Source organism: Marilutibacter spongiae (genome assembly GCF_014145325.1).
In the GTDB taxonomy this organism is placed as follows: domain Bacteria; phylum Pseudomonadota; class Gammaproteobacteria; order Xanthomonadales; family Xanthomonadaceae; genus Marilutibacter; species Marilutibacter spongiae.
Map to the genome: position 1 here is coordinate 57,672 of NZ_JACHTF010000010.1, position 106,520 is coordinate 164,191.

Here is a 106,520-nt window from a genome sequence, read left to right on the forward strand (position 1 = left end):
GCGTGTAATAGTGTCCCCGCCGCGTGCATGGGAGGATCGTCCCCATGCACGGACACCACCATCACCACGACGGCACGCGCGCCTTCGCCGCCGTCACCCTGATCAACCTGGCCTACACCGCCCTCGAGGCCGGCTATGGCTTCGCGATCAACTCGCTGGCGCTGCTGTCGGACGCGCTTCACAACCTTGGCGACGTGCTCGGGCTGGGCCTGGCCTGGGGTGCCGCGGTTCTGGCGCGGCGACCTCCGACCGCACGCCATACCTACGGCTGGCGCCGCGCCACCCTGCTGTCGCCGCTGGCCAACTCCCTGCTCCTGGTTGCGTTCTCCGGCGCGCTCGCCTGGGAAGCGGTGCGCCGCTTCACCCAACCGCCTGAGATCCCGGCGACGACGGTGATCGTGGTCGCCGCGATCGGCATCGCGGTGAACCTGGGCGGCGCCTGGCTGGTCCGCGACGGGCACGACCACGACCTCAACCGACGCGGGGCGTTCCTGCACCTGGTGGCCGACGCCGCGGTATCCGTGGCCGCCGTCCTGGCCGGCCTGGGCATGGCGTGGCAGGGCTGGGCCTGGCTGGACCCCGCCACCGCCCTGCTGATCGGCGCGGTGGTCGCGTTCAGCGCCTTCGGCCTGCTGCGCGAGAGCTTCAACGCCGCGATGGACGCGGTGCCCGCCGGCATCGACCAGGACGAGGTCCAGCGGTTCCTGGCGCAGCAGCCCGGGGTCGGCGCGGTCCACCACCTGCACATCTGGTCGCTGGGCGCGGGCGAGATCGCGATGACCGCCCACCTGGTGAGGCCGCCGGACGCCGACCACGATGGCTTCATCGACCGCCTCAACCGCGAACTCGACGCACGCTTCGGCATCAACCACCCGACGCTGCAGGTCGAGCACGGGCGCGAATGCGAGCACGACCAGCACGTCCGCGCCCCGCACGGGCACCCCGCCGACTGAACCCGGCGGGACGGCGCGCGGGCGTCGTCGCGGCCTTCGGCCCCGCATCGCATATAATCCGGCGGTTACCGACACAGGACCGGAGCCGGCGATGCTCAACGAGATCAACCAAGACGCCAAGACCCGCATGAACAAGAGCGTGGAAGCGCTCCGGCAGGACCTCACCAAGGTGCGGACCGGCCGGGCTTCGACCGCGCTCGTCGACGGGCTCAAGGTCAACTACTACGGCTCGGACATGCCGTTGACCCAGGTGGCCAGCGTCGCCGTGACCGACGCCCGCTCGCTGACCATCACGCCATGGGAGAAGCCCATGGTGGCCGCGGTGGAGAAGGCGATCATCAACTCCGACCTGGGCCTGACACCCAACACCGCCGGCACGGTGATCCGCATCAACCTGCCTGCGCTGACCGAGGAGCGCCGCCGCGAGCTGTCCAAGGTGGTCCATGCCACCGGCGAGGACGCCAAGGTCGCCATCCGCAACATCCGCCGCGACGCCAACCACCAGATCAAGGAGCTCCTGAAGGAGAAGGAGATCACCGAGGACGACGTGCGCCGCGCCGAGGACGACATCCAGAAGCTGACCGACAGCGCCATCAAGGACGTCGACGAGGTGGTCAAGGCCAAGGAACAGGAACTGATGGCGGTTTGACGGCAACGCCCGTCGCCAGCATGTCCCCCGAGCCCGCCATCGGCCCCGAGTCCGGCACCCCGCGCCACCTGGCCGTCATCATGGACGGCAATGGCCGCTGGGCCGAACGCCGGCGCCGGCCACGCATGATCGGCCACCGCGCCGGCGCGCGCGCGGTCAACGTATGCATCGATTTCTGCCTGGAGCGCGGCATCCGGGCGCTGACCCTGTTCGCGTTCTCCAGCGAGAACTGGGGACGGCCGGAGGACGAAGTCGGCGCGCTCATGAAGCTGTTCATGAACGCGCTTGAGCGCGAGGTCGAGGAATTGCACCGGCGGGGCGTGCGCGTGCGCTTCATCGGCGAGCGGGGGCGCTTCAGCGAGGCGATCCGGCAGCGCATGGACGAGGCCGAGGCGGTGACCGCGGGCAACGACCGGCTCCACCTGAGCATCGCCGCCAGCTACGGCGGGCGCTGGGACATCGCCCAGGCCGCTCGCGCGCTCGCTCAGGACGTGGCCGCCGGGCGGCTCTCGCCCGACGCGATCGACGAACACGCACTGCACGTCCGCACCTGCCTGGCCGACCTGCCGCCGCCGGACCTGTTCATCCGCACCGGCGGCGACCTGCGCATCAGCAACTTCCTGCTCTGGCAACTGGCCTACACCGAGCTGTGGTTCACCGAGGCACTGTGGCCCGAGCTCGACGCCGCGACCCTGCAGTCCGCCCTGGACGACTACGCCCGCCGCCAGCGCCGCTTCGGCCTGACCGGCGCCCAGGTGGCCGCGCCCCGAACCGAGACTTCCGCATGACCCGCACCCGCCTGATCGCCGCCCTGGTGATGGCCCCCCTCGCCATCGCCGCCATCCTGCTGCTGCCCACGCCCTGGTTCATGGCGCTGGCCGCGGTGGTCTTCCTCGGTGGCCTCTGGGAATGGTTCGACCTGGCGGACGTCAGCGACAACCTGGCCCGGGCCGTCCTGCTGGCCGCCAACCTGGCGCTGATGGTGGCGCTGGTGTGGGCGTCGCGCTCGACCGCGGGCTTCAGCTTCGTGCTGCTGCAGCTGGTCTCGGTGCTGGGCGTCGCCTGGTGGCTGCTGGCCCTGCTGTGGCTGGGGCGCTACGACTTCGCCAGCGACCCCGATTCCCATGCGCGGGCGATCAAGCTCGCGGCCGGCACCATGAGCCTGGTACCGGCCTGGTGCGCGCTGGCCTGGATCCATGGCGGCGCGGACCCCAACAGCCACCGCTGGGTGTTCGTCGCGCTGGGCATCGTGTGGGCCGCCGATTCCGGCGCCTACTTCGCGGGCCGCACGCTGGGCAAGCGCAAGCTGGCGCCGCGCATCAGCCCCAACAAGACCATCGAGGGCCTGGTCGGCGGCGTGGTCGCGGGCCTGGTGGCCGGCCTCGGGCTGAGCCTGTTCGCCGGCGCCAGCCTGGCGCAGCTGCCCTGGATCGCCCTGGCGATCGTGTTCGCGGTGCTGTTCTCGGTGGTCGGCGACCTGTTCGAGAGCCTGCTCAAGCGCCACGCCGGGGTGAAGGACTCCGGGCACCTGATCCCCGGGCACGGCGGCATCCTCGATCGCCTCGACGGCGTCCTCGCCGCGCTCCCGGCGTTCGCCGTCGCCAAGGCCGTGTTCGGATTCTGAGCATGGCCCCGGCACGCGACATCGCCGTCCTCGGCGCGACGGGCTCGATCGGCACCTCTGCGCTCGACGTCATCGCCCGCCACCCCGACCGCCTGCGGGTCGGCCTGCTGGCCGCCGGCAGCAACGTCGACGCCCTGCTCGCCCTGTGCCGGCGGCACCGGCCGCGGCACGCGGTCATCGCCGACGCCGCGGCGTTCCCGGCCCTGCGCGATGGCTTGCGCGAGGCCGGTCTCGACACCACCGCCCACCCCGGCGACGCGCTCGACGCCCTGGTCGAGGGCGATGCCTGCGACACCGTCGTCGCCGCGATCGTCGGCGCGGCCGGGCTGCCCTCGACCCTGGCCGCCGCCCGCGCCGGCAAGCGCCTGCTGCTGGCCAACAAGGAGTCGCTGGTGCTGGCCGGCGAACTGCTCATGGCCGCAGCCCGCGACGGTGGCGCGACGATCGTGCCGATCGACAGCGAACACAATGCGATCTTCCAGTGCCTGCCCGACCGGCACGCGCATGCCGGCCTTCGACGCCTGGTGCTGACCGCGTCCGGCGGCCCGTTCCGGGGCCGCAGCCGCGCCTCGCTCGCCGACGTGACGCCCGCGCAGGCGATCGCGCACCCGAAGTGGTCGATGGGGCCGAAGATCTCGGTCGACTCGGCGACCTTGATGAACAAGGGGCTGGAGGTCATCGAAGCGCACCACCTGTTCGCCGTCCCCGGCGAGCGGATCGACGTGCTCGTGCATCCGCAGAGCCTGGTCCATTCCCTGGTCGAATTCGTCGACGGCTCCACCCTCGCCCAGCTGGGCCTGCCCGACATGCGCACCGCGCTCGCCGTTGGCCTGGCCTGGCCGGAGCGGATCGCGTCGGGGGTCGGCGGGCTCGACCTGCTGGCCGAGGGCGGGCGGCTGGAGTTCGAGCCGCCCGACCTGGAGGCCTTCCCCTGCCTGCGGCTGGCCTTCGACGCGCTCGCCGCCGGCGGCACCGCCCCGGCGGTGCTCAACGCGGCCAACGAAATCGCGGTTTCAGCCTTTCTTCAGGGGCGGGTGGGTTTCCTGAGCATCCCCCGCCTGATCGAAGACGCCATGACGGCCCTGCCCCCGGCCCCAGCCCGCACGCTCGATGCCCTGGCCGAGGCCGACACCGCGGCACGGCGACATGCCGCGGCCGCCCTGGCCCGTTTCGCATGAACGTCCCATTCCGGACCCGACCGCGATCCCGGTTAGACTGGGACCACGCCACCCTCCTCCTGAGCACGCAGATGACGCCGCACGATACGGGTAGCCGCCATGGGTGAGTTCATCGGCTCGATCTGGTGGCTGATCGTCAGCCTCGGCGTGCTGGTCACGATCCATGAATACGGGCACTTCTGGGTCGCCCGGCGCTGCGGCGTGAAGGTGCTGCGCTTCTCGATCGGCTTCGGCCGCCCGCTGTGGATGAAGCGGGGTCGCGACGGCACCGAGTACGCCATCGCCGCCCTGCCGCTGGGTGGCTACGTGAAGATGCTCGACGAACGCGAGGGCGAGGTCGCCGCCAACGAGGTGGGCCAGGCCTTCAATCGCAAGTCGGTCTGGAAGCGCATCGCGATCGTCGTCGCGGGACCCGTCGCCAATCTCTTGCTGTGCGTGGCCCTGTTCTGGGGCATGTTCGTGATCGGGCGCCCGGACTTCGCGCCGGTGGTCGGCCAGGTCGAGCGCATCGCCCAGCAGGCCGGCCTGCGCGAGGGCGACACCGTCCGCGCGGTGGGCGACCGGGCCACGCCGACCTGGAGCGAGGTGCAGATGGCCCTGCTGCCGGCGGCGCTCGACCGCGCCGACATCGACCTGCAGGTCGCCGGCACGGATGGCACGGACCGCATCGTGCGCCTGCCGCTGAGCCGCCTTCCGGAACACTTCGACGAGCGCAATGCCATTGGCGTGATCGGCCTGGTGCCGCGCCATGCGCGGGTCCCCGCCATCGTGGGCCGGGTCGCGCCGGACACGGCGGCCTGGGGCGTGCTGGCCGAGGGCGACCGCATCACCGCGATCGACGGCGAACCGGTCCAGGACTGGCGCGACATCGGGCCGCTCGTGCAGGCCCTGGGCGCGCACGGCGGCCCGGCGATGATCGAGGTCGAGCGCGATGGCGAGCGCCTGGCCCTGGAGATCGAGCCCCGGCTGTCCCAGCTGGAGACGGGCGAGGCGTACTGGGCATTGGGCGTGCAGTCGACCGGCCGCAGCGACCCCCGACACGACGCGCTGCTGCGCTACGGGCCCTTGCAGGCCGTGCCGGCGGCGTTCGCCGAGGCCACGCACCAGGCCCGGGAACTGTTCGCGATGATCGGCCGGGCCTTCACCGGACGGGTCTCGGTCGAGAACACCGTCGCCGGGCCGATCACCATCGCCCGCGCCACCAATGCCTTCGCCGGCCAGGGCCCGGCCTGGTACCTGTCGATCCTGGCCCTGCTGTCGCTCAGCCTGGGCATCCTGAACCTGCTGCCGATCCCGATCTTGGACGGCGGGCACCTGCTGTATTACCTTATCGAGTTGGTCAAGGGCAGCCCGGTGAGCGAGCGCGTCATGGCCGCCGGGCAATACGTCGGCCTTGCATTGATTGCCGGGCTGATGGGCCTGGCGTTCTACAACGACATCGTGAACAACCTGGTGCGCTGATGACGGCCACCGCCCTCGACCCCATGGCGCCCGCAATGCCGGGCGTGCAGTGAATCCCAACCGGACGTGATGATGACGCGAACACCCAATCGCCGCCTGCTTGCCCTTGCCCTGACCACTGCCCTGTATCCCGCCGTGGTGCTTCCCGCAATGGCGCAGGAGGCCGGGCAGGCCCTGCCCAGTCCGTTCTCGCCGGACTACGCCGCGCCCGAAGCGTCCCCCGCGCCCGCCCCGATGCCCGGCGCGAGCGCGTTCCGCGTCAGCGACATCCGCGTCGATGGCCTGCAGCGCATCGCCGCCGGCACGGTGTTCACCTACCTGCCCGTCGAGCGTGGCGACACCCTCGACCAGGCCAAGGCCGGCGAGGCGATCCGCGCGCTCTACAAGACCGGCTTCTTCGAGGACATCAGCCTCTCGCGCCAGGGCGACATCCTCGTGGTCACCGTCCGCGAACGCCCGGCGATCAACAAGCTCGAGCTCAAGGGCAACAAGGACATCGAGACCGAGCAGCTGATGGCCGGCCTCAACGACATCGGCCTGTCGGAAGGCAACACCTTCGACCGCCTGGCGTTGGACCGCGTCACCCAGGAGCTGACCCGCCAGTACAACAACCGCGGCAAGTACAACGTCGAGATCACGCCTTCGGTCGCCACCCTCGACCGCAACCGCGTCGACCTCACCATCGACATCAAGGAAGGCAAGGCGGCCAAGATCCGCCACGTCAACCTGATCGGCAACGACAGCTTCGAGCAGAAGGACATCCTGGAGTCGTGGGAATCGCGCGAGAGCAACTGGCTCAGCTGGTACCGCCGCGACGACCAGTACTCCCGAGAGAAGTTCTCCGGCGACCTGGAGAAGCTCAACTCCTGGTACCTGGACCGCGGCTACGTCGACGTCAGCATCGACACCCCGCAGGTGGCGATCAGCGGCGACCGCCAGGACATGTTCATCACCGCCGGCATCACCGAGGGCGAGAAGTACACGGTGTCCAGCGTCGAGGTCACCGGCGACACGATCCTGCCCAAGGAGCAGATCGAGCGGATGGTGCTGGTGCAGCCCGAGCAGACCTTCTCGCGGCGCCTGCTCGAGGTCAGCTCCGACTCGATCACCGCCACCCTGGGCAACGTCGGCTACGCCTTCGCCCAGGTCAACACCATCCCGGACATCAACCGCGAAGAAAAGACCGTCGGCATCAACCTCCAGGTCGTGCCCGGCCCGCGCGTGAACGTGCGCCACGTGGTCTTCAAGGGCAACACGCGGACCGGCGACGAGGTCCTGCGCCGCGAGATGCGCCAGTTCGAGGGCGCCTGGTATTCGCAGGCGGCGATCGACCGCTCCAAGATCCGCCTCCAGGGCCTGGGCTTCTTCGAGACCGTCGATGTCGAGACGCAGCCCGTGCCGGGCAGCGACGACCAGGTCGACGTGGTCTACAACCTCAAGGAAACCACCTCCGGCAGCTTCGTGTTCGGCCTGGGCTATTCGCAGCTCGGCGGACTGAGCGCGCAGGTGCAGCTGTCGCAGAACAACTTCCTGGGCACCGGCAACCGCATGACGGTGCAGGCGCAGCGAAGCGATTACTACAACCGCTACGACTTCTCCTACGTCAATCCGTACTTCACCGACAGCGGCGTCTCGCTGGGCTACAACCTGTGGTTCCGCGACTACGATTACGGCGAGTACAACACCGCGCAGTACAACAGCGAGAACGGCGCCGCGCAGGCGGTCTTCGGTATCCCGATCACCGAGACCGGGTCGATCACCGGCCTGTTCGGCATCGACAAGAACACCATCACCGCGTTCCGCGGCCAGACCCCGGAATCGATCGTCGACTACATCGACGCGATCGGCCAGCGCACGTTCCACGCCTGGCGCGGCGAGATCGGCTGGGCCCGCAACACGCTCAACAACGCCCTCACCCCGACCCGCGGCACCACCCAGCGCCTGTGGCTGGAAGCGACCCTGCCGGGCTCGACGGTCGAGTACTTCAAGATCAACTACAACATCTCCAAGTACTGGCCGGTGTCGCGTTGGCTGGTGCTCAACACCCGCGCCGAGCTGGGCTACGGCGACAGCTACCAGGATCCGGTGGTCCGCAACGTCTGCTACACCGCCGGTACCTACACCGACTCCAACGGCGACGGGATCATCGACACCTACGTCCCCGGCCCCGATCCGACCGAACCCTGCGAAACCAGCTCGCCGGACTTCGTCGAGACCCTGACGGCCGACGGCCTGCCGTTCTTCGAGAACTTCTACGCCGGTGGCGTGCGCTCGGTCCGCGGCTTCCGCGACAACACCCTGGGCCCGCGCGAGACGCCCTTCCCGGGCAGCTCCTACGACCAGCCGGTGGGTGGCTCGTTCAAGACGGTGGGTTCGTTCGAGATGATCTTCCCGACGCTGTTCGACAGCCCGGGGGCTCGCGTGTCCTCGTTCGTCGACTTCGGCAACGTCTTCCGCGACGTGGACGCCTTCGACGCCGGCGAACTGCGCGCGTCGGCGGGCATCGCGTTGCTCTGGCGTTCGCCGATGGGCCCGATCTCGATTAGCTACGCCTACCCCTTCAAGAAAGAAGACGACGACGAGATCGAGCGCCTGCAGTTCACCTTCGGCGGCGCGTTCTGACGCCGTCCAACACGACACCGGAGCCTTGCCGGGCATGAGTGCGACCTCGCATACGGCGAACGAGCTGGCCGAGCGCTTCGGGCTCCGGGTCCATGGACGTGCCGACGCCCGCATCGCGGGCGTCGGCACCCTTGCTTCGGCAGGCCCCGAGCAACTGGCCTTCCTCGCGAACCCCCGCTATCGCGGCCAGCTGGCCACCACCCGCGCCGGGCTGGTGGTCATGCGCGAGGCCGATGCCGAGGCCTTCGAGGGCGATGCACTGATCGCGCGCGACCCCTATTCCGCCTTCGCCCGCATCGCCGCCCTGTTCGCGCCGCGTCCGGATCGCCCCCCCGGCATCCATCCTTCCGCGGCCATCGATCCCGGCGCGCGGGTGGCGCCCGACGCGCACGTCGGCGCCTTCGTCAGCATCGGCGCCGGCAGCCGGGTCGACGCCGGCGCCTCGATCGGGCCGGGCTGCGTGATCGGCGAGGACTGCGTGGTGGGCGCGGGCAGCGAGCTCGTCGCGCGCGTCACCCTGGTCACCCGCGTCCGCCTGGGCGAGCGCGTGCGCGTGCATCCCGGCGCGGTGCTCGGGGCCGATGGCTTCGGCCTGGCGATGGACGAGGGCCGTTGGCTCAACGTCCCGCAACTGGGCGGCGTGGTGGTCGGCGACGACTGCGAGATCGGCGCCAACACCTGCATCGACCGCGGGGCCATCGAGGACACCGTCCTGGGCGAGGACGTCCGCCTCGACAACCAGATCCAGATCGGCCACAACGTGGTGGTCGGCGCCCATACGGCGATGGCCGGTTGCGTGGCCGTCGCCGGAAGCGCGCGTATCGGTCGCTACTGCCTGATCGGCGGCGGGGCCGGGATCGTGGGCCATATCGAGGTCTGCGACCGCGTCGTGGTGACCGCCATGAGCCTGGTCACCGCCTCGATACGCGAGCCGGGCGAGTATTCATCCGGTACGCCATTGATGGACAATCGGAGCTGGCGCAAGAATGCCGCCCGCTTCAAGCAGCTCGATGCGCTCGCCCGTCGCGTGCCGCGCACGGAGTCCTGACGCACCCACCGGCATGCGCCGTCCCCCGGGACGCCATGGCGGGCCTTACCCAGCAAGGAAACATCGATGAGTTCGACCGTACAACTGCCGATCGACGTCACCGCCATCCAGGCGCTGATCCCGCACCGCTACCCCTTCCTGCTGGTAGACCGAGTAACGGAACTGGACCCGCACAAGCGCGTGCTCGCCTACAAGAACGTGACCATCAACGAGCACTTCTTCAACGGACATTTCCCCAACCACCCGGTCATGCCCGGCGTGCTGGTGATCGAGGCCCTGGCCCAGGCCGGCGGACTTCTGACCCAGCTGTCCAACAACGGCAACACCGACGGCAAGCTGTTCTACCTGGTCAAGATCGACAACGCGAAGTTCTCGCGCATGGTCGTGCCGGGCGACCGCCTGGAACTGGAAGTGACCCTCAAGCGGACCATCCGCAACATGGCCCTGTACTGCGGCGTGGCCCGGGTCGACGGCGAGCAGGCCGCCTGCGCCGACATCCTCTGCGCCGAGGTCAAGTCCTGAGCATGGACGCCGCGATCCACCCCACCGCCGTCGTCGAGGCCGGGGCCCGCCTGGGCAAGGGCGTGCGGATCGGCGCGTTCTGCCATATCGGCGACGACGTGGTGGTGGGCGATGGCTGCGAGTTCGGCCCGCACTGCTCGGTCGCGGGCCCGACCACGATCGGCAACGACAACCGTTTCATCGGCCATTGCGCGATCGGCGGCGAGCCGCAGGACAAGAAGTTCGCTGGCGAACGGGTCGAACTGGTCATCGGCGACCGCAACACCTTCCGCGAGTTCGTCACGGTCAATCGCGGTACCGGCACCGGGGGCGGCGTCACCCGGGTCGGCAACGACAACTGGTTGCTCGCCTACACCCACGTCGCCCACGACTGCACGGTCGGCGACCACTGCGTGTTCTCCAACAACGCTACCCTGGCCGGCCACGTCAGCGTCGGCGACCATGTCATCCTCAGCGGCTTCGCCGGCGTCCACCAGTTCTGCCGGATCGGCGCCCACGCCTTCATCGGCATGGGCGCCTTCGTCAACGGCGACGTCCCCCCCTTCGTGATGGTCGCCCAGGACGGCTACGGCCGTCCCCGCGGCATCAACAGCGAGGGTCTGAAGCGACGCGGCTTCGACAGCGAACGCATCGGCGCGATCAAGCGCGCCTACCGTGCGCTGTATGTCGCCGGGGGCTCGCTGGAGGATGCGCGCGCGAAGCTGCTGGACATGGCCGGCGAGAGCGAGGACGTGCGCGCCCTGCTCGACTTCATCGACAGCGGCGAACGGCCGCTGCTGCGCTGACGCCCCGCGTCCCTGCGACGCGGCCACCGCGCCTGCGCAGCGAAACGCGATCGGGCACACTGGCACCTCCCTCCGTTGACCAACCCGCCTTGAGCACACCGACTGGACAACCCGCCGAGCGCCCCCCGGTGCGCTTCGCCCTGGTGGCCGGCGAGGCCTCCGGCGACCTGCTTGGCGCCGGCCTGGTGGACGCCCTGCGAGAACGGTTCCCGGATGCCGAGTTCGCCGGCATCGGCGGGCCGCGGATGCGCGCGGCCGGCCTGGACGCGTGGCACGAGTCCGACGAACTGGCCGTGATGGGCCTGGCCGAAGTGCTGCGCCACCTGCCGCGCCTGCTGGCATTGCGGCGGGCATTGCGCCGGCGCCTGCTGGATTGGCGCCCGGACGTGTACGTCGGCATCGACGCACCGGACTTCAACCTGCCCGTGGAGCGGTGGCTGAAGCAGCGACGCACCGGGGACGGCAAGCTGCGCACCGTCCACTACGTCAGCCCCTCGGTCTGGGCCTGGCGCGAGGGCCGGGCCGCCAGGATCGGGCGATCGGCCGACCGCGTCCTCTGCCTGTTCCCGATGGAGCCGCCGATCTACGCGCGCCACGGCGTCGACGCGCGCTTCGTCGGCCACCCGCTCGCCGACGAAATGCCCCTGGAGCCCGACCGCGACGCCGCGCGCGCACGGCTTGGACTGGCAACGGAGCGTCCGGTGCTGGCCGTGCTGCCGGGTTCGCGCCTGGGCGAGATCGCCAGGCTGGGCCCGACTTTCATCGAAGCCGCGCGCCACGTCGCGCAGGCCGTCCCCGGGCTGCAGGTGCTGGTGCCGGCGGCGAACGCCGCCTGCCGCGCTGCGCTGGAACGCCTGCTCGCCGGCTTTCCGGCGGCGCGACTGATCGACGGCCAGGCGCGTCGGGCCATGATCGCCAGCGATGCGATCCTGCTGGCATCCGGGACTGCGACCCTCGAGGCGATGCTGGCCAAGCGACCGATGGTGGTGGCGTACAAGGTCGCGCCGCTGACCTACCGGATCGTGAAGGGCCTGGGCCTGCTCAAGGTCGACCATTACGCCCTGCCGAACGTTCTTGCAGGCGAAGCGGTCGTGCCGGAACTGATGCAGGACGACTGCACCGTGGAAGCGCTTTCTGCCGCGACCGTGCTCGCCCTGCGCGAGGGCACGGCGGACCCGTCCCTGCCGCGGCGCTTCCGCGCGATCCACGAGACCCTGCGCCGGGACGCCTCGCGCGAGGCCGCCGGCGCGATCGCCGAGCTGGTACGCGCCGCACCGGCCGGGGCGCGCCCATGACGCAGGGCGCCGACCTGTTCTCGCTGGCCACGGACGCGCGCCATGTCGCCGGCGTCGACGAGGCCGGCCGCGGTCCGCTCGCCGGTCCGGTCGCCGTCGCGGCGGTGATCCTCGACCCTGCCCGTCCCATCGAAGGTCTCGACGACTCCAAGAAGCTGAGCGGCAAGCGCAGGCTCGCCCTGTTCCCGCTCATCCAGTCTCGCGCCCTGGCCTGGCACATCGAACTCGTGGACGCCGGCGAAATCGATCGCATCAACATCCTGCAGGCGACCCTGCAGGGCATGGCGCGCGCGGTCGCGGCCCTGCAGCCCCGGGCGAGCCTTGCCCGCATCGACGGCAACAAGGTGCCGACGGGGCTGCCGTGTCACGGCGAAGCCCTGGTCGGCGGCGACGCCCTGGACCCGGCGATCATGGCCGCGTCCATCCTCGCCAAAGTGGCGCGCGATCGCTGGATGCTCGAGCTGCATGCGCGCTTCCCCGTGTACGGCTTCGATGCCCACAAGGGCTATCCCACCCCGGAGCACCTGGCCGCGCTCGCCCTGCATGGTCCCTGCCCGGCGCACCGGCGCAGCTTCGCGCCGGTGCGCCGGGCACTCCAGGCCGTGGTCCCGGCCTGAAGCTCAGCGGTCGATGATGATGACCGGATCCAGGGTCCGGCCGTTGGCGTGGATGTCGTACTTGTAGCTGCCGGGGGCGCCGTCGGCGAGCAGTTCGACGACCCGCTGGCTCCCGCGCGACACCGCCGGCAAGCGCCCGGACACGCGACTGCCCGGCGGCGGCCCGCTGAATTCGATCGAGAAGGTCCGCGCCTCGCCGGGAGGCGTCCTGAACACGATCCGCGTGCCGCTCTCCACCTTGCAGGTATCCGGGCTCGCCGATGGCATGCCATCGGGCGCATAGGCGACTTCGACATGGACGACGCCGCCCTGGGCGGTCGTGGCCTGGCAGGCCGGTCCATCGGGATCGGTGCCGGTACCGCGGACGGTCGGTTGGCACGCGGCGAACGACAGCAGGACGGGCACGGCCAGCAACCCGGATGGCGAGATATGCATGGGACCTCCTCATCTGTGCCCACGACGGGGCGGGACGAACGGCTCAGGAGCCTCCCTGCGATGCCACTTCCGATCCCCCTGACAACGGCTTGAGTACCGGCGAAGCGCGGATGCGGCTCTCGGCCACGTCCAGCGCGCGGGCGTCGGCCAGTGCCGCGCGGGCGAGGTCGAGGTCGCCGAGGCGCGCGTGGACCTGGGCCGACAGGAAGGCGACCTCCGATTGCGCCGTGCCCGCGTCGCGCGCCCGCGCCAGCCACTCCCGGGCGGCGTCCGCCTCGTCGAGGTTGGCGCGATACCAGGCCAGCCATGCCATGGCTTCGGCGTCGCCGGACTTGATCGCGACGTAGCGCTCGGCCATCTCGGCGGCGCGGGCGTAGGTACTGCGCGCATTGCCGGCCGCCCCCGGGATCGCGGACAGCGCGTCGGCGGTATTGCCCACCGGCCGGTAGTCGCCGGGACTCATCGCGGCGGCCCGCGCGTAGAGCTCGGCTGCGCGCGGATAGTCGCCCTGCTCGAAGCGCAGCGTGCCCAGGTTGCTGAGCGCGCCGAAGCCGGGCTTGATCGACAGCGAGCGCTCGAACGCCGCCTCCGCGTCCGCGCGGCGCCCGTCGGCGAGGTACAGGCCGCCCAGGCTGCTCCACAGGCCGGCATCGTCGGGCTCCAGGGTCGTGGCGACCCGGTAGGACTCGATCGCCGCGGCGAGGCGGTCGTCCAGGTAGTGCTGGTAGCCGATCTCGCGATGGACCACCGCGTCGCCCGGCCGCAACTGCCGGGCACGATCGAAATAATCCAGCGCCAGGGCGTCGTGGCCCTGCTCGCCCTCGATCCGGCCCAGCCCGATATAGGCCGCCGGCCGCAGGGATACATCCTGCAGCGCCTGGGTATACGACTCGCGCGCCGCGTCGAGCTCGTTTCGCGCGCGGTGCAGGTCGCCCATGGCCAGGTGTACTTCCCCCAGCCGCGGATCCAGGCGCGCGGCCTGCAGGCACGCGGCCTGGGCGCGTGCGTAGACCCCGGCGTCGCGGGTCAGCTCGAACGCGCGGATCCGCGCCCGGCAGATCCCGGCCTGGGCCCGCGCGAAGGCCGGATCCTGCTGCAGGGCCTGTTCGAAGTGGGCGACCGCCTCGGACAGCTCTTCGGTGGAGGCCGTACCCTGGAGCAGTTGCAGGCCCCTGAGGTAGGGCTCGTAGGCCGAGAGCCTCGAGGTCGGATGCAGGCGCCGGGCCAGGGCGGGCGGATCGGGGGGCAGCACCCCCATCAGCGCCTCGACGACCTTGCTCGCGATCTCGGCCTGGGTACTGAAGATGTCGCTGTTCTGGCGGTCGTAGGTCTGGCTCCACAGCACGAAACCGCTTCGCGTGTCGGTGAGGCGGGCGCTGATGCGCACGCGTGGCCCCTCGCGCCTGACGCTGGCATCGAGCACGTTGGCGACGCCGAGGCGCTTGCCGAGCTCGCGCGGGTCCCCCGGCGTGTCGTCGTCCCGGCCCGGGACCAGCGCGGCCACCTTCAGGCCCGGCACGCCCGCCAGCGCCCCGTGCATCTCCACCGCCAGCCCCTCGGCGAAGTAGCGATCGCCGCGATCGGCACTCAGGCTGCGGAAGGGCATCACCGCCACCGAGGCCTCGCCGACGGCTGGCCGCGGGTCGGACAGGCCGTGCGTCAGCATCAGCGTGACCAGGACCAGCACGCCCGCCGCGGCGAGCATGCCCCATGCAAGTCGCCGACGGGCGGTGGGCGCGTCCGGCGCGCGCGCGGGAGCGGGCACCGCATGCGTCGTGCCGCCGCGCCCGGCATCCGGGTTCTCCGTGGGGCCTGCGGAGGCGGTCCCGGCCAGCGTCGCGGCCGGTGCATCGCTGGCGGGCGCTTCCCCGCCGCCCTCGGCCTGCAGGTCGCCGATGAAGCGATAGCCCAGGGCGTGATGGGTATGGATGTAGCGTGGCTGGTGCGCATCGTCGCCCAGCGCGGCCCTCAACTGCGCGATGGCCCGGGTCAGCACGCCGGGGGTGACGTGCCGATGGCCCCAGACCGCATCGAGCAGTTCGTCCTTTTCCACGAGCTCCCCGGCATGCTGCAACAACATCGCCAGCACCGCGAAGGCCTTGGGCTCCAGCGCGCAAGGCACCCCGCCCCGGGTGAGCGTGTGGGCCACCGTGTCGACCTGGACGTCGTCGAAGCGGTAGCGCGCAGGGGGGCCGGGGCCTTCCGGGGCCTGGCCTTGGGGAACCATCAGGAAAACCTCATGACTGCATCACAACCCTGTGAGAAAGGTGACGTAAGTCTCAGTTCAACATCATGACCCCACGGATGTTAAGGCGGAATCTGGACACGCACCCAGACGGGGTGCGCACCCGGAGACCGAACATGAACGCCATTGCCCTGTCCCATGACATCGACGCCCTGCCGACCGTCCTGGACCGCCCCTCGCCGTCCCCGCACCGTCGCCACCGGATCAACCAGTTCGACCTGGTGGCCGAGGCCGTCGAACGCTTCAACCGTTTGCTGAACAGGCTCGACGCCAACGCCGACCCGCTGGATGCCGACCGCATCGCGACGGCCGCACGGGAATTGTGCGACGCGAACATCGGCCAGCCCCCGGCACCCTGCATCGCCCGCCAGATGCGCCGCGCGACCACCCTGGTCTGCATGACCGGCGATCCGGACTGGAAGGCGGCCAACGACGCCGGCGACGTCGCGCGCATGGTCATCGACTACGTGAGCGGCGACGGCGACCTGATCCCCGACGACCTGCCGCGGGTCGGCCGGCTGGACGATGCGATCGTCATCCGCACCGCCTGGCCGCGCCTGGCCGACGAAGTGGCCGACTACCTGGACTTCTGCCGCATCCGTCGCCTCGAAGCGCGCCTGCGCGGCGTCCCGCGCCTGGACTTCCACATGGACCGCGACGCCTGGCGCGACGCCTGCCGGGCCGAGTTCGCGCTCGACCGGCACCAGCGGCACGTACGCGAGACCAGCTACGTCCCCGCGTTCGAACCGCTTTTCCGCGTCCATTGAGCCGCTGGTCGGAAGGCGGGACCCGCGTTCCACGGGCCATCCGTCACCCTGCCTTGTTCCACTGGAGCGTAGGATCGCAACGCAGGAGGATGATCGTGCATCCCACCAGGGGACGGCCCGCGAAGCGCGCGCCGTCCCGTGCACCCCGATGCACCTTCCGATGGGACGCGGCGCAATGCCGGCCCGCCCGTCCCTCTCCCCCGCCACCGTGCCGGCCATGGAGGTGTGCCATGAAAACACCCCTGTTCGAACCGATCGGCCCGCCCCTGCCCTTCGGCCCCGACGCCATGTCGCCGTCCGCCAACGATGCGGTAATGGCCTGGCAACCCGCCCAGGTCAGCCGCTTCGATGCCTTGTTGCACGAGATCAACCCCGACGCGCCGCGCGTGGACATTCCCCGCCTGCAGGCGCTGGCGGAGTGGCTGGTGGAACAGCCGCCCGCCGAGGCGCAGGGCATCATGCAGACGCGCCTGGACCGCATCGAATGGGTCCGCGCGATGCTCGCCGACCGCGACTGGGATACCGCCGCGGGCACGCGGGCGCGCGCCGCGCGGATGCTCGAATACCTCGACAGCGACGACGACCTGATCCCGGACCAGACCCCCCTGCTCGGGCGCCTGGACGACGTGCTGCTGTTCGACCTGGCCTGGGAGGCCTTCGAGGCCGAGACCGAGGAGTACCGCGACTTCTGCGACTACCGCCGCGACGAACGCCCCACCGGCAGCGGACGCGCGCAGCAGGCCGCCTGGCTGCGCGACCGCCTGGCCGAGCTGGCCCAGTTGCAACACAACGCCCGCGTCCGCGACGGCCACTACGTCGAGACCCGGCTGCCGCCGGACGAGCGTTTCCACGTCGTCGCCTGAGCCGTGCGCGCGGCGTCGACCCCATGCGCCCGGCGGGGCTTCCCGACCGGGCGAGGGAGACGATGCGCGCGCCGTCAAGCCTTGTGCGCGCACCGGGGACTGCTAATCTGCGGTGACGATGCCCGCACCCCGTTTCGCACACCTCCACCTGCACAGTGAATACTCGCTGGCCGATTCCACCGTGCGGATCGGCGAGCTGGTCAAGCGCTGCGTGGCCCTCGACCAGCCCGCGGTCGCGATCACCGACATCGACAACGTCTTCGCCGCGGTCAAGTTCTACCGCAAGGCCGAGGCCGCCGGCATCAAGCCGATCATCGGCGCCGACATCGGCCTGGCCGACGGCAACGAGGCGAGCTCGCGCCTGACCCTGCTGTGCCGCGACCGCGCGGGCTACCTGACCCTCTCGCGCCTGCTCACCCGGGTGTGGATGGAAGGCCATCGCACCGACAGCGTGGCGATGCGGCCGGAATGGCTGCGCGAGGACAATGCCGGCCTGTTCGTGCTGGCCGGCCGCCACAGCCTGGCCGGACGCCTCACGGCGGCCAACAAGCACGAGCACGCGGAGGCCTGGCTGGCCGACTGGCAGGGCGTCTTCGACGATCGCCTGCACCTGGAACTGACCCGGGCCGGGCGCGAAGGCGAGGACGCCTTCAACGCCTTCGCCCTGCATGCCTCGAGCAAGCGCGGCCTGCCGGTGGTCGCGAGCAACGACGTGCGCTTCCTCGACCGCGACGGCTTCGAGGCGCACGAGGCGCGCGTGTGCATCGCCTCCGGGCGCGTGCTCGACGACCCCAGGCGCCCGCGGGACTACACGCCCGAGCAGTACCTCAAGTCCACCGACGAGATGCTCGCGCTGTTCGCCGACGCCCCCGATGCGATCGACAACGCCCTGGCGCTGGCGACGCGCTGCAACGTCGAGATGAAGCTCGGCGAATACGCCCTGCCGGCGTTCCCGGTGCCCGCCGAGCACACCATCGAGTCCTGGCTGCGCAACGAGGCGCGCGAGGGCCTGCGCAAGCGCCTGGAGAAGGCGCCGCTGGCGGAGGGCAAGACCCGCCAGGACTACGACGAGCGTCTGGAGACGGAGCTCGACGTCATCATCACGATGGGCTTCCCGGGCTACTTCCTGATCGTCGCGGACTTCATCAACTGGGGCAAGGCGCACGACATCCCGGTCGGGCCGGGCCGCGGCTCGGGTGCCGGCTCGCTGGTCGCCTGGGCGCTGGGCATCACCGACCTCGACCCCCTGCCCTACGACCTGCTGTTCGAGCGCTTCCTGAACCCCGAGCGCGTGTCGATGCCCGACTTCGACATCGACTTCTGCATGGACCGCCGCGACGAGGTGATCGACTACGTCGCGCGCAAGTACGGGCGCGACCGTGTCAGCCAGATCATCACCTACGGCACCATGGCCGCGAAGGCGGTGGTGCGCGATTCCGGGCGCGTGCTCGGGCATCCCTACGGCCTGGTCGACGGCATCGCCAAGCTGATCCCCAACACCCTGGGCATCAGCCTCGACGATGCGATGGGCGAGACCGAGAAGTCGCGCGCGAGCGAGGGCCTGGCCTCCCCGGACCTGATCGAGCGCTACAACAGCGACGAGGAAGTCCGCGACCTCATCGATCTCGCGCGCAGCCTCGAGGACCTGACCCGCAACGCCGGCAAGCATGCCGGCGGCGTGGTCATCGCGCCCAGTCCGCTCAGCGATTTCTGCCCGCTCTACGCCGAACACGACGGCGAGGGCCGCGGCCGCAACCCGGTGACCCAGTTCGACAAGGACGACGTCGAGGCCGTCGGCCTGGTGAAGTTCGACTTCCTCGGCCTGCGCACGCTGACGATCATCGACTGGGCGGTCAAGGCGATCAACAGGCGCCGGGCGGGAACCGGGAATGGGGAATCGGGAATGGGAGAAGCAAAGAGCAATGGCTCTTCCGCGCCCACCGATTCTCCATTCCCCAATCCCGATTCCCAGCCCCTCGACATCACCGCGTTGCCGCTGGACGACAAGGCGACCTACGAGCTGTTCGCGCGCGGCGACACGGTCGCGGTGTTCCAGTTCGAGTCGCGCGGCATGCGCGAGCTGCTCAAGCGCGCGATGCCCGACACCTTCGAGGACATCATCGCGCTCGCCGCGCTGTTCCGACCCGGCCCGCTGGGTTCGGGGATGGACAAGGAATGGGTGGACCGCAAGCACGGGCGCACCGAGGTCAGCTACCCGCACGCTTCGCTGGAACCGGTGCTCTCGCCGACCTACGGCGTCATCGTCTACCAGGAACAGGTGATGCAGATCGCCCAGGTCCTGGCCGGCTACTCGCTGGGCGGCGCCGACCTGCTGCGCCGCGCGATGGGCAAGAAGAAGGCCGAGGAAATGGCCAAGGAGCGCGCCAAGTTCGAGGCCGGCTGCGCCGAACGCGGCATCGAGGCCCGGGTGGCGACGCCGATCTTCGACCTGATGGAGAAATTCGCCGAGTACGGCTTCAACAAGTCGCACTCGGCCGCCTATGCGCTGGTCGCCTACCAGACGGCCTGGCTGAAGGTGCACCACCCGGCCGAATTCATGGCCGCGGTGCTGTCCTCGGACATGGACAACACCGACAAGGTCACCGGCTTCCTCGACGAATGCCGGGTGATGGGCCTGGACGTCCTGCCGCCGGACGTCGCGCATTCGGCGTACATGTTCGAGGCGACCGCGCCCGGCACGATCCGCTATGGCCTGGGCGCGGTGAAGGGCGTCGGCCGCGGCGTCTGCGAGGCGATCGTCGAGGCGCGCCGCGCCGGACCGTTCGTCGACCTGCTCGACTTCTGCAAGCGCGTCGACAGCGGCAAGCTCAACCGCCGCGCGCTCGAAGCGCTGACCCAGGCCGGCGCGCTCGATGCGCTCGGCAAGAACCGCGCCAGCCTGATGCTGCAGCTGCCCGAGGTGCTCAAGGCCACCGAGCAGCTCGCGCGCGAACGCGCGGCCGGCCAGGTGTCGCTGTTCGGCGGCGGCGCATCGCCGGCCGCCGAGCTGCACATCGACCTGCCGGTGGTCGACGAATGGCCGCTGGCGCAACTGCTCAACGGCGAACGCGAAACCCTGGGGCACTACCTCAGCGGCCACCCCTTCGACCCCTACCGCGACGAACTGCGCGCCCTGGTCGGCAGCGACCTCGGCGACCTCGAGAAGATCTGGGAATCGCGGCCGGAATCGGCACGCAGCGGCTGGCGACCCGAAGTGGAGACGGTCGTCGCCGGCCAGGTGGTGGCGATGCGCAAGAAGGGCGACAGCCAGATGTTCGTGCAGATCGAGGACGGACGCGGCCGCCTGGAGTGCGCCTTCTTCGGCGAGACCTACACCGAGTTCGCGCAGATGTTCAGCCGCGACCGCCTGCTGATCGTCCAGGGCGGCCTGCGCGAAGACAGCTTCAGCGGCGGCTTCGCGCTCAAGGCCAACCGCTGCTGGGACTACGCCAGCGTCTGCGCCCAGCACGCGCGGCGGCTGTCGCTGCGGCTGGACCTGCGGGTGCCGGGGATCTGGCAACGCGTCGACAGCCTGCTCGCGGGCCACCGCCCCGGGCGCACGCCGATCCGCCTCGACCTCCTGCGGCCGGGCGCCGCCGGCATGCTCGACCTCAACGGCCCCCATGCGATCCGCGTCGACGCCGAGCTCGTCGGCGCGCTGCGCTCGGTGCCCGGGGTCAAGGCGGTCAAACTGGCCCTCGCCCGCCCCTGGGGCTGAGCCTGGCTTCAGCCGGGGATCAGCCGCCCCAGCATCCAGGCAACGGCGGCGTTCACCACCTCTTCGTCGGCGCCGCCCTCGATGTCCAGCGCCGCGCGGTCGAAAGCGGCCGACAACAACGATGCGATCGCATCCAGCCTGTCCCCGGGCATCCCAACGAGCGCAGCCGCCAGCCCGTCCCGGAGCGCGCCTGCCGCATTGGCCATGTCCAGGGCCTCCATCGCCGCCAGTCCCAGCACCGCCGGACCCTCGATCAGCAGCAAACGGGTCCGCCCGGGCATCGCCATCGACGCGAGATAGGCGCGGCTGCCGACCTCCAGCGCCATGCGCGGCGACAGTCCCGACGGCGTCGCGCGGGCGATGTCGTCCGCGACGGCTTCGGCTTCGCGTGCCAGCACGGCGTGGAACAGCGCGCGTTTGTCGGCGAAGTGGTGGTACAGCGCGCCCCGGGTGACCGCAGCCGCCTCGACGATGGCCGGGGTCGAGGCCGCGGCATGCCCCCGGCCCGCGAACTGTTCACGCGCGGCGTCGAGGAGCGCGAGTCGGGTGGCTTCGGTTCGCGCCTGCTGGCGGCGGGGTCGGTCGGCTGTCATCGCTCCATGCTGGTCCATTCGAATAAAACATACAAGTTGCATGTTTTGATTTTTACATGCACCCTGCATGTAAGTTCACCGCCCATCCCGGGCGTCCCGCGAGGACCGACGATGAAGACCACCAGCCACTACCCCGTACTGATGACCAACGACGTCGCGGGCACCGCGGCCTTCTTCGAGCGCCACTTCGGTTTCCGGCCCGCCTTCGCCGCCGACTGGTACGTACACTTGCAGTTGCCGGACGACCCCTCGGTGAACCTCGCCGTGCTCGATGCAGACCACGAGACCGTGCCCGAGCCGGCGCGCGGCCACACGGTGTCGGGCCTGCTGCTGAACTTCGAGGTCGAGGACGTCGACGCGGAGTACGAACGCCTGGGCACGGCCGGCCTGCCGGTGCTGTTGCCGCTGCGCGACGAAGCCTTCGGCCAACGCCATTTCATCACCGCCGATCCCAACGGTGTGCTGATCGACGTGATCACGCCGATCCCGCCCGACCCGATGTTCGCGGCCGCCTACACGGCCGATGCCCTGCCGGGCACCGGGGCCTGACGCCACGCCCCGGCCCGCCATCCGCGCGACGCATGCTTGAGCCGGGACGGCGCGCCACGCGGCCAGATCGCGTCGAGCGGAACACGCCCGCCTGCGCTTAAGATGGAACGATGATCGACGTCGTCGCCACCTTCATCTTCTTCTTCGCGGTCATCGATCCGATCGGCACGATCCCGGTCTTCATCGCCGTCACCCGCCATCTGGACGAGCGTGCGCGCCGCAAGGTCGCCCTGCGCGCCAGCCTCGCCTCGGCGGCGATCCTGGTGTTCTTCGTGGTCGCCGGCGAGCTGATCCTGACCGCGATCAGGATCCCGCTGTCGGCCTTCCAGATCGCCGGCGGCATCGTCCTGTTCCTGTTCGCCCTGAGCATGATCTTCGGCGAAGCCAAGCCCGAGAAGGAGGTCAAGCTCGCCAACGGCGGTCGCGACACGGCCATCTTCCCGCTGGCCGTGCCCTCGATCGCCAGCCCCGGCGCGATGCTCGCGGCGGTGCTGTTGACCGAGAACGACCGCTACAACCTGTGGCAACAGGCGCAGACCACGATCACCATGCTGGCGGTCCTCGTCGTCGTGCTGGTCTGCATGCTGCTCGCCAGCCGGCTGCACCGGGTCGTCGGCGAAAGCGGCGCGAGCATCATCAGCCGGGTGATGGGCATGATCCTCGCCTCGGTCGCCACCGCCAGCGTGCTGGGCGGCATCAAGGACTACTTCGGCATCTGACCCCGGCCCGGTGCGCGACGCCGGCGCCACCACTTCCAGGCACCGACCAGGGCGGCCGCGAGCAGGCCGAGCGGGATCAGGAAGGCCGCGCTGCGGATGGTCCAGGCGGTGCCCAGCGCCAGGGTGGCGCCGAAATCGCGGAGCGCAGCGGCGATCTCGTTGCGCCCGCTGGTGCCGGCGGGCGGATGCAGCGCGAAACTCAGTTTCTGCGTCTCGATGCGCAGCGCATGGCCCGCGGCCTCCTGTTCGGCCTGCTGCAGGCGGGCCTCCACCTCGGCCATCTGGGCCGACAGTGCGATCATGCCGGCGACGTCGAGGTCGTCGCGCTTCTGGAAGGCCTCCAACTGCGCGTGCTCGCGCTTGAGGCGCTCAAGCAGGCGCGCGTTGTCCTGCACCACCGTGGCCAGGTCTTCGGCGTGGGTGCGGCGCGCGCCCAGTTCGCCGCCGCCGGCCGCCAACGCGATCATCGGCTCGACGCCCCTGGGCTCGATCCGCACGGTCAGGTCGCCGCGGGGATGGTCGCCGCCCTGCTGGCCGACGTCCAGCACGTGGCAGCGTCCGTGCGTGCCGGAGGTGCAGGCCGCCTGCAGTTCGGCCAGGCGCAAGGCGATGCCGTCGGCCGGTAATTCGACCTCGACCGAGTGCTCATAGGCCAGCATGGCCCCGGTGGGCGCTTCCAGGGACGGGCGCGCGACGGGTCCGCCGGCTTCGCTGACCCGCTTGTTGCAGGCGGTCGTGGCGAACAGCACGGCCGCCAGCAGGAAGACGGGACCGAGGGGCTGGCGCATGGATGCCTCCGAAATGAACGCGGACGAGGACGTGAACGGGCACTATGCCAGAGGGCGCCGCGGGCGGACGCCCCGGCACGGATCCCGCCAGGCCGTCGCAGAGCCGTCGCGGCGCCGTCGACCGGACGGCTCGGTATGGTCGGCCGGGGTCGGCTAGACTGTGCCCTTTCCGGCGGCCCTCCGCCCCAGAGCCTGTTGTCGCATGAATCCCAATTACCTCGATTTCGAGCAACCCATCGCCGACCTGGAGAGCAAGATCCAGGAGCTGCGCCACGCCAGCCACGGATCGGCGGTGGACGTGGATACCGAGGTGCACGCGCTCCAGGACAAGCTGCGCCAGCGTACCGCCCAGATCTTCCGCGACCTTTCGCCCTGGCAGGTCTCGCAGCTGGCCCGCCACCCCGCGCGGCCCTACAGCCTGGACTACATCCGGGTGATCTGCGACGAGTTCCAGGAACTCGCGGGCGACCGCGCGTTCAAGGACGACTCCGCGATCGTCGGCGGCCTGGGCCGCATCGATGGCCGTGCGGTGGTCATCATCGGCCACGAGAAGGGCCGCGACACCAAGTCCAAGGTCCGACGCAACTTCGGCATGCCGCGTCCGGAGGGCTACCGCAAGGCCCTGCGCCTGATGAAGCTGGCCGAACGTTTCAAACTGCCGCTGATCACGTTCATCGACACCCCGGGTGCCTATCCCGGCATCGGCGCCGAGGAGCGCGGACAGTCCGAGGCGATCGCCCGCAACCTGCTGGAGATGTCCGAGCTGCGCATCCCGATCGTCTGCACCGTCATCGGCGAGGGCGGCTCCGGCGGCGCGCTGGCGATCGGCGTCGGCGACCGCACCCTGATGCTCGAATACAGCACCTATTCGGTGATCTCGCCGGAAGGTTGCGCCTCGATCCTGTGGAAGGACGCGGCCAAGGCCAAGGACGCCGCCGAGCAGTTGGGACTCACCGCCAAGCGCCTCCACGGACTTGGGCTGGTGGACAAGGTCGTGCGCGAACCGATCGGCGGCGCGCATCGCAACCCACGGCAGATGGCGACCCGCCTGAAGGCCGTGCTGCTCAACGAGATCGACATGCTCGAGCAGTGTTCGACCGACGAACTGGTCGAACGTCGCTACCAGCGCCTGCGCAGCTACGGCGCCTACGAGGCGGCCTGAGCGCATTGCCGGCGCGGCGGCGCCGGCCGATGATGGCGCCATGACCGGCCCTTCGCCGACCCTGCCGCTGCCCCCGGTCCCGGGCCCGCTCCCGGCCGCGACGCCGCTCGTCGTCGGCCTGAGCGGCGGGCTGGACTCCACCGTGCTGCTGCATCGCCTGGCCGGCGACCCGGGCTTGCGCGCGCGCGGCCTGCGCGCGATACACGTCGACCACGGCCTGCACCCGGACTCGGCCGCGTGGGGACGCGCCTGCGCGCGGGAATGCGCCGCGCTGGGCATCGCGCTCGACATCGTCGCCGTCGATGCTCGCGACGCCGGCGGCCTGGGACCGGAGGGCGCCGCGCGCCGGGCGCGTCATGCCGCCTTCGAGCGCCTGCTCGGCGACGACGAAGTGCTGGTGCTCGCACACCATCTCGACGACCAGGCGGAGACTTTCCTGCTGCGCGCGCTGCGGGCATCGGGCCCCGACGGCCTGGCCGCCATGCGGCCCTGGCGCCGCTTCGGCCGTGCCTGGCTGTGGCGGCCGCTGCTCGGGCTGCCGCGCGATGCGCTGCGCGCTTACGCGCAGGCGCACGGACTGACCTGGATCGAGGATCCCGGCAACGACGACGATCGCTTCGACCGCAACTTCCTGCGGGCGCAGGTGCTGCCCCTGCTGCGCGGGCGCTGGCCGCATGCCAGCGCCGCGCTCGCCCGCAGCGCGGCCCTGGGCGCCGACGCCGCCGAGCTGTTGCACGCGGGTGACGTCCAGGCCTTGGCGCGGGTCGCCACTGCCGATCCACGCTGCCTGTCGGTCTCGGCGCTCTGTGCCCTGTCGCGCGCGCGTCGCCAGCGGGTGCTGCGGCACTGGACCGGCGGCCTGGGCCTGCCCCCGCTCCCGGCGCAAGGGGTGTCGCGCATCGAGCACGACCTGCTCGGCGCCCGCCCGGATGCCGACGCCGCGTTCGCGTGGCATGGCGCCCGGGTCCGCCGCTGGCGCGACCTCCTGCATGCCGATGTCGAGCGCGTGACGTTGCCGGCGGACTGGTCGGTCGCGTGGGATGGCCGTGCCCCCCTGCCCCTGCCGACGGGCGGGACGCTCGCACTGGAGGGTGCCGACGCGCTCCCCGGCACCTGCCGCGTGCACGCGCGGCGGGGCGGCGAGCGCATCCACCGCGCGGGACGCGCCCATTCGCAGGCGCTCAAGCAGGTGCTGCAGGCGCTGGAGGTACCGCCCTGGGTGCGTGCCGGGCTGCCCATGGTCAGCGACGACACGGGCACCGTGCTCGCCGCGGGCGACCTCGTCCTTGCCGCGCGCCTGGACGCCTGGCTGCGCGAACACGATGCCCGCCTGCGCTGGACGGATCCGGGCGACGCGCCGCCACCGGCGCTCGCGGACGCATGCAATCCAAACTGCGATTGACCCTCGGCGGGCATCGCTTCACACTTGCCCGATGCCACGCAAAGCCGCCACCGAAGCCTCGCCCGTCGCCGACTTCGAGAAGTCGCTCGACGCCCTCGAGGCCCTGGTCGAGAAGATGGAACAGGGCGACATGAGTCTGGAGGACTCCCTGGCCGCGTACGAGCGCGGCGTGGGCCTTTATCGTTCCTGCCAGACCGCCCTTGAGCAGGCGGAGCTGCGCGTGCGCCTGCTGAGCGACCCGCAGGACGCGGGCAGCGCGCAGGCTTTCCAGGACGCGGATGCCGCCCGAAACGGCGATGCCTGACCCCGGTTTCGCCGAGTGGCGCGCGCGCGTCGACAGCGCGCTCGGCCGTGCCCTGCCCGACCCCGAGGCTTCGCCGCACCGCCTGCACGCGGCCATGCGCCATGCGGTGCTGCAAGGGGGGAAGCGGATGCGACCGCTACTGGTCTACGCCAGCGGTCGCCTGTTCGGCGCCGGACTCGACGCGCTCGATGATGCCGCGCTCGCGGTCGAACTGATCCATGCCTACTCGCTGGTGCACGACGACCTGCCCTGCATGGACGACGACGCCCTGCGACGGGGCCAGCCGACCGTGCACGTCGCCTTCGACGAAGCGACCGCCGTGCTCGCCGGCGACGCCCTGCAGACCCTGGCCTTCGAACGCCTCTCGCATGCCCCGCTCGACGCGGAGACCCGCGTCGCCCTGGTCGGCCAGCTCGCCTCGGCCAGCGGCGCCGCCGGCATGTGCGGGGGCCAGGCGCTGGACCTCGACGCCACCGGCAAGGGCGGCGCGATTTCCTTCGACGCGCTCAAGCGCCTGCACGCCCTCAAGACCGGCGCGCTGATCCGCACCGCGGTGCGCATGGGCGCCACCTGCGCCGGCGCGAGCGCCGACCAGCGTGTCCCACTGGACCGGTTCGCCGATGCCCTCGGCCTGGCCTTCCAGGTCCGCGACGACATCCTCGACATCGAAAGCGACAGCGCCACGCTGGGCAAGACCGCGGGCAAGGACCAGGCCCAGGCCAAGGCGACCTTCCCGGCCCTGATCGGCATGGTCGCCTCGCGCTGCCTGTTGTCCGACCTCGCCGCGATGATGGACGAGGCCCTGGCCGAGTTCGGCGACGATGCCGCCCACCTCGCCGCGCTCGGCCGCATGGCGATCGAGCGCGACCGTTAGCGGGCGCGGTCGGAAGCCCTTCGCAAAAAAACTGGACCCCGGCGTTCGCCGGGATGACGGGCAAAAAACAAAAACCGAGGCATCACTTTGCGGGGATGACGAACACGGGCGTAGCCCGGGCAAGCGCAGCGCACGCGGGAGCACGGAGACGATCCGCGGCGACATCCCGGGTGCGGCCTTCCCGTGCCCGGGCTACGTGTCCGTCCGACCTCAGCCGCGACGATGGACGAGCCCCTCTCCGAACCCGGCCGCACTCCACGCGGCAAGCCCCCGATCGGGTATCCCGCACGCGGAAATGAAGACGCCGGCACATGGCCGGCGTCTTCGGTGTTGCGCGCAACCCGTCCGGTCAGTTGACCAGGCGCAGCGTGAACGGGTAGCGGAAGTCCTCGCCGTTCGCCGTCTTCACCGCGGCCACGATGCACAGGATCAGGTTGGCCAGGCCGACCAGCGGCATCAGCAGCGCGCCGATGAGGACGAAGGTCAACACGAACGACACCACGAACGCGATCAGCACCGTGATCTGGAAGTTCAGGGCTTCCTTGGCCTGCGCGTTGAGGTAGGCCTTGGCCGGGTTGTCCTTGTTCATCAGCCACACCACCAGGGGCATGACGATGCTGAAGAGCAGGCCCGAGAGGTGGGTCAGCATCGCCAGGTTGCGATCGTCGGTGCCCGCTGCGTCGGTCGCCGCCGGCTCGGGGTCGGGGGCGGCCTGCTGGTACGGCGGCGGAGCGGCCGGCGGCACCTGGCCGGGTTCGTTCTGTGGGGCGTTGGGGTCGTGCGGTCCGCTCATGCTGTCTCTCCTGGAATCTGAACGGATACTGTCGGGCGATTCGGGCCGGCGGTCAACTGCCAATGGCAGGGTCGGCCGCCTCAGCCCTCCCCGGCCACCGTCATCGTGCCGACCAGCATCGACCCGGTGCGCACGTGCGAGCGGGGATCGACGTCGCTGCCCACGGCTTCGATCGCCTGGAACATCGTTTTCAGGTTGCCGGCCACGGTGATCCCGTCGACCGCATGCCGGATCTCGCCGCCCTCCACCCAGAAGCCGGCGGCGCCGCGCGAATAGTCGCCGGTGATGCTGTTGACGCCCTGCCCCATCAATTCGGTCACCAGCAGGCCACGCCCCATTCCGCGCACCATCTCGTCGAAGCCGCCGGCATTGGGGCCCACCTGCAGGTTGTGGACGCCGCCGGCATTGGCCGTGGTCGCCAGGCCCAGGCGTCGCGCGGAGTAGCAGCCCAGGATGTAGCGCTGCAACACGCCGTCGGCCACCAGGTCGGACTCGCGCGTCGCGACGCCCTCGGCGTCGTAGCTGGTGGAGCGGAAGCCGCGCTGCTGGAACGGCAGCTCGCGGATGCCGAACCACTCCGGGAACAGGCGCGTGCCCATGCTGTCGACCAGGAAGCTGGCACGCCGGTACAGCGCGCCGCCGGAGACCGCGCCGAGCAGGTGACCGACCAGCGAGCGCGCCATCTCGGCCGAGAACAGGACCGGGTACTGGCCGGTGGCGAGCTTGCGCGGCGACAGGCGCGACACCGTGCGTTCGGCGCCGCGGCGACCGATCGCGACGGGCGCCTCCATGTCGTCCGCGCTCAGGCCGATGCTGTACCAGCCGTCGCGCTGCATGGCGTCGCCGCGCCCGGCGATGAACGCGCAGCCCAGGCTGTGCTGGCTGCTGCGGTCGCGACCGATGAAGCCATGCGAGTTGGCGTACACGCCGATGCTGGTGCCGGTACCCAGCGACGCGCCATCGGAATTCTCGATCCGCGCATCGAAGTCGCGACCGGCCTGCTCGGCCGCCAGCGCCAGTTCGATCGCGCGCTCGGGCGCGTGCTCGACCGCCCAGGGGTGCCAGCTGTCGAACTCGCGGATGTCGGTCGCCATGAGGTCCGCTTCGGCCAGGCCGGCCGCGGCGTCGTCCTCGGTGTGCCGGGCGATGGCGCAGGCCTGCTCGACCGTGGCCGCGAGACTGGCATCGCCGAGGTCGGCGGTGCTGGCGCTGCCCTTGCGCTGGCCGAAATAGACCGTCACCGCGATACCGCGGTCGCGCGACGCCTCCACGGTCTCCACCTCGCCCATGCGCACGCTGACGCTGAGCCCGGTGTCCTCGTTGCAGGACACCTCGGCCTGGCTGGCGCCGGCCGCGCGACACTGCTCGAGCAGCCGTTGCGACAACGCCGCGAGGCGATCCAGGCGCGCCTGGCTGTCGTCGCCGGGGTGGATGGGGTTGGGGTGGGTCTCGCTCAATGCCGTATCCTTCATGCTGTCATCCCGAGGCCATCGGCCGAGGGACATGTTGTCGAGTGTTTCCGGAACCCGTGGCCGCGCGCCGCGCCATCGCCCGGGAACCCAAGCCCGGAAGCAATGCCATGCGTGGAACCGACGAAGAAACCGGCGAATACCTGGGACCCAGCCGCAGCCAGCAGCGCCGCGAAGCGCTGGACGTGCTGGACCTGGGCAAGCAACTGGTGGCGCTGACCGACGCCCAGCTCGAGCGCCTGCCGGTGCCGGAGTCGCTGCTGCCGCACATCCGCGAGACGCGCCGCATCACCTCGCACATCGCGCACAAGCGCCAGTTGGCCTTCCTGGCCAAGCAGATGCGCCGCGAGGAGGACGAAGCGCTCGATGCGATCCGCGACGCGCTGGACAAGGACGGCGAGGCCGCCCGGCGCGAAGTCGCGGCGATGCACCGCGTCGAGGACTGGCGCGAACGCCTGCTCGCGGACGGCGACGCCGCGCTCGCGGCGTTCATCGACGCGCACCCTGCCGCCGACCGGCAGCGCCTGCGCCAGCTGGTCCGCAACACGCTGGAAGAACGCAAGCGCAACAAGCCACCGCGCGCCTTCCGCGAACTGTTCCGGGAACTGCGCGACGTGGTGCTCGGGGCCGACGCGGAGAACGGGGACTAGGGAACCGGCAACGCACGGAACCGCGCCGCGCCGCGGCATCCCACGAACGCCGGTTGCCGTCGATCCATCGCGGGCGATCACGCCCATCAGGCCTGCGTGCCGCCGACGGTGAGGCCCTCGATCAGCAGCGAAGGCTGGCCCACGCCGACCGGCACGCTCTGGCCGTCCTTGCCGCACACGCCCACGCCCTCGTCCAGGGCCAGGTCGTGGCCGATCATCCGGACCTTCTGCATGGTCTCGGGCCCCGAGCCGATCAGGGTCGCACCCTTCACCGGCGCGGTGATCCGGCCGTCCTCGATCAGGTAGGCCTCGGTCGCGGAGAACACGTACTTGCCGCTCGTGATGTCGACCTGGCCGCCGCCGAAGTTGACCGCGTAGAGCCCCTTCTTCACCGAGCGGATCATCTCGTCGGGGTCGTGCGTGCCGGCGCGCATGTAGGTGTTGGTCATGCGCGGCATCGGCAGGTGCGCGAAGGACTCGCGGCGACCGTTGCCGGTCGGCGCCATGCCCATCAGGCGCGCGTTGAGGCTGTCCTGCATGTAGCCGACCAGGATCCCGTCCTCGATCAGCGTGGTGCACTGCGTCGGCTGGCCCTCGTCATCGACATTGAGCGAGCCCCGGCGCCCTTCCAGGGTGCCGTCGTCGACGATGGTGACGCCCGGGGAGGCGACGCGCTGGCCGATCCGGCCGGCGTAGGTACTGGTGCCCTTGCGGTTGAAGTCGCCTTCCAGGCCATGGCCGACGGCCTCGTGCAGGAGCACGCCGGGCCAGCCGGGGCCCAGCACCACGGGCATGACGCCCGCCGGGGCATCGACCGCCTCGAGGTTGACCAGGGCCTGGCGCAGGGCCTCGCGGGCGAAGCGCTCGGGGCGTTCGCCGTCCAGCAGCTCGGCGTAGGTGTAGCGGCCACCGCCGCCGGCATAACCGCTCTCGCGGCGACCGTCCTGCTCGACGATCACCTGCACGTTGAGGCGCACCAGCGGACGCACGTCGGCGGCCAGGATGCCGTCGCTACGCGCCACCAGGACGGTGTCGACGCCGCCCGACAGACTGACCATCACCTGTTGCACGCGCGGGTCGGCGGCCCGCAGCAGGCGGTCGACTCGCCTGAGGGCCGCGAGCTTGGCTTCGTTGGCGTACCCGTCGATCGGATCCTCGGCCGGGTACAGGCCATGCGCGCGGCCGCGTGCCAGCGCCTGCGCGCCGACGACGCGGCCGTCGCGCGCGATCGCGCGCGCGGACTGCGACGCGGCCAGCAGGGCTTCGGCGTTGATCTCGTCGGAATAGGCGAACCCGGTCTTCTCGCCGCTGATCGCGCGCACGCCGACGCCCTGCTCGATCGAATGCGCGCCGTCCTTGACGATGCCGTCCTCGACCGACCAGCTCTCGCGCCGGCTGTGCTGGAAGTACAGGTCGCCGAAGTCGACGCCCGGTCCCAACAGGGTCCCGAAGGCGCGCTCCAGGCGTCCGGCATCGAGGCCGGCGGGCAGCAGCAATCGGGTTTCGGCGAGTTGCAGGGGAAGGGTCATGGACGGGCCTGGTGTCGGGAGTGGGGAATGGCAAGTGCGTCGCAGGGCGGGGATGCGGGGCGATGCGACCCGCAGAGGCCGGCGTGGGCGCGGCCGGACCGGGCCGGTCCGCTCCTGACAAGGTGGCGTCGGCGGCGGCCCAAATCAAGCCGGACGGCCGGGTTCAGCCGGTGGGCGGAGCGGTGCGGACCGCGGCACGCCCCTGTTCGCGCGTCTGGACCTCGACCTTGGGGGCCTTCCACGGCCCGGTGACACGATAGGTCTTGCCGGCGATCTGGCCGATGGGTTTCTCCAGCACGGCGTTGGCGGCAGCGCCGATCGCCGCGCCCACCGGGCCACCAGCGATGGCACCGACAGCGGCCAGGAGGTTGCCGGCCTTCGGCCGCACCTCCACGCGCTGGTCGAACTGCTCGGTCCTCAGGTTGGTCGCGCCGGTGATGGCGATACTGGCCGCCGGACCATCGATGAGCAGGTCGTCGGTCCGCGCCTGGCCGTCCTCGAACACCACGTTGCCGGCCATCGAGTTGTAGGCGAAGCCCTTGGAGAAGAGATCGCCGAAATCGAGCATCAGGCGCCGCGGCAACTGGGTGATGCTCAGCAGGCCGAGCACGCGGCCGGCGCCGGGTTCGACCTCGAGCAGTTGGCCGTCGCGCGCGTCCACGCTCAGGCGTCCCTCCACCGCCGCGGCCTTGAACGCCGCAGGGCTGCCCGGCCAACCCGCATCGAAGTGGACGTGGCCCTCGCCGTCGGCGGTGCGACCGCCCAGCCCCAGGCCATCGAAGAGCCGGCCGAAGTCCTGGCTGCGGACATCCAGCACCAGGTGCGTGCGGGCGGACGCGCCCTGACCGGACCATTGCCCGGTAAGGTCGAGTTCGTGGAAGCGATCGCGGGTCTGCAACTGTTCGATGCGCATGCCGCCGGCGTCGGGACGGGAGCGGAACTGGGCGCGACCCAGGGCGGCCTCGTTGATGCGCAGGTCGTCGACGTCGAAATCGAGCGGCGGTATCGCCGCCGGGTTCATCGCGGTGGCGGCCGGATCGACCGACGCTGCTGGCGCCTCGGCGCCGTCTCCATCCCCGGTCGCCGCCACGGTTTCGCCCTCCGCCGGCACCGGCCCGGCGAGCGGACGCCAATGCACGTGGGCGAAGCGCCCCGTGATCGGCGCGGAGGGCTCGCGCGGGATGCTCAGCTCGCCCTGGAGGGCCTTGCCTTCCACCTCGACCTGCAGCCGCCCCTCGGGCGAACCGTCCACCTTCACGCGCGTGTCGGGGAAACGGCCGCCAAGCAGCTGCAGCTGGCCGGCGGTGATGTCGATGCCGCGCAGTGCCAGCCCGCCCTCGCGGTCGCCACGACCGAAGGCGATCCAGTCCACCGCGTCCAGCCGCTGGGCGTGGCCGCTGGCGACGAGCCCATGGTCGGGCGGCGCCTCTTCCACGGTGTCGCTGCCCAGGGCGATGCGCACGCCGGTGCGTCCCTGGGTGCTGCGCGCACGCAGCGCGACCACGTCGCCGAAGGCGACCCGAAGGTCGCCGCTGCCGAATGGCAGGGGCGTGCTGACCGTCGTTGGCAACGAGTCCCCCGCGGGTTTGTGCATGGGTTCGGGCAGGTCGAAACGGGTGCCGACCAGATCCGACGAGAGCGTCAATTGCGCGGCGGGGCTGCCTCCCCGCCCGTCCCTGGGCACGCTGACGCCGATCCGCCACGGCGAGGTGCCGGCGACGTAGGGCCTCAGCCAGGCCATGTCCGGCGCGCGGTCGAGCAGTTCGCGGGCCTGCAGGCGCGAGGACAGCGTCGCCTCGAAGACATTGCCGGGGTCGCGCACGTGGCCGTCGCCGGCGCGAAGCCCAAGGGTGCCGCCCTGGCCCTGGTGCCTGACCGAAAGCGCGTCGGCGGTGAAGCCCCGGCGCGAGAAGCTCGCCCGGCCCTGGACCTGGTCGAAATCCAGGTCCCAGCGGTCGTCCGAGAGCCGCGCGTTGGCCAGGTCCACCGTGCCCTGGATGCCCAGTTGCCGGTCCTTCTGGAGGGGCAGGCGCAACCCGAAGCCGACCCGTGCCGGGCCGGACGCGTCGACGTGCGACAAGGTCTCGCCGATGCTGTCCATCAACGGGCTTTCGCGCAGCAAGTCGAGCAACTGGCGCGCATCGCCACCGCCCTGCGCGTCCACGGCGAGGCGGCCGCCATGGTAATGGTCGATGCCCGCCTCGATGCGGTCGATCTCCACCCCGGCCAGGCGACCGCTGCCTTCCACCTGGAAGCCGTCGCCCACGAAGGCGACCTCGCCGGCCAGGTCCTCGACCACCGGCCAGTCCGGCTGGAAGCGGATGCTGCCGTCCTCGATGCGACCGCGCGCCTCGAAGCGCCCGTCGGTGCCGGTGAATGGCCAGTCGTCAAGGTCGCCGCTGACGATCGCGCGGCCGTCGCGCACCACGCCGCCCTCCAGGCCCTGGTCGAGCCACGCCACCGCCGCTTCGGGCATGCGGTGCCGGACCCAGAAACCCTTGGCGGTCGTCACCTGAGCTTCGTCGATGTCGGCGGCAAGGTCGATCCGCGGCCGGCTGCCGTCGCCCTGCCACTGCAGGCCGCCGCGCAGGTCCGCGCCGAAGCTGCCGCCATCGATGCGCAGGCCCGGCGTGCCGACGCGCCAGCCCGGACCGTCGCGCCAGCCGACCAGTCGACCGTCGAGCTTGACGACATGCGTGGTGTTGAAGGCCACCGGCCATTCGAACCGCATGGGCGCATGCGTATCGGGGGTGAAGACGAAGCCCTTGTCGTCCCCCACCAGCTGGCCACCCAGGCCGTTCAGGCCGGGCGACTCGCCGACCGGCGCGAACCCGAAGCCATCGACCTGGGCGCTGGCGCGGATAGGTCCGCCGGACCGGCCGCCAACCCGCACCTCGCGCAGCGTCACGCGCGGGCGCGCGTCGCGCATCCAGTCGCGCAGGGCGGGCGCAAGGCGATCGCTCATCAACGCGACCTGGACCAGGGGGCCTGCATCGATACGCTCGGCCGACAGGCCGAACTCGCGGCCACCGGCGACGGCCAGCCCGTCCAGGGACTGCATGCCCGCCTCGCCATGCACCTGCAGGCGCGGGACGTCGAGGCGCCAGCCGGCATCGTCGACCCGCCATTGCGCGTGCCCCTCGACATGGTCGAAGGACACGCCGTCCGGCGCATCGCTCGCGCCGGCGGCAGGCTGCAGGCGGACGTCGTCGAGCGCCGTCTCGACCCGGACGGTGGTGATGCGACTGCCGGCCAGGGTGGCCCAGGCCTCGGCACGCCCGGTGCCGCCGCCGACGGCGACGCCCAGCAGCCTCAGCACCGGGCTCCAGCCGGCGAGGTCGGCCTCGCGCGCGCCGGCATAGGCGCGGCCGTCGCCACTGTGTCGCTTCAGTTCGAGCGTCGCATCGAGCGGCGCGTCGGCCAGGCGCGGCCAGGCACGGACGGCCGCGCGCACCGTCTCGCCGCTGACCTGCAGGCGCAGGTCGACGCGCGGGATGCGCGCGTCGATGCCCAGTCCGGGGGCATGCAGGGCGAGTTTGCCGTCGATCACCTGCAATTCGCCCAGCGATTCCAGCGTCTCGAACATCTCCTCGGCCGAGCGCTGCTGGCCGGGCAGGCCGCGCACGTGCCAGCGACCGTCGTCGGCACGTTCGAGTTCCAGTTCCAGGCCACGCAGGCGCAGTTCCGACAAGGCCTCGCCAGGCAGCAGGCCGGCATAGACCGACACCAGCATTTCCGCATCGCCGACCTCGAAGGCCTGCCCCGGTTCGCCGATGCGCAGGTTGTCCAGCTTGAGCAGGGGCCCACGCCGCGTCCAGGCGGTCTCGACGCGATCGAAGGCCACCGGCCTGCCAGCCCGCTCGCCCAGCCACGCGGCCACCTCGTCGGGGTGGCGCTCGGCCAGCGGCAGGACCTGGCTCGCCACGCCCAGCACCACCGCAACGAGCACGAGCGTCACCGCCACGACGTAGCCAAGGCCACGTCGCGCCAGGCGGAACCGTCGGCGCAGCGGAGTGGGCATCAGGGGCTGCGGCCTAGCCGCGGGAATGGGGAATGGATAATGGGGAATGGGAACAGCCGGGGCACGGCCATCCCGCTCTTGCCATTCCCTTTTCCCCATTCCCAATTCCCGCCGTCAAAGCAGCACGACATCGAACTGCTCCTGCGAGTACTGCTCGTCGGGCTGGAAGCGGATGGACTTGCCGAGGAATTCCTCGAGTTCGGCGACCGCGGCCGATTCCTCGTCGGTGATGCGCACCACCACCGCCGGGGAAGCGATCACCAGCAGGCGCTGGGCGTCGAACTGGCGGACCTGGCGCACGATCTCGCGGAAGATCTCGTAGGTCACCGTCTCCGGCGTCTTCAGGGTGCCGCGGCCGCTGCATTCATGGCAGGGTTCGGACAGCTGCCGCTCCAGGCTCTCGGTGGTGCGCTTGCGCGTCATTTCCACCAGGCCCAGCGGCGAGAACTCGTACACGGTCGACTTGGCATGGTCGCGGGCCATCGACTTCTCGAGCTGGCGCAGCACCTGGCGGCGGTGCTCGGGATCGGTCATGTCGATGAAGTCGATGATGATGATGCCGCCCAGGTTGCGGAGCCGGAGCTGGCGGGCAACCGACTGCGCCGCCTCCAGGTTGGTCCTGTAAACGGTTTCCTCGAGGTTGCGTTGACCGAGGAAGGAGCCGGTGTTCACGTCGATGGTGGTCATCGCCTCGGTCTGGTCGATGACCAGGTAGCCGCCCGACTTCAGCGGGACCTGCTTGTCGAGGGCGCGCTGGATCTCGTCCTCGACCCCGTACAGGTCGAAGATCGGCCGGGCGCCGCTGTAGTGCTCGATCTTCTCGTCCAGGCCGGGCATGAACTGCGCGGCGAACGCCCGCAGGCGGTCGCAGGTTTCGCGCGAGTCGACCTTCACCCGCTCCACGTCCTTGCGCATCAGGTCGCGCACCGCGCGCATCGGTAGGCTGAGGTCCTCGTAGACGCGCTCGCCGACGCGGGCGCGCGCCGAGCGTTCCTCGATCAGCGACCAGGCCCGGCCCAGGTAGGCGATGTCCTCGGCCAGGGCCTCGGCCGGCTGTCCCTCGGCATTGGTGCGGACGATGTAGCCATGCGCGGGCGCGCCCGGGGTCGCGGCAGGTGCCGCGGGAGGCGTGCCTTCGCCGCCGCCGGCGGCCTGCCCGTTGGGGGCAAGCGCAGCCATGTGGTCCTTCAAGCGCTGGCGTTCGGCTTCGTCCTCGATGCGCGCCGAAACGCCCACCACGCGGGTGCGCGGCAACAGCACGAGGTAGCGCGAGGGGATGCTGAGCTGGGTGGTCAGGCGCGCGCCCTTGCTGCCGATCGGGTCCTTGACCACCTGCACGATGATCTCCTGGCCCTCGCGCAGAAGTTCGGTGATCGGTCGCGTCGGCGCCGGCGGCAGCGGCGCCTCGTCGCCTTCGCCGTTGCTGACCGGCGGCGGCTTGACGATGTCGGCCGCATGCAGGAACGCGGCGCGCTCCAGGCCGATCTCGACGAAGGCCGCCTGCATGCCGGGCATGACGCGCTGGACCTTGCCCTTGTAGATGTTGCCGACCACGCCGCGCGCCCAGCCGCGCTCGATGTGCAGTTCCTGCAGCATGCCGTTCTCGACCACCGCCACGCGGGTCTCGCGCGGGGTGACGTTGACCAGGATCTCCTCGCTCATGCGCGCGCCTCCACGCCCGCGGGCGGCAGGCCGGCTTCGCGCAGCAGGCGGTCGGTCTCGTGCAGGGGCAGCCCCATCACGCCGGAATAGCTGCCCTCCAGGCGGGTGACGAACACCTCCGCCGCGCCCTGGATGGCATAGGCGCCGGCCTTGCCGAAGGCCTCGCCGGTGGCGATGTAGTCCGCGATGCGCGCCTCGTCGAGCGCGTCGAAGCCGACCATGGACGTCGACACGGCCTCCAGCTCGCGACCCTCGGCAACCAGCCAGACCGCCGAGACCACCTGGTGGGTACGCCCGGACAGCTTGCGCAGCATGGCCGCGGCATCGGCCGCGTCGGCGGGCTTGCCGAACACCTCGTCGTCGAGGATGACCTCGGTATCCGAACCCAGTACGAAGGCACCGGGCACATCGCGCACCGTCTCCCACCCGGCCCGGGCTTTCTCCAGCGCGACGCGGCGCACGTAGGCCTCGGCGGCTTCGCCGGGCAGTCGCGCCTCCGGGATGTCCAGGTCGATCAGGTCGAAGCTGCGTCCGAGCCGGCCCAGGAGTTCGCGGCGGCGCGGGGATTTCGAGGCGAGATAGAGCATCAAGGCTTCCATGACGTGGATGGGACGCCGGTCGGCGGGGCCGCGCCGCCGGCCGCCCCCGGCAGCCGATGGTGGGTCGGTGCGGGCCCGGGCACCGGATCGGGCGCGCCAACCGGCAACCGCGACGGCGTGGGCATACCGACGGAAGCATAACCTGCGGTGACTGAGCGCCAGCCGACGCCGGCCCGCGCAACCCCGACGCAGCTCACGGTTCGTTCACTGCCCATGCGTTCAATGAACAGGGCGCGTCCTTTCCCGACCCTTTCACCCCATTGGAGACACTATGACCCGATCCCCCGTCCACGGCCTGCGCCCGCTGCTGCTCGCCACCGCCCTCGCCTTCGGAACCCTGCCCACGATGACCGCACACGCCCAGTCCAGCACCCAGGCCAGCCCCGATGGCACCCTGCTCTCGGTGTCCGCCCTGGGCGAGGTCAGCCAGGCGCCCGACATCGCCCGGCTCTCGACCGGCGTGGTGACGCAGGCCGCGGACGCGAACGCCGCCATGCGCGCCAACGCCGAGCAGATGAGCCGCGTGGTCGCGGCGCTCAAGGGCGCCGGCATCGCCGAGCGCGACATCCAGACCAGTGGCGTCAACCTCTATCCCCAGTACCGGCACGACGATGGCAGCGCCCCGACGATCACCGGCTACCAGGCCAGCAACACCGTCAACGTGACCGTGCGCGACCTGGGCAAGCTGGGGCCCGTCATGGACACGCTCGTCGACGCCGGCGCCAACCAGGTCAACGGGCCGAGCTTCGACATCGACGACAAGACCGCCGCCCTGGACGAGGCGCGGCGCAAGGCGGTGGAGCAGGCGCGCGCGCGCGCCGCGATGTACGCCAAGACCCTGGGCCTGCGGGTGCGGCGGATCGTCAGCATCAGCGAGGGCGGCGACATCGCCCGGCCGATGCCGATGATGGCCATGGCGCGTGCGGAAAAGAGCAGCTTCGACACGCCGATATCACCCGGCGAAAACACCTTGTCGGTCAATCTGGACATCGTCTTCGAACTCGGTAATTGAGCATGATGTCCCAGCCGAACCCGACCGGCGGCGAACCCGATCCGAAGCCGGGGCGCAATCCGGGCTATCCGGAGAAGAACCCGGACGACCAGGACGACAGCCGCAAGCCGCCGCCGCCCGACCCGGCCGAGGATGTCGACGCGCCGCCTGCGCGCGACGTCGACCACGACCCCGCCTAGGCTTCTCGGGCACTGGCCCGTTGCGCGCGGGGGGCTCCCCCCCCCCGCGTGTCGGCCGGGGCGACGCGTCCGTCGCCCCCGGCCCCTGCCCCAACCCCGTTCGCCCTGGCCGTGCGTTCACCCCTCCACAACCCGTGAAGGAGGTGCAGCATGGCCCACGCATTCCCCACAGGCGCGACGCGCGCCACCCGACCTGCCGCGACGCAGGGCCTGCGGCCCGACGCCACCCGCGTGCTGGCCCAGGCCGGCGTGATCGTCGTCCATGCCGCCGCCCTGATGATGCTGCTCACCCCGGCGCGGATCAGCCTCCCGGAGGCGCCGGACCGGGAAATGACGGTCCTCCTCCCGCCCACGCTGCACCAGCCGCCACCGCCGGTCGCCGTGACCCCGCGGGTACCCGATCGCGTGCCGGTCGCCCCGGCACCGGTGCCGCGGCAGCCGGCGCCGATCGTGGCCGCCGACGAAACGCCGTTCGACCTGCCCGCGCTGCCGGAAACGGCGGCCGGCGATGCGTCCCCGGACATGGACGCCGGACCGTCGATCGACAGCGCACCCGACCTGTCGCCGATGACGGGCGCGAGCCTGGCCTACGCCGACGCCCCCGCCCCGCGCTATCCGCCCCGGGCGGTGCGCGAGGGTCGCAGCGGCACGGTCCTGCTCGACATCACCGTCGGCACCGATGGCAAGCCCCTGGAGGTGAGCATCGCCCGCAGCAGCGGGCACCGCGACCTGGACCAGGCCGCACTGCGGCAGGTGCTTCGCCACTGGCGCTTCCAGCCCGCGATGCGCGATGGCCATGCCGTCGTCGCGATCGGCCGGGTCCCGGTGGACTTCAAGCTGTAGGCACGCCGGGGGGCGGCGCGCGCGCTGCCCCTCAGGCCCGGTGGTAGGGGTGGTTGGCGAGCATCGCCGCCGCCCGGTACAACTGCTCGGCGACCACCAGCCGCACGAGCATGTGCGGCAGGGTCGCGGCACCCAGCGACCAGCTTTCGTCCGCCTGCGCCAGCACCTCCGGGGCGTGGCCTTCCGGGCCGCCGATCAGGAACGCGAGGTCCCGCCCCTGTCCGCGCCAGTGCTCCAGGCGCTGCGACAGTTGTTCGGAACTCCAGGGCTTGCCGCGGCCGTCCAGGGTCACCACCCATGCCTGCCGGGGCAGTGCGGCGAGCACGCGGCCGCCTTCGTCCTGCATCGCGCGGGCCGCATCGCGGTTCTTGCCGCGCAGGCCCGGGGCGACTTCGGCCAGTTCCAGCGGCAGCCAGTGCGACAGGCGCTTGCGGTATTCCTCGAAGCCCTCGGCCACCCAGGCCGGGGGGCGTTCGCCGACGGCGATCAGTCTTGCCTTCATGCGGCCATGGTAGCGGCCCGCGGTCACGGATCGGAACTTTGCAACCCAGGCGTCATCCGGGCGTTATCCAGCCCACGCAGCATCGGGCACTCCCCCGCCCCAGCCCCGCAGGAGTTCCCCGATGCAAGACGCAGATCTCTCCCGCCGCCAGGTCCTCAAGGGCAGCGCCGCCGCGATGGCGGTTGGCGCCATTGGCAGCCTCGGCGCGCTGCAGTCCCGCCAGGCCCAGGCCCACGGTCGCCGCGATCCGGTGCAGATGGCCCCGGTCCCGAGCCCCTTCGGCCGCCTCGCGCCCGTCGCCGACCTGACCACCGGCCTGCCCCTGCTGCAGCTGCCGCGCGGCTTCAGCTACCGCTCCTTCGGCTGGAGCGGCGACGCCATGGCCGACGGCCAGGCCTGCCCCGACCGCCATGACGGCATGGCCGTCGTACGCGCCTATCCCCAGGGCTGCCCCGGCTTCCCCGGCCGTGGGCGCGGCCACGCCAGTGGGCGCGGTCGCGGCCGCCGCCCGGCACCGGAACTCGTGCTGGTGCGCAACCACGAACGCGGCGCGGTCTCGCCGATCCAGGCCCCGGGCATGTACGACACCGGCGACCTCGGCGGCGGGCAGCGCGCGGGCGGTGGCACCACCAACCTGCTGTGGCGCGAGGGCGAATGGGTCGACATGGCCCCGAGCCTGGGCGGCACCCTGGTCAACTGCGCCGGCGGCCTCACCCCGTGGGGCACTTGGCTGAGCTGCGAGGAGATCAAGACCGACCAGCAGTCCAGCGAAGGCAAGAAGCACGGCTACGTGTTCGAGGTGCACCCGGAAGCCGAGCGCACCACCGGGCGGCCGCTGGTGGGCCTGGGCCGCTTCAGCCATGAGGCGGTGGCGGTGGACCCGCGCACCGGCATCGTTTACCTGACCGAGGACGACCGCAACAAGGCCGGCCTGTACCGCTTCGTCCCCAACGACCGTTTCGGCCGCCCGGGTTCGCTGGAGAACGGCGGCCGCCTGCAGGCAGCGCGGGTGCGGCGGCGTCCCAACGCCGACCTCACCGTGGCCGCGGTGGGCGACCGCTACCTGCTCGAGTGGGTGGACATCGCCGAACCCGACCTGGGGGCGATCGCGGCGCCATCGGGCTATCCCGACATCGGCACGGGCGAGACGCTGAGCGGGCCATTCGCGCAGGGATGGGCCGAGGGCGGCCTGCGCATGAGCCGCGGCGAGGGCATCTGGTATGCCCACGGCAAGATGTTCATCGTCGACACCGCGACCGGCGTCGACGCCCAAGGCCGCCGCGGTCGCGGTCGCGGCGCGGTATGGGTACTGGACCTCTACAGCCAGCAGCTCACCGCGCTGTACGTCAGCGGCGACCAGCTCGCCGGCAACAACCCGGACAACATCACCGTCAGCCCGCGTGGCGGCGTGGTCCTGTGCGAGGACGGCGGCGAGAGTCCGGACGAGTACGGCCCGGGTGCGCGCCTGCTCGGCCTCAACCGTCGCGGCGAAGCCTGGTACCTGTGCAAGAACAACGTCGAACTGACCGACGCGCAGATCGCCGGCGCCGGCAAGCAGATCCCCGAGGGCGACTACCGCGGCAGCGAGTTCTGCGGCGCCTGCTGGGATCCCGTCGGCCGCACGCTGTTCGTGAACATCCAGACCCCGGGCATCACCCTGGCCATCACCGGCCCGTGGTGGTTCGGCGGGCTCTGATGGCGGACGCCGCACCGTCACGCGCCGTATGTGCACGAACGAGAACGGCGCCCCGGGGGGCGCCGTTCTCATGTGATCCGGGACCGGCGGGCGCGGTCCCCGCACCGCCTACTGCGCCTGTTCGGCCTCCTCGGCCTCGTCGTCGCCCGGCGGCTGGTCGCCCACCGTCCACAGGCGCTCGAGCGCATAGAACTCGCGCACGCGCGGCAGCATCACGTGGACGATGACGTCGGCGAGGTCGACGAGCACCCATTCGGCTTCGCGCTCGCCTTCCACGCCCAGCGGCATGACGCCCAGGCCCTTGGCGAACTTGACCACCTCGTCGGCGATCGACTTGACGTGGCGCGTCGAGGTGCCCGACACGACCACCATGTAGTCGGTGACGCTGCTCTTGCCGCGCACGTCGATCTCGACGGCGTCCTTGCCCTTGAGCTCCTCGATCGCGGAGCGGACGGCGCCAAGCAGTTTGTCGACGGACGGCGGCGGATCGGGAAGGCGGGTCTTGATGACGTGGGCTTGGTTGCTCAAGTGGTCGGCTCTGGAACGATTCGGGGGACTTGGCCGCGATTATACCTGCTGGGAGGACGCGCCCGGCGTCGCGCGCGACGCCGGTTCAGCTTCCGCGCCGTACAGGCGATGCCGGCGGATATAGGCGGCGACGCCGGGCGGCACCTGCGCCTCCCAGTGGCCGCCCTGGACGATGGCGCGGCGGATCGCACTCGCCGAATGCGGGTGCAAGGGCTGGTCCAGCCGCAGCACGCGCCCGGCCGGACTTGCGCGCAAGGCCTCCACCGAATCCACCCAGCGGCCCGCCGAGGCCGCACGCAAGGCCTCCGGCAGCGCGCCGTCGAGGCCTGCGCCGGGGCGCTCGGCGACCATGAAATGCGCCAGGCCGAACAGGGCCTGCCACTCCTTCCAGCCCGGCAGGCCGAGGAAGCTGTCGGCCCCCAGCAGCAGGACCACCGGACGCTGCCCGCCGAGCTGCCCGCGCAGGCCGCGCAGGGTATCGACCGACCAGGAGCGACCGTCGCGCTCGAGTTCGCGGCGGTCCACCTCCATGCCGGGCTCGCCGTCGACGGCGATGTCGAGCATGCGCGCCCGGTGCAGGGCGCTCGCCCCAGGTGGCGCGCGGTGGGGCGGATCGGCGGCCGGCATCAGGCGCACGGTGGCGCCGAGCGCGTCCCGCCCGCTGCGGGCGATCGCCAGATGACCGAGATGGACCGGATCGAAGGTACCGCCGTAGATCAGCCAGGGGTCCATGCGCGCCCTCAGACGGGCGTGGCGACCAGCAGCCGCACGGCTTTCGCATCGGCGACGGCCAACAGCAGGCGCTCCAGACCCAGCCAGGGGTCGCCCGGGGCCCGGCCCTTGACCATGCGGTCGACCTTGCCGGCCACGCCAACGAAGGCCTCCCAGCGCGGCGCGGCGTGCCGCTGCAGCGCCCGGCGGTAGACCGACTGCTTGGAGTCCCAGATCCGCTGGGCCTTGAACTCGGCCGACAGGTTGCCGCCGCTGGCGGACACGCGCGCCAACGCGGCGGCGCGCTGCAGCTCCATCACCACCATGCCCATCAGCGCGGGTACCGCCGCCCCCTCGGCGCGCAACCCGGCCAGCATCCGCGAGACCAGGGCGGGCTGGCCGTTCATGGCCGCGTCGAGCAGGCGGAACACGTCGTAGCGGGCGGCATCGGCCACCAGCGACTGCATGCGCGCCACGTCCAGTGGTGCGTCGTCGCCCCGGGCCAGCAGGGCCAGCTTCTCGATCTCCTGTGCGGCGGCGAGCAGGTTGCCCTCGACCCGGTCGGCCAGCAGCTGCACGGCATCGCGGTCGGCGACCAGCCCATGCCCGCGCAGGCGGCGCTCGATCCACTCCGGCAGTTCGTGAGGCTTGGTCGCCCAGGCGATGGCGACGTGCCCCACCCGGCCGATGGCGTCGCTCCACTTGCCGGCGTGCTTCTTGCTCCACTCGCCTGCGGTGACCAGCAGGACCACGTCGGCGGCGGGCGCCGCGCAGAAGTCGGCGATGACCGCCGACCCGTCCTTGCCCGGCTTGCCGGTCGGCAGTCGCAGTTCGACCAGGCGACGGCTCGCGAACAGGCTGGGCGCGTTGAACGTGGCTTCCAGGCGCGCCCAGTCGGGCTCGCGCTGGTTACCCTCGGCTTCGAACACCTCGCGCTCGTCGATGCCCTGGGCGCGCGCCGCGGCGCGTACCGCGTCGGCGGCCTCGAGGACCCGCAGGGGTTCCGGGCCGGCGATCAGGTAGGCCGGCCTGAGGGGCTCGGATTCGAGCCGGGCCGCCAATTGCTCCGGCTTGAGTTCCACCGCTTCAGCCGCCTTCGTCGCCGCTCTCGGCGGGCGGAACGGGCTCGGTGGCTCCGGTGGGCTCGACCTGCGGCGTCGCGGCCGCTGCCGCGTCGGCAGGAGCCCCGGTGCCGTCCACCGCCACCGGCGCGGCGGGAATCAGCGCGCCCGGTTCGCGGCGGGCCACGGCGTCGATGCGGCGCAGGATCGACGCGGCCATCTCGCGCCGAAGTTCCTTGACCAGGATGTCGCGCTCGCCCTCGGTGCCGACGGAGTTGGTGGGCACCGAGATGTAGTCGCGCGAGAGCTCGACGGCCTGGCGCGGCACCAGCACGGTGCCGTCGGCCGAGCGCACCTCGAAGATCGTCGCGTAGCGCAGGCTGTATTCCTGGGCGCGGCCGAAGGCGTCGACGCTGATCGGGGTGTCGCCCCAGCGCTCGGCCACCAGGTCGAGCACGGCGGTGTCGGTCTGGTCGGGCAGCGCGAGTTCGGCGCCGGCCCGCTCGATCGAGCGCGACAGGCTCTCGGCCAGCGGACTGTAGCGATCGGCCGAGACCACCCGCACCGGACCGAGGTTGGGCGGCAGGACGAGCGCGTTGCGCAGATGGAAGCCGCAGCCCGAAAGGGCCAGCACGAGGACGACAACAAGGAGGCGTAGGGTCATTCGCGAAGTCTGGACGAGGCCGGCAACCGCGGCAAGCCACCGCCGTTCAGCCAGCGGTGGCGGAAACGCCTCAATTGGCGACGATGTTGACGATCTTGCCCGGCACCACGATGACCTTGCGCACGCTCAGGCCCTCCAGGTGCTGGGCGACGTGGGGTTCGGCCAGGGCCTGGCGCTCGGCGTCCTCCTTCGTGGCGCCGGCAGGGAGCTCGATCGTGCCGCGCAGCTTGCCGTTGACCTGCACCGCCAGCTTGACCGAATCGCGCACCAGGGCGGACGGATCGACCACCGGGAAGGGCACGTCCTCGACCAGCGCTTCGCCATGGCCCAGCACCTGCCACAGGGCATGGCTGACGTGCGGGGTGACCGGGTTGAGCATCAGCACCATCGCTTCGAGCACCTCGTGGCGCACCGCGCGACCCTGGTCGCCCATGTCGTCGAACTTCGCGACCGCGTTGAGCAGCTCCATCAACGCCGCGATCGCGGTGTTGAAGCTGTGCCGCCGGCCATAGTCGTCGCCGACCTTCTGGATGGCCTCGTGCAGCTGGCGACGCAGCGCCTTCTGGCGCCCGTCGAGCGCGGCCACGTCGACCCCGGGATGGTCGGGCTGGGCGGCATGGGTCACGACTTCGCGCCAGAACCGGCGCAGGAACCGCGCCATGCCCTCGACGCCCGCCTCGTTCCATTCCAGCGACTGCTCGGGCGGCGCGGCGAACATCGAGAACAGGCGCACGGTGTCGGCGCCGTACTTGCCGACCATCTCGCGCGGGTCGACGCCGTTGTTCTTCGACTTCGACATCTTCTCGGTGCCGCCGATCTCCACCGGCTGGCCGTCGGACTTCAGCGTCGCGCCGGTCACGCGGCCCTTGTCGTCGCGCACGACCTCGACGTCGGCGGGATTGATCCAGTCCTTGCTGCCGTCCGAGTTGGCGCGGAAGTAGGTATCGGCGATCACCATGCCCTGGGTGAGCAGCCTGCGCACCGGTTCGTCGCTGTCGACCAGGCCCTGGTCGCGCATGAGCCGGTGGTAGAAGCGGAAATACAGCAGGTGCAGGATCGCGTGCTCGATGCCGCCGATGTACTGGTCGATCGGCATCCAGTAATTGGCGCGCGCGTCCACCATGTCGGCCGCGCCGGGGCTGGTGTAGCGGTGCATGTACCAGCTCGACTCCATGAAGGTGTCGAAGGTGTCGGTCTCGCGCTCGGCCGGGCCACCGCACGTCGGGCAGGTGGTCCTGCGCCACTCGGGGTCGGACTTGATCGGCGAGGCGACACCGCTGAACTCCACGTCCTCGGGCAACAGCACCGGCAACTGGTCCTCGGGCACCGGCACGTCGCCGCAGGCGGCGCACAGGATCACCGGGATCGGACAGCCCCAGTAGCGCTGGCGGCTGACGCCCCAGTCGCGCAGGCGGAAGTTGACCCGGCGCCGGCCGATGCCGGCCGCCTCGAAGCGGCTGGCCAGCGCATCGAGCGCCTGGTCGAAGTCCATGCCGTCGAACTCGCCGGAATTGACCAGCCAGCCGCGCTCGGTCCAGGCGCCGTCCTCGTCGATGGCGCGGACGAAGTCCTGCACCACCTGCACGGCCGCGCCGGTGTCGTACACGTCGATCGCGGCGCCGGTCCCCAGGGCCGCGGCCATGGCGTCGTCGTGCTTCTCGATGTGGCGCTCGATCTCCTCGAGCGCGTCGCGCACCGCCGCCGACGCGATCACCGCGCGGATCGGCAGGCCATAGCGCTTGGCGAACTCCCAGTCGCGCTGGTCGTGGCCCGGCACGGCCATCACCGCGCCGGTGCCGTAGCCCATCAGCACGAAGTTGGCGACATACACCGGCACTTCCTCGCCGGTGACCGGATGCACCGCGCGCAGGCCGGTGTACATGCCGCGCTTTTCCTGGGTCTCCAGTTCCGCCTCGGACACGCCGCCCTGGCGCAGCTCGGCGATGAAGTCGGCCAGCGCGGGGTTGCCCGCGGCGGCATGCGTGGCCAGCGGATGCTCGGCGGCGACCGACAGGAAGGTGACGCCCATGAGGGTGTCGGGGCGCGTGGTGTAGACCTCCACGGGCGCCACCGGCGCACCGTCCTCGTCGACCACGTCGAAGCGGATCTCCAGGCCTTCGCTGCGCCCGATCCAGTTGCGCTGCATGGTCTTGACCGCCTCGGGCCAGCCGTCGAGCGTGTCCAGTCCGTCCAGCAGCTCCTGCGCGTAGTCGGTGATCTTCAGGAACCACTGCGGGATCTCGCGCTTTTCCACCAGCGCGCCGGTGCGCCAGCCACGCCCGTCGATCACCTGCTCGTTGGCCAGCACGGTCTGGTCGACCGGATCCCAGTTGACGACCGAGTTCTTGCGGTAGGCCAGGCCCTGCTTCATCAGCCGCACGAACATGCGCTGCTCATGCACGTAGTAGTCGGGCTGGCAGGTCGCGAACTCGCGCGACCAGTCGATCGCATAGCCCATCTGCTGCAGCTGCGCCTTCATGTGCGCGATGTTGGCGTAGGTCCACTTGGCCGGCGCGGTGCGGTTCTTGATCGCGGCGTTCTCCGCCGGCAGGCCGAAGGCGTCCCAGCCCATCGGCTGCAGCACGTTGTGTCCGGTCATGCGCTTGAAGCGGCTGATGACGTCGCTGATCGTGTAGTTGCGCACGTGCCCCATGTGCAGCGCGCCGGACGGGTACGGCAGCATCGACAGACAGTAGTACTTGGGCCTGGCGGACTGTTCGTCCACCTCGAAGGCACGGGTGTCGGTCCAGTAGCGGCGGGCGGCGTCCTCGATGGACTGCGGTTCGTACGGACGGATCTCGCTGGCGGCTTCGCTGGACACGGCGGGGGACTTCGAACTGGGGACCGGAAAGCCTACCGCAGCGCAGCATGCGCCGCCACGGGCAGGCGCACCGCCGCTGGCCCTGCGACGGAGCGGGACCGGCGTCTCTGGACTTGGCCGGGACCGGGGGCCATCCTGCCCCCTGGCCTGGGGAGGGCCTTCGCGGCGATGCCGCCTGCGTCGCGTACTTCCCCGGCGACCCGTCCAATGCTGGGGGATACCCGACCGATGCGCACCTTTGCCCTGCTCGCCCTGCTTTCGCCCCTCTGCCTCGCCACGGCGCAGGCCGCCCCGCCTCCCGCGCCGACGGCCCTGCACTGCGGCCGGTTGTTCGACGCGCGCAGCGGCAAAGTGTTGGGACCGCACACGCTGCTGGTCCGGGACGGCCGGATCGAGCGCATCGTCAGCGGCGGCAATGCCGACGTGGCCGGGGTCGCGTCGATCGACCTGCGCGACCGCACCTGCAGCCCGGGCTGGACCGACCTGCACGTGCACATCTACGACCAGTCCAGCCCGCAGACCTACTCGGAGGGTTTCCGCCTCGACCCGGTCGACTACGCCTACCGCTCGGTCGGCTACGCGAAGAAGACGCTGCGCGCGGGCTTCACCAGCGTGCGCGACCTCGGCGGCGAGGTCACCCCGCACCTGCGCGACGCGATCAACCAGGGGCTGGTCGACGGACCGCGCATCTGGGCCGCGGGCACCGCGATCGGCACCACCGGCGGCCATGCCGACCCGACCAATGGCTACAACCACGCCCTCTCGCACCTGATCGGGCCACCCGGCCCCACCGAGGGCGTGATCAACTCGGTCGACGATGCGCGCCAGGCCGTGCGCCAGCGCTACAAGGAAGGCAGCGACGTCATCAAGATCACCGCCACCGGCGGCGTGCTCTCGTACGCGAAGTCCGGCGACGCCCCGCAGTTCACCGTCGAGGAGATCCGCGCGGTGGTCGACACCGCGAAGGACTACGGCTACCGCGTCGCCGCGCACGCGCATGGCGAGGAAGGCATGTACCGCGCGGTCGAGGGGGGCGTGACCAGCATCGAGCACGGCACCTACATGAGCGACCGGGTGATGAAGCTCATGAAGGAAAAGGGCACCTGGTACGTCCCGACGATCTACGCCGGGCGCTTCGTCGCCGACAAGGCCAAGCTGGACGGCTATTTCCCCGAGGTCGTGCGTCCCAAGGCCGCGCGCATCGGCGCCCTGATCCAGGACACCGCGGCCAAGGCCTACCGCAACGGCGTCCGGATCGCGTTCGGCACCGACATGGGCGTCGGCCCGCACGGCGACAACGCACGCGAGTTCATCTACATGGTCGAGGCCGGCATCCCGCCGGCGGTCGCGCTGCAGGCCGCGACGGTCCGTGCCGCCGAAGTGCTGGGCGTCGACGACCAGGGGGTGCTGGAGCCGGGCAAGCGCGCCGACGTGATCGCGATGCCGGGCAACCCGGTCGAGGACATCAACGCCGTCATGGCCGTGGACTTCGTGATGAAGGACGGCCGCGTCCATCGTCGCCCGGGCGACGACGCGGACGCAGAGTGATGGACGGCGAGTGGTTCGGCTACGCCGCGGCCACCCTGACCACGGTCGCGTTCGTGCCGCAGGCGCTCAAGACGATCCGCAGCCGCGATACCCATAGCCTCTCGCTGGGCATGTACGTGGTGTTCACCGTCGGCATCGGCTTCTGGCTGGCCTACGGGATCCACCTGGGCTCGTGGCCGATGATCGCATGCAACACCCTGACCCTGGGCCTGGCCGGCACGATCCTGGCGATGAAGCTGCGCTACGGCTGACGCGCGCGCACCGCGGCGGTCGCGGTCGCGGCAAGGCAGGCGAACCACAGCACGAAGGCCAGGCGCTGGGCGGCGCCGACCGGCACCAGCCCCGGCAACAGCAGGGCGGTGGCCGGCACCAGCAGCGCCGCCAGCGCCAGCGGCCAGCGCAAGCGGCGCAGGCCGGGCACCCCGCCGACCCCCGACGCCAGCATCAGCGCCCCCGGGGCGAATGCCATCCACCACAAGGACCAGGCCGCGGCGTGGTGCCGGTTGGCCGCGGCCGCCACGCTCGATGCGTCCAGCGCGAACACGCCCATCGCCGCGAAGGCCAGTGCCGACAGCAGCCACAGCGCCAGCCCCAGCCGAAGCGGCCAGGCCGCGCTGTCGCGGCCGCTGCGCAACACGAACATGGCCGTGGCCAGCAGCAACCCGGGTACCACGAAGGCCGACAGGTTGAAGGCCAGGGAGCGGACATCGCCGCCTGCCCCGAGCAGGGCGGGTGCGTGCCGCAAGTGCGAATAGCCATCGAGCGTGGCGCCGAAGCCCGCCAGTGCCAGCACGAACAGGGCCATCGCCGCCCATGCCATGCGATGCGCGTGTCGAACCATGGGATGTCTCCAGGTGAAAAATCCGCCCCGCCGGGCAAGGCCCGCCGATCCGGCATAACCGGCCACCGGCGCGGGAGGGCGATAATCTACACCCCCTGCCCCGCGACACGCCGGGATTGGAATGCGCCGTCGCCGCCTCCATGTCGGACGCAACGCTCACCGGAAGCCGCCATGAACCCCGACACGACCGCCCCCGCCCATGTCTTCGACGCCACCACCGAGGCCTTCGAGGCCGACGTCCTGCAGAAGTCGTTGCAGACACCGGTCCTGATCGACTTCTGGGCCGAGTGGTGCGGCCCGTGCAAGACCCTCGGCCCCATCCTCGAGAAGCTCGCCGAGGCGTACAACGGCGCCTTCCTGCTGGCCAAGGTCGACGTCGACAAGGAACAGCAATTGGCGGCGGCCTTCCAGGTGCGTTCGATCCCGACCCTGTTCCTGGTCAAGGGCGGCCAGGTGGTGGATGCCGTGCCCGGCGCACTGACCGAGGGCCAGATGCGCGAATTCCTCGCCCACCACGGCATCGAGCCGGCCGCACCCACGCTGGAGGGCATCCCCGCCGCGCCCGCGGACGACGTCGAGGCCGCGCCCGTCGACCCGCAGGCGGAGGTCGCGCGGCTGCGGGGCGAAGTCGCCGCGCAACCCGACCAGGAGGCGCTCAAGCTCGACCTGGCCCTGGCCCTGCTGCGCGCAGGCGATACCGTGGAGGCCGAAGGCCTGCTCGACGGACTGCCGGCCAACCTGTCGACCGACGACCGGGCCGTGAATGCGCGTGCCCGCCTGGGCTTCGCCGCTACCGTCAAGGATTCACCGCCGGCCGAGGCGCTGCGGGCGGCGATCGAGGCCGATCCGGCCGACCTGAAGGCACGCCACCTGCTCGGGACGCGCCTGCTTGTCGCCGGCGACGCCGAGGCCGCGCTGGAACAGTTCATCGAGATGCTGGCCCGCGACCGCGACTTCGACGGCGGCCTGCCGCGCAAGGCCCTGATCGACGCCTTCCGCGTCATCGACGACGCCGCCCTCGTCGGCCGCTACCGCCGCCGGATGTCTTCGCTGCTGTTCTGACAGGCGGGGAATCGGGACGCGGGGAATCGGGAAGCGGGAAGCGTGGCGCGGCTTTGACAATACGCCACCGTATGGCAATCTGATGGCCCGCCTCGCCCGTCCTTCCCGATGAACGCCCGCCTGCTCCGCCACGTCCTCAATCTCTGGCCGCCGTTCCTGTTCAGCGGCGTCCACGTGCGCGCCATCGACGCCGACTACCGCCACGCCTCGGTAGAGCTGCGCCTGCGCCCGTGGAACCGCAACTACGTCGGCACGCACTTCGGCGGCAGCCTGTTCGCGATGACCGATCCGTTCTGGATGTTGTTGGCGATGAACGCCCTGGGGCGCGACTACATCGTCTGGGACAAGGCCGGCGAGATCGAATTCGTCAAACCCGGGCGCAGCCACGTGCAGGCACGCTTCGACCTCGACCAGGCCACCGTGCAGGCCCTGCGCGACGCCACCGCTGGCGGCGACAAGCTGTTGCACTGGTTCGACACCGACGTCGTCGACGACACCGGCGACGTCGTTGCCCGTGTGCGCAAGCAGTTGTACATCCGCCGCAAGAAGCGCGCGCGTCCCGCGGCCTGACACCATGAAGCCGCCCGCAAACGGGGCGAATATTCGAATGGCGCACTGATCGAACTTGATCACCATCGCAGTTCAAGACCACGCCCCCCTTCGACTGAACAGGGGACCCCTCCATGCGCGCCCAGCGCGCATCGTTGGAGGTATGCTCGACGTCTCGCAACAGGGGGCGGGGCATGTCGTCGCACGTAGCCAGCACTGAAATCGGTTCGGTCCCGTTCCCGGAAATCCAGGGCTACCGGCTGCTGCGCGTGCTCAACCACGGTTCCGCGTCCACGGTCTACCTGGGCGAGCAGGAATCGCTTGCGCGCGAAGTCGCGATCAAGGTCATGCTGCCGCAGGCGCTCAGCGACGAAGTCAGCCGCAGGCGCTTCGAGAACGAAGTCCGCACCATCGCCCGGCTCGAGCATCCGCACGTCGTCACCATCCACGAGGTCGGCCGGACCAAGGGTGGCCTGCCCTACTACGCGATGCCCTACATGCCGCGCGGCCACCTGGGCCAGCGCAGCTTCCGCAAGCAGGTGGCCGTCGGCGACGAACGCCGGGTGCTCGAGATCGTCCGCGCCCTGCTCTCGGCCCTTGAGTACGCGCACGGCCATGGCGTGGTCCACCGCGACGTCAAGGCCGAGAACGTCCTGTTCGACGACTCCGACCGCCCGCTGCTGGCCGATTTCGGCATCGCGCTGCGGCGAGGTTATGGCCCGCGCGTCACCGCCACCGGCATGGCGGTCGGCAGCACCGCCTACATGGCGCCCGAGCAGGCGCGCGGCGAGGACGTCGACGGCCGCGCCGACCTCTACAGCCTGGCGGTGCTGTTGTGGGAACTGCTGACCGGCGCCTTGCCGTACCAGGCCTCCGATGCGCTCTCGATGGCGGTCATGCACGCCAAGGACCCCATCCCCAAGCTGCCGATGCGCCTGCGCCACTGGCAGCGTTTCATGAACCGCGCGCTCGCCAAGGCGCCGTCCGCGCGTTTCCAGGACGTTGCCCAGATGCGCGATGCGATCGAACGCGTGCAGACGCGCAGCGCGGTGCCGGGCGCCGCCGTCCTCCACGGCATCGGCGAGGCCTTCCGCCGGCATCGCGTGGCCCTGGCCGCCGGTGCCGCGGCGCTGGTGGTGGTGGTGGCGCTCGCGGGCCTGCTGCGCGACGGGGGCGACGGTTTCTTCGTCGCCGAAAAGCCGGTCGAAGCCGCGCCGCCACCGCCCGACCCCACCGAGTCGATGCTGCGACCGCTGCCGGAGGCGCCGATCCAGGTCGCGCTGGAAAGTGCGCGGCGCCAGCTCGACGCCCGCAACCTGACCGCGCCCGAGGGCGACAACGCCCATGCCACCCTGCTCGCGGCCTGGCGCCTGGAGCCGGACAACACCAACGTGCACGGGCTGCTGGGCGAGCTCGACGGCGCCTTGTCGGCCGAACTGCTCGACCACCTGCAGGCCGGTCGTTTCGAACGCGCCCGCGACTACCAGCAGCGGCTGGCGGAACTGGAAAGCGAAACCGGCGCGCTCGACGTCGCCGCCGCGCGCAAGCGGCAGCAGCGGGTGGCGGGCGCCCTGGACCGGCACGTGACCGAAGCGGTGGAGCGCAACGACCGCCCGACCGCGCGTCGCGTGGCCGCCCTCGCACCGGACTTCGACCTGCCGCGCAGCGAGTCGGCGCGCCTGCTCGCGCTCGCCGAGGCGCCCGTCGAGGACAGCGCCGGCGAGACCGTCGCGGACGCGGGTGGCGGCCATCGCATCGAACACCAGCCGGTGACGGTGGCCGACTACACCCGCTTCGCCGAGGCCACCGGCCGCAAGCCCGCCCTGTGCCGCGAGCGTGCGTCCCTGCTGCGCGTGCTCGACCCGCGCAACTTCAAGGACCCCGGCTTCAGCCAGGACCCGGGCGCACCCGTGGTCTGCGTGTCCATGGCCGACGCCGAGGCCTACGCACGCTGGCTGGGTCGCCGCGATGGCCACCAGTACCGGCTGCCGACCGTGCAGGAATCGGCGACGCGCGCGGCCTCCGTGCCTGGCGGACGCGCGCTGTCGCTGTGGCAGCGCGATTGCGGAAAGGACTGCAACCAGCGCCAGGTCCGGGGGGCGTCCTGGCGCAGCGATCGCGGCGAACGCCTGCTGCAGTCGGACCGCGGCTACGACGACGTCGGCTTCCGCCTGACCCGCGCCGACTGAGGTCCCGCGTCCGCGCCGTACTCCGCGGCGGTCGCCGCACGTACAATCCGCGGATGCGCCTCCAGACCCTGCAACGCCTGTTCCTCACCGGCCTGCTCACCCTGCTGCCCCTGTGGCTGACCTGGGTGGTGGTGAAGTTCGTCTTCGTCCTGCTGACCGACGTCAGCAAGCCCCTGGTCGGGCCGGTCCTGGCCCGGGTCGCCGCGTCCGCGCCGCAGACCCTGGGCTGGATGGACGACCCGTGGGTGATCACGGTGCTCGCCCTGTTGGCCACCCTTGGCGTCATCCTGCTGTCGGGGGTGATGGCGCGCCGCGTGTTCGGCCAGCGGATGCTGCGCTGGGTGGAGTCGCTGATACAGCGCGTCCCGTTCGCCAGCACCATCTACGGCAGCGCGCGCAAGCTGCTCGACATCCTGCAGACCAAGCCCGACGGCACCCAGCGCGTGGTCCTGGTCGACTTCCCGCACACCGAGATGAAGTCGATCGGCTTCGTCACCCGCGTCCTCAGGGAACAGGGGACGGGGCGCGAGCTGGCGGCGGTGTACGTCCCCACCACGCCCAATCCCACGTCCGGCTATCTGGAGATCGTGCCGGTCGAGAAGATCACGCCGACCGACTGGACCGTCGACCAGGCGATGAGCTTCATCATCTCCGGTGGGGCCGTCTCGCCCGAGTCCATTCCCTTCAGTCCGCCGCCGGCCGCGCCCCCTGCAGCGGCCCAGGGAGCGACCGGCCCGTGACGCGGCCCGTGCTGGAGGACCGCGCCACGCGACTGTTCATCGTGCTGGCGGCGTTCTTCTGCGCCAATGCGCTGTTGGCGGAGTTCATCGGGGTCAAGATTTTCGCACTCGAGGACACCCTGGGCATCGCGCCGCTGCAGTGGAACCTGTTCGGGCAGACCGGCTCGCTGAGCTTCACCGCCGGCACCCTGCTCTGGCCGGTGGTGTTCCTGATGACGGACGTCATCAATGAATTCTTCGGTCGTCGCGGGGTCCGTTTCATCTCCTGGCTGGCGGTCGGGCTGATCTGCTACGGCTTCCTCTTCGCCTTCGCCGCGATCGCGCTGGCCCCGGCCGAATGGTGGGTGGCCGCGGCCCGGTCGCAAGGCGTGGAGGACTACCAGGCCGCGTTCGCCGCGGTCTTCGGCCAGGGGCTGTGGACCATCGCCGGATCCCTGGTGGCCTTCCTGCTCGGCCAGCTGATCGACGTGGCGGTCTTCCATCGCATCCGCCGCGCGACCGGCGAGCGCTGGGTCTGGCTGCGCGCCACCGGTTCGACCGCGGTATCGCAGCTGGTGGACAGCTTCGTGGTGCTCTACATCGCCTTCGTGCTGGGGCCGCAGAAATGGCCGACCTCGCTGTTCATGGCGGTGAGCACGATCAACTACGCCTACAAGATGCTCGCGGCCATCGCGATGATCCCGCTGATCTACCTGCTGCGCGCGGGCATCATCGGCTACCTGGGCCGGGAGCGCGCCGACCGGCTTCGCGAGCACGCCAGCGCCTGAGCGCGGCGGCGAAGCGCGCCGCCATGACCATCGGCCCATGTCCTTTGGCCCGCCATGCAATGATGCTGGGGCGTTGCGCGGGCCAGGACGGCGACGCGCCCACGGCCCGGAAGGATCGCAGGCCGCGCACCCACCCCCTCCACGAGGAGCTCCAGATGACCCTGCCCCGCCTTGCCCGGACCCCGTTGACCGCCGCCCTGGCCGTCGCGATCGCTTTCACTGGCCTGGCCCTGGCGCCGGCCCAGGCCGCCCACGCGCAGGCCGCCCTGCCGCTGTCGGCGGCGATGGCGACCGATGCCGCGAAGGCCGCCCGGCTCGATGCGCTCTACGAGCAGTACTGGGAGGAGTCGCTGGAACTCAACCCGCTCTCGGCGACGTTCCAGGGCGATCCGCGTTACAACGACCGCCTGCCGAACTTCCTGTCCGCGGACTACCGCCAGAAGTCCCACGATTTCACCACGCGCTGGCTCAAGACCATCGAGGACATCGGGCCGGAAGGCCTCGACGGGCAGGACCTGATCAGCTACGAGATGTTCGTGCGCGACCAGAAGAACGAACTCGCCGGCGAGCAGTTCCCCGGCTGGCAGCAGCCGATCAACCAGTTCTACAACCTCGCGGCGATGGCCGTGCAGCTCGGCTCGGGCACCGGCGCGCAGCCCTTCAAGACCGTCGAGGACTACGACAACTGGACCAGGCGCGCCTCGCAGGTGCCGGTGCTGTTCGACCAGGCCATCGCCAACATGAAGGTCGGCGTGGAGAACGGCGTCGTGCAGCCGCGCGCGCTGATGGAGAAAGTGGTCCCGCAGCTCGACGCGCTGATCAAGGACGATCCCACCCAGACCCTGTTCTGGGGTCCCATCAAGAACATGCCCGAGTCCTTCAGCGAAGCCGACCGCACGCGCCTCACCGCCGAGTACAAGGCACTGATCGCCGACACCCTGATGCCGGCCTACGGCGAGCTGCGCAGCTACATCGTCGACGACTACATGCCGCACACCCGCGACAGCGCCGGCATGGACGCGCTGCCGAACGGCGCCGCGTGGTACGCCTTCAACGCCCGCCAGCGCACCACCACCGACCTGACCCCGGCCCAGATCCACGAGATCGGCCTGTCGGAGGTCAAGCGCATCCATGGCGAGATCCTGGAGGTGATGAAGGAGGTGGGCTTCAAGGGTTCGCTGCAGGACTTCTTCCGCTTCATGCAGGACGACCCGCGCTTCAGCTTCGAGACCGAGGACGCGCTGCTGGCCTACTACCGTGGGCTCGAGGACAAGATCGACGCGCACGTCCCCAAGCTGTTCTCGCTCACGCCGAAGGCACCGTTCGAGATCCGCCCGGTCGAGCCCTTCCGCGCGCAGTCGGCCGCCGGCGGCTCGTACATGAGCCCGAGCGAGGACGGCACGCGCCCGGGCATCTTCTACGTCAATACCTACGACCTGCCGACCCGCAAGACCTGGGACGCTGAGGACCTGTACCTGCACGAGGCCATCCCCGGCCACCACTTCCAGCTGGCGCTCCAGCAGGAGCTGACCAACCTGCCGAAGTTCCGCCGCTTCGGCGGCGAAACCGCCTTCACCGAGGGCTGGGGTCTCTATGCCGAGTCGCTGGGCAAGGACCTGGGCGTCTACACCGACCCCTACAATTATTTCGGTTACCTGCAGAACGAGTTGTGGCGCGCCATCCGCCTGGTCGTCGACACCGGCCTGCACAGCAAGGGCTGGACCCGCGAGCAGGTGATCAAGTACATGCTCGACAACTCCGCCGAGAGCGAAACCCAGTCCACCGCCGAAGCCGAGCGCTACATGGCCATCCCGGGCCAGGCGCTGGCTTACAAGATCGGCGAGCTGAAGATCAAGGAACTGCGCGCACGCGCGGAGAAGGCCCTGGGGGATCGCTTCGACATCCGCGAGTTCCATGCCGAAGTACTGAAGGACGGCTCGGTGCCGCTGGAAGTCCTGGAAGGCAAGATCGACCGCTGGATCGCCGCCAGGCAGGGATGATCCCTGCGCGGACGGCCCTTTCGAGGCAAAAAAGAGCCGGCATCGCGCCGGCTTTTTTTTGGGTCCTGTTCCAACTGAGTGGAGAACGGCGCATCGCTCCTCCGGGCTACGCGCCCTGCCCACCCTATGAGGCCGGGGTAGAGGCAGCACCGTAGGATGGGTAGCGCGAAGCAAAACCCATCGTGCGTCTTGCGTGAAATACCGCGACGGTGGGTTTCGCCTTTGGCTCTACCCACCCTACGAGGCGGGATGAGAGGCAGACCCGTAGGATGGGTAGCGCGAAGCAAAACCCATCGTCCGTCGTGCGTGAAATAACGCGACGGTGGGTTTCGCCTTTGGCTCTACCCACCCTACGAGGCAAGGTGAGAGGCAGCGCCGTAGGATGGGTGGCGCGAAGCAAAACCCATCGTCCGTCGTGCGTGAAATACCGCGACGGTGGGTTTCGCCTTTGGCTCTACCCACCCTACGAGGCGGGATGAGAGGCAGCGCCGTAGGATGGGTGGCGCGAAGCAAAACCCATCGTCCGTCGTGCGTGAAATACCGCGACGGTGGGTTTCGCCTTTGGCTCTACCCACCCTACGAGGCGGGATGAGAGGCAGACCCGTAGGATGGGTAGCGCGAAGCAAAACCCATCGTCCGTCGTGCGTGAAATCCCGCGACGGTGGGTTTCGCCTTTGGCTCTACCCACCCTACGAGGCGGGATGAGAGGCAGACCCGTAGGATGGGTGGCGCGAAGCAAAACCCATCGTCCGTCGTGCGTGAAATCCCGCGACGGTGGGTTTCGCCTTCGGCTCTACCCACCCTACGCTCCTGCGCGGACGGCCCTTTCGAGGCAAAAAAAGAGCCGGCATCGCGCCGGCTCTCTTCCTTCCTGCGACCGCGGGGCTCAGGCCCCGGCGCCGCCGCTGCGCGAGGCACCGCCGCGACGGCCGGGGCCACCGCGCTGCTTCGGCCCGGCATGGGCGTGGCGCGGTGCCGGCTTGCCGTGCGGGCGATGGCCCGGTGCGCGACGCGCGTTGTTGTTGTTGCCACCGCCGCCGCGCTTGCTGCGCGGGTTGGGGATCGCGACGTCGAGGCGGATCGGACGGCTGGGCTCGAAGCCCTCGACCTCGATCATCTCCACGTCCTTCTTGAGCACGCGCTGGATCTGCCGCAGCAGGCCACCCTCGTCGTGCGAGACCAGCGACAGCGCCTCGCCCGACGCGCCGTTGCGGCCGGTGCGACCAATGCGGTGCACGTAGTCCTCGGCGACCATCGGCAGGTCGAAGTTGATGACCAGCGGCAGGTTGGGGATGTCCAGGCCGCGCGCGGCCACGTCGGTCGCCACCAGCACGCGGGCCTTGGCCGCCTTGAAGGCGTTGAGGGCCTTCTGGCGCTGCGCCTGGCTCTTGTTGCCGTGGATCGCGACGGCCTTGATGCCGGCCTTGTCGAGCTGCTCGGCCAGGCGGTTGCAACCGTGCTTGGTGCGGCCGAACACGATCACCTGGTCGGTGTGGCGCTTGGCCAGGATGTCGATCAGCAGGTCGCGCTTGCTGTCGACGTCGACCGGATGCGCGCGGTGGGCGATGGTCTCGGCGATGGTGTTCTGCGCGGCCACCTGCACCTGCCGGGGATCACGCATGAACTCCAGCGCCAACGCCTTGATCTGCGCTTCGAAGGTCGCCGAGAACAGCAGGGTCTGGCGCTCGCGCGGCAGCTTGACGAGGATGCGCTTGATCGCCGGCAGGAAGCCCATGTCGAGCATGCGGTCGGCCTCGTCCATGACCAGCACTTCGATCGCGTCCAGGCGCACGCTGCCGCGCTCCATGTGGTCGATCAGGCGGCCGGGGGTGGCGACGAGCACGTCGACGCCACGACGCAGCGCGTCGACCTGCGGACCCATGCCGACGCCGCCGAAGATCATGCAGCTGGCGACCTGCAGGTGGCGGGCGTAGCCGCGCAGGTTCTCGTGCACCTGCACGGCCAGTTCGCGGGTAGGCACCAGCACCAGCACGCGCGGTTTGCGCGGGCCCTTGGCCGGCGTGGTCTTGGACAGGCGGTTGAGCAGCGGCAGGCTGAAGGCGGCGGTCTTGCCGGTACCGGTCTGGGCGCCGCCAAGCAGGTCGTGGCCGGCCAGGATCAGCGGGATCGCTTCGGCCTGGATCGGGGTCGGCGTGGTGTAGCCCTGTTCCGAGAGCGCACGCAGCAACGCGGGCGCAAGCCCGAGGGATTCAAAAGACATGTGGAGCTCCAATTCCTGATCCGCACCCATGGATGCGGAATCACCCGGAGCTTTCCCTGTAGCCGCGCTGCGAGTCGTTTTTTTGAACGGCACCGGATGCTCCGGGCCGTGTCGGCGCTACGAATGACGTGCGGAATACAGGCCGCGCCCCGCCCCTTGCGGGCGCCCAGCGGGATCGTGTCCCGTTGGATGTGGGGTGCGGCAGGATATAGCTGGGAAACGTACCCTTTCGGGCAGCAACCGAGCACCAGACGCCGCGCACTGTACGCGAAAGGCCCCGTCCGCGCCAGCGCGCCCGCCCGCGCCTTCGTTCAGGCAGCGCCGCCGTCGCACTCCCCGTTCAGCTTGGCGCGCCGCCGCGACGGCAGGACTGGACGCGATCGAGGACGGCGATCGCGTGCGCCAGCGCCGCGCGCTCTTCCTCGCAGAGCCCCGGGTGCCAGATGTCGAAGATCAACACCGTGCGCACCCGCTCGCCGCGATTGCACGCGCTGTGCAGGAACGAGTCGTCGAAGACCAGGAAGTCGCCATGGATCCAGTGCCGCGTCTCGCCGGCGACGGTGATCGAGCAGCCCTCGGGCAGGTCGACCGGGAGGTGGGCGGTCAACTTGATGTTCGACAGGCCATGGTGCGGGGGCAGTTCGGTCCCGGGCTTGAGACGGGAGATGAAGCACTCCGGCGCATGCGGCGGATACTGCGCCAGCGGCGCCTGCTCGAGAAAGCCGCGCGTCGCCGGCAGCCGCGCCACCAGGGCCTCGTCCCACTGTTCGCGTCGCAACAGGTGCCGTGCCGACCACTCCAGGCTGTCGGCCAGGCGTCCCCACTGCCGGTCGCCCGCGGCCCGCGCGTCGACATAAGGCTGGAACGCCACGTCTTCGCCGAGGAAGCCGAGCAGTTCCTCCCGTACCGCGGGGATCGCATCGCGCAAGGGCGCGAGCGCCGGCAGTTCAGGTGTACGGAACCAGGCCTGCGCCGGCAACGCCGGGTAATAGAGGAAGTTGGGTTGTTGCAGGGGCGATCGGAAGCGCCCGGGCCGGCGCCCGAAGAACACGTCCAGCCACAGCCGGAAGGCCGGATGCGCCGACACGCCCTGCAGGTGGCCATGCAGCGCCGCCGGCAGCGCCGCGCCAAAGGCCGGGGTGACGGCCTCGCCGCTGCGTTCCAGCGCCTCGCAGGCCTGGGCCACGGCGCGGGCCGTACGGGCCTCCCGGAGGGCCTGGATGAACTGCGTTTCGCCTGGATTCATGGCGCCATTGTCCCGTCTCCGCGGGCTTTGCGGTACCCGTCGCGTCCTTGGGCGGGCCCCGGCATGACCTTCTGCACCCTCACGGGGCGTCGAAGCGGTCTATGGTGGGCTGTCGCCCCATGGGCGTACCGGGCCCCCGGCCTGCACGCCTTGCAGGCGGCGCCGGCGGCTCGACCCGACATTCCTTCACCAGGCCGGAGCACCGTGACCGTGAAAAAACCGCAGATCCTCCTTCTCTCCCTCGCCATCGCGGCGACCGTCGCCGCCTGCGCCAAGCCCGACGAGGCCGCGCCGGCCGCCAAGACCGACGCCACTGCCTCGCAGGAAGGCGGCATCACCCTGGACGACAGCAAGCTGCCGCCGATGAACAGCTTCCTCGCCAGCGACCTGGACCCGAGCAAGGACGCCTGCACCGACTTCGGTGGCTATGTGAACGGCAAGTGGCGGACCGCCAACGAAATCCCCGGCGACCGCACGTCCTGGGGCGCCTTCGAGATGCTGGCCGAGCGTTCGCTGGCCGTGCAGCGCCAGATCGCCGAACAGGCCGCCGCCGACAGCAACGCCACCGGCGTGGAGAAGGTCATCGGCGACTTCTGGTCCACCGGCATGGACGCGGAGAAGATCAACGCCCAGGGCATCGACCCGATCAAGGGCGAGCTGGCCGAAATCGACGCGCTCGACAGCCAGGACAAGATCGCCGACTTCCTGCGCAGCAGCGCCGCCAAGGGCCAGTTCTACCTGTTCGGCTTCGGTCCTGAAGCCGACTTCAAGGACTCGACCATGAACATCGCCTACGCCGCGCAGGGCGGCCTGGGCCTGCCGGACAGCACGTACTACTCCGACCCGAAGAAGGCCGACAAGCTCCAGGCCTACCAGGCGCACGTGGCCAAGGTGCTCGAACTGGCCGGCGCCAGCGCCGAGGACGCCGCCGCGCAGGCCAAGGACGTGGTCGCGTTCGAGACCCGCCTGGCGAAGGCTTCCAAGTCCAGCGAAGAGCTCTCCCGCGACGTCTCGCTTTACTACAACCCGGTGACCCTGGCCGAGGCCGACAAGCTGACCCCGAACTTCCCGTGGACCCGCTTCTTCGAGTCGCAGGGCCTGCAGGCACCGAAGATGTTCTCGCTGGCGATCCCGGACTTCCACAAGGAAGTCGACGCCATGCTCGCCGACGTCCCCGCCGACCAGTGGCGCAGCTACCTGCGCTTCCACGCGGTCGACGGCGCGTCGCCGTACCTGTCGGACGCCTTCGTCGAGGAGAACTTCAACTTCTACAACAAGGCCCTGCGCGGCCAGAAGGAGCTCAAGGAACGCGGCAAGCGCGTGCTCGGCACCATCGAGAACGCGGCCGGCGAGGCCCTGGGCCAGCTCTACGTCGACGTGGCGTTCTCGCCCGAGTCCAAGGAGCGCATGGAGACCCTGGTGTCCAACCTCAGCGATGCGCTCAAGGGCCGCATCGAGAACCTGGACTGGATGACCGACGAGACCAAGGCCAAGGCCATGGAGAAGTGGGCCGCCTTCACCCCGAAGATCGGCTACCCGGACAAGTGGCGCGACTGGAGCGGCCTGTCGACCAGCCGCGACAGCTACATCGGCAACGTGCTCGCCGCGATGGAGTTCAACTACAAGTGGGAGCTGTCGAAGATCGGCAAGCCGGTCGACAAGACCGAATGGGGCATGAGCCCGCAAACCGTCAACGCCTATTACAACCCGTTGCAGAACGAGATCGTGTTCCCGGCCGCGATCCTGCAGCCGCCCTTCTTCGACGCGCAGGCCGACGACCCGCTCAACTATGGCGGCATCGGCGCGGTCATCGGCCATGAGATGACCCACGGCTACGACGACCAGGGCAGCCGCTTCGGGCCGAGCGGCAACTTCGAGAACTGGTGGAGCGACGCCGACGCCAAGGGCTTCTCCGGCCTGACCGACAAGCTGGTCAACCAGTTCAACGGTTACAAGGCCAACGACGACGAGCACGTCAACGGCAAGCTGACCCTGGGCGAGAACATCGCCGACCTGGGCGGCCTGGCCACGGCCTACGACGCGATGAAGAAGGCCACCGAAGGCACGCCGGACCCGATGATCGACGGCATGACCCGCGACCAGCGTTTCTTCGCCAACTGGGCCACCGTGTGGCGCCGCAACTTCACCCCCGAAGAGCTGAAGGTGCGCCTGGCCACCGACCCGCACGCACCGGCGAACTTCCGCGCGATCGGCGCGCCCTCGAACCTGCCGGCCTTCGCCGCCGCGTTCGAGTGCAAACCCGGCCAGCCGATGGTCCGCCAGGGCGACCAGCAGGTCATCATCTGGTGATCCCTGCGTCCACGTAGCACCCGCGAAGGCCCGGCATGTCCGGGCCTTCGTCTTTCTGTCTGCCGTCCAACCGGCAGGGCCATCGTGACGCAGGAGTCATCGGGGGCCTTGCTACACTCCGGCCGTCCCCCGGATGGAAGCCGACATGCCCGTACTTCGCCCGCTCAGCGGCGCCCTGGCACTCGGACTGGCAGCGGCGTTCGCGTCGCCCGCCAGCGCCGCCAAGCCGCCGGTCGCCTGCGCTGATTTCCACGGAAACACCAACGCCGACTGGCTGGCGGCGAACCCACCGCCCGCCGACCCGGGCATGGTCTCGGCGATGGGCCAGCTGGCCGCTCGCGCGCGGCAGCAGCAGATCGACCTGCTGGAGGCGGCCAAGCGGGCACCGGTGGGCAACGTGCAGACGCTGCTGGGCGACTTCTGGGCCAGTGGCATGGACGAGGCCGGCGTGGAGCGCGACGGCTCCAATCCGATCGCGCCGCTGCTGGAGCGCATCAACGCGATCCGCCGCGACAAGGACATCCCGCCCGCGATCGCCGCCCTGCACCAGGTCGGCATACCGGTGGTGTTCAACTTCAGTCCCGACGTGGACCTCAATGACCTTTCCCGGCACATCGGCTATTTCAGCCAGGGCGGGCTGGGCCTGCCCGACCCTGCCTTCTACACGCGCACCGACGCCGATACCCGCACGGTGCTGGCCCAGTACGCCAAGTACGTCGAGCAGATCCTCGTGCTCACCGGCACTCCGGCCGGCGACGCCGCCGCGGAAGCCGCCCAGGTGATCGACCTGGAGACCCGCATCGCCCGTGCCTCGCGGCCCCTGATCGAGCTCCGCGACCCCCGTCGCAACTTCGCCCCGGTGCCGGCGGCCGGCCTGGACAAGCAGTACCGCACGCTGCAGCTGGAGGACTTCATCGTCGCCCAGCAGGTCGGCGACGCCACCGTGTCGATGGCCAATCCGGCCTTGTTCGCCACCCTCGACACCCTCGTCGACGACCTCAAGCCGGCGCAATGGAAGGCCTACCTGCGGTGGCGGGTGGGCGATGCCATGGCGCCCTACCTGTCGCGCGCCTTCCGCGACGCCAGCTTCAACTTCCGCGGCCGCGTGCTGGAGGGGCGCCAGGCGCCGCCCACGCGCGAACAGCAGGTGCTCGATGCCATCAACCTGGCGGCCGGCCCGATGCTGGGACGCGAATATGCGCAGCGTTACCTTGACGCCGGCACCGAGGCGCGCGCCGAAGCCGTGGCCGCCGACATCCGCGATACGCTGGGCGCCGCCCTCGAGCGCGATCCCCGCCTGGGCGCCGCGGCCAAGGCCGAGGCCCGGGCCAAACTCGCCGCGCTGAAGATCGAGATCGGCATGCCCGACCGCGACATCGACTACACGGTGCAGCCGGTCGGACGCGGCAGTTTCGGCGGCAACATGCTGATCGCGTCGACCTGGCGGCACGGCTCGGAGATGCGCCGGATCGGCGAGGCGAACGCGTCTCGCCGCTGGAACGTGCAGCCGCAGACGCCTGCCCTGGCCTACGACATCACGCAGAACCGGCTGCTGGTGACCGCCGCGATGCTTCAGGCGCCGGTCCTGGAAACAGTGCGCGGCGAGCCCGCGCAATATGGCGCGTTCGGTGCCCTGGTGGGGCATGAACTGACCCACGGCTTCGACGCGCGTGGCCGCCTGGTCGATGCCCGCCTGGACGTGCGCGACTGGTGGGAGGCTCCCGACGCCAACGCCTGGAACGCACTGGCCTCGCGCGTGGCCAGCCAGTACGCCACCCTGCCCTATCCGGGCCTGGAGGGCGTCAAGGTCAACGGCATGCAGACGCGCGACGAGGACCTTGCCGACATCTCCGGCGTCGAGCTTGCGTGGGCGGCCTTCAACGCCCGCCATCCCGATGCCGACAAGGCCGCCCGCCAGGATTTCTTCAAGGCCTGGGCGGGCCTGTGGGCGCAATCGATGACGCCCGCCGCCGCCACTGCGATGGCCTCCACCAGCGTGCACGCACCGGGACAGTGGCGCAGCAACGGGCCGCTCGCCAACCTCGCCGACTTCGGCGAGCTCTATGGCTGCCGCGTCGGCAGCGTGATGCGCAACAAGCCCGACAACCGCATCCAGGTCTGGCCCTGACGCCGCTTGCGCCGGGCGAACTCGTGGCCGGCGCCTTGAAGCGGCCAACGAAAACGGCGCGGGAAACCGCGCCGTTTTCGTCATGGGCCTGCGATACCGTGCGCGTCAACGCACGATGCGTGGCCCCGGGGGCTTGCGCCCGCCACCGCCGAAGGGGGGCTGGCCGCGCCAGTAGCGGATCATCAACCAGCCGAACAGCATGCCGCCCAGGTGGGCGAAGTGCGCGACGCCGGGTTGCTGTCCGCTGACGCCAAGCAGCAGTTCGATCACCCCGTAGACGATCACCAGGGTGCGCGCCTTCATCGGGATCGGCGGGATCAGCAGCATCACGCGCTGGTTGGGGAACAGCATGCCGTAGGCCAACAGCAAGCCGAAGATCCCGCCCGAAGCACCGACCGTAGGGTATGGCGGCTGGCCACTGGACATCGCCCAGATGCCGACGCCGATCTGGCAGACCGCCGCACCGACGATGCAGACCAGGTAATAGTTCAGGAACCGCCGGTTGCCCCACACATGCTCCAGCGGCGCGCCGAACATCAGCAGGGCCAGCATGTTGAAGAACAGGTGCGCCATGCTCCCGTGCATGAACCCGTAGGTCAGCACCTGCCAGGGCAGGAAGCCGCCGACGCCGAAAGCGCCGTCGCTGCCGGGTGGCCACAGCATGAACGACGCGAACGTGGTTTCGGGCAGCAATTGCTGGAGCAGGAACACCAGGCCATTGGCGATCAACAAGGCCTTGGTGACGGGGGGAAGATTGGAAAACATCGCGGCTCCCGGATACGAAGCGCACATGGTACTGGCTGGCGCGTGTAGGCGCCGCCACGCGCCTCGCGCACGCCATCCGGGCCGCTCAGTCGGGCATGCCCCAGACCTGTTCGTCCAGCACCTCCTCCCGGCTGGGGCTGGCACGCACGCCCCGGACCCGGCCGTCGACGACCAGGAGGCCCTCGGCCCGCAGCCGCTGCGTCTGCTCCAGGTAGCCCGGCGAATCGACCGCCATGGCGATCCGGCCATCCGAACGCAGGACGCGGTGCCAGGGCAGCGCCGGATCGGTGTTACCGCGCAGGACCCGCGCCACCAGGCGTGCCCGCCCCGGCAGGCCGGCACGCCGGGCGACCTCGCCGTAGCCGGCGATCTGCCCGCGCGGGATCGCGCGGATCGCCGCCAGGATCCGCGATTCGTTGTCGTGCTTCACGTCGGTCTGGCCGTTCATCGCGTTAGCATACGGGTCCGATCACCGGACCTGTCCCCGCATGCGCAATTTCAGTGCCATCCTGAAGCACCTCAAGGCCGCCGGGTACCGGCTCACCGAGCATGACATCGACGTGGTCTGCATCGAACTCTCCCTGGAACAGGGTCAACGCCACCAGGCCATCTTCCTGTCCGAGCTCGACGACGACGACGGCCGCCCCTACCTCCGCGTGAGCACCGCGGTCGCCCCGATCACCACCCTGGACATGCACCGCGCCCTGGCCTTCAACTGGCACAGCCGGGTCGGCTACCTCGCCATCGGCGACATGGACGGCGTCCCGCACCTGCAACTGTGCGAGAACCGCCCCTACGAAGGCCTCGACCCGGCCGAGATCGACCGCCTGGTCCTCGAGATCGGCGGCATCGGCGATCGCATGGAACGCGCGCTCTCGGCGGGCGGGGATCTTTATTGAGGTGATTGGTGATTGGTGATTCGGGGATGGGGCATGGGGCGCCTCCGATTCCCGATTCCCGATTCCCGCGTTCCCGATTCCCGGCGCGTCAGGCCCAGCCCGTCGCGCGCAGGAACTCGAAGATCAGGTAGGCGATGCCGCCGGCGGCGGGGATGGTCAGGATCCACGCCCAGATCATCTTCTCGACCACGGTCCACTTGATCGCATTCAAGCGCTTGGCCGTGCCCACGCCCATGATCGCAGACGAGATGTTGTGCGTGGTGGAGACCGGGATACCCAGCATCGAAGCGCCGAAGATCACTGCCGAGGCGCTGGTCTCCGCCGCGAAGCCGTGGATGGGGTGCAGCTTGACCAGCTTGTGGCCCAGCGTCTTGATGATCCGCCAGCCGCCGGCCGCGGTACCGGCCGCCATCACCAGCGCGCAGGTGATCTTGATCCACAGGTCGATGTCCTGGGTCGCCATCGCGTTGTCGGACGGGTGCAGGAAGCCCAGCCAGGCCGGCAGGTCGTCGAGCGTGCCCACCGACTGCGCACTGAACAGCGTCAGCGCGATGATGCCCATGGTCTTCTGCGCATCGTTCATGCCATGGGCCAGGCCCATGCCGGCGGCGCTGACCAGCTGTGCCTTGCCGAAGAAGCTGTTGACCCAGCGCGGCCGCGCGATACGCGCCAGCCAACCGCCCGAGCGGGCCATCATGGAGATGAGGAAGAACAGCACCCCCATGACCAGGAAGCCCGCGGCGAAGCCCAGCACCGGCGAGGTGACCATGGGCACGACGACCTTCCACAGCACGCCGGCACTGCGGTAGATCGGCTCCTTGGGCTCGGACCAGATGATGGCGTCGAAGTTGTTGGAGGCCGCCGCCAGGGCGGCGCCGCAGAGGCCGCCGATCAGCGCGTGCGAGGACGAGGACGGCAGGCCCAGCCACCAGGTGATCAGGTTCCAGATGATGCCGCCCAGCAGGGCGCACAGGATCAGCTGCGAGCCCACTTCGACAACGCCGACGTCGATCAGGCCCGAGGCGATGGTCTTGGCCACCGCGGTGCCGAGCAGCGCACCGACCAGGTTCATGCTGGCCGCCAGGCCCACCGCCTGCATCGGCGACAGCACCTTGGTCGCCACGACCGTGGCGATCGAGTTGGCGGTGTCGTGGAAGCCGTTGATGTATTCGAAGATGAGCGCCGCGAGGACCACGACGATGACGAGCGTGAGCATCGCGCCGGCCCCCTCAGGAGTTCTTCAGGACGATCTGGTAGGCCACGACGCCGGCCTCGCGGCAGCGGTCGATGGCCTTCTCCAGGATCTCGAAGAACTCCTTGAGCAGGAACATCTGCAGGTGGTCGAGCTTGCCCGAGTAGATGTCGCGGTACAGCTCGAGCATGAGCCGGTCGGCGTCGTTTTCCAGCGCGCGCAGCTCGTCGCTGAGCGCCTTCATCGGCTCCAGCTTCAGCTGGCGCAGCTGCTTGACCATCTTCACCACGACGCTGGACGCCTGCTCGAGCATCGCCGCGCGCGGCGCGAAGTCGATGTGCTCCAGGTGCTGGGTCGCCAGGGCGTAGCGGTCGGCGAACTTCTCGATCTGCTTGGGGATCTTGTGCAGCGCCGAGGCCAGCGACTCGATGTCCTCGCGCTCGATGGGGGTGATGAAGCTGTCGACCAGCTCCTGGCTGAGCTTGATGGACACGTCGCGTTCGCGCTGGCGAGCCAGCTTGAAGGCGTCCAGCGCCGGCTGGCGGTCGGACTCGCGGAGCATCGCATGCAGGGCCCGGGCGCTGTCGTGGGCGACCTCGGCCGCTTCCTCGAGCAGGGTGTAGAACTGGTTGCCTTGGCCGAAAATGGTTTGCAGGGAGAACATGCGCGCTGTGCCTCGTGGTGGGGCGGTCCGGGTCCGCTCGGTTGCGGTGCGCATTATGACCGTTTCGAGACAGCCGCGCAGGCCCCGGCCCCGGCCGGCGCCCACGCGCGGCGTACAGGCCCCGCCTGCTACTATCGGCCGTTCATCGACATCCCCCGCGACTGCTTCCCGACAATGGACGACGACCCAGAACCCTCCAGTCCCGCCCGGCCCCGCCCGACGCGCATGCGACGCCTGCCCCACCCGGAGCGCCCGCCATGCTGGAACTGACGATCGTCCTGGCCCTGATCGTGCTGAACGGCTTCTTCGCGATGTCGGAAATGGCCCTGGTGACGGCACGCAAGCTCCGCCTCAAGCAGATGGCCGAGGAGCCCGGACGCGCCCGCCGCGGCGCCGGGGTCGCGCTCGGCCTGGCCGAGCACCCCGACAACCTGCTTTCGACCGTGCAGGTGGGCATCACCCTGATCGGCGTGCTCACCGGCCTGTTCGGCGGCGAGGCGATCGGCCTGATCATCGCCAGCGGCCTGGAGGGGCTCTGGCCGGGCGCCGCCGAGTACGCCCGCGCGATCGGTATCGGCACCGCCGTGGTGCTGATCACCTCCGGCCAGGTCATCTTCGGCGAGCTGATCCCCAAGCGCCTGGCCCTGACCAACCCCGAGGCGATCGCCGCCGCCGTCGCCATCCCGCTGGACGCGCTGTCGCGCCTGGCCCGCCCGGTCGTCGCCCTGCTGGGCGTGATCAACCGGGGCGTGCTGCGGCTGCTGGGCATCCGCGACGACGCCCGCAGCGAGATCAGCGAAGAGGAGATCCGCCTGCTGGTGAGCGAGAGCCACGAGCAGGGCGTGATCGATGCCGACGAGCGCAAGATGGTCTACCGCGTGCTGAGCCTGGGCGACCGCACCGCGGAGAGCCTGATGACCCCGCGCACGCGCATCACCTGGCTCGACGCCGAGGCCCCGCTGGAGGACAACATGGCGGTGATGCGCGAGACCTCGTTCTCGCGTTACCCGGTCTACAAGGACGACGACAGCGAGGTATTGGGCATACTCGAGGCCAAGTCGCTGCTGGATGGGCTGGGCCGCTCGGGCACGCCGCGCATCTTCGAGCGCCTGCGCGAAGCGCTGTTCGTCTCCGAGTCGACCCATGCCTTCAAGCTGCTGGAGATCTTCCGCGAAGAACAGCAGTCGATCGCCCTGGTGGTGGACGAATACGGCGACGTCACCGGCCTGATCACCGTCAACGACCTGCTGGGCGCGGTGATCGGCCGCCTGCAGACCGCCGAATCCGAGGACGACCACGCGCCGGTCGTGCAGCGCGCCGACGGCTCCTGGCTGCTCGACGGCAGCCTGGCCCTGGACGACCTGCGCGACCTGGTCGACGGCGCCCGCCTGCCGGTCGGCGACGAACCCGATTTCCACACCGCCGCCGGCATGGTCATCAGCCATTTCGGCCGGATCCCCCACGTGGGCGAACACGTGGACTGGGACAACTGGCGGATCGAGGTGGTCGACCTGGACGGCCCGCGCATCGACAAGCTGTTGCTGCAGGCCCTACCGGACCCGGACGCGGGCAGCGATGACACCCTCGGCTGACCCCGCGCCATCCCGCCCGCTCGAGGAAGCCGGCACCCGCGCCCTGCTCGATGCGTTCTCGGTGGGCGACCCGGACGACACGCTGCGCCTGGGCGACGTCTTCAACGGGCTGGGCAAGCGCTCGTTCGGCATGCTGCTGTTCATCGCCACCCTGCCGGCCTTCATACCGATCCCCGGCATGGGCGGCGCGATCAGCGGTCCGCTCACGATGCTGCTGGGCGCGCAGTTGCTCATCGGGCTGCGCAAGCCCTGGCTGCCCGGCTTCATCGCCCGGCGCGGCCCGACCCGGCGGCTGATGGTCCGCTTCCGCAACCTGCTCTCGCCCTGGCTGAGCCGCCTGGAGCGCGTGGTCAAGCCGCGCGCGGCCGGCGTGCTCGACCACCGGGCCGCCAGTGCCTTCACCGGACTTCTGCTCATCCTGCTCGGCCTGCTGCTGTCGCTGCCGATCCCGTTCACCAACTACCTGTTCGGCGCGCTGATGCTGCTGTTCGCCTTTGCCCTGCTCGAACGCGACGGCCGCCTGATGCTCGTCGCCTGGGCGGCCGGCGTGGTGGCGACCGGCGTGTTCGGCGGCCTCTCGGGTGGACTGGCGGCGCTGGTCGCCGACGCCCTGGGGCGGTTCGGCTTCTAGTCGCCGCGCCTACTGCTGGAGCAGGGCCAGGAACTCGTTGCCCGGCATCGGGTGGCCCAGCCAGTAACCCTGGGCCTGGTCGCAGCCGCGCTCGCGCAGCAAAGCGTACTGCCCCGCCTTCTCCACGCCCTCGGCGATCACGGTGATGCCCAGCGAGTGGGCCATCGCGATGATCGCGCTGGTCAGGGCCAGGTCGTCGGGGTCGCGGAGGATGTCGGCGATGAAGCTGCGGTCGATCTTGACGCCGTCGACGGGCACGCGGCGCAGGTGGCTCAGTCCAGAGAAGCCGGTGCCGAAGTCGTCGAGCAACACCTTCACGCCGGTCGCGCGCAGCCGCGCCAGTTCGTCGCTGACGTGCGCCTCGTCGCCGATCACCGCGGTCTCCGTCAGCTCCAGATGCAGGCGACCGGGCTCCAGGCCGGTCTCGCGCAGGCAGGCGGCCACGACGTCGGCCAGCTCGCCGCCGCTGCGCAACTGCCGCGGCGAGACATTGACCGCCACCGACAGCGGCTCGCTGCCCGGGTGCAACTGCTGCCAGCGAACGGCATCGGTACAGGCGGTATGCAGGACCTTCGGGCCAAGCACCTCGATCAGCCCGCTCTGTTCGGCGACGTCGATGAAGACCGAAGGCGCGACCTGCCCATGCTTGGGGTGGTTCCAGCGCAAGAGCGCCTCGGCACCGACCATCACACGGTCCGACAGCCGATACACCGGCTGGTATACCAGGCTCAGCTCGCCGCGCTCCCAGGCCCCGCGCAACTCGTGCTCGAGATTGACCCGGCGCTCCACCGCCAGGTCCATCGCCCGGCTGTAGAAGCGGTAGCAGTTCTTTCCGGCCACCTTCGCCTGGTACATCGCGATGTCGCCGTTCTTCATCAGCGAGGCCGCGGTCGAGGCGTCCTCGGGAAACATGGTGATGCCGATGGAGGTGCCCAGGAACACCTGCCGCTCGTGCACCAGCATCGGCTCGCCCAGGGTCTCGACCAGGGCCTCGGCCAGGCCGGTGGCGATCCCGCGCACGTCGCGTGCGTCGCGGCTGGACGCCTGCACCAGGATCACGAACTCATCGCCGCCGAACCGCGCGAGCAGCGCATTGTCGCCGCCATGGCGACCGATCGCATCGCGGATGCGCGCCGAACACTGCACCAGCACGTCGTCGCCGGCATCGTGGCCCAGGGTGTCGTTGACCCGCTTGAAGTCGTCGATGTCGGCGAAGAGCAGCGCCAGTTGCTGGCCGTCGCCGCGCATCTGCAGCAACTGCTCGTCCAGCGCCTCGCGGAAGGCCAGTCGGTTGGACAGCCCGGTCAGGGCGTCGGTGTAGGCCATGCGCCGGATGTCGCGGTCGTGGCGCGCCACGCTCTCGCTCATCCGGCTGAAGGCGCGCAGCAGTTCGCCGATCTCGTCGCGCCGGCGGCTGGTGGGCAGGTCGAGTTCGAAGCGCCCGGCCTCGATCTGGCGGGCCGAGTCGGCGAGCTGGCGGATCGGCCGGACCAGCCAGTGCTGGATCAGCCACAAAAGCAGGATCCCGATCAGGACCAGGCTGCCGGTGACCAGGCCCACCCACACCAGTTGGCGGTGCCCAAGCACCCCCAGGCGCTGCCGCATCTCGGTGACCGCGCGCTCCTGGAAGCCCTTGGCCACCTCCAGGTCGAAGCCCATCCGCACGCCGCCCAGGCGCTCCTCGCCGATCATGATCGGCATGGAAACGTCCATGACGTTGTCGTTGAACAGGGTCAGCATCGTCGTGGACGCGGTCACCTCGCTGGCGAACTCGTCGTCCATCCGCTTGCCGTAGCTGGGGATCTCCTCGCTGCCGTCGTGGATGATGGTGCCGGCGTCGTCGTAGACCAGGACGTAGCGCGCGTCGGGCTGGCGCAGGGCCGCCGCGGTGAGCTCGCCGATCGCGTCCAGGTCGAAGTAGTACAGGGGATTGGTCAGCGACTCGGCCAACTGGTTGACCATGCCCTCGCCGCGCCGGTTGAGGCTGTTGCTGACCACGCCCTGCATGGCATCGCGGGTGACGTCCACGACATCGCCCTGCATCTGCTCCTCGCGCTTGAGCATGAGGGTCATCATCAGCAGCATCACCATCAGTGCCGCGGTCATCAGCAGCAGGAACTTGGTGCGCAGCCCCCCGCTCAGCTTCATTCGACCTCCGCCCGCACCCGCTGCACGCCCTGGCCGATCCGGTTCAATGCATCCATCGACACGTCGTCGATGGGCAGGAAACGCGTGGTGCCGAAGAACTCGCGCAGCGCGTTGGATGCCTCCGGATCATTGGCCGCACCGACCAGGACTTCGCGCAGGCGGTCGCGGACCTCCGGCGCCATGTTCGGCTGGACCAGCTCCAGCGCCCGCGGGAATTCGGGCGTGTCGCCGATGACCACCAGGTCGCGCTTGAACGCGGTCGGCACCCGGTTGGGGTTGTCCCAGTCGAGGTTGCTCATGACACCGACGTCCACCAGGCGCTTGTGGACCCAGGTGGAGATGTTGAGTTCGGAGCGGGCGAACAGGTAGCCCACGGCGTCGGGACCGGCATGGTCGAGCGGCGACAGCAGCACGTCCAGGGTCATGCCGCGGTCGAGCAGCACTGCCGCCGGCACGAAATAGGCGCTCGTCGACGAGGGTCGCTGGAACGCGACGCTGTGCCCGCGGATATCGTCCAGCGATCCGATGCCGCTGTCGCGGCGCGCGAAGAAGACGCTGTGGTAGTGGCTGCTGCCGCCCCGCTCGGTCAGCAGCAGCGGACGGGCGCCGCCGCGGTCGCGCATCAGCAGCGCCATGCCCGTGGTCTCGGTGATCCAGTCGACCCGCCCGCGGCGCAGGTAACTCGCCATCTGTTGGGGGTCCTTGGCCATGAGGATCCGCCCCTCGCGGATGCCCACGTCGGCCATGCGCGGGACGACGTAGTCCAGCAGCGGCTTGAGCTGTTCGTAGTGCGACTTGGGATCGTCGCTGATCCGGCCCAGCACCAGCACGCCCGAGTCGGCGTGGTCCGCCGCGACCGAGCGCTCCCCGGCCCGCCCCACGGAGGACGCAGCCAGGACCAGCAGTATCAGGGCTCGGCAGCACAGGCGCAGGATCAAGGGCGGCGACACTCCGGCGATTTCTCCAGCCAGACTAATCCAAAGCCGGGGGTGCGGCTATCGGCGCGTGCGCCCTCGCCGCGAAGTGGGACTGCCAACACATGCCTCAGCCCTCGCCGCCCGACCGGGCCGCCAGCATGGCCATGCGTTCGACGTCGGCCAGCACGCCGCGCAGCAGGCGGACCTCCCGGCTGTCGAGGTCGGCCTTGAGGAACAGGCGACGGAACTTGCGCAGCGCCGACTCCGGCGCCCGCCCCTTGTGGAAGTCGATCGCGTCCAGGGCGTCCCCCAACTGTCCGAAGAAGCCCTCCAGCTCGGCGTGGGAGGCCGGCGGATCGCCGTCCCCCGCCGGCGCCGGACCGCCCCCGCCCGTCGCCAGCAGGGCCAGCCGCAGCTCGTAGGCCAGCACCTGGACCGCCATCGCCAGGTTGAGCGAGCTGTAGGCCGGATTGGCCGGGATATGCACCGCGGCATGGCACAGCTGGAGCTCCTCGTTGTCCAGGCCGGTGCGCTCGCGACCGAAGACCAGGGCCACCTCGCCCCCTGCCATGGCCCCTTCCAGCGCACGCGACGCCGCCTCGCGCGGCAGCAGCTCGTCCAGGGCGATACGCCGGCTCCGTGCCGTGCAGCCCAGCACCAGGCGGCAATCGGCCACCGCCTCGGCGAGGGTGGCATGGGTGGCGGCGGCGGCCAGGACGTCGTCGGCGCCGGCCGCCAGGGCCTCGGACTCGTGGTTGGGCGCCTTCTCCGGGGCCACCAGGACCAGCCGGGCCAGGCCCATGGTCTTCATGGCCCGCGCGGCGGACCCGATGTTGCCGGGATGCTGGGTGCCGACCAGGACGATGCGCAGGCGGTTGGAGATCGGTTCAGTTGTCGAATGGGTCGTCATCGCCGTCAATGGTAAACTCCGCGACCCGGCCACGCTCGTGTCGTGCCATCGCCGGGTCGCTCTTTTACCTCCTTCCAGTCCGGCCGGCGAACCGCCGCGCCCCACCTCCTTCGTCCGAGGCCGCACCGCCATGCAGAAACCCGCCGTCACCCTCATGGTCAAGGCCGCCCGTGCCGCCGGCAACGTGCTCCTGCGCCACATGCACCGCCTGGATGCGATCAACGTGGTCGAGAAGGACCGCATGGACTACGCCAGCGAAGTCGACGAAGAAGCCGAGAAGGTGGTCATCAAGGAGCTCCGGCGCGCCCACCCGGACTACGCCTTCCTGGGCGAGGAAACCGGCAGCGCGGGCAAGGGCCGCTTCACCTGGGTCATCGACCCCCTGGACGGCACCAGCAACTACCTGCGCGGCCTGCCCCACTTCTGCGTGTCGATCGCCCTGGTCGAGAACGGCGAGCCGATCCACGGCGTCATCTTCGACCCTATCCGCAACGACCTGTTCACCGTCAGCAAGGGCAGCGGCACCCAGCTCAACGGCAAGCGCGTGCGCGTGGCCGACCGCAAGACCCTGGAGGGCACCCTGCTGGTGACCGGCTTCCCGCCGCGCGAGCGCAGCCGCGCGAGCGCCCAGCTCAAGACCCTCGACAACCTGCTGCTGGAAGCCGAGGACGTCCGCCGGACCGGTTCGGCGGCCCTCGACCTGGCCTACGTCGCCTGCGGGCGCGCCGATGCCTACTTCGAGGCCGGGGTGAAGCCCTGGGACATCGCCGCCGGCGCCCTGATGGTGCGCGAGGCCGGTGGCAAGGTCTGCGATTTCAAGGGCCGTCCCACCGGCGCCATGGACGCCCGCGGCACCGCCCCGCGCGCCCTGGTCGCCGCCAACCTCAAGGTCTGCGAACTGCTGCAGAAGAAGATCGTCGACACGGGTTACGCGGCGGCATTCGATTGAAAGCCGTGATTGGTGATTGGTGATTGGTGATCAGGGTAAAAAGAGAAAGGCCGCGGAATCCGCGGCCTTTCTGCTTTCTCAAATCACGAAAAACGAATCACGAATCACCAGCCATCACGGCCGCCGCGCCAGCGCCTCTTCGTCGCGGGCCTTGGGCATGAGGTCCTGCTTGGTGACCTTCAGCGGTCCGATGGTCAGCAGGGTACTGGCGACGAAGATCGACGACAGCGTGCCGATCACGGCGCCGATCAGCATCGACTCGGCCAGCCCGCGAAGGGAACCGCCGCCGTAGATGTAGAGCGCCAGCATCGTCAGGATCGCCACGAACGAGGTGATCACCGTGCGCGAGAGCGTCTGGTTGATGGCCGCGTTGATGATGCCGATGGCGTCGCCGCGCATGGAGCGGAAGTTCTCGCGGATGCGGTCGAACACCACGATGGTGTCGTTGATCGAGAAGCCCATCACCGAGAGGATGCCGGCCAGCACGGTCAGGTCGAACTCGTGGCCGGTGATGGCGAACCAGCCGGCCACGGCGATGACGTCGTGCAGCGTGGTCACGGTCGCGGCGACGGCGAACTTCTTCTCGAAGCGGAACGAGATGTAGATCATGAAACCGACGACGACGAAGATCAGGGCCCAGATGCCGTTGATAGCGATTTCCTTGCCCACCTGCGGGCCGACGAAGTCGCTCTTCATCACCGTACCGGGGTTGCCTTCGATCGCCAGCGCCTGCTGGATCTCGCGCGCGGTGTTCTGGTCGGCCCCGCCCTCGCCTTCGCCGGACTTGGGCTGGACGCGGATCAGCAGGTCGTTGCCGTTGCCGAAGGTCTGCACCTGGGCATTGCCGTAACCGGCGTCATCGAGGCGTGCACGGATGTCGTCCACGTCCACCGGCTGCTCGAAACGCAGCTCGGTGACCGTGCCGCCGGTGAAGTCCAGGGCGAAGTTGAAGCCCTTGACCGCCATCGCGCCGAAGGAACCGACGATCAGCAGCAAGGCGATGGACAGCGAGATCCAGCGCAAGCGCATGAAGTCGATCTTGCTGTCATAGGGGAACAGGTTGAATGGTTTCATCTGGTAAGTGTCCCGGTCAGATGGCAATGGACTTCAGCTTGCGACGACCGCCATAGATGAGCGTGGCGATGGCGCGGGAAGCCGAGACCGCGGAGTACATGGAGGTGCCGATGCCGAGGATCAGCGCGACCGCGAAGCCCTTCACCGGGCCGGTGCCGAAGGCGAACAGGGCGACGCCGGCGAGCACCGCGGTGATGTTGGCGTCGGCGATGGTGCCCACGGCGCGGTCGTAACCGGCCGCGATCGCCGCCTTGGCCGGCAACCCCGCACGCAACTCTTCGCGTATTCGTTCGTTGATCAGTACGTTGGCGTCGACCGAGAAGCCGACCGTCAGCGCGATGCCCGCCATGCCCGGCAAGGTCATGGTGGCGCCGAACCAGGACATCAGCGCGACCAGCATCAACAGGTTCAGCAGCAGCGCGACGCAGGTGATGACACCGAACATCCGGTAGTACACCAGGAAGAAGCCGAGGATGAAGATGAAGGCGTACTGGATCGCGGTCATGCCGCGCTCGACGTTTTCACGGCCCAGGCTCGGTCCGACGATGCGCTCCTCGATGAAGTCCATAGGCGCGGCCAGCGAGCCGGAACGGAGCAAGAGCGCCAGGTTGGCGGCTTCCTTGGTGCTGTCCAGGCCGGTGGTCTGGAACTCCTTGCCGAATACGCCGTTGATGGTCGCGACCGAGATCACTTCCTCGTTGACGCGGGTGCTGCGGATCTCCTCGCCATCCACCTCGCGAACCTCGGGCACGCGCTCGATGTAGACCACCGCCATCGGCTTGCCGACGTTCTCGCTGGTGAACTCGAACATGCGCTGCCCGCCGGCGCCATTGAGCCGCACGCTGACCGACGGGGTGCCCGACTGCGGATCCATGCCCGAGGATGCCGTGACCATCTGGTCGCCCGAGGCGATCACGCGCTTGCTGAGCAGGATCGGGATCGGCCGGCCGTCCGGACCGGTTTCCTTGCGGTTGTAGAGCTTGCCCTCCGGCGGGACGATGCCGGTATCGCGGGCGCTGACCGCGTCGGCGTCGAGCACCGCGCGCCACTCCAGGGTGGCGGTGGCGCCCAGCACGCGCTTGGCCTGCGCGGTGTCCTGCACGCCGGGCAGCTGGACCACGATGCGGTCGTCGCCCTGGCGCTGGATGATCGGTTCGGACACGCCCAGGGCGTTGATGCGGTTGCGCAGGGTGCCGACGTTCTGCTCGATGGCCTCGACCGCGAGCCGGTTGATCTCGGTGTCGCTCATGCGGACGGTGACCACGCGGTCGTCCGCGCTCACCTGCAGGGTGGGCTGGGCGATGATGATCGCCTCGCGGGCCTGCTCGGCGGCATCGGCGTCGTTGAGCGTCGCCACCACGGTGTTGCCGGCGCGGCGCTCGACCGACTGGTAACGGATGCGCTTGTCGCGCAGCAGCACGCGCACGTCCTCGGCGGTCGCCTCGAGCCGCTTGTCGAGCGCGGCCTTCTGGTCGACCTGCATGGTGAAGTGCACGCCGCCCTGGAGGTCGAGGCCGAGCAGCATCGGCTTGCCGCCCAGTTCCTGCAGCCATTCGGGCACCGTCGAGGCAAGGTTGAGCGCGACCACGAAGTCGTTGCCCAGCTCCGGGCGCAGCGCGTCGGCGGCCTTCACCTGGGCATCGGGGTCGGCGAGGCGGACCAGCAGGTTGTCGCCGTCGATCTCGACCGACCTGGGGGTCACCCCGGCCGCCTTGAGGTCGGCCTCGACGCGCCCCTTCAGGGCCTCGTCGACCACCGCGCCCCGGTTGGCGCTGACCTGCACCGAAGGGTCCTGCGGGAAGATGTTGGGCAGGGCATAGACGGTGCTGACAATGAGGATCAGCAATAGGAGAACGTATTTCCAGCGCGCGTAAGTCAGCATCGAAGACATCCTGCGGCGGCCACGTCGGCCGCCCTATCCAATCGGTAGTGGCGCCGGCTCAGGCCGACTTCAAGGTGCCCTTGGGCAGCACGTTGGCGATCGCGCCCTTCTGTACGCGCACTTGCACGTTGTCGGCCACCTGCACGGTGATGAAGCTCTCGCCGATCTCGGCGATGGTGCCGGCGAGGCCGCCGTTGGTGATGACCTCGTCGCCCTTGGCGAGCTTCTCCAGCATGGCGCGGTGTTCCTTCTGGCGCTTCATCTGGGGGCGGATCATCAGGAAGTACATGATCGCGATCAGGGCGATCGGGAACAGCAGCTGCATGCCCATGCCGCCGCCGGCAGCCGGGGCGCTCTGGGCGTATGCGGGCGAGATCACGAAGTCGAGCAGGTTCATCAGGGGCATCCTGGGTCGAAATTAACGGGAGATTATGGCACGAGCGGGCCCGGGACCGGGCCGGGGGCCGGAACTGCCGCCCGCCCCCGTCCCCACGCCCCCCAAACGGGCGCTTCCGGGTCAGGCGCCGGGCAGCGGCAGGCCCCGGGTGGCATAGAAGGACTCGCGGAAGGCGGCGAAGGTTCCCTGGGCGATCGCCTCGCGCATCCCGGCCATCAGCCGCTGGTAGTAGCGCAGGTTGTGCAGGGTCCCGAGCATGGGCCCCAGCATCTCGTTGCAGCGGTCCAGGTGACGGAGGTAGGCGCGGCTGAAGCCGTTGGCGCAGGCATGGCAGTCGCAGCCCTCCTCGATCGGGCGCAGGTCGTGCTCGTAGGTCGCGTTGCGGACCCGGATCGTCCCCGTGGAGGTGAAGAAGTGGCCGTTGCGGGCGTTGCGGGTGGGCATCACGCAGTCGAACATGTCCACGCCCCGGGCGACCGCCTCGACCAGGTCCTCCGGTCGCCCCACGCCCATCAGGTAGCGCGGCCGGTCGGCGGGCAGCTGCGGGCAGGTATGGTCGAGCATGGCGTTGCGTTCGTCCTCGGTCTCGCCGACGGCCAGGCCACCGATCGCATAGCCGTCGAAGCCGATCGCCCGCAGGCCCTCGGCCGAACGGGTGCGCAGCTCGGGGTGGACGCCGCCCTGGACGATGCCGAACAGCGCCGCGTCGTTGCCCTCGTGGGCCCGCCTGGAGCGCTCGGCCCAGCGCAGCGACAGCTCCATCGAACGGGCGATGCGCTCGACTGCGACCGGCTGCCCGTCCACGTGCACCGGCGGGCATTCGTCGAAGATCATCACGATGTCCGAGCCCAGCACCTTCTGGATGTGCATGCTTTCCTCGGGCCCCAGGAAGACCTTGCGGCCGTCGGTCGGGGCGGCGAAATGCACGCCGGCCTCGGTGATCTTGCGCTTGTGGGCGAGCGAGAACACCTGGAAGCCGCCCGAGTCGGTGAGGATGGGGCCGTCCCAGCGCGCGAAGCCGTGCAGGCCCCCGTGCTCGCCGATCACATCCAACCCGGGTCGCAGGAACAGGTGGAACGTGTTGCCCAGGATGATCTCCGCCCCCAGCTCGCGGACCTGGTGCGGCAGCGCGCCCTTGACCGTGCCGTAGGTGCCCACCGGCATGAAGGCCGGGGTCTCGATGGTCCCGCGGGGAAAACGGATGCGGCCGCGACGGGCCTGGCCGTCGGTGCCCAGCAGCTCGAAGTCCATCCGGCTCACCGGGCGTCCCCGCCGGGCCACAGCAGCATGGCGTCGCCATAGCTGAAGAAGCGGTAGCGCTCGGCGATCGCGTGGGCATAGGCCTCGAACACGCGGGCCTTGCCGGCGAACGCGGAGATCATCATCAGCAGGGTGCTTTCGGGCAAATGGAAATTGGTGATCATCGCGTCGACCGAGCGGATCCGGTAACCGGGCAGGATGAACAGGCGGGTCTCGCCGGCGAAGGGGCGCAGCTCGCGCTCGCCGGACGCGTTCTCCTGCATCGCCGACTCCAGCGCGCGGACCACCGTGGTGCCGACGCCGATGACGCGGCCGCCGGCGGCGCGGGTCCGCCGCACCTGGTCGACCAGTTCGGCGCCCACGTTCAGCCATTCGCTGTGCATCACGTGCTGGTCGAGCTGTTCCACGCGCACCGGCTGGAAGGTGCCGGCCCCCACGTGCAGGGTGACGTGCCCCGTCGATACGCCGCGCGCGCGCAGGGCATCGAGCAGGGCGTCGTCGAAGTGCAGCCCGGCGGTGGGCGCGGCGACCGCGCCCGCCTGGCGGGCGAACACGGTCTGGTAGCGCTCGGCGTCGTCGGCGCCGGGTTCGCGCTCGATGTAGGGCGGCAGCGGCAGGCGACCGGCCTTCACCAGCCAGCTCTCCAGGGACTCGGCCAGGCGGAAGCGGAGGCGGTAGAACTCGCCGTCGCGCCCGAGCACCTCGGCCTCGCCGCCGGCGTCGAGGACGATCACCGCGCCGGGCTTCGGCGACTTGCTCACGCCCAGCTGGGCGCGGGCATCGGCACCGCCGAGCAGGCGTTCGATCAGGATCTCGACGCGGCCACCGGTGCTCTTGCGGCCGAACAGGCGGGCCGGGATCACGCGGGTATCGTTGAACACCAGCAGGTCGCCGGGCTCGAGCAGGCCGGGCAGGTCGCGGAAGGCGCGGTCGCCCAGTGCCCCGGGTACGGGGGGGACGACGAGCAGGCGGCTGGCCGAGCGCTCGGCCAGCGGCGCCTGGGCGATCAGCTCGGCGGGGAGCTCGTAATGGAAGTCGGACTTTCTCAAACGGGGATCTTCGAAGCCTGGCGAACCGGGCGCGACGACGCCCGGCGGGGCCGCCCATTGTAAGAGCTTACGCGCCGGCGCGAGGCTGGCTTCAGCGCTCGAACTTCGCCGACAGGATGATCGAGGACGTCGTGCGCCCCACTCCGTCGATCGCGCCGATGCGGTCGGTCAGTTCGTCCATGTCCTCCACGCTGGGCACCACGCCCATCGCGACCAGGTCGAAGGGCCCGCTGACCGAGTGCAGTACCCGGACCTCGGGCATGGCGTGCAGGGCGTCCACCACCGCCGCCATCTGCTTGGGCAGCACGGTGATCATGATGTGCGCGCGGATATGGCCGCGCTCGGCCTGGTCATGCACGCGCACGGTGTAGCCGCGGATGACCCCCTGCCGCTCCAGGCGCTCGATCCGGCTCTGCACCGTCGTGCGCGACAACTGCAGGCGCCGGGCGATCTCGGCGGTCGAAGCCCGCGCGTTCTCGCGCAGGACGGAAAGCAGGTGCTGGTCGGCGGCGGTGATCTTCATCTGGACGAAATTTATCGGCGAATAGACGAAATCTAACCTAAATCCGTCCAAATCCACACTGTCTATCGACGAGATATTGCCGATAATAGGGAGATGACGCCCCAGAAGGAGACACACATGGCCGTGACCGATACCCTCGCCCCCCTGCGCGCCCACGCCGGCTCGCGCCGCACCGTGGGCCTGGACGACGACACCCTGCTCCATTTCGCCGAGCGCCATCCCGCCCTGGTCGAGGCCGTCGAGGCCGCCGCGGACGAGTACGCGCGCATCAAGGGCGAGTTCGCCGACCTGCTCGACCTGGACGAGGACGCGCAGGCGCGCGCCGTGCAGGCCGGCTACATCAATTTCTATCCCGACGACGCGGTGAACCCCTACGTCGCGCTCGCCGCGCGCGGCCCGTGGATCGTGACCCTGAAGGGCGCGGTGCTGCACGACTCGGGCGGCTACGGCATGCTCGGCTTCGGCCACGCGCCCGAGGCGGTGATCGAGGCCATGGCGCGCCCGCAGGCGATGGCCAACATCATGACGCCCAACCTCTCGCAGCTGCGCTTCGAGCGCCTGCTGCGCGACGCGATCGGCCTGGGCCGCGATTGCCCCTATGCGAAGTTCCTGTGCCTGAACTCCGGCTCCGAGTCGGTGACCCTGGCCGCGCGCATCGCCGATGCCAACGCCAAGACCCTGACCGACGAAGGCGCGCGCCACGCCGGCCGCACGATCAAGCGGGTCGTCGTCAAGGGCGCGTTCCACGGCCGCACCGACCGTCCGGCGCTGTACTCGGACTCCTCGCGCAAGACCTACCAGAAGTTCCTGGCCAGCTACCGCGACGAGCAGTCGGTGATCGCCGTGCCGCCGTACGACATCGAGGCCCTGCGCCGGGTGTTCGCCGACGCCGAGACGCATGGCTGGTTCATCGAGGCGATGTTCCTGGAGCCGGTCATGGGCGAAGGCGACCCGGGCCGCAGCGTGCCCCGCGACTTCTACGACGCCGCACGGGAACTGACCCGCACGCATGGCAGCCTGCTGCTGGTCGACTCGATCCAGGCCGGCCTGCGCGCGAACGGCGTGCTGTCGATCGTCGACTATCCCGGCTTCGAGGGCGCCGAGGCCCCCGACATGGAGACCTACTCAAAGGCGCTCAATGCAGGCCAGTACCCCCTGTCCGTTCTGGCGGTCAACGCACGCGCCGCGGACCTGTACCAGAAGGGCCTGTACGGCAACACCATGACCACCAACCCGCGCGCGCTCGACGTCGCCAGCACGGTGCTGTCGATGGTCACGCCGGAGCTGCGCGAGAACATCCGCGCGCGCGGCGCCGAGGCGCTGGAGAAGCTTGAGGCGCTGAAGGCCGAGCTGGGCGGCGAGATCACCAAGGTCCAGGGCACGGGCCTGCTGTTCTCCTGCGAGCTGTCGCAGGACTTCAAGTGCTACGGCGCCGGCTCCACCGAGGAATGGCTGCGCGAACACGGGATCGGCGTGATCCATGGCGGGGTGAACTCGCTGCGTTTCACCCCCACGTTCGCGATCACCAGCGAAGAGATCGAACTGCTGGTCGGCATGATCCGACGCGCCCTGAAGGAAGGCCCGCGCGCGCGCCAGGCCGCAGCCGCCTGAGCGCGATTGCCGGCGCATGAAGAAGGGCGGCCGCAGGGCCGCCCTTTTTTGTTCTTCACTACGCATGACGAACGATGGGTTTTGCTTCGCGCTACCCATCCTACGAAGCCACGAACGCCTGATCGCCAACCGCACAGGGCCGTAGGGTGGGTAGAGCCGAAGGCGAAACCCACCGCCGCGCAGCCACACGCATGACGAACGATGGGTTTTGCTTCGCGCTACCCGTCCTACGAAGCCACGAACACCTGATCGCCAGCCGCGCAGGGCCGTAGGGTGGGTAGAGCCGAAGGCGAAACCCACCGCCGCGCAGCCGCACGCATGACGAACGACGGGTTCTGCTTCGCGCTACCCATCCTACGAAGCCACGAACGCCTGATCGCCAGCCGCGCAGGGCCGTAGGGTGGGTGGAGCCGAAGGCGAAACCCACCGTCGCGCAGCCGCATGCATGACGAACGATGGGTTCTGCTTCGCGCTACCCATCCTACGAAGCCACGAGCGCCTGATCGCCAGCCGCGCAGGGCCGTAGGGTGGGTAGAGCCGAAGGCGAAACCCACCGCCGCGCAGCTGCACGCATGACGAACGACGGGTTCTGCTTCGCGCTACCCGTCCTACGAAGCCACGAACGCCTGATCGCCAGCCGTGCAGGACCGTAGGGTGGGTAGAGCCGAAGGCGAAACCCACCGCCGCGCAGCCGCATGCATGACGAACGATGGGTTTTGCTTCGCGCTACCCATCCTACGAAGCCACGAGCGCCTGATCGCCAGCCGCGCAGGGCCGTAGGGTGGGTAGAGCCGAAGGCGAAACCCACCGCCGCGCAGCCGCATGCATGACGAACGATGGGTTTTGCTTCGCGCTACCCATCCTATGAAGCCACGAACGCCTGATCGCCAGCCGCGCAGGGACGTAGGGTGGGTAGAGCCGAAGGCGAAACCCACCGTCGCGCAGCTGCACGCATATCGAACAATGGGTTCTGGTTCGCTCAACCCGCCCCGTGATGCAACTCGGGCGCGCCTGCTCCCGACCCGGCGCCACGCGCTGGGTGCCAGCTTCGCTCAGGGGCCCTGCCGCCGGGCGGCAGGGTAGGCGCTGAACGCCCTGCCCCGCCGTCCCTACTCCCAGCAGCGGTCGCGCCGTCCCTTGAGGGTCGCCTCGCGGGCGCAGTCGCGCGGCGCGATGCGGCCCTCGGTCCGCTCTTCCACGCGCTTCGGCCCCGGCCCGGCGTCGACCAGATCGAAGGCATCGTAAAGCCGCCCGGTCGCGGTGCGTGCTTCGTAGCGCAGCCGCCCGTCGGCGATGCGGATCACCTGGAACCACTGGGTGTCCTCGCCCACCGGCGACATCGTCGCCCGCGCTTCGTCGGACAGCCGGTACTGCTTAGCCCCGGCGACCGACACCACGAACACCGGCGCGCGCGAGGCCTCGTCCAGGCCGCGGCGGCCGTAGGTATGGTCGTGGCCCTGCAGCACCAGGTCGACATTGCGCGCGCGCAGCACCGGCAGCAGGTGTTCGCGCAGCGCCGAATTCTCGCGGCCGTCGCGCGGCGAGAAGAACGGCTGGTGCACGACGACGATGCTCCAGCGGCCCGGGTTGGACGCCAGGACCGCATCCAGCCATCGGGCCTGCCGGGCAGCGCTGCCCAGGTCGAGCGCGGACGTTCCGTCCAGGACCGCGACCCGCACCCCCTGGTGGTCGAACCAGTAGGTCGTGGGCGCACCGTCGTCGATGCCATTGCCCGGCAGGGCGAACTGCAACGGCCAGTGGCGACCGAGCACGCGGCGCTCTCGCGGCGTGTCCTCGAACGCCTCGAAGTATTCGTGGTTCCCCGGCGCAGGCGCGGTCAGCGTCCAGCCCGAGAGCGCGTCGGTGGCGTCGAACCACTCGCCCCATTCGTTGTCGTCGTCGCCATCGCCGCCACTCACCAGGTCGCCCGCGTAGAGCACGAGGCTGGCCCGCGGCGCATGCCGCGTCGCTTCGCGCACGACGCGGGTGGTCAGGCTGGCGTTCTTGTTCTGGGTGTCGCCGAAGTACAGCAATTCCAGCGGCTCGCCGGGCAGGCCCGCCGTCCGCAGCTGCATCCAGGGGCTCCAGGCGCCGTCGCCCTGTACACGATAGGCGTACAGCGTTCCCGGCTGCAGGCCATCGACGTCGGCGCGATGATGGCGTGCCGGCCCATTCTCCGCCGCCAGCGCGCGCGTTTGCGCGCGGATACGGCGCGGCACGCCCATGTCGGGCGAGTCGCCCGCGACGACGAGCTCCAGCCAGGGCGACTCGATCCCGGCGCCGCTCCGCCAGGCGACCGCGAAGCCGCGCGCGGCGTCCTGGGCAGGCGTCGCGACGATGCGGTCGGGGAAGGCGCCCGCCACGTAGCGCGAGGCGTCCGCCGGGACCAGGGTATTGGGCTCGGCCGTCCGCTCCACGGCGTCCGCGGGGACGCTGGACAGCAGCGAAAGGCCGAGCGACAGCAGGGCCGCGCAAACCCGGGGCGCCCCCATGTCAGTTCGCGCAGCTCTTGAGCGACAGCACCGTGGCGATGTCGCGCCAGTCGAAGGCCGACACGCCCTGGTCGTCGTCGACCGCATAGAAGACGCCCTCCGGAAAGCGTGTATCGCCGGACATGTCGAGCCAGACTCCGTCGGTATTCGCGGTCCGCGCGCCGGCGAAGGCACCGACGTGGGCCAGGCTCACGCGATCGAAGACGTGGAACAGGCTGCGGTCCTTGAACTGGTCGGTGGCCAGCCAGTAGCCGCTGCCATCGTTGCAGGCGTAGAGCGCCATGCCCTCGGCCTGCGCCTTGAACAGGCCGGCGCCAACGTCGCGCCCGCGGTAACGCCCGTCCAGGCCGTATTCGCGCAGGCGCGTGCCCACCGCGACGTCCTCCTCGGCGAGCAACAGGCGATCGTGCGCCACGTCGCCGAACACCGATTCGGCGATGCGGATCGCGCCGGCGGCATCGGTGGCGCCGAAGCTGCCCACCAGCGTCGCCGACCACTGCCCGTCGTGCTCGACGAGGGCGTAGCGGCGGAAGCGGCGGTCGAGCTCGGCGAGCGGCGGCGGCACGTCCTCGTCTTCGTCGGACATGTAGTTGTCGCTGACGATCACTTCGTAGCCCTCGCCCAGGTGGCGGACCCACAGGCCGTAAGGCTGCACGAGTTCGCTGGCACCGAAGCTGGCGACGGGCTCGAAGCCCGGCAGCGCGAACGCCTGCACGCGGCGGTTGTCGCGCTCCACCACGAGCACCAGGTCGTCGATCACGGCGATGCCGTTCGGACGGTCCAGGCGGCCAGCGCCTGTGCCCGGCCCGGCCACTTCGCGGATGCGTTCGCCGGTGTCGCCGTCGTAGACCACGAGCGTGTCGGAGGTCTTGGCGGTGGCGATCAACCAGCGACGCCCATCCGGTGCGCGCCAGGACGCGGGCGAGTCGATGTTGTCGGCGGGCGCCGGCGCGGTGGTGAAGGCTTCGGCGACCACTCGATGCGGAATCGCGTGGTCGGCGAGGAGCGGATCGACCTCGCCGGCCTCGTCGGGTTCGCGATCGGCCGTCGCCTCCTTCTCGGCCAGGGTCGTGGTGCATGCGGGCAGGAGGGCGACAGCGAGCAGGAAGGGCAACAAGCGAATGGACACGGACGGGATCCCGGCAATGAAAGTGTCAACAAAGCGCCATTTTCTACGCGCCTCGCGTGACAGCGAGATTGCAGCCGCATCGCGAACCACGCCGCGTGCGCCACGGGCTCGCGAACCGTCCGGCGGCAGGGTCATGCCACCGCCACGAAGGCGTCACGGACCTGCCATCTGCCGTACGTACAAAGGCGGCTTTTACTGAACGCGGATCTTCCGTACATGAAGCGCACCTCCCTGGCCACCGGCCTGTCCCGAGCCCTCGTCTGCGCCGCGCTGCTGCCGGCAAGCCTCCCCGCCCCCGCGCAGGACGCGCCCGGCGACGCGCCCTCTTCGCTCGCCCCGTCCGCCAATGCGTCGATGGGCGCGATGGTGGCCAGGGACCTGGACGCGGTCGTGGTGCAGGGTGAGATCGCCTATCGCGACCGCACCAACGACATCGAGCCCACCCTGGTCTACGACCTGGAGTACTTCCAGCGCTTCGAGCCGTCCACCGTCGGCGACATGCTCAAGCGCGTGCCCAGCGTGGTCTTCGTGTCGGACGTGCTCGAGTACGACGCGGTGCAGTTGCGCGGTCTCAGCGCGGCGTACACCCAGGTGCTGGTCAACGGCAAGAAGGTGCCGGGCGCCGGCGACGACCGCTCGTTCTGGGTCGACCGCATCCCCGCCGAACTGGTCGAGCGCGTCGAGGTCCTGCGCAGCAACAGCGCCAACCGCTCCGGCGACGCCGTGGCCGGCGCGGTCAACATCATCCTGCGCGATGCCTACGACTTCGACGGCAGCTACATCCGCCTGGGCGCCATGCACTACGACGACGGCGAGATCCAGCCGACTTTCGCCGCGGTGACCTCCGGCGAGGCCCTGGGCGGGCGCCTGCTCGCGGGCGTCAACGTGCAGGACCGCTACAACCCCAAGCTCAAGCGCAGCGATCGCTTCGAGTCGCCGGGCGGCGATTTCGTCGACGCCGAGGACCAGGCAGACACCCGCGACGGCAAGGACTACTCCGGCAACCTCTCCTACACCGTGGACGTCGGCGAGAGCGGTCGCCTGTCGCTCGATGGCTTCTACGTGCGCACCGACCGCGACCAGGTCGAGGTCTCGACCGAGTACAACGCGCGCCGCCCGGAGGACGCGACCGAGATCGCGAACGTGCCCGGCCTGACCCGGATCGACCAGGACAACTGGGGCGTCGGCGCCGAGTACCGCTTCGACATGGCCGGCGGCAGGACCGAGATCGACCTCGACCACGCGCGTTTCCGGGACCGCAGCACCGAGAGCGAGGAAGAGATCGCCTACGAGGACGGCAACTGGGATGGCCACGAAGCCGAGGCCCTGGACATCGACGCCAGCGACACCGAGAGCAGCCTCAAGGTCGCCCACTCACGGCCCGTCGGTGCGGCCGGCATGGAGTTTGGCGTCGACCTGCGCGCCAAGGAGCGCGAATCCACCCATACCTACTACGAGTTCGAGGCCGACGACGAAGCCGACCCGGTGGTCTACGAACTGGATGCGGTCGTACGCAGCCGCATCGAAGAAACCCGCGTCGACCCCTACCTGATGTTCACCGGCGATGCCGGCCCGATGGCCTGGGAGGCCGGCCTGCGCTACGAGACCACGCGATCGGACATCCAGGGCGAGGACGGGCGCGTGTCCAACGACTACGACGCGCTGCTGCCCTCGCTGCACCTGAAATGGGACCTGGGCGAGGCCAACCGGATCCAGCTCTCGCTGGCCCGCAGCCTGCGCCGTCCGGCGTTCAACGAACTGACCCCGGCGCTGCTGCAGGAGGAGTTCGGCGACAACGACTTCCTCGGCAATCCGCTCCTGGACCCCGAGACCGCCAACGGCATCGACCTGGGCTTCGAACATCGTCTTGGCAAGCGCGGCGTGGTCGGGGTGAACCTGTTCTACCGCGACATCCAGGACCTCATCGAGACCGTCAACACGGGCGAGCCCAACGAGACGGCCTTCGACGACTACGCCGACGACATCGCCGACTACATGGACGAGAACGGCGTCAGCGAGGACGAAGCGCTCGCCGCGGTGCCGTTCGACCCCGACAGCTTCATCTACACCGCCCGCAACGTCGGCGACGGCAAGGCCTGGGGCGTGGAACTGGACCTGTCCACGCCGCTGACCGCGATCGGCCTGCCGAACACCGGCGTGTTCGTGAATTACTCCTGGCTCGACAGCGAGGTCGAGGACGAGCTGGGCACGCGCCGCTTCAACAACCAGGCCGAGTACGTCTACAACGTCGGCTTCATCCAGGACCTGCCCGCGTGGGGCGCCTCCTTCGGCGCCAGCTACCGCAAGCAGGGGGAGGCCTTCATGCGCGTGCTGGCCGAGGAAGTGCGGACCACCTACGACGGCGACCTGGAAGTCTTCGTCGAGAAGCGCTTCGGCGACAACATCTCGGTGCGCCTGAGCGGCACCAACCTGCTCGACGCCTACAAGCGCGAGTACTTCGACAAGTTCGACAACCTCGCCGACCAGCTCGATCGCGACTACGACGAGTACGAGCTGGAAGCCGAGCATGCCGGCCCGCGTTACCAGTTGGTGATGCGCTGGGCCTTCTGACCGCATCCGCGCACTCGACGCGCCCACCGGATGCCCCTGCCGGGCACCGCGTGGGCGCGCGCCCCTCCCCGACGCGTTGCCGTCAGGGGCGACTTGGCGGGCGATTGCTCACGCCCCTCCGCCCGGCGGAGGGCGGCCTCCCGGCATTCGGCCTTGCGGGATCGGCACGACCCTGTTCGATGGAGACCGCTCACGAGTCCCCGGCAACGGCGCGGGCGGCAACATTCCAACACGTGCGTTACGACGGCAAAGGCCCAACGGCTGGATCCCAGCGTTCGCTGGGATGACGAGCCAAACAGACACGGCCCAGTGGCCGTACGGTGCCCGCGAAGCTCACGAGACCGTCATCCCAGCGAACGCTGGGATCCAGCCTTTCGCCCCCGCCCCGGACATGCAGGCACCACGACTTCAGCCCGCGAGCGCCGCCCGCACGCTGGCCAGCTTGACGCTGTTGGCGAAGACCGCCATCGCGGTCTCCAGTTGCGGCAAGGAAGGCACCGAGGGTGCGATGCGGATGTTGCGGTCCTGCGGATCGCGACCGTAGGGAAAGGTGGCACCCGCCGGGGTCAGCTTCACCCCGGCCTCGGCCGCCAGTGCCACCGCCGCCGATGCGACGCCGGGGCGCGTGTCGAAGGCGACGAAGTAGCCGCCCGCCGGCGCCTCCCATTGCCCGAGGTCGCCACCGGCGAACTGTTCCTCCAGCACGCGCAACACGATCGCGAAGCGCGGCGCGAGGATCGCCGCGTGGCGCTGCATGTGCGCCATCAGCGCATCGCGGTCGGGCAGCAGGCGCACCGTGCGCAACTGGTTCACCTTGTCCGGGCCGATGGTGCACGCAGTGAGGAACGCCTTGAAGCCGGCCAGGTTGGCCGGCGAGGCCGACATGAACGCCACGCCCGATCCGGCATGGGTGATCTTGGAGGTGGAGGCGAACTGCAGCACCGAATCGACGGTACCGTGGGCGCGGCAGGCCGCCTCGATCGACGCCAGCGGGCGCACCTCACGCAGGTCGTGCACCGCATAGGCATTGTCCCAGAACACCCGGAACCCCTCGCCCGCCACCCGTGCCAGGCGCGCGATCCGGTCCACGGTTGCGTCCGAATACACCACGCCGGTGGGATTGGAGTACTTCGGCACGCACCACATGCCCTTGATCGTCGGATCGGCGGCGAGCATCGCCTCGACCCGGTCCATGTCCGGGCCTTCGGCGGTCATGGGGACGGTGAGCATCTCGATCCCGAGCTGTTCGCAGACGGTGAAATGACGGTCGTAGCCGGGGACCGGGCACAGGAAGCGCACCGTGCCGCCTCGCGACCAGGCGCTGTCCGCGCCGGTCAGGCCGAAGCGGTGGGCCACGAGCACGGCCTGGTACATCAGGGTGAGGCTGGAATTGCCGCCGACCAGCACCGAGCCGGGGTCGACGCCCATCAGCGCGGCCCCGAAGCGCTTGGCTTCGGGCAGGCCGTCCAGGCCGCCGTAGTTGCGCGTGTCGGTGCCGTCCTCCGCCAGATAGCGCCCGTCGAGGATGCCGTCCAACGCGTCGGAAAGCGCGAGCTGCTCCGCCGAGGGCTTGCCGCGGGTCAGGTCCAGCGCCAGGCCTTGGGCGACGAAGGTCCGGTGCGCGTCCGCCAGCTGTGCTTCCAGTGCCCTGAGCTGCCCGGGCGCGGCATGTTCGAGTTGCAAGAGAGGGGTCTCCGGAGAATGGGGGGCCGCCGGGCCTGTCGCCGTTGCGGCCGCGCAAGGATGCGGCAATCGCGCGCGGATGCAAGCCATGCCTTCGTCGCACGGCCATGGTCGACGGTCGATGGACGACGGCGACGGGTGCGCTCCACGGGCCGCTGCGGCACACTCGGGTGCCCGGTCGGAACAGGAATCGCCATGAAGGTCGTCGAGGTCGTGCACCCGCTGGTCCAGCACAAGCTGGGCCTGATGCGTCGCGCGGAGAACAGCACCAAGTCCTTCCGCGAGCTGGCCTCGGAGGTCGCCACCCTGTTGACCTATGAAGCCACCGCGGACCTGGAAACCGAGGCGACCACGGTCCAGGGCTGGGCCGGTCCGGTCGCGACCCGCCAGATCAAGGGCGCGAAGATCACCCTGGTGCCGATCCTGCGCGCCGGCCTGGGCATGCTGCCGGGCGTGCTGGAATTGCTGCCGGCGGCCAAGGTCGGCGTGGTCGGCCTGCAGCGCGACGAGGAGACCCTGCAACCCGTGGGCTACTACGAGAAGCTCAGCGGCCGCATGGACGAGCGCACCGCGCTGGTGCTCGACCCGATGCTGGCGACGGGCGGCACCCTCATCGCCACGATCGACATGCTCAAGGCGGCCGGTTGCCGGCGCATCAAGGGCCTGTTCCTGGTCGCCGCCCCCGAAGGCCTCGCCGCCCTGGAAGCGCGCCATCCCGACGTGGAGGTCTACACGGCGTCGATCGACGAGCGCCTCAACGAAGTCGGCTACATCCTGCCCGGGCTGGGCGACGCGGGCGACAAGATCTTCGGTACCCGCGCCTGACGCGTCAGAACAGGCGCATCGCCACCACGTAGAGGCCCAGCACGGCCGAGGCGAGCAAGACCGCCCAGCTGAGCAGGGTCCCGGTGAAGCGACCGAAGGAGTAGCCGCCACTGCCGGACACGCCGATCGCGTGCAGCACGCGCCCGGCCAGCAGCAATGCGCCCAACACCCAGATCGCCACCGGGGCCAGGGCCGAGAGCTCAAGCATCATCATCAGCAACAGGGCCAGGGGCGCCTGTTCGATGAAATTGGCATGGGCGCGGATGCGTTGCTGGAGCAGGGCATCGCCCCCACTGCCCAGGCCGATCCTGCGTTCCCGCCGGCGCAGGGTCACGCGGACCATGAGGACCAGGTTCAGCAGGACCAGCAGGGACGCGAAGAACAGGGTGATCAGGGGCATGGCGTGTCTCCGTGGAAAGCGTCGAGGGCGTGGCCGTTCAGCGCCTGCGGCGCCGGCGCAAGAGCAGCAGGACGACCAGGGCGGCCAGGCCAACGAGCGCCCAGGTCCAGTTCCAGACCGCGGGTTCCGGCGGCGGCGACGGGTTCGCCGCATCGATCGTGGCGGCGGTCGCGCCACCGGGTGGTCGCGTGCCCGGCGCGGCGGAGCGGCGCAGGCGCCAGGCACCGTCGCGGAAGGCGACCCGCCCCTGCAAGGGCGGCAGGACCAGCTCGCGCCAGCGGATCCGCAGGTCGCCGACCTGCGGGTGCAGCGGGTTCTCGGCACTGCCCAGGCCATCGCCGTCGGGCTGGAAGGTGGCGGCCATGTTCAACGGCAGGCGCGAGAAGCCGGGGCGGAAGGTCCGCCACTCCCCCAGCGCGCGCAGCACCTCGACGTCGACCGGATAGCCGGCCAGGGTCGCGTCCTTGGCCCACCAGCGCTGCGTGTCGAGCGGCATCGGCGGGTTGCGGTGCGCGTCGTCGAAACCCGAGGAGTCGATCAGCGCGCTGTTCCACACGGCTTCGTAGCCGTCCCCGGCAGCGCGCCACTGGTACATCTCGACCTGGCGGTCGAGGCCCATCGCGCGAGTGCGGACGCCGAAGTCCCGGTCTTCCAGGGTCGCCTGCGCCGTGGGCGTGGCGCCTTCTTCGAGCACCGGCACCCCGGTCCCGGCGTCCGTCGCCACCACGGGCACGGCCGCGGCTCCGAACGAGGCGAGCATCGCCGCCAGGCACGCCGCCCGACTGGCCTTCAGCGCCAGGCCCAGGTCCGGAAGCCTCGCGCGGGGCGTCATGCAGCCAGCGCCCGTGCCTGCAGGCCGGGCACCTCGTGCGCAGTGCCGTAGCGCCCCTTCTCGTCGCGCACCACCTGGGCGAGCGCGCAACCGGGGTCGTGGGTGAAGAACAGATGCACGTTGCGCGCCATCATGTCGGCGAGGAAGGCCTTTTTCTCGTCGATCAGCAACTCGGCGTTGCGGTCGTAGCCCATCGTGATGGGCACGTGCACCCAGGGCCGGCCGGGGATCAGGTCCGCGCAGAACACCACGCCGCCATGCGGCTGGCCGTCCACGCGCTCGGGCCCGACGATCTCCGCCAGCATCAGGCCCGGCGTGTGGCCATCGCTGTAATGGAAGCGCACGCTCTCGCCCAGCAGTTGGCTGTGCTCGCCGTCGACGAGTTCCAGCCGCCCGGTGTTCTCCAGCAGTTCCGGCAGTTCCGGGATGAAGCTCGCGCGGTCGCGCGGATGCGGCTGGCGCGCACGTTCGAAATGCGCGCGACCGACCACGTAACTCGCGTTGGGGAACACCAGTTGCGGCGGCTCGCCGTCGCGCCAGGCGCGCAGCAGGCCACCGGCATGGTCGAAGTGCAGGTGGGACAGCACGACCACGTCGATGTCCGCGGGCGAGAAGCCGGCCTCGGCCAGCGAATCGAGCAGGACATGCCGCGACTCGACCACGCCGTATCGATCGCGGAACTTCGGTTCGAAGAACGCGCCGATACCGGTTTCGAACAGCACCGTCCTGCCCGCCAGCGGCGTGGCCAGCAGCGCGCGGCAGGCCAGGTCGATGCGGTTGGCGTCGTCGGGCGCCGCCCACCGCTCCCACACGGCGCGGGGCGCGTTGCCGAACATCGCGCCGCCGTCGAGCTTCTGGCTGTTGCCGAGCAGGGACCAGAGCTTCATGGCCCTAGGGTACCTCGCCGGCCGCGTCGCGGATGCCCACCTTGCCGACGGGATTGCGCGGGTCGGTGCCACCCGACAGGGTGTTGGAGCGCTTGTCCCAGGAAACGGTCTGCAGGTTGCCCCACTGGCGCTCGCCGGCGCTGACGGCATGGCCCATGGCTTCCAGGCCCCGTACGGTCGCTTCGTCCAGCGCGCCGGGCTCGGCGGCGATGGTGTCGGGCATCCACTGGTGGTGGATGCGCGGCAGCGCGGCGACCTCCTGGGGACCGAGCCCGGCGTCGTAGGCCAGGATGCCCAGCATCACCTGGGTGATGATGCGGCTGCCGCCGGGCGCGCCCAGTACCGCGACCCTGTCGTCGGATTCGATGAAGCTCGGGGTCATCGAGCTGAGCATGCGCTTGCCGGGCTCGGGCGCATTGGCGTCGTAGCCCATCACGCCGAAGGCGTTGGGGGTGCCCGGGCGCAGGGCGAAGTCGTCCATCTCGTTGTTGAGCAGTACGCCGGTGCCCGGGGCGACCATGCCCGAGCCGTAGAGCAGGTTCACGGTCTGCGTCGCGGACACGCGGTTGCCCTGCGCGTCGATGATCGAGAAATGGGTGGTTTCCTCGTCCTCGAGCGGCGCCAGCTGCCCCGGCAACAGGTCGCTGGGCGTCGCCTTCTCCGGGTGGATGCCGGCGCGCAGGCCCGCCGCGTAGTCCAGGCTGGTCAGGCGGGCGATCGGCATCGCCACGAAGTCGGGGTCGCCCAGGTACAGGGTGCGGTCGCGGTATGCGCGGCGCATCGCCTCGGCGATCACGTGGGTGCGGTGGACGGCATCGAGCTTGTCCAGGTCCCAGCCCTCCAGGACCTGCAGGATCTCGGCCATCGCCACGCCACCCGAAGACGGCGGCGGCGCGGTGGTCACCTTCCAGCCGCGGTAATCGAACTGGATCGGCGCGCGCTCCTTCACCTGGTAGCCGGCCAGTTCGGCGGCCTCCCACTGCCCACCCTCCTCGGCCACGGCGGCGAGCAGCTTGTCGGCCACGTCGCCGCGGTAGAAGCCGTCGTGGCCCTTCTCCGCCAACCGCTCAAGGGTCCGGGCAAGATCGGGCTGCCGGAAGATTTCGCCTTCCTGCGGCGGATCGCCGTCGGCCAGGAACAGCTCGCGGCTGCCGCGGTAGCGCTCCATCACCTCGCGTCGGCGCTCGTAGCCGCTGGCCAGCCGCTCGTAGATCGGGAAACCCTCGCGCGCGATGCGGATCGCAGGCGCCAGCGATTCGGACAGGGGCAACTGGCCGTACTTCTCGGCCAGGTGCACCAGCGCGGCGGGCAGGCCGGGGATGCCGGCCGACCATGGCCCGTTGACGGAGCGGTCGCGATCGAGCTCGCCGTTGGCGTCGAGGTAGGCCTCCGGGGTCGCCGCCGCCGGCGCGGTCTCACGGGCATCGATGAAGACATCGCGGCCGCTGCGGGCGTCGTGCACCAGGAAGAAGCCGCCGCCGCCGATGCCCGAGCTGATCGGCTCGACCACCGACAACGTCGAGGACACGGCCACCGCCGCGTCGAAGGCATTGCCGCCCTTGGCGATGATTTCCATCCCGGCGTCGGTCGAGAGGCCGTGCGCGCTGGCGATCGCGGCCCCCGGGGGGTGCGCGGCCGCGGCGGTGGGCGTGACGCCCGTTTGCGGCTCGGCTTCGGCGCAGGCCTGCAGCGGCAGCATCGAGGCCAGGAGGCCGGCAAGGGCCAGGGTTCGCAGGATCACGCGCATGGATTCGCTCCTGTCGCCACGTCGGGCGGCTGGGTGGATGGCGGCGGGACGCGACCCGCGGTTCATTGTTGCTGCAGCCGGGCCAGTTTCGCCAACAGCTGCGTCTCGGTTTCCGGCATGTCCGGGTCCGGATCGATGCACTCCACCGGACACACGACCACGCACTGCGGTTCGTCGAAGTGACCGACGCACTCGGTGCAACGCGCCGGATCGATCACGTAGATGGTTTCGCCCTGCGAGATCGCCTGGTTGGGGCAGGCCGGCTCGCAGACGTCGCAGTTGACGCAGAGCTCGTTGATCTTCAGGGACATGGGCGTGGAAGCCGGGATTGAGAGGGGTGGGGCATGAATGGGTAATGGTAAGCCCTTCGACCTCCACTGGCTCGTGCGCTGCGCGAGGTGGGCAAGCACGCCGTACAGGATGGCCGATACGATCTACTCGCCGGCTGCCAGAAGGAGCACATGAGTCCGTCATCCCAGCGGACGCTGGGATCCAGCACCTGGAGCCCGAAGCTGCGACGCGGACAGTTCTGCGGGGATGAGGCATCGGCGAGGTCGCTTGCGCCTGGCGCGAGCAAAGGACGAAGAGCCAAAGGCTGGATCCCCGCTTTCGCGGGGATGACGGCTCTTGCGTGCCCCGCGAAGGGAGCGTGCCGGTGCATTTGGAGAGCGGGACGGCGCGATCGACCGACGAGGTCAAGCGACGGGCTTCGCCTGCGCGCCACGCCGAAAGCCCACCGCAGCGGCTCCATCACGTAGCCCGCGAAATCCGCGAGCCGTCATCCCAGCGGACGCTGGGATCCAGCTCCTGGAGCTTGCAGCCGCGACGTGGGCAGGTCCGGAACGACGCGCCGGCAAAGCCGCCCGCGCCGGGGCGCGGGCGAAGGACGAAGAGCCAAAGGCTGGATCCCCGCTTTCTCGGGGATGACGCACTGACAAAGCCCTGCGCGTTGCGCAGGGGTCAGGGCGTCACTTGGCTTCGACGAACTGGAAGACGGCGCCGGAAGGCTCGACGGCGGTCTTGACGCGTGCGAAGTCGGCGTTGTCGCCGATGAACAGGACGCGCACGCCCTTCATCGAACCGCTCTGCGCCATTTCGAACGAGGCCACGGCCAGGTCGGCGGTCTTGGCCGAATCCGGCGAACCGTAGGCCAGCAGCGTGCCCGAGACGCCACCGCGCATGACGTCGGTCTGCGCCTTCTCGAGCTGGCGCTGGTACTCGCCCTCGTAGTCGGCCGAGTCGGCGGCGGGCAGCGTGTACAGGTAGACGCTCGACGCATCGCCGACATTGCGCTTGACGATATCGGTCAGGTACTCGGCCCAGGCGTTCTCGTCGCTGGTGGTCGGCTTGGCAACCGGAGCGGCTTCGACCACTTCCGTCGCCTCTTCCTTCTGGCAGGCCGCCAGGACAGGCAGGGTGAGGCAGGCGGCCAGGATCAGGCGGGTGGACATCTTCATCGGGATTCCCCTTGGTTTGAACGGAATGTGGGGTTGAAAAACTCGATTATGGCGCTTCGCGGGTACGTTGCCACTCGGCCTGCAAGGCGGCGGCCACGGCGGGCGGTACGAAACCGGAGACGTCGCCGCCCAGTCGCGCGACTTCGCGCACCAGCGACGAGGAAATGAAGCCGTACTGCTCGGCCGGCGTCAGGAACAGGGTTTCCACGTCGGGAATGAGGTGGCGGTTCATGCTGGCGAGCTGGAACTCGTACTCGAAGTCCGACACCGCGCGCAGGCCGCGCAGCAGCACGCCGGCGCCGACGTCGGAGACGAAGTGCGCGAGCAGCGAGTCGAAGCCGCGCACCTCCACGTTCGGATGCCGGGCCACGGCCTGCCGTGCCAGCTCCACGCGCTGCGCCAGCGGAAGCGCCGGCCCCTTGCCGGGGCTCTCGGCGACGCCGATCACCAGGCGCTCGAACAACGGCGCGGCCCGGTCCACCAGGTCGACGTGCCCGTTGGTGATGGGGTCGAAGGTCCCGGGGTAGACGGCGATGCGTTGGCGGTTCGCGGTCATGGGGCGTGCGTTTTCCTTGCGAATTCAAGTGGATGGAGGATTCCGCGGCAACACTGCCGCGATCGGCGGCGCGCGTGCGGCGGTGGTTCAGCCACCGGTCCCGGACGCGTCCGCCCCCAGCGGGTCGACCGGCCCGAGTTTAGCAGCGGGCACGGCCTGGCGACGGTACAACGCCTGGCGCGACTCGCGGGTCCGCCCCTCGCGGTGCAGCGACCAGCCGGCCGGCAGCGGTGGCGGGTGATCGGCCGGCGACTCCACGTACAGCCACGCGGCGTCGGACATCAGCGCTGGCAGGCCCGCCAGGGCGGCGTCCCACAGGCCGGCGGCGAACGGCGGGTCGACGAACGCGATGTCGAAGCGCTCCGTCTTGCCTGCCTGGCCCTGCAGCCAGCCCAGCGCCTCGGCCTCGACGATCCGGACGGCCTCGCCGCCGTGAAGCCGGTCCACGGTCTCGCGCAGGGACTGGGCCAGGCCGCGGTCGCGTTCGACCAGCACCGCCGAGGCCGCGCCCCGAGACACCGCCTCAAGGCCCAGGGCGCCGCTGCCGGCGAACAGGTCCAGTACCCGCGCGCCGGGCAGCGCGGGCATCAGCCAGTTGAAGAGGGTCTCGCGGACCCGGTCCGCCGTCGGTCGCAGGCCGGCGACCGCCGGGACCGGCAGCCGTGTACCCCGCCAGCGTCCGCCGATCAGCCTGACCTTGCCCGCTGCGGCGGAGGTCGACGCGGCCGCGGGCAATGGCGCCGGGCGCCGGTGCGTCGAATGCTTTTTCATCGGGGCTTGGCGGGGGGCGGTGATAGCATGGGCCTATTCTCGCGCATATACAGACGCCCCCGCTCGATGGTCAGTTTTTTCCGCCGAAAGAAGCCCGAAAAGCCCCTGGATCCCGAGTCGGAGCGCCGCATCGCGGAGCTCGCCGCGGCTTTCCCGGACGCTGCGCCCCACGACGATGACGCGCCCGCGCCGGCCGCCCCGTCGCCGCAACCGGCGCCGCCGGTCGAAGCGCTGCCCGTTCCCGAGGAAGTCATCGCCGCGGCGATGGAGGCCGCGCCCTTGGCGGCCCAACCCGACACGCCCGAGCCCGAGCCCATTCCTGCGACGGTCGTCGAGTCGCCCGCGGCGGCCGAACCCCGCCCGGCGACGCCCGCCGCCGCCGGCAAGCCCGGCTGGCGCGAGCGCCTGGGCGGCAGCGCCATCGCGCGCAGCCTGGGCGGCCTGTTCTCGCGCAATCCCCGTCTCGACGACGACCTGCTGGACGAGATCGAGACCGCCCTGATCACCGCCGATGTCGGGGTGACCGCCACCACCGACCTGGTCGAAGGCCTGCGCAAGCGCATGAAGGCGCGCGAGTTCGCCGACGCCGACGCCCTGCTCGCCGCGCTGCGCGCCGATCTGGTGGCGCTGCTGCGACCGGTCGCGGTGCCGATGCAGGTCGACCGCGACGCCAAACCCTTCGTCCTGCTCACGATCGGCGTCAACGGCGTCGGCAAGACCACGACCATCGGCAAGCTGGCCAAGCGCTTCAAGGACGAAGGCCGCCCGCTGATGCTCGCCGCCGGCGACACCTTCCGCGCCGCGGCCGTGGCCCAGTTGCAGGCCTGGGGCGAGCGCAACGGCGTCGCCGTCATCGCCCAGGGCCAGAACGCCGACGCGGCGTCGGTTGCCTTCGATGCCCTGCAGGCGGCGAAGGCGCGCGGCACCGAGGTGCTCATCGCCGACACCGCCGGGCGCCTGCACACCCAGCAGGGGCTGATGGCCGAGCTGGGCAAGATCAAGCGCGTGCTGCAGAAGCTCGACCCCGCCGCCCCGCACGAGGTGCTGATGGTGATCGACGGCACCACCGGCCAGAACGCGCTGTCGCAGCTGCGCCAGTTCCATGCCGCCATCGGCGTCACCGGCCTGGTGGTGACCAAGCTCGACGGCACCGCCAAGGGCGGCGTGGTGTTCGCGCTGGCGCGCGAGTTCGGCATCCCGATCCGATTCGCCGGGATCGGCGAGCGTCCGGAGGACCTGCGCGTGTTCGACGCCGAGGCCTTCGTCGACGCCCTGCTTCCGGAGGCGCTCGGCGCCTGATCGCCGGGTGGCCCGCCGCGTGAGCCGCAAGCGCCTGTTCGTCCTGCTGGCGATCGTCGCGCTGGCCGTGCTTGGCGCGCTGGCCTTCTGGCTGAGTCGCCCGCAGCAGGTCGCCGCCCTCGTGCTCGGCGCCGCCGGCCGGGCCCTGGGCCTGGAGATCACCGCATCGGGCGCGGCCGAATACCGCCTGCGCGGCACGCCGACCCTGGTGCTGCGCGACCTCGACGCTCGTCTGCCCGGCGCGAGCACTCCGCTGCTGCAGGCCGATCGCGCCCGGCTGTCGCTGCCCTGGCACACCCTGCGCAGCCGGGGCGCCGACCTGACCCTGGAACGCATCGAACTCGACGGCCCGCGCCTGCAGTGGCCGGCGCTGATGGCCTGGCTCGATGCCCGCCCCCCGTCCGACGCGCCGCCGCGCCTGCCCGTGCTGACCGACGGCGTGCAGGTCCGCGACGGCCACGTCGATGGCGACGGCTGGGCCCTGCACGGCCTTGCCCTCGACGCGCCGCGCTTCCATCCCACCCGCCCGTTCTCGGCGACGGTCCGCGGCGACTACATCGACCCGCCCTCGCGCGCGCGCTTCGACCTCGCCGTCGAACTGGGCCAGGCCCAGGCGCTGCTGGACGGCGAGCCGAGCGCGCTCCAGCTCCGCGGCACCCTCGCCGCCGACCTGGACGGCAAGCGCGTCCCCGCCACGATCGTCCTGTCCGGCCCCGTGCAGCGCGAAGCAGGCAGGGTGACGATCGCACCGATGCGCTTCGGGACCTCGGCGCGCTATGAGGCCGACGTTACCCGCCTGCCCTTCCTGCTGGGCATGCACGGGCGCCTGCAACTCGAAGACGACGGCCTCCTGATTGCGCCCGATGCCCTCGTACTGGACGGCACCGGCGACGCCAGCCCCATCCCTTCGCTGCAGGCCCATGGCCAGCTCGTGCTGCGGCCCGGCGAGGCACCGCTCGCGTTGGCGCTGGACGGGCGCCTGGCCGGCTGGCCCACCGCGTGGCCGACGCTGCCGCCGCCGCTCGGCCAGTCGCGCGCGCCCCTGCCGTTCTCCCTGCGTTATGCCGGCCCCTTCGACGCCAGCAGTCCGGCGCGCCTGCGGCTGGAGCGGGAGCAAACCCGGTTCGACGCCCGCTTCCGCCTGCCGGCCGTGCTGGCCTGGCTGGACGCCATCGCGACCGGCACGCCGCTGCCGCCGATCGAAGGCCGACTGCAGACACCCGAAGTACAGATTGCCGGAGCGACTCTCCGCGGCGTCGAGCTCAGCTTCGAGTCGGACGAAGCCCAATGAGCCGCGACCGCCCGACACCGCCGGTCGCCGTCGATCGCGACCGCTACGCCACCCCGCTGCTCGCCTGGTTCGACCTGCATGGTCGCCACGACCTGCCGTGGCAGCATCCGCGCTCGCCGTATCGCGTGTGGCTGTCGGAGATCATGCTGCAGCAGACCCAGGTCGCCACGGTGATCGCCTATTTCCAGCGTTTCGTCGACGCCTTGCCCGACCTGCCCGCGCTGGCCGCGGCGCCGCAGGAACGGGTCCTGGCGCTGTGGTCAGGCCTGGGTTACTACGCGCGCGCCCGCAACCTGCACGCCGCCGCGCGCGCCTGCGTCGAGCGGCATGGCGGCGAGCTGCCGCGCGACCTCGAGGCGCTCGTCGCGCTGCCCGGCATCGGTCGCAGCACCGCCGCGGCGATCCTGTCCCAGGCCTGGGGCGACCGCCACGCCATCCTCGACGGCAACGTCAAGCGCGTGCTCGCGCGCTACCACGGCGTCGAAGGCTGGCCGGGCGCGCCCAAGGTCGAGAAACGCCTGTGGGCCTTCGCCGAGGCCCATGTCGAAGACCCCGCCCTGCCCGACGCGCGCATGGCCGACTACACCCAGGCGCAGATGGACCTGGGCGCCACCCTGTGCATGCGCAGCAAGCCCACCTGCCTGCTCTGCCCCTTGCGCGAAACCTGCGTCGCGCACCGGGACGGCCTCACCGACAGCCTGCCCACGCCGCGACCGGGCAAGACCCTGCCCCGGCGCGAAGCCCAACTGCTGTGGCTGGAGGACGCGCAGGGCCGGATCCTGCTGCAGCAACGTCCGCCGACGGGCATCTGGGCCTCGCTATGGACCTTGCCGCAGGCCGACGACGCCACGCTCGCCCGCGAATGGCTGGCCACGCATGCCGATCCGGACTACGACGCGGGCGAGGCACTGCCTTCGATCGCCCACGCATTCAGCCATTTCCGGCTCGACCTGCACCCACGCCGGTGGCGGGCTGTCGCCCTGCGCGAGCGCGTCGGCGACAATGACGACCTGCGTTGGGTCTCGCGGACGCAACTGACGGCACTGGGCATCCCCGCCCCCATCCGCAAACTGCTCGAATCCAGCGACGCGACGCCCGCCGACCACGATTGAGGATCCCGATGCCCCGCACCGTCCACTGCGAATACGAGAAGCGTGAGGCCGAAGGCCTGGACTTCATCCCCTGGCCCGGCGAACTGGGCAAGCGCGTCTACGCCCACATCGGCAAGAACGCCTGGGCCGCATGGCTGGCCCACCAGACCATGCTGATCAACGAGAACCGCCTGTCGCCCATGGACCCCAAGCACCGGGCATTCCTGGCCGCGGAGATGGAGAAGTTCCTGTTCGAGGGCGGCGCCGACAAGCCTGCCGGCTACGTCCCGGCGGACGCGCCCTAGTCATCCCGCGCCGCCCTGGCCATGCCCTGGCCGCGACTTACCCATCCGACGCGTCTGCGGGCTGGGTCCCGTTCTCGCGCCGGTCGGCCTCCGCGGCCTTGATCGCGCGGGTATCGAGCGGCCGGATCTCGCCGATGATGCAGGGGATCGACACCGCACCCGCCCCGGCGCCCAGGACCGTCACCTTGTCGAACTTGGCGTAAACCATTCCGCCCTGGTCGCTCAAGGCGATCGCCGTGGCGAAGTCCAGGTTGTAGCAACTGCCGTCGAACTCGAGCAGGTAGGCCTCCTGCGGGCGTGTCCAGATCGCGAGCGCCTCGTCGCCCAGCGGCGTCCAGCTGTCGAAGCGACCGAAATACCGGAAGCTCTTCACCGGCTCGCCGGCATGCGCGCGATAGATCGCCAGCCGCTCGTCGTCGCTGATCCGGTCGCCGGTCGCACAGGCCGACAAACCCGCTGCCACCAGGACCGCCAACAGCGCACACCCGGGGGCCGAACGCATCATGCTGAATTGCATCGTCTTTTCCTCTCTGGCGAACCGGACGTGCCGCCGCCGCGGCGACACGCATGCATCTCACCATACGCGGCAAGCGGCACAGGCGTCGCACGCCACCCACCGCCGGAAAACGCCCGCCACCGCGCCGCCCTGCCACGATGCTTGCCACATCCTTCCCGCATCCGTATCATGCCGCTCCTCACACGGTCGCACCGTGTCGTGGCCGGGTAGCTCAGTTGGTAGAGCAGGGGATTGAAAATCCCCGTGTCGGGGGTTCGATTCCCTCCCCGGCCACCATCTTTTGGTGGAGACAAATCAAGGCGTTACAGATGGCCCGCACATGCTGCGGGTTTTTCGTTTTCTACGGCTGTGACGCCAGTGTGCCGTCGATCCGGCACGCGGCCCCTCGCAAGTGATCCGCCGCGAGGTGTGCGTACCGCAGGACCATCTCGTAGCTGGCCCAACTGCCCAGCTCCATCAGCTCCTGCAACGGTGTCCCGCTCTGTACGTGCCACGACGCCCATGTGTGTCGCAGATCGTGCCAACGGAACGTCCGTTCGATCCCGGCGCGCTCCAGTGCCTTCTTCCATGCCTTGGTAGAACACCGCGCCACGGGCATACCCTCATAGGTAAACACGTGCTCGGCATCCTGCCCTTGCCTTCGCGCCAGCACTTCCAGCGCTGATGCGTTCAGTGGGACGCCAATGGCTCGGCCAGCCTTGGCTTCGTCTGGATGGATCCACGCAACACGACGGGCCATGTCTACCTGCTCCCACCGCAGGAACGACACGTTGCGCTGCCTCAGACCCGTAGCGAGTGCGAACTGCGCCATATCCCGGAGATGGGCCGGCAGCTCATGGAGCAGTCGCCGGGCCTCGTCCGGGGTCAGGAAGCGGATTCGCCCCTTCGGTTCCCGGTACAGCCGGACTTTGGGGATGGACTCCAGCCACCCCCACTCGTCCCTTGCGCGTCTCAGGATCGCCCGGATCAACGCCAGGTAGCGGTTCGCGTTGCTTGGACTCGATTCCCGGGTCTTCCGCTCGGCGATCTGGTCAATCACATCCCGGGTCACCTGGGAAAGCTGCAGGTGCCCGAGGTAGCGATCCAACCACCGCAACTTGGCGATGTCCTTTCCATGCGTTCGCTTGTCGCGGGTTTCCTTCACCCATCGGACGGCGGCGTCCTGCCAACTGCGCTGGGGTCGGACCCCGAGCCTTTGCTCTTCCCAGAAGCCGACCTTGAGCCGGTCGTGATACTCCTGCGCGAGCGCTCGGTCTTCAATCCCAGTAGAGCGGCGTATTCGCTCGCCATTCGGCGTGGTGAGGTCGACCCACCAGACAGTGCCGCGTTGGTATAGCCCCATATGGATTCCTCCAAGTTGGAGCCACTTAGCGGCGCTTGCCTTCGGGCAGCGTAAAGCTGGCCGAGGTATGCGGCAAGATCCTCTTCAAGAAAGACCCAGCGTTTTCCCGGCTTCGCCGCCTTGACCCGGCCCTGCCTCGCATGGAGCCGGAGAACTGCGGGAGGCATACGCAGGAAAACCGCCGCCTCGTGGAGGTCCATCGTGCGCATGGCTCACCTCCGTTCATGGTCAGGCATCCGGACGTTGTAGCGGCGCGCCTGGGCCTTGGTCTTGCGACGGATGTAAGCCTGCAAGCCTTCGGGGAACTCCTTGTCCGGGCCTTCAAAGTAGGTTTCGAAGGCTTGAAGGAACTCACCCAGCCCGTGCGAGTAGTCCTCGATTCCTTCGCGTGCCATGAACGAAGTGAGGCCCGCGATTCCTGCCCGGAAAAGATAGTCATCAGGGGGAAGGCGAGACTTCTCGACCCGGGTGAGTGGCGGCGCATCCGGATCTAGGTCCCATGACCCGGCCAATGCTTGCCAGAGAGGATGGGTCGGCCAGCGACTGCGAGTGTCGTCGGATTGCGAAGGCACCGCCAGACGCAGCCATTCCTCGCATAGGTATCGCCAGAGATTGCCGTTGAGCGCCAAGACCTCCGACGCGGGCCCCTTCATCTGCTCCGGCAGACCTTCGCGGCGAATCTGGAACTCCATCCGCCACACCTGCGATTCGCCATCCCAACCCTGCGCTGCCCAAAGCGGGCGCATGTAGTCTTTGCCAGACTTCAGAATCTCCCGCGTCTTGTCGTAGAGCCTCGCGCTGACCTCGTTTCCGCTGCCGAACGAGATTCCGGTGATCTGATCGCACTCTTCGTGTATCGACCGCTTCTTGCTCCGCTTGACCCAATGACTCCCTGGCATCGCCGCTACGTCGAGGCCCGTGGAGAAGTCGGCAAACAGGTCCAAGCGGCTGATCACTGGCGGACCTGACACCTTCCCCATCCGAGCGACAAGCCGAGTCAAAGTAGAAACGGCTTCCGCAGGCCCCACGGCGGTCAAGTATTCGCTCCGAATCTGCACGGAAGCCAGAGGCAATACACCAGCAGTCGCATTGGAGAGCTGGATGGAGAACCAGTTGTCCTCAAGCACGAAGGCGAAACGCCCTCGCCCACGAGGGAGCGTCATGAACTGATGATCCCCGAGACTGATGCCTGCCAGAGCAACAATGCCCTCACTCTGGGACCGACGTCCCCCCGGTTTTGAGTAGCGCGGCGATCTGGAGTCCAATTCCCCAGAGTAAGGAGATTGGACGTGAAGAAGCGCTTTTCTGAAGAGCAGATCATCGGCTTCCTGCGTGAGGCCGAGGCCGG

The 106,520-nt window shown here is 70.1% G+C and carries 93 protein-coding genes, 1 tRNA gene and 2 pseudogenes; 48 read left to right on the forward strand and 48 right to left on the reverse strand.

Features of this window, described 5'->3' with window-relative positions; genetic code table 11:
- Nucleotides 1–44 precede the first annotated feature (44 nt).
- The 12 genes from H4F98_RS10255 to H4F98_RS10310 all read left to right on the forward strand — a co-directional run bounded on the left by H4F98_RS10255 (nt 45) and on the right by H4F98_RS10310 (nt 12,754).
- Entirely contained in the window at nt 45–953 is a 909-nt protein-coding gene (locus H4F98_RS10255; protein WP_220479179.1) for a cation diffusion facilitator family transporter, read from the forward strand.
- Between the two features lie 91 nt (nt 954–1,044).
- The gene (gene frr / locus H4F98_RS10260) at nt 1,045–1,602 is read left to right on the forward strand and encodes a ribosome recycling factor (RefSeq protein ID WP_141517168.1); all 558 of its coding nucleotides are present in this window, start codon (nt 1,045–1,047) and stop codon (nt 1,600–1,602) included.
- 20 nt (nt 1,603–1,622) lie between these two features.
- The gene (uppS, locus tag H4F98_RS10265) at nt 1,623–2,390 is read left to right on the forward strand and encodes a polyprenyl diphosphate synthase (RefSeq protein WP_182687374.1); all 768 of its coding nucleotides are present in this window, start codon (nt 1,623–1,625) and stop codon (nt 2,388–2,390) included.
- On the forward strand, nt 2,387–3,226 hold the full coding sequence (locus H4F98_RS10270; protein ID WP_182687376.1) for a phosphatidate cytidylyltransferase: 840 nt from the start codon (nt 2,387–2,389) through the stop codon (nt 3,224–3,226). The genes uppS and H4F98_RS10270 overlap by 4 nt, the downstream gene beginning before the upstream one ends.
- A gap of 2 nt (nt 3,227–3,228) precedes the next feature.
- Nucleotides 3,229–4,404, forward strand: a complete 1,176-nt coding sequence (locus H4F98_RS10275) for a 1-deoxy-D-xylulose-5-phosphate reductoisomerase (RefSeq protein WP_425487592.1) — start codon at nt 3,229–3,231, stop codon at nt 4,402–4,404.
- A gap of 99 nt (nt 4,405–4,503) precedes the next feature.
- Nucleotides 4,504–5,865, forward strand: a complete 1,362-nt coding sequence (gene rseP, locus H4F98_RS10280) for an RIP metalloprotease RseP (RefSeq protein ID WP_182687378.1) — start codon at nt 4,504–4,506, stop codon at nt 5,863–5,865.
- 72 nt (nt 5,866–5,937) lie between these two features.
- Nucleotides 5,938–8,487, forward strand: coding sequence for an outer membrane protein assembly factor BamA (bamA, locus tag H4F98_RS10285; RefSeq protein ID WP_182687379.1), 2,550 nt, complete (start codon nt 5,938–5,940; stop codon nt 8,485–8,487).
- Nucleotides 8,488–8,521: 34 nt separating this feature from the next.
- Nucleotides 8,522–9,535, forward strand: coding sequence for a UDP-3-O-(3-hydroxymyristoyl)glucosamine N-acyltransferase (gene lpxD / locus H4F98_RS10290; RefSeq protein ID WP_182687381.1), 1,014 nt, complete (start codon nt 8,522–8,524; stop codon nt 9,533–9,535).
- Nucleotides 9,536–9,601: 66 nt separating this feature from the next.
- A complete protein-coding gene (gene fabZ, locus H4F98_RS10295; RefSeq protein WP_141517162.1) occupies nt 9,602–10,057 on the forward strand; it encodes a 3-hydroxyacyl-ACP dehydratase FabZ in 456 nt (151 codons plus the stop codon).
- Nucleotides 10,058–10,059: 2 nt separating this feature from the next.
- Nucleotides 10,060–10,842, forward strand: a complete 783-nt coding sequence (lpxA, locus tag H4F98_RS10300; RefSeq protein WP_182687383.1) for an acyl-ACP--UDP-N-acetylglucosamine O-acyltransferase — start codon at nt 10,060–10,062, stop codon at nt 10,840–10,842.
- 32 nt (nt 10,843–10,874) lie between these two features.
- Entirely contained in the window at nt 10,875–12,137 is a 1,263-nt protein-coding gene (gene lpxB / locus H4F98_RS10305; protein WP_182687541.1) for a lipid-A-disaccharide synthase, read from the forward strand.
- On the forward strand, nt 12,134–12,754 hold the full coding sequence (locus H4F98_RS10310) for a ribonuclease HII (protein WP_182687386.1): 621 nt from the start codon (nt 12,134–12,136) through the stop codon (nt 12,752–12,754). The genes lpxB and H4F98_RS10310 overlap by 4 nt, the downstream gene beginning before the upstream one ends.
- 3 nt (nt 12,755–12,757) lie before the next feature.
- Here the strand turns inward: H4F98_RS10310 and H4F98_RS10315 are convergent, their stop codons facing one another.
- Both H4F98_RS10315 and H4F98_RS10320 read right to left on the reverse strand, forming a co-directional pair.
- The gene (locus H4F98_RS10315; protein WP_182687388.1) at nt 12,758–13,189 is read right to left on the reverse strand and encodes a hypothetical protein; all 432 of its coding nucleotides are present in this window, start codon (nt 13,187–13,189) and stop codon (nt 12,758–12,760) included.
- A gap of 43 nt (nt 13,190–13,232) precedes the next feature.
- Nucleotides 13,233–15,416 carry a winged helix-turn-helix domain-containing protein gene (locus tag H4F98_RS10320; protein WP_182687390.1) on the reverse strand — a complete coding sequence of 728 codons (2,184 nt, stop codon included), beginning with the start codon at nt 15,414–15,416 and terminating at the stop codon, nt 13,233–13,235.
- Between the two features lie 134 nt (nt 15,417–15,550).
- On the opposite strand from H4F98_RS10320, the gene H4F98_RS10325 reads away from it, so the two are divergent.
- From H4F98_RS10325 to dnaE, 3 genes are all read left to right on the forward strand, one after another.
- Nucleotides 15,551–16,201: a YkvA family protein gene (locus tag H4F98_RS10325; protein WP_182687392.1), complete on the forward strand. Its 651-nt coding sequence runs from the start codon at nt 15,551–15,553 to the stop codon at nt 16,199–16,201.
- A 230-nt stretch (nt 16,202–16,431) separates the two neighbouring features.
- A complete protein-coding gene (locus H4F98_RS10330) occupies nt 16,432–17,064 on the forward strand; it encodes a hypothetical protein (RefSeq protein WP_182687394.1) in 633 nt (210 codons plus the stop codon).
- A 118-nt stretch (nt 17,065–17,182) separates the two neighbouring features.
- A complete protein-coding gene (dnaE, locus tag H4F98_RS10335; RefSeq protein WP_182687396.1) occupies nt 17,183–20,782 on the forward strand; it encodes a DNA polymerase III subunit alpha in 3,600 nt (1,199 codons plus the stop codon).
- A gap of 8 nt (nt 20,783–20,790) precedes the next feature.
- Here dnaE and H4F98_RS10340 read toward each other — a convergent pair whose 3' ends face one another.
- Entirely contained in the window at nt 20,791–21,375 is a 585-nt protein-coding gene (locus tag H4F98_RS10340) for a TetR/AcrR family transcriptional regulator (RefSeq protein ID WP_182687398.1), read from the reverse strand.
- 111 nt (nt 21,376–21,486) lie between these two features.
- On the opposite strand from H4F98_RS10340, the gene H4F98_RS10345 reads away from it, so the two are divergent.
- Both H4F98_RS10345 and H4F98_RS10350 read left to right on the forward strand, forming a co-directional pair.
- Complete coding sequence (locus H4F98_RS10345; protein WP_182687400.1) at nt 21,487–21,924, forward strand: VOC family protein; 438 nt, start codon at nt 21,487–21,489, stop codon at nt 21,922–21,924.
- A 110-nt stretch (nt 21,925–22,034) separates the two neighbouring features.
- Nucleotides 22,035–22,643, forward strand: coding sequence for a MarC family protein (locus H4F98_RS10350; RefSeq protein ID WP_182687402.1), 609 nt, complete (start codon nt 22,035–22,037; stop codon nt 22,641–22,643).
- On the opposite strand, the gene H4F98_RS10355 is transcribed toward H4F98_RS10350, so the two are convergent.
- Nucleotides 22,628–23,431, reverse strand: coding sequence for a DUF4349 domain-containing protein (locus H4F98_RS10355; RefSeq protein WP_182687403.1), 804 nt, complete (start codon nt 23,429–23,431; stop codon nt 22,628–22,630). The genes H4F98_RS10350 and H4F98_RS10355 overlap by 16 nt on opposite strands.
- Before the next feature lie 202 nt (nt 23,432–23,633).
- Between H4F98_RS10355 and H4F98_RS10360 the strand changes: the two genes are divergently transcribed.
- The 4 genes from H4F98_RS10360 to H4F98_RS10375 are packed head-to-tail and all read left to right on the forward strand — an operon-like array spanning nt 23,634 to nt 27,173.
- Complete coding sequence (locus H4F98_RS10360; RefSeq protein WP_182687404.1) at nt 23,634–24,593, forward strand: acetyl-CoA carboxylase carboxyltransferase subunit alpha; 960 nt, start codon at nt 23,634–23,636, stop codon at nt 24,591–24,593.
- 40 nt (nt 24,594–24,633) lie between these two features.
- Nucleotides 24,634–25,995: a tRNA lysidine(34) synthetase TilS gene (tilS, locus tag H4F98_RS10365; protein ID WP_182687405.1), complete on the forward strand. Its 1,362-nt coding sequence runs from the start codon at nt 24,634–24,636 to the stop codon at nt 25,993–25,995.
- 31 nt (nt 25,996–26,026) lie between these two features.
- Nucleotides 26,027–26,299: an exodeoxyribonuclease VII small subunit gene (locus H4F98_RS10370; protein ID WP_182687406.1), complete on the forward strand. Its 273-nt coding sequence runs from the start codon at nt 26,027–26,029 to the stop codon at nt 26,297–26,299.
- Nucleotides 26,292–27,173: a polyprenyl synthetase family protein gene (locus tag H4F98_RS10375; RefSeq protein WP_182687407.1), complete on the forward strand. Its 882-nt coding sequence runs from the start codon at nt 26,292–26,294 to the stop codon at nt 27,171–27,173. Before H4F98_RS10370 ends, H4F98_RS10375 begins: the two co-directional genes overlap by 8 nt.
- 349 nt (nt 27,174–27,522) lie before the next feature.
- On the opposite strand, the gene H4F98_RS10380 is transcribed toward H4F98_RS10375, so the two are convergent.
- Together H4F98_RS10380 and pmbA are read right to left on the reverse strand one after the other, a co-directional pair.
- Nucleotides 27,523–27,966: a magnetosome magnetite crystal formation protein family gene (locus tag H4F98_RS10380; RefSeq protein WP_182687408.1), complete on the reverse strand. Its 444-nt coding sequence runs from the start codon at nt 27,964–27,966 to the stop codon at nt 27,523–27,525.
- 80 nt (nt 27,967–28,046) lie between these two features.
- Nucleotides 28,047–29,438, reverse strand: a complete 1,392-nt coding sequence (gene pmbA / locus H4F98_RS10385; protein ID WP_182687409.1) for a metalloprotease PmbA — start codon at nt 29,436–29,438, stop codon at nt 28,047–28,049.
- A 107-nt stretch (nt 29,439–29,545) separates the two neighbouring features.
- Between pmbA and yjgA the strand changes: the two genes are divergently transcribed.
- A complete protein-coding gene (gene yjgA / locus H4F98_RS10390) occupies nt 29,546–30,085 on the forward strand; it encodes a ribosome biogenesis factor YjgA (RefSeq protein WP_182687411.1) in 540 nt (179 codons plus the stop codon).
- Nucleotides 30,086–30,171: 86 nt separating this feature from the next.
- Here yjgA and tldD read toward each other — a convergent pair whose 3' ends face one another.
- The 4 genes from tldD to H4F98_RS10410 form a co-directional block, all read right to left on the reverse strand.
- Entirely contained in the window at nt 30,172–31,614 is a 1,443-nt protein-coding gene (tldD, locus tag H4F98_RS10395) for a metalloprotease TldD (RefSeq protein ID WP_182687413.1), read from the reverse strand.
- Between the two features lie 163 nt (nt 31,615–31,777).
- A complete protein-coding gene (locus H4F98_RS10400) occupies nt 31,778–35,635 on the reverse strand; it encodes a YhdP family protein (RefSeq protein ID WP_182687416.1) in 3,858 nt (1,285 codons plus the stop codon).
- Between the two features lie 114 nt (nt 35,636–35,749).
- Nucleotides 35,750–37,297, reverse strand: coding sequence for an Rne/Rng family ribonuclease (locus tag H4F98_RS10405; RefSeq protein WP_182687418.1), 1,548 nt, complete (start codon nt 37,295–37,297; stop codon nt 35,750–35,752).
- Nucleotides 37,294–37,884: a Maf family protein gene (locus tag H4F98_RS10410; RefSeq protein WP_182687421.1), complete on the reverse strand. Its 591-nt coding sequence runs from the start codon at nt 37,882–37,884 to the stop codon at nt 37,294–37,296. Before H4F98_RS10410 ends, H4F98_RS10405 begins: the two co-directional genes overlap by 4 nt.
- 283 nt (nt 37,885–38,167) lie before the next feature.
- On the opposite strand from H4F98_RS10410, the gene H4F98_RS10415 reads away from it, so the two are divergent.
- The 3 genes from H4F98_RS10415 to H4F98_RS10425 all read left to right on the forward strand — a co-directional run bounded on the left by H4F98_RS10415 (nt 38,168) and on the right by H4F98_RS10425 (nt 39,930).
- On the forward strand, nt 38,168–38,908 hold the full coding sequence (locus tag H4F98_RS10415; RefSeq protein ID WP_182687423.1) for an SIMPL domain-containing protein: 741 nt from the start codon (nt 38,168–38,170) through the stop codon (nt 38,906–38,908).
- Between the two features lie 2 nt (nt 38,909–38,910).
- The gene (locus H4F98_RS10420; protein ID WP_220479180.1) at nt 38,911–39,087 is read left to right on the forward strand and encodes a hypothetical protein; all 177 of its coding nucleotides are present in this window, start codon (nt 38,911–38,913) and stop codon (nt 39,085–39,087) included.
- Nucleotides 39,088–39,237: 150 nt separating this feature from the next.
- Nucleotides 39,238–39,930: an energy transducer TonB gene (locus H4F98_RS10425; protein WP_182687427.1), complete on the forward strand. Its 693-nt coding sequence runs from the start codon at nt 39,238–39,240 to the stop codon at nt 39,928–39,930.
- A gap of 31 nt (nt 39,931–39,961) precedes the next feature.
- Here the strand turns inward: H4F98_RS10425 and rlmH are convergent, their stop codons facing one another.
- Nucleotides 39,962–40,432: a 23S rRNA (pseudouridine(1915)-N(3))-methyltransferase RlmH gene (gene rlmH / locus H4F98_RS10430; protein ID WP_182687429.1), complete on the reverse strand. Its 471-nt coding sequence runs from the start codon at nt 40,430–40,432 to the stop codon at nt 39,962–39,964.
- Between the two features lie 121 nt (nt 40,433–40,553).
- Between rlmH and H4F98_RS10435 the strand changes: the two genes are divergently transcribed.
- Entirely contained in the window at nt 40,554–42,128 is a 1,575-nt protein-coding gene (locus tag H4F98_RS10435) for an alkaline phosphatase PhoX (RefSeq protein WP_182687431.1), read from the forward strand.
- Nucleotides 42,129–42,236: 108 nt separating this feature from the next.
- Here H4F98_RS10435 and rsfS read toward each other — a convergent pair whose 3' ends face one another.
- The 5 genes from rsfS to leuS form a co-directional block, all read right to left on the reverse strand.
- Nucleotides 42,237–42,656, reverse strand: a complete 420-nt coding sequence (gene rsfS / locus H4F98_RS10440; protein WP_182687433.1) for a ribosome silencing factor — start codon at nt 42,654–42,656, stop codon at nt 42,237–42,239.
- A gap of 39 nt (nt 42,657–42,695) precedes the next feature.
- The gene (gene nadD, locus H4F98_RS10445; protein ID WP_182687435.1) at nt 42,696–43,388 is read right to left on the reverse strand and encodes a nicotinate-nucleotide adenylyltransferase; all 693 of its coding nucleotides are present in this window, start codon (nt 43,386–43,388) and stop codon (nt 42,696–42,698) included.
- A gap of 8 nt (nt 43,389–43,396) precedes the next feature.
- Nucleotides 43,397–44,449 (reverse strand): DNA polymerase III subunit delta, encoded by a 1,053-nt coding sequence (holA, locus tag H4F98_RS10450; protein WP_182687437.1) that lies wholly within the window; start codon nt 44,447–44,449, stop codon nt 43,397–43,399.
- A 4-nt stretch (nt 44,450–44,453) separates the two neighbouring features.
- Nucleotides 44,454–45,092: an LPS-assembly lipoprotein LptE gene (locus tag H4F98_RS10455; RefSeq protein ID WP_182687439.1), complete on the reverse strand. Its 639-nt coding sequence runs from the start codon at nt 45,090–45,092 to the stop codon at nt 44,454–44,456.
- 70 nt (nt 45,093–45,162) lie between these two features.
- Complete coding sequence (leuS, locus tag H4F98_RS10460; protein ID WP_425487598.1) at nt 45,163–47,889, reverse strand: leucine--tRNA ligase; 2,727 nt, start codon at nt 47,887–47,889, stop codon at nt 45,163–45,165.
- 252 nt (nt 47,890–48,141) lie between these two features.
- Here leuS and H4F98_RS10465 point away from each other — a divergent pair, with 252 nt between their 5' ends.
- Both H4F98_RS10465 and H4F98_RS10470 read left to right on the forward strand, forming a co-directional pair.
- Nucleotides 48,142–49,461, forward strand: coding sequence for a metal-dependent hydrolase family protein (locus tag H4F98_RS10465; protein WP_182687443.1), 1,320 nt, complete (start codon nt 48,142–48,144; stop codon nt 49,459–49,461).
- On the forward strand, nt 49,461–49,712 hold the full coding sequence (locus tag H4F98_RS10470; protein ID WP_141518773.1) for a SemiSWEET transporter: 252 nt from the start codon (nt 49,461–49,463) through the stop codon (nt 49,710–49,712). The genes H4F98_RS10465 and H4F98_RS10470 overlap by 1 nt, the downstream gene beginning before the upstream one ends.
- Here the strand turns inward: H4F98_RS10470 and H4F98_RS10475 are convergent.
- Entirely contained in the window at nt 49,703–50,302 is a 600-nt protein-coding gene (locus tag H4F98_RS10475) for a DUF998 domain-containing protein (RefSeq protein ID WP_182687445.1), read from the reverse strand. The two genes, H4F98_RS10470 and H4F98_RS10475, sit on opposite strands and share 10 nt — an antisense overlap.
- A 171-nt stretch (nt 50,303–50,473) precedes the next feature.
- On the opposite strand from H4F98_RS10475, the gene trxA reads away from it, so the two are divergent.
- The 6 genes from trxA to H4F98_RS10505 all read left to right on the forward strand — a co-directional run bounded on the left by trxA (nt 50,474) and on the right by H4F98_RS10505 (nt 57,609).
- Nucleotides 50,474–51,364 (forward strand): thioredoxin, encoded by an 891-nt coding sequence (gene trxA / locus H4F98_RS10480; protein WP_182687447.1) that lies wholly within the window; start codon nt 50,474–50,476, stop codon nt 51,362–51,364.
- A gap of 108 nt (nt 51,365–51,472) precedes the next feature.
- On the forward strand, nt 51,473–51,934 hold the full coding sequence (locus H4F98_RS10485) for a DUF4442 domain-containing protein (protein WP_182687450.1): 462 nt from the start codon (nt 51,473–51,475) through the stop codon (nt 51,932–51,934).
- Nucleotides 51,935–52,107: 173 nt separating this feature from the next.
- On the forward strand, nt 52,108–54,102 hold the full coding sequence (locus H4F98_RS10490; RefSeq protein ID WP_182687452.1) for a bifunctional serine/threonine-protein kinase/formylglycine-generating enzyme family protein: 1,995 nt from the start codon (nt 52,108–52,110) through the stop codon (nt 54,100–54,102).
- A 53-nt stretch (nt 54,103–54,155) separates the two neighbouring features.
- Nucleotides 54,156–54,842, forward strand: coding sequence for a DUF502 domain-containing protein (locus tag H4F98_RS10495; RefSeq protein ID WP_182687454.1), 687 nt, complete (start codon nt 54,156–54,158; stop codon nt 54,840–54,842).
- Nucleotides 54,839–55,609, forward strand: coding sequence for a queuosine precursor transporter (locus H4F98_RS10500; protein ID WP_182687456.1), 771 nt, complete (start codon nt 54,839–54,841; stop codon nt 55,607–55,609). Before H4F98_RS10495 ends, H4F98_RS10500 begins: the two co-directional genes overlap by 4 nt.
- A gap of 155 nt (nt 55,610–55,764) precedes the next feature.
- Complete coding sequence (locus tag H4F98_RS10505) at nt 55,765–57,609, forward strand: DUF885 domain-containing protein (RefSeq protein WP_246373092.1); 1,845 nt, start codon at nt 55,765–55,767, stop codon at nt 57,607–57,609.
- An 886-nt stretch (nt 57,610–58,495) separates the two neighbouring features.
- Here H4F98_RS10505 and H4F98_RS10510 read toward each other — a convergent pair.
- On the reverse strand, nt 58,496–59,830 hold the full coding sequence (locus H4F98_RS10510) for a DEAD/DEAH box helicase (RefSeq protein WP_182687458.1): 1,335 nt from the start codon (nt 59,828–59,830) through the stop codon (nt 58,496–58,498).
- A gap of 340 nt (nt 59,831–60,170) precedes the next feature.
- Complete coding sequence (locus H4F98_RS10515; RefSeq protein WP_182687461.1) at nt 60,171–61,076, reverse strand: aspartyl/asparaginyl beta-hydroxylase domain-containing protein; 906 nt, start codon at nt 61,074–61,076, stop codon at nt 60,171–60,173.
- Between the two features lie 210 nt (nt 61,077–61,286).
- On the opposite strand from H4F98_RS10515, the gene H4F98_RS10520 reads away from it, so the two are divergent.
- Both H4F98_RS10520 and H4F98_RS10525 read left to right on the forward strand, forming a co-directional pair.
- Nucleotides 61,287–63,386 carry a M13 family metallopeptidase gene (locus H4F98_RS10520; protein ID WP_425487599.1) on the forward strand — a complete coding sequence of 700 codons (2,100 nt, stop codon included), beginning with the start codon at nt 61,287–61,289 and terminating at the stop codon, nt 63,384–63,386.
- A 145-nt stretch (nt 63,387–63,531) separates the two neighbouring features.
- The gene (locus tag H4F98_RS10525; protein WP_182687465.1) at nt 63,532–65,514 is read left to right on the forward strand and encodes a M13-type metalloendopeptidase; all 1,983 of its coding nucleotides are present in this window, start codon (nt 63,532–63,534) and stop codon (nt 65,512–65,514) included.
- Nucleotides 65,515–65,619: 105 nt separating this feature from the next.
- Here H4F98_RS10525 and H4F98_RS10530 read toward each other — a convergent pair whose 3' ends face one another.
- Together H4F98_RS10530 and H4F98_RS10535 are read right to left on the reverse strand one after the other, a co-directional pair.
- Nucleotides 65,620–66,279 (reverse strand): rhomboid family intramembrane serine protease, encoded by a 660-nt coding sequence (locus tag H4F98_RS10530; RefSeq protein WP_182687467.1) that lies wholly within the window; start codon nt 66,277–66,279, stop codon nt 65,620–65,622.
- Nucleotides 66,280–66,364: 85 nt separating this feature from the next.
- The gene (locus H4F98_RS10535) at nt 66,365–66,727 is read right to left on the reverse strand and encodes an MGMT family protein (protein ID WP_182687469.1); all 363 of its coding nucleotides are present in this window, start codon (nt 66,725–66,727) and stop codon (nt 66,365–66,367) included.
- A 40-nt stretch (nt 66,728–66,767) separates the two neighbouring features.
- Between H4F98_RS10535 and H4F98_RS10540 the strand changes: the two genes are divergently transcribed.
- Nucleotides 66,768–67,178, forward strand: coding sequence for a hypothetical protein (locus H4F98_RS10540; RefSeq protein WP_182687472.1), 411 nt, complete (start codon nt 66,768–66,770; stop codon nt 67,176–67,178).
- Nucleotides 67,179–67,266: 88 nt separating this feature from the next.
- Here the strand turns inward: H4F98_RS10540 and H4F98_RS10545 are convergent, their stop codons facing one another.
- Both H4F98_RS10545 and H4F98_RS10550 read right to left on the reverse strand, forming a co-directional pair.
- Nucleotides 67,267–68,394: an inorganic phosphate transporter gene (locus H4F98_RS10545; RefSeq protein ID WP_182687474.1), complete on the reverse strand. Its 1,128-nt coding sequence runs from the start codon at nt 68,392–68,394 to the stop codon at nt 67,267–67,269.
- 13 nt (nt 68,395–68,407) lie between these two features.
- A complete protein-coding gene (locus tag H4F98_RS10550) occupies nt 68,408–69,034 on the reverse strand; it encodes a DUF47 domain-containing protein (protein ID WP_141518748.1) in 627 nt (208 codons plus the stop codon).
- Nucleotides 69,035–69,291: 257 nt separating this feature from the next.
- Between H4F98_RS10550 and H4F98_RS10555 the strand changes: the two genes are divergently transcribed.
- Together H4F98_RS10555 and H4F98_RS10560 are read left to right on the forward strand one after the other, a co-directional pair.
- Nucleotides 69,292–70,626: a hemolysin family protein gene (locus H4F98_RS10555; RefSeq protein ID WP_182687476.1), complete on the forward strand. Its 1,335-nt coding sequence runs from the start codon at nt 69,292–69,294 to the stop codon at nt 70,624–70,626.
- Nucleotides 70,610–71,257 carry an exopolysaccharide biosynthesis protein gene (locus H4F98_RS10560; protein WP_182687478.1) on the forward strand — a complete coding sequence of 216 codons (648 nt, stop codon included), beginning with the start codon at nt 70,610–70,612 and terminating at the stop codon, nt 71,255–71,257. Before H4F98_RS10555 ends, H4F98_RS10560 begins: the two co-directional genes overlap by 17 nt.
- A gap of 9 nt (nt 71,258–71,266) precedes the next feature.
- On the opposite strand, the pseudogene H4F98_RS17040 reads toward H4F98_RS10560, so the two are convergent.
- The 4 genes and pseudogenes from H4F98_RS17040 to H4F98_RS10575 all read right to left on the reverse strand — a co-directional run.
- Nucleotides 71,267–72,016 (reverse strand): annotated as a pseudogene (locus H4F98_RS17040) (putative bifunctional diguanylate cyclase/phosphodiesterase); the annotation flags it as partial.
- Nucleotides 72,017–72,085: 69 nt separating this feature from the next.
- Nucleotides 72,086–73,405 (reverse strand): annotated as a pseudogene (locus H4F98_RS17045) (diguanylate cyclase domain-containing protein); the annotation flags it as partial.
- Nucleotides 73,402–74,355: a phosphate/phosphite/phosphonate ABC transporter substrate-binding protein gene (locus H4F98_RS10570; RefSeq protein WP_425487593.1), complete on the reverse strand. Its 954-nt coding sequence runs from the start codon at nt 74,353–74,355 to the stop codon at nt 73,402–73,404. The gene H4F98_RS10570 and the pseudogene H4F98_RS17045, both read right to left, overlap by 4 nt.
- 94 nt (nt 74,356–74,449) lie before the next feature.
- On the reverse strand, nt 74,450–75,232 hold the full coding sequence (locus H4F98_RS10575) for an RNA methyltransferase (RefSeq protein ID WP_182687482.1): 783 nt from the start codon (nt 75,230–75,232) through the stop codon (nt 74,450–74,452).
- 130 nt (nt 75,233–75,362) lie between these two features.
- On the opposite strand from H4F98_RS10575, the gene H4F98_RS10580 reads away from it, so the two are divergent.
- On the forward strand, nt 75,363–76,181 hold the full coding sequence (locus H4F98_RS10580) for an inositol monophosphatase family protein (RefSeq protein ID WP_182687484.1): 819 nt from the start codon (nt 75,363–75,365) through the stop codon (nt 76,179–76,181).
- Nucleotides 76,182–76,295: 114 nt separating this feature from the next.
- Here H4F98_RS10580 and secF read toward each other — a convergent pair whose 3' ends face one another.
- The 6 genes from secF to H4F98_RS10610 form a co-directional block, all read right to left on the reverse strand.
- Nucleotides 76,296–77,255, reverse strand: coding sequence for a protein translocase subunit SecF (secF, locus tag H4F98_RS10585; RefSeq protein ID WP_182687486.1), 960 nt, complete (start codon nt 77,253–77,255; stop codon nt 76,296–76,298).
- 16 nt (nt 77,256–77,271) lie between these two features.
- Nucleotides 77,272–79,137 carry a protein translocase subunit SecD gene (secD, locus tag H4F98_RS10590; RefSeq protein ID WP_182687488.1) on the reverse strand — a complete coding sequence of 622 codons (1,866 nt, stop codon included), beginning with the start codon at nt 79,135–79,137 and terminating at the stop codon, nt 77,272–77,274.
- Nucleotides 79,138–79,195: 58 nt separating this feature from the next.
- On the reverse strand, nt 79,196–79,534 hold the full coding sequence (gene yajC, locus H4F98_RS10595; RefSeq protein ID WP_182687490.1) for a preprotein translocase subunit YajC: 339 nt from the start codon (nt 79,532–79,534) through the stop codon (nt 79,196–79,198).
- 120 nt (nt 79,535–79,654) lie between these two features.
- Nucleotides 79,655–80,794, reverse strand: a complete 1,140-nt coding sequence (tgt, locus tag H4F98_RS10600; protein WP_182687491.1) for a tRNA guanosine(34) transglycosylase Tgt — start codon at nt 80,792–80,794, stop codon at nt 79,655–79,657.
- Nucleotides 80,791–81,843, reverse strand: a complete 1,053-nt coding sequence (gene queA, locus H4F98_RS10605) for a tRNA preQ1(34) S-adenosylmethionine ribosyltransferase-isomerase QueA (protein ID WP_182687493.1) — start codon at nt 81,841–81,843, stop codon at nt 80,791–80,793. The genes tgt and queA overlap by 4 nt, the downstream gene beginning before the upstream one ends.
- 91 nt (nt 81,844–81,934) lie before the next feature.
- Entirely contained in the window at nt 81,935–82,366 is a 432-nt protein-coding gene (locus H4F98_RS10610) for an Lrp/AsnC family transcriptional regulator (protein WP_182687495.1), read from the reverse strand.
- A gap of 117 nt (nt 82,367–82,483) precedes the next feature.
- Here H4F98_RS10610 and H4F98_RS10615 point away from each other — a divergent pair, with 117 nt between their 5' ends.
- The gene (locus tag H4F98_RS10615) at nt 82,484–83,977 is read left to right on the forward strand and encodes an aminotransferase class III-fold pyridoxal phosphate-dependent enzyme (protein WP_182687497.1); all 1,494 of its coding nucleotides are present in this window, start codon (nt 82,484–82,486) and stop codon (nt 83,975–83,977) included.
- 1,109 nt (nt 83,978–85,086) lie between these two features.
- On the opposite strand, the gene H4F98_RS10620 is transcribed toward H4F98_RS10615, so the two are convergent.
- On the reverse strand, nt 85,087–86,469 hold the full coding sequence (locus tag H4F98_RS10620) for a purple acid phosphatase family protein (RefSeq protein WP_182687499.1): 1,383 nt from the start codon (nt 86,467–86,469) through the stop codon (nt 85,087–85,089).
- 1 nt (nt 86,470) lies between these two features.
- Complete coding sequence (locus tag H4F98_RS10625) at nt 86,471–87,598, reverse strand: phytase (RefSeq protein WP_425487594.1); 1,128 nt, start codon at nt 87,596–87,598, stop codon at nt 86,471–86,473.
- A gap of 216 nt (nt 87,599–87,814) precedes the next feature.
- Between H4F98_RS10625 and H4F98_RS10630 the strand changes: the two genes are divergently transcribed.
- Entirely contained in the window at nt 87,815–90,169 is a 2,355-nt protein-coding gene (locus tag H4F98_RS10630; RefSeq protein ID WP_182687503.1) for a TonB-dependent receptor plug domain-containing protein, read from the forward strand.
- 408 nt (nt 90,170–90,577) lie between these two features.
- Here H4F98_RS10630 and H4F98_RS10635 read toward each other — a convergent pair whose 3' ends face one another.
- Nucleotides 90,578–91,852: an aspartate aminotransferase type Ic gene (locus tag H4F98_RS10635; RefSeq protein WP_220479181.1), complete on the reverse strand. Its 1,275-nt coding sequence runs from the start codon at nt 91,850–91,852 to the stop codon at nt 90,578–90,580.
- Nucleotides 91,853–92,047: 195 nt separating this feature from the next.
- Between H4F98_RS10635 and upp the strand changes: the two genes are divergently transcribed.
- Nucleotides 92,048–92,677 (forward strand): uracil phosphoribosyltransferase, encoded by a 630-nt coding sequence (upp, locus tag H4F98_RS10640; RefSeq protein WP_182687506.1) that lies wholly within the window; start codon nt 92,048–92,050, stop codon nt 92,675–92,677.
- A gap of 4 nt (nt 92,678–92,681) precedes the next feature.
- On the opposite strand, the gene H4F98_RS10645 is transcribed toward upp, so the two are convergent.
- From H4F98_RS10645 to rsmD, 8 genes are all read right to left on the reverse strand, one after another.
- Nucleotides 92,682–93,077 (reverse strand): MAPEG family protein, encoded by a 396-nt coding sequence (locus H4F98_RS10645; RefSeq protein WP_182687508.1) that lies wholly within the window; start codon nt 93,075–93,077, stop codon nt 92,682–92,684.
- Between the two features lie 37 nt (nt 93,078–93,114).
- Nucleotides 93,115–93,909 carry a TMEM43 family protein gene (locus H4F98_RS10650; protein WP_182687510.1) on the reverse strand — a complete coding sequence of 265 codons (795 nt, stop codon included), beginning with the start codon at nt 93,907–93,909 and terminating at the stop codon, nt 93,115–93,117.
- Nucleotides 93,906–94,796 (reverse strand): MBL fold metallo-hydrolase, encoded by an 891-nt coding sequence (locus H4F98_RS10655; RefSeq protein ID WP_182687512.1) that lies wholly within the window; start codon nt 94,794–94,796, stop codon nt 93,906–93,908. Before H4F98_RS10655 ends, H4F98_RS10650 begins: the two co-directional genes overlap by 4 nt.
- A 4-nt stretch (nt 94,797–94,800) precedes the next feature.
- Nucleotides 94,801–96,543 carry a gamma-glutamyltransferase gene (ggt, locus tag H4F98_RS10660; RefSeq protein ID WP_182687514.1) on the reverse strand — a complete coding sequence of 581 codons (1,743 nt, stop codon included), beginning with the start codon at nt 96,541–96,543 and terminating at the stop codon, nt 94,801–94,803.
- A 62-nt stretch (nt 96,544–96,605) separates the two neighbouring features.
- Nucleotides 96,606–96,854 carry a YfhL family 4Fe-4S dicluster ferredoxin gene (locus H4F98_RS10665; protein WP_182687517.1) on the reverse strand — a complete coding sequence of 83 codons (249 nt, stop codon included), beginning with the start codon at nt 96,852–96,854 and terminating at the stop codon, nt 96,606–96,608.
- A gap of 657 nt (nt 96,855–97,511) precedes the next feature.
- Nucleotides 97,512–98,000, reverse strand: a complete 489-nt coding sequence (locus tag H4F98_RS10670; protein ID WP_182687519.1) for a hypothetical protein — start codon at nt 97,998–98,000, stop codon at nt 97,512–97,514.
- 46 nt (nt 98,001–98,046) lie between these two features.
- Complete coding sequence (gene coaD, locus H4F98_RS10675; RefSeq protein ID WP_182687521.1) at nt 98,047–98,556, reverse strand: pantetheine-phosphate adenylyltransferase; 510 nt, start codon at nt 98,554–98,556, stop codon at nt 98,047–98,049.
- A gap of 87 nt (nt 98,557–98,643) precedes the next feature.
- Entirely contained in the window at nt 98,644–99,327 is a 684-nt protein-coding gene (rsmD, locus tag H4F98_RS10680) for a 16S rRNA (guanine(966)-N(2))-methyltransferase RsmD (RefSeq protein WP_182687523.1), read from the reverse strand.
- Between the two features lie 66 nt (nt 99,328–99,393).
- On the opposite strand from rsmD, the gene ftsY reads away from it, so the two are divergent.
- Genes ftsY through H4F98_RS10700 form a run of 4 tightly spaced genes read left to right on the forward strand, consistent with a single transcriptional unit; the run spans nt 99,394 to nt 103,313 of the window.
- Entirely contained in the window at nt 99,394–100,626 is a 1,233-nt protein-coding gene (gene ftsY / locus H4F98_RS10685; RefSeq protein WP_182687525.1) for a signal recognition particle-docking protein FtsY, read from the forward strand.
- A gap of 19 nt (nt 100,627–100,645) precedes the next feature.
- The gene (locus tag H4F98_RS10690) at nt 100,646–101,917 is read left to right on the forward strand and encodes an AsmA family protein (RefSeq protein WP_182687527.1); all 1,272 of its coding nucleotides are present in this window, start codon (nt 100,646–100,648) and stop codon (nt 101,915–101,917) included.
- Nucleotides 101,914–103,029, forward strand: a complete 1,116-nt coding sequence (gene mutY, locus H4F98_RS10695; RefSeq protein ID WP_182687529.1) for an A/G-specific adenine glycosylase — start codon at nt 101,914–101,916, stop codon at nt 103,027–103,029. The genes H4F98_RS10690 and mutY overlap by 4 nt, the downstream gene beginning before the upstream one ends.
- 8 nt (nt 103,030–103,037) lie before the next feature.
- Entirely contained in the window at nt 103,038–103,313 is a 276-nt protein-coding gene (locus H4F98_RS10700) for an oxidative damage protection protein (protein ID WP_182687531.1), read from the forward strand.
- A 37-nt stretch (nt 103,314–103,350) separates the two neighbouring features.
- Here H4F98_RS10700 and H4F98_RS10705 read toward each other — a convergent pair whose 3' ends face one another.
- Nucleotides 103,351–103,830 carry a DUF6491 family protein gene (locus tag H4F98_RS10705; protein ID WP_246373094.1) on the reverse strand — a complete coding sequence of 160 codons (480 nt, stop codon included), beginning with the start codon at nt 103,828–103,830 and terminating at the stop codon, nt 103,351–103,353.
- Between the two features lie 200 nt (nt 103,831–104,030).
- Here H4F98_RS10705 and H4F98_RS10710 point away from each other — a divergent pair.
- Nucleotides 104,031–104,106, forward strand: a tRNA-Phe gene (locus H4F98_RS10710).
- A gap of 64 nt (nt 104,107–104,170) precedes the next feature.
- Here the strand turns inward: H4F98_RS10710 and H4F98_RS10715 are convergent.
- From H4F98_RS10715 to H4F98_RS10720, 3 genes are all read right to left on the reverse strand, one after another.
- Nucleotides 104,171–104,974, reverse strand: coding sequence for a tyrosine-type recombinase/integrase (locus H4F98_RS10715; protein ID WP_425487595.1), 804 nt, complete (start codon nt 104,972–104,974; stop codon nt 104,171–104,173).
- Nucleotides 104,971–105,381: a helix-turn-helix domain-containing protein gene (locus H4F98_RS17050; protein ID WP_425487596.1), complete on the reverse strand. Its 411-nt coding sequence runs from the start codon at nt 105,379–105,381 to the stop codon at nt 104,971–104,973. The genes H4F98_RS10715 and H4F98_RS17050 overlap by 4 nt, the downstream gene beginning before the upstream one ends.
- Before the next feature lie 3 nt (nt 105,382–105,384).
- Nucleotides 105,385–106,520 (reverse strand): hypothetical protein (locus tag H4F98_RS10720; RefSeq protein ID WP_220479182.1); only part of this gene is annotated, 1,136 nt, incomplete at its 5' end.

What these genes read in the sequence shown, in the direction of transcription:
- H4F98_RS10360 (WP_182687404.1), top strand. Translation starts at nt 23,634, where the DNA reads ATGAATCCCAATTACCTCGATTTCGAGCAACCCATCGCCGACCTGGAG.
- H4F98_RS10620 (WP_182687499.1), bottom strand. Translation starts at nt 86,469, where the DNA reads ATGGGGGCGCCCCGGGTTTGCGCGGCCCTGCTGTCGCTCGGCCTTTCG.
- H4F98_RS10455 (WP_182687439.1), bottom strand. Translation starts at nt 45,092, where the DNA reads ATGACCCTACGCCTCCTTGTTGTCGTCCTCGTGCTGGCCCTTTCGGGC.
- H4F98_RS10515 (WP_182687461.1), bottom strand. Translation starts at nt 61,076, where the DNA reads ATGAATCCAGGCGAAACGCAGTTCATCCAGGCCCTCCGGGAGGCCCGT.
- H4F98_RS10540 (WP_182687472.1), top strand. Translation starts at nt 66,768, where the DNA reads ATGCGCAATTTCAGTGCCATCCTGAAGCACCTCAAGGCCGCCGGGTAC.
- bamA (WP_182687379.1), top strand. Translation starts at nt 5,938, where the DNA reads ATGACGCGAACACCCAATCGCCGCCTGCTTGCCCTTGCCCTGACCACT.
- lpxD (WP_182687381.1), top strand. Translation starts at nt 8,522, where the DNA reads ATGAGTGCGACCTCGCATACGGCGAACGAGCTGGCCGAGCGCTTCGGG.
- H4F98_RS10525 (WP_182687465.1), top strand. Translation starts at nt 63,532, where the DNA reads ATGCCCGTACTTCGCCCGCTCAGCGGCGCCCTGGCACTCGGACTGGCA.
- H4F98_RS10495 (WP_182687454.1), top strand. Translation starts at nt 54,156, where the DNA reads ATGCGCCTCCAGACCCTGCAACGCCTGTTCCTCACCGGCCTGCTCACC.
- upp (WP_182687506.1), top strand. Translation starts at nt 92,048, where the DNA reads ATGAAGGTCGTCGAGGTCGTGCACCCGCTGGTCCAGCACAAGCTGGGC.
- lpxA (WP_182687383.1), top strand. Translation starts at nt 10,060, where the DNA reads ATGGACGCCGCGATCCACCCCACCGCCGTCGTCGAGGCCGGGGCCCGC.
- coaD (WP_182687521.1), bottom strand. Translation starts at nt 98,556, where the DNA reads ATGACCGCGAACCGCCAACGCATCGCCGTCTACCCCGGGACCTTCGAC.
- tldD (WP_182687413.1), bottom strand. Translation starts at nt 31,614, where the DNA reads ATGACCCTTCCCCTGCAACTCGCCGAAACCCGATTGCTGCTGCCCGCC.
- H4F98_RS10345 (WP_182687400.1), top strand. Translation starts at nt 21,487, where the DNA reads ATGAAGACCACCAGCCACTACCCCGTACTGATGACCAACGACGTCGCG.
- H4F98_RS10610 (WP_182687495.1), bottom strand. Translation starts at nt 82,366, where the DNA reads ATGAAGATCACCGCCGCCGACCAGCACCTGCTTTCCGTCCTGCGCGAG.
- H4F98_RS10580 (WP_182687484.1), top strand. Translation starts at nt 75,363, where the DNA reads ATGCAGAAACCCGCCGTCACCCTCATGGTCAAGGCCGCCCGTGCCGCC.
- H4F98_RS10615 (WP_182687497.1), top strand. Translation starts at nt 82,484, where the DNA reads ATGGCCGTGACCGATACCCTCGCCCCCCTGCGCGCCCACGCCGGCTCG.
- rlmH (WP_182687429.1), bottom strand. Translation starts at nt 40,432, where the DNA reads ATGAAGGCAAGACTGATCGCCGTCGGCGAACGCCCCCCGGCCTGGGTG.
- secD (WP_182687488.1), bottom strand. Translation starts at nt 79,137, where the DNA reads ATGCTGACTTACGCGCGCTGGAAATACGTTCTCCTATTGCTGATCCTC.
- uppS (WP_182687374.1), top strand. Translation starts at nt 1,623, where the DNA reads ATGTCCCCCGAGCCCGCCATCGGCCCCGAGTCCGGCACCCCGCGCCAC.
- H4F98_RS10545 (WP_182687474.1), bottom strand. Translation starts at nt 68,394, where the DNA reads ATGCTCACGCTCGTCATCGTCGTGGTCCTCGCGGCGCTCATCTTCGAA.
- rsmD (WP_182687523.1), bottom strand. Translation starts at nt 99,327, where the DNA reads ATGAAAAAGCATTCGACGCACCGGCGCCCGGCGCCATTGCCCGCGGCC.
- H4F98_RS10375 (WP_182687407.1), top strand. Translation starts at nt 26,292, where the DNA reads ATGCCTGACCCCGGTTTCGCCGAGTGGCGCGCGCGCGTCGACAGCGCG.
- yajC (WP_182687490.1), bottom strand. Translation starts at nt 79,534, where the DNA reads ATGAACCTGCTCGACTTCGTGATCTCGCCCGCATACGCCCAGAGCGCC.
- H4F98_RS10490 (WP_182687452.1), top strand. Translation starts at nt 52,108, where the DNA reads ATGTCGTCGCACGTAGCCAGCACTGAAATCGGTTCGGTCCCGTTCCCG.
- H4F98_RS10330 (WP_182687394.1), top strand. Translation starts at nt 16,432, where the DNA reads ATGAAAACACCCCTGTTCGAACCGATCGGCCCGCCCCTGCCCTTCGGC.
- H4F98_RS10650 (WP_182687510.1), bottom strand. Translation starts at nt 93,909, where the DNA reads ATGACGCCCCGCGCGAGGCTTCCGGACCTGGGCCTGGCGCTGAAGGCC.
- H4F98_RS10485 (WP_182687450.1), top strand. Translation starts at nt 51,473, where the DNA reads ATGAACGCCCGCCTGCTCCGCCACGTCCTCAATCTCTGGCCGCCGTTC.
- H4F98_RS10555 (WP_182687476.1), top strand. Translation starts at nt 69,292, where the DNA reads ATGCTGGAACTGACGATCGTCCTGGCCCTGATCGTGCTGAACGGCTTC.
- H4F98_RS10530 (WP_182687467.1), bottom strand. Translation starts at nt 66,279, where the DNA reads ATGTTTTCCAATCTTCCCCCCGTCACCAAGGCCTTGTTGATCGCCAAT.
- H4F98_RS10315 (WP_182687388.1), bottom strand. Translation starts at nt 13,189, where the DNA reads ATGCATATCTCGCCATCCGGGTTGCTGGCCGTGCCCGTCCTGCTGTCG.
- H4F98_RS10670 (WP_182687519.1), bottom strand. Translation starts at nt 98,000, where the DNA reads ATGAAGATGTCCACCCGCCTGATCCTGGCCGCCTGCCTCACCCTGCCT.
- H4F98_RS10655 (WP_182687512.1), bottom strand. Translation starts at nt 94,796, where the DNA reads ATGAAGCTCTGGTCCCTGCTCGGCAACAGCCAGAAGCTCGACGGCGGC.
- H4F98_RS10630 (WP_182687503.1), top strand. Translation starts at nt 87,815, where the DNA reads ATGAAGCGCACCTCCCTGGCCACCGGCCTGTCCCGAGCCCTCGTCTGC.
- dnaE (WP_182687396.1), top strand. Translation starts at nt 17,183, where the DNA reads ATGCCCGCACCCCGTTTCGCACACCTCCACCTGCACAGTGAATACTCG.
- H4F98_RS10575 (WP_182687482.1), bottom strand. Translation starts at nt 75,232, where the DNA reads ATGACGACCCATTCGACAACTGAACCGATCTCCAACCGCCTGCGCATC.
- H4F98_RS10510 (WP_182687458.1), bottom strand. Translation starts at nt 59,830, where the DNA reads ATGTCTTTTGAATCCCTCGGGCTTGCGCCCGCGTTGCTGCGTGCGCTC.
- H4F98_RS10310 (WP_182687386.1), top strand. Translation starts at nt 12,134, where the DNA reads ATGACGCAGGGCGCCGACCTGTTCTCGCTGGCCACGGACGCGCGCCAT.
- H4F98_RS10550 (WP_141518748.1), bottom strand. Translation starts at nt 69,034, where the DNA reads ATGTTCTCCCTGCAAACCATTTTCGGCCAAGGCAACCAGTTCTACACC.
- H4F98_RS10645 (WP_182687508.1), bottom strand. Translation starts at nt 93,077, where the DNA reads ATGCCCCTGATCACCCTGTTCTTCGCGTCCCTGCTGGTCCTGCTGAAC.
- trxA (WP_182687447.1), top strand. Translation starts at nt 50,474, where the DNA reads ATGAACCCCGACACGACCGCCCCCGCCCATGTCTTCGACGCCACCACC.
- H4F98_RS10560 (WP_182687478.1), top strand. Translation starts at nt 70,610, where the DNA reads ATGACACCCTCGGCTGACCCCGCGCCATCCCGCCCGCTCGAGGAAGCC.
- H4F98_RS10380 (WP_182687408.1), bottom strand. Translation starts at nt 27,966, where the DNA reads ATGAGCGGACCGCACGACCCCAACGCCCCACAGAACGAACCCGGCCAG.
- H4F98_RS10370 (WP_182687406.1), top strand. Translation starts at nt 26,027, where the DNA reads ATGCCACGCAAAGCCGCCACCGAAGCCTCGCCCGTCGCCGACTTCGAG.
- frr (WP_141517168.1), top strand. Translation starts at nt 1,045, where the DNA reads ATGCTCAACGAGATCAACCAAGACGCCAAGACCCGCATGAACAAGAGC.
- H4F98_RS10700 (WP_182687531.1), top strand. Translation starts at nt 103,038, where the DNA reads ATGCCCCGCACCGTCCACTGCGAATACGAGAAGCGTGAGGCCGAAGGC.
- H4F98_RS10255 (WP_220479179.1), top strand. Translation starts at nt 45, where the DNA reads ATGCACGGACACCACCATCACCACGACGGCACGCGCGCCTTCGCCGCC.
- H4F98_RS10420 (WP_220479180.1), top strand. Translation starts at nt 38,911, where the DNA reads ATGATGTCCCAGCCGAACCCGACCGGCGGCGAACCCGATCCGAAGCCG.
- H4F98_RS10470 (WP_141518773.1), top strand. Translation starts at nt 49,461, where the DNA reads ATGGACGGCGAGTGGTTCGGCTACGCCGCGGCCACCCTGACCACGGTC.
- H4F98_RS10705 (WP_246373094.1), bottom strand. Translation starts at nt 103,830, where the DNA reads ATGCAATTCAGCATGATGCGTTCGGCCCCCGGGTGTGCGCTGTTGGCG.
- ggt (WP_182687514.1), bottom strand. Translation starts at nt 96,543, where the DNA reads ATGCGCGTGATCCTGCGAACCCTGGCCCTTGCCGGCCTCCTGGCCTCG.
- H4F98_RS10415 (WP_182687423.1), top strand. Translation starts at nt 38,168, where the DNA reads ATGACCCGATCCCCCGTCCACGGCCTGCGCCCGCTGCTGCTCGCCACC.
- H4F98_RS10400 (WP_182687416.1), bottom strand. Translation starts at nt 35,635, where the DNA reads ATGCCCACTCCGCTGCGCCGACGGTTCCGCCTGGCGCGACGTGGCCTT.
- rseP (WP_182687378.1), top strand. Translation starts at nt 4,504, where the DNA reads ATGGGTGAGTTCATCGGCTCGATCTGGTGGCTGATCGTCAGCCTCGGC.
- H4F98_RS10340 (WP_182687398.1), bottom strand. Translation starts at nt 21,375, where the DNA reads ATGACAGCCGACCGACCCCGCCGCCAGCAGGCGCGAACCGAAGCCACC.
- H4F98_RS10425 (WP_182687427.1), top strand. Translation starts at nt 39,238, where the DNA reads ATGGCCCACGCATTCCCCACAGGCGCGACGCGCGCCACCCGACCTGCC.
- H4F98_RS10505 (WP_246373092.1), top strand. Translation starts at nt 55,765, where the DNA reads ATGACCCTGCCCCGCCTTGCCCGGACCCCGTTGACCGCCGCCCTGGCC.
- H4F98_RS10275 (WP_425487592.1), top strand. Translation starts at nt 3,229, where the DNA reads ATGGCCCCGGCACGCGACATCGCCGTCCTCGGCGCGACGGGCTCGATC.
- H4F98_RS10350 (WP_182687402.1), top strand. Translation starts at nt 22,035, where the DNA reads ATGATCGACGTCGTCGCCACCTTCATCTTCTTCTTCGCGGTCATCGAT.
- H4F98_RS10465 (WP_182687443.1), top strand. Translation starts at nt 48,142, where the DNA reads ATGCGCACCTTTGCCCTGCTCGCCCTGCTTTCGCCCCTCTGCCTCGCC.
- nadD (WP_182687435.1), bottom strand. Translation starts at nt 43,388, where the DNA reads ATGGACCCCTGGCTGATCTACGGCGGTACCTTCGATCCGGTCCATCTC.
- H4F98_RS10435 (WP_182687431.1), top strand. Translation starts at nt 40,554, where the DNA reads ATGCAAGACGCAGATCTCTCCCGCCGCCAGGTCCTCAAGGGCAGCGCC.
- mutY (WP_182687529.1), top strand. Translation starts at nt 101,914, where the DNA reads ATGAGCCGCGACCGCCCGACACCGCCGGTCGCCGTCGATCGCGACCGC.
- ftsY (WP_182687525.1), top strand. Translation starts at nt 99,394, where the DNA reads ATGGTCAGTTTTTTCCGCCGAAAGAAGCCCGAAAAGCCCCTGGATCCC.
- H4F98_RS10410 (WP_182687421.1), bottom strand. Translation starts at nt 37,884, where the DNA reads ATGCTCTATCTCGCCTCGAAATCCCCGCGCCGCCGCGAACTCCTGGGC.
- H4F98_RS10665 (WP_182687517.1), bottom strand. Translation starts at nt 96,854, where the DNA reads ATGTCCCTGAAGATCAACGAGCTCTGCGTCAACTGCGACGTCTGCGAG.
- pmbA (WP_182687409.1), bottom strand. Translation starts at nt 29,438, where the DNA reads ATGAAGGATACGGCATTGAGCGAGACCCACCCCAACCCCATCCACCCC.
- H4F98_RS10325 (WP_182687392.1), top strand. Translation starts at nt 15,551, where the DNA reads ATGAACGCCATTGCCCTGTCCCATGACATCGACGCCCTGCCGACCGTC.
- H4F98_RS10270 (WP_182687376.1), top strand. Translation starts at nt 2,387, where the DNA reads ATGACCCGCACCCGCCTGATCGCCGCCCTGGTGATGGCCCCCCTCGCC.
- H4F98_RS10355 (WP_182687403.1), bottom strand. Translation starts at nt 23,431, where the DNA reads ATGCGCCAGCCCCTCGGTCCCGTCTTCCTGCTGGCGGCCGTGCTGTTC.
- fabZ (WP_141517162.1), top strand. Translation starts at nt 9,602, where the DNA reads ATGAGTTCGACCGTACAACTGCCGATCGACGTCACCGCCATCCAGGCG.
- H4F98_RS10475 (WP_182687445.1), bottom strand. Translation starts at nt 50,302, where the DNA reads ATGGTTCGACACGCGCATCGCATGGCATGGGCGGCGATGGCCCTGTTC.
- H4F98_RS10405 (WP_182687418.1), bottom strand. Translation starts at nt 37,297, where the DNA reads ATGAGCGAGGAGATCCTGGTCAACGTCACCCCGCGCGAGACCCGCGTG.
- yjgA (WP_182687411.1), top strand. Translation starts at nt 29,546, where the DNA reads ATGCGTGGAACCGACGAAGAAACCGGCGAATACCTGGGACCCAGCCGC.
- H4F98_RS10535 (WP_182687469.1), bottom strand. Translation starts at nt 66,727, where the DNA reads ATGAACGGCCAGACCGACGTGAAGCACGACAACGAATCGCGGATCCTG.
- H4F98_RS10320 (WP_182687390.1), bottom strand. Translation starts at nt 15,416, where the DNA reads ATGGTTCCCCAAGGCCAGGCCCCGGAAGGCCCCGGCCCCCCTGCGCGC.
- H4F98_RS17050 (WP_425487596.1), bottom strand. Translation starts at nt 105,381, where the DNA reads ATGCGCACGATGGACCTCCACGAGGCGGCGGTTTTCCTGCGTATGCCT.
- tilS (WP_182687405.1), top strand. Translation starts at nt 24,634, where the DNA reads ATGACCGGCCCTTCGCCGACCCTGCCGCTGCCCCCGGTCCCGGGCCCG.
- secF (WP_182687486.1), bottom strand. Translation starts at nt 77,255, where the DNA reads ATGAAACCATTCAACCTGTTCCCCTATGACAGCAAGATCGACTTCATG.